Genomic DNA, 115,343 nt, shown 5'->3' with positions numbered 1-115,343 from the left:
AACTGACCCGAATGATGGTCACGCTACCGGAGTAAAAGTCTATATCGATATGCCTTGGTGGTCCGCCAAAAGCAGAAGCACCGATGGAGAATCGGCTACGATGTTGAAATTCTCTACTGATAAAACGAATTATGCCGTTGGCGACAAAGCCAAAATCTTCTTCCCGTCGAGTGAAGGCGGAAGAGCGATGATTTCCATTGAAAACGGAACTAAAGTTTTGAAAACCATTTGGACCAAAACCAAAAAAGGGGAAACTACAGTCGAGTTGCCAATCACCGGTGACATGGCGCCAAATGTCTATATCAATATTTCCTTATTGCAACCACACGCTTCCACCAAAAACGATTCGCCTATCAGAATGTACGGCATCGTTCCGATAGAAGTAGTTGATAAAAATACGGTCTTGGAACCTGTTCTTTCCATGCCTGATGTCTTGCGTCCGGAGCAAACAATTGACGTCAAAGTTTCTGAAAAGAAAGGCAAAAGAATGACTTATACCATCGCGGTTGTCGATGAAGGTTTATTAGATTTAACCCGTTTCAAAACCCCAAATGCTTGGACAAGTTTCTACACTCGTGAAGCTTTAGGCGTAAGAACTTGGGATATTTATGACCAAATCATTGGTGCCTATGGCGGAAAAGTCAACCAAGTTTTCAGCATCGGTGGTGATGCTGATGCCGGCGGTAGTAAAGCCAAAAAAGCGAATCGTTTCAAACCGGTCGTCATGTATCTTGGACCATTTGAATTGAATGGCGGTTCCAAAACGCACCAAATTAAATTGCCGAAATATATTGGTTCGGTTCGGACGATGGTCGTTGCTGCCGATGCCAAAACCAGTGCTTACGGTATGGCCGAAAAAGCTACGCAAGTCAAAAGTCCACTGATGATTTTGGCTTCGTTACCAAGAAAAATTTCGCCTTCAGAGAAAGTGACTATTCCGGTAACACTTTTTGCAACTGAGAAACACATCAAAAATGTCACACTGCAAATCAAAACCAATAATAGTGTCAGAGTCGTTGGAAACGCCAGTCAAATAGTTGCTTTTACTGAACCTGATGAGAAAATGGCTTACTTCAATTTAGAAGTTGGTGCCACAACAGGCATTGGAAAAATAGACATTATTGCGACTTCAGGCAAAGAAAAATCGACTTACACAGTTGAAATAGATGTGACCAATCCTAATCCGGTGACAAATGACTTTACTGATGTTGTGATTCCGCCGAACAGTTCTAAAACAATTTCATGGAAAACCTTTGGCGTAAGCGGAAGCAATAAAGCTAAAATGGAAGTTTCTTCTGTGCCAACCGTCGATTTCGGAAGAAGATTGAATTATTTGATCCAATATCCTCACGGTTGTGTGGAGCAAACGACCTCGTCGGTATTTCCACAATTGTATTTGACAGAGATTATGGATTTGGATGCGACTTACAAACAAAAAATCCAGAAAAATGTCTCCGCCGGAATTCAACGATTGGGCAATTTCCAACAAGCCAACGGTGGTTTATCTTATTGGCCTGGCAATTCTGATACTGATGATTGGGGAACAACTTATGCCGGACATTTCTTGATTGAAGCCGAGAAAAAAGGCTATTTGTTACCGATTAATTTCAAAGCCAAATGGATTAGTTACCAACAAAAACAAGCCAAGCAATGGCGTTACGAAAAACAGTACGGCAATGATTTTGCGCAGGCGTATCGTTTGTACACTTTAGCCTTAGCCGGTTCAGCCGACTTGGCTTCGATGAACCGATTACGTGAAACGGTTGGTATTTCTAACGAAAGCAAATTACGTTTGGCCGCGAGTTATGCCTTGGTAAAGCAAAATGCCGCTGGAATGTCTTTATTGAGTAAATCGTTCATTGATGAGCAAGCCACAGACAACAATTATTACTATTATTACTATGGTTCAGCCGATAGAAACAGAGCAATGGCCTTGGAAACCTTGGTTTTGTTAGACCAAAAACCCAAAGCATTTGCCATGGCGACGAAATTGGCCAAAAGCCTTTCGAGTCAACAATGGATGAGCACACAAACTACCGCTTATGGTTTGTATGCTATGGCAAAATTTGCCAAGTCTAATGGCCAGAAAGGCGTTTCCATTTCGTACACCAATACCGGAAAATCGGAAGTCATTACAACTGACAAAACGATTGCCCAACGAGATTTGAGTGTGAAAATGGGCGACAATTCGGTTTCAATTAAGAACAATAAAAAGAATACCTTGTTTGTTCGTGTTTTGAATAGCGGTATTCTTCCGGTCGGAAGCGAGAAAGTGGTTCAGAATAATGTAGCAGCCAATGTGGTTTTCAAAGACCGAAAAGGCAAAGCGATAAACGTTTCGAAAATCGCACAAGGAACCGAATTCTATGCCGAAGTGACTTTGACGAATCGCAAAAACGAAAGAGTAGAAAATATCGCTTTGTCACAAATTCTGCCTTCCGGATTTGAGATTGTGAATACGCGCTATACTGATTTTGGTGATGCAACCAGCAATGTAGCCGATTATATCGACATTCGTGACGACCGTGCGAATTACTATTTCAGTTTAAAAGCCGCCGAAACCCGTCAGTTTAAAATCTTGTTGAATGCCTCGTATTTGGGTAAATATTACTTGCCGGGCTTGCAATGCGAAGCGATGTACGACAACGAGTTTTTGGCGCGTACCAAAGGTCAATGGGTAGAAGTGGTAAAATAAAAGGTTAACCGCAAAGACGCCAAGCAAGCGCCAAGTTCGCAATGGAATGTTTTTTCTTTGCGAGCTTTGCGTAACACTTTGCGAACTTTGCGGTTAATTTTCTTTTGTAGTAAACAAAATGAAAGCAAAACTAAAAGCGTTATGGCAACGCCTACTGAATTGGATCAAACGCAACCCAAAGAAATCAGCTGTGTTTTTTATACTGCTGTTAGTCTATTACTTTTCGTTGCCACGGGTTTTATTCCAAGAACCTTACGCCACCGTAATTGAAAGCAGCGATGGCGAACTGTTAGCGGCCAAGATAGCCCGCGACGGACAATGGCGTTTTCCGGCTCAAGATAGCGTCCCTGAGAAGTTTAAAAAATGCATTGTTTATTTCGAAGACGAACATTTTTACTATCATCCGGGATTCAATCCGGTGGCGATGGTCAAAGCTTTTCAGCAGAATAGAAGCGCCGGAAAAGTCGTTCGTGGCGGAAGTACCTTAACCCAACAAGTCATTCGTTTATCACGAAAAAATAAAAAACGAACGTACTTCGAAAAAGGAATCGAAATGATTTTGGCAACGCGTTTAGAATTTCGTCATTCCAAAGAAAAAATCATAGAATTGTATGCAGCGCATGCGCCTTATGGTGGCAACGTTGTCGGTTTGGAAATGGCTTCTTGGCGGTATTTCGGCGTGCAATCATATCAATTGTCTTGGGCGGAAAGCGCAACTTTAGCAGTTTTACCGAATGCGCCAAGTTTGATTTATCCCGGGAAAAACCAAGTGAAGTTATTGCGCAAGCGTAATAATTTGTTACTCAAACTCTACAACGAAAAAATCATCGACAAGCTGACCTATGAATTGGCTATCAAAGAACCGCTGCCTCAAAAACCGTATAATCTACCTCAAATTGCGCCGCATTTGTTGCAAAGAATTGCGAAAACCGACGAAGGCAAACGCATCAAAACGACAGTGGATATTTCGTTGCAAAATCGAGTGAACCAAATCGCGCAGCAGTATTACAATCAGTACAAACAAAACGAAGTACACAACATGGCGATTATGGTCATCGACATTCAAAACCGCAATGTGATTAGTTATGTGGGCAATTCGCCAACGGACAAAGACCACGACAAAGATGTCGATATTATTGGTGCGCCGCGAAGTACCGGTAGTATTTTAAAACCGCTGTTATTTGCTTCGATGCTAGATGAAGGTGAATTGTTGCCAAACATGTTGGTTGCCGATATCCCGACGCAGATTTCAGGTTATACACCACAGAATTTTAATCTTACGTTTGACGGAGCGGTTCCGGCGCGGCGGGCTTTGTCGCGCTCGCTGAATATTCCTTCGGTGTTGATGTTACAAGAACACGGCGTACATAATTTTTATGAATTGACGCAGAAATTAAAACTCAAAAACATCAACCAACATCCCGATCATTATGGTTTGTCGTTAATTTTGGGTGGTGCCGAAAGCAATTTATGGGATTTGTGTCGCGCTTACGCGAATATGTCGGCTACGATTAATTATTTCAATACTTCGAGTGGGAAATACCGAACTAAAGAATTCACGGAGTTGAATTATATCAATGGTTTTGAACAAGAATATGGAGACGACAGTTTTCAAAAAAACATTTTCGGAGCCGGTTCGATTTATCTGACTTATAATGCGATGAAAGAAGTCAACCGACCGGAAGGCGATGAAGCCTGGAAGTTTTATGATTCTTCGTTGGAACTCGCTTGGAAAACCGGAACCAGTTTCGGGAACCGCGATGCTTGGGCTATTGGAACGAATTCTCGGTATGTCGTTGGCGTTTGGGTGGGCAATGCCAATGGCGAAGGCAGACCGGAATTAACCGGTGTTGGAAGTGCCGCACCAATATTATTTGATGTCTTTAATTTGTTGCCGAGAAAAAAATGGTTCCAACCGCCGTTGAATGATTTGGAATATGCTGAGGTTTGCAGTTTAAGCGGTCATTTAGCCCAAGACGATTGCCCGAAAACCAAACAATTAATCACACGAAGAGGCAAAAAAACCACAGTTTGTCCTTATCATAAATTGGTGCATTTGGATGCTTTGGAACAATTCAGAGTGAACAGCAGTTGTGAGGATGTGGATAAAATGGTGTCCAAAAAATGGTTTGTGTTGCCACCGGTGATGGAATGGTATTACAAGAGTTTACACATTGATTACAAACCGCTACCACCATTTAGAGCCGATTGTCAGCAAGACCAAAAAGCCGCGATGGATTTTATTTACCCAAAAACCAACAGTAAGATTTATTTGGCCAAAGATTTCAATAGTAATGTCCAACCAGTGATTTTAAAAGTCGCGCATTCCAATCGGGAAGCGAAGTTGTATTGGTATGTCGACAATGAATACAAAGGCACGACCCAAACTTTCCACGAAATGCAGATTGAAGCCGAAACCGGAATTCATTATATTACGGTGGCGGATGAATTTGGGAATGAGATTAAGAGAAGAGTGGAGATTATTAAGGATTAAAAAGTCCCGAATCCTCGGGGCTTTTTTATTGTTTAATAAACTTAGAACTTGCCGTTCCTTCATCACTTATAATCTTAATAAAGTAACTTCCCGTTTTTAATCCTGAGACATCAATAGTTTCTGTTGGATTTGTATCTACTTGTACCAATTGACCTAGGGTATTGTAAATGCTAATTGATTTTAGATTTATGCTTTGAGGAAGTGTAATATTCAATTTTGTATTTGCTGGATTTGGATAAACGGAAACTGTAAAACCGGGTACATTATTAGGAGAATTTAATAAACTGGAGCAGTCAGAGATATTGCAATCTGAGGAGAATGTTATAGTGTTAGTTGTAGCTGTAGTAAAATACATTTGAGCTTCTGCCATTTTAGCAACGTCAGTACAAACGTATTGAAGCGACGGTAAATTCCAAACCCAAAAAGGAGGAAACGGAGGCTCTATCCATATGGTTTCTGAAATTACATTGTTTTTTAAAATGATACTCGTTAAATTTGGGTTGTCAATACAAAAGAGAACAGCTACTGCCGTGCCACAAAGATTTAATTCAGTCATAAGATTGTTGGAACATCTTAAATCACTTAGATTTGAAAAGTATTGAATTCCTTCAAAGGAACTTATGTTAGAAGAGTCTAAAAAAAGCGTTCGTACGCCCAATACCTCACTCTGCTGGATTTCACCATCATCGTTAGTGTCAATTTTGATTGCGAGAGCTGATAAATCTAAAGCAATAACATTAACTGTACTTGCCTGAACTAACTTTGCTTTAAAATTAGCATCGGGTATATTTAGCGTTTGAGCAGAAGCTACAAGTCGTACAAAGGCAAAAACGATGAGAAAGTAAAATTTGTTCATAATGAATGATTTACGAAATCAAATATACGAACTTTAACGCAAAACCCTAGCCCGGATAGAAGCGGTATCCTTTTTCGTGTTTCGATATGTGGTTGTCATCGCAATCGAACTAACGAAAAAGATATAGCGTATAGCCGGAAATAGCTCCCTTATAAAAACACTTCGACTCCCGATAGCTATCGGTGCAGTGTGACATCTTTAAACGATAAATTTAGGCACAAAAAAACCGCCAGTCTCACGAAAGGCGGTTTCTTCTTTTATTCTTTGATCACATTTCCGTCTTTGTCGAAGAAATGATACTCTAGGTACGTGTAAGCGTCACGAGGTATGATTTTCACCCATTTTTTGTGCTCAAAAAACCATTTTGAGCGCAATGATGGAAAACCTTTTTTAAGGTATGCTGCCACGAAAGGGTGAACGTTAAGTTTCACATTTTTGTGGTCTTTGATAATCTTTTCGAGGGAGAAGTTAATCTTGTCGATGATTTGAATTGGTGCATCTACATCACCGCTCAAATTGTTCGGATTTTCTTCTCGGGTCTCAATATTGACTTCAGGTCTTACGCGTTGGCGAGTGATTTGGACTAATCCAAATTTACTCGGCGGTAAGATTTTGTGTTTGGCCTTGTCGTCGCTCATTTCTTCTCTAAGGAAGTTGAACAAGACTTGGCGATTGTCTGGATTTTGCATATCGATAAAATCAACTACAATAATACCACCCATGTCGCGTAGACGCAATTGTCGTGCGATTTCGGCAGCGGCAATCATATTGACTTCGAGAGCGGTATCTTCTTGGTTGGTGGCTTTGTTAGAACGGTTGCCGCTGTTCACGTCGATAACGTGTAAAGCTTCGGTGTGTTCTATAATCAAATAAGCTCCTTTACTCATGGATACCGTGCGCCCAAAAGAAGTTTTGATTTGTCGCTCAATATGGTATTTCTCAAACAATGGCACGTCTTTCGACTGGTAAAGCCTTACTATTTTTTGTTTCTCGGGCGCTATTTCGGCTAAATAGTCCTTTGTTTCTTGGTACAACTCTTCATCATCTGTTTGAATACTCGTGAAAGTATCATTGAATACATCTCGTAATATCGAAGAAGCTTTGTTAAGCTCTCCTAATATTTTGGACGGATGATGAGCAGTTGGTAATTTTTTACACATTGCAGTCCATCTATTCATTAAGTTCTGCAAATCTTTTTCTAATTCGGCTATGCTTTTGCCTTCTGCTACTGTTCTCACAATAACACCAAAACCTTTTTGTTTGATAGATTGTACTAGTTTTTTTAAACGGTCTTTTTCTTCTTTGGATTCTATTTTTTGCGAAATAGAAACACGGTCAGAAAACGGAACCAATACTACAAATCGACCTGCGAATGACAGCTCAGTGCTGATTCTTGGTCCTTTAGTAGAAATAGGCTCTTTGACTACTTGAACTAATACCGATTGATTGGCGCTCAGAATGTCTGATATGGCACCATCTTTATCAATCTCTTTCTCAAACTGAAAGTTTTTTAGGGAGAAATCTTTTAGTTTACCTGCGCTTACAAGTTTTATGAATTTCAAATAAGAAGCCAAGTTTGGCCCTAAATCATGGTAATGTAAAAAGGCATCTTTTTCAAAGCCTACATTTACAAAAGCAGCATTTAGACCGGCCACAGGTTTTCTGATTTTGGCGATAAAAATATCACCTACCTGAAAGTTGCTCGTGTCTTCCTGTTTGTGTAATTCAATTAGTTTTCCATCTTTTAATAAGGCAAAATCTACAGCATTGTCACCACTACGGATGATTAACTCTTTATTCATGTTGTAAATTTTTATCCGATTCAAATAGTTTCAGGTTTCAGGTTTCAGGATTCAAGTTGTTGTTCTCAGATGAGTTAACTTGAAACTTTAAACTTGAAACTTTCAAACCCTTTGAAGGGATGGATTAAACATTTTAACAGGTATTGTTTATTACCCGGTGAAATTTAGTTGGCAGTCACAGTTTTCAGTTGGCAAGGATGACTGTGTACTGAGACTGTAAACTGCTTACTGAATCTCGATTTCAATGAACTTTTTTTAAAAAAAGAAAAGTAGTTTAGAACTACTTTTTCTTTTTGTGTCGGTTAGCTCTCGCTCTTTTTTTACGTTTGTGCGTCGCTACCTTATGTCTTTTTCTTTTTTTACCACTTGGCATAAGTTCGTCTTTTAGTGATTAATAAATAAGTTTTATACTGCTACTTCAGTATTGGTTTTTACTGATTCTACAAATACTTTAGCAGGTTTAAATGCCGGAATGTTGTGAGCAGGAATTTTGATAGTAGTATTTTTAGAAATGTTTCTTCCTGTTTTTTCAGCTCTTGTTTTGATAATGAAGCTACCAAAACCTCTTAAATAAACATTGTCACCAGTTTCTAATGAAGTTTTCACTTCTTCCATAAATGCCTCAACTGTTGCTTGAACATCTCCTTTTTCAAGACCTAATTTTTCTGAAATCTTCGCTACGATATCTGCTTTCGTCATTTTGTTTCGTATTTTAATATTATGTGTAATTTTTTGAGGTTGCAAATATATGAATTAAAAAAACAATATTTCAAGCATAATCTATTAAAATTTAATAACATAAACTTTTATTTTTGTAAACGATAATTTAACTATGAATTTCTCTAAATCTCTAGTCCAATGGTATTTACAAAACAAACGTGATTTGCCATGGCGAAATACAGTTAATCCTTATTTTATTTGGCTGTCTGAAATTATGCTGCAACAAACTCGAGTTGCACAAGGATTGCCTTATTTTTTGCGTTTTACCGAAGCGTTTCCAACTGTTTTTGATTTGGCGAAAGCCTCAGAAGAAGACGTGCTGAAACTGTGGCAAGGTTTGGGGTATTATTCTCGAGCGAGAAATTTGCACAAAACCGCACAACAAGTAGCCTTTGAGTTCAATGGAGAATTTCCGAAAAGTTATACCGAATTATTAAAATTAAAAGGCATAGGCGAATATACCGCAGCGGCTATTGCTTCGTTTTCCTATAATGAAAACGTTCCGGTAGTTGATGGTAATGTCTATAGGGTTTTGTCGCGTTACTTCGACGTGGAAACAGATATTGCTTCTTCGGGCGCCAAAAAAGAATTTACCAATTTAGCGGCTGTATTATTACCCAAAGGACAAGCCAATTTGTTCAACCAAGCCATCATGGAGTTTGGAGCATTGCAATGCACACCTAAAAATCCGGATTGCGGGAATTGTATTTTTAATGACAGTTGTGCGGGGTTGCAAAAGAAGAAAGTAGCGATGCTTCCGGTGAAATCAAAAAAGATAAAAGTAAAGGTGCGTCATTTTAATTATTTGGTTTTTTCGGATGAAATCGAAAATACTTTGTTACAAAAACGAACACAAAAAGGCATTTGGCACAACTTATATGAGTTTCCTTTATTAGAAACCGATACCGAAATGACCGAAACAGCACTATTTGATTTGATGCAAAACCAACCATTTGTGACCAATGAAGTACTCAATATATATTGGTACAATTCGGAAACTACGGTTCATAAATTAACCCACCAACATCTGAATATCAATTTCTGGAAAATAGAAGTGAAAGGAAAACTTGAAAACGGAATTAACTGGGAATCAGCGAAAAAAATGCCATTTCCAATTGTGATTTTTAATTTTATTGAAAAAGAAAGGTTTTAATTTTCAAAAAAAATTGTAAATTTGAGGAAAACAAATAGCTAAAAGATGAATGGTACCTTAAATAAAGTCATGCTAATTGGTCATTTAGGTGATGAAGTAAAGATGCACTATTTTGAAGGGGGCAATTGCATCGGACGTTTTCCTTTGGCTACCAATGAAGTTTACATCAACAAGCAAACCAACGAAAAAATCACTTCTACGGAATGGCACAATTTAGTAGTAAGAAATAAAGCGGCGGAAATATGCGAAAAATATTTGTCCAAAGGCGATAAAATCTACATCGAAGGAAGAATCAAATCGCGCCAATGGCAAGCCGAAGACGGCACCACCAAATACACTACAGAAATCCAAGTGACAGAATTCACTTTTTTAACCACCAAAAAAGAAGTGGAAGGCGTAAAAGCACCGCAAAATTTAGAGCCAAAAAGCAGTAATTTTGAAGCGTCTAATCCGGCAAATCCGGAAAATGACTTGCCATTTTAATATTGTTTAACCAACCCAGAAGCCTTTGGACCCGGAGCCCAGTTTTACTTTTTTAGATAATCTAGATACCAATTTACTTTTTGGGATTATTGCTATCGGACTATTGCTGTTTTGTTCGGCGATGATTTCTGCCGCTGAAGTGGCCTTATTTTCGCTTTCGCAAAATGATATAACCAAACTTGGGAATGACAACCCGCACAAGGCCAATTTAATTTCTAAACTTTTACAAAAGCCCAAAAAATTATTGGCTACACTTTTACTGGCCAACAACTTTGTCAATATTGGTGTAGTGATTATATTTTCTTTTGTAGGCAATTCGATTTTTGCCGATATAGAATCAACATTAATCAAATTTGTGGTTGAGGTGATTCTAATTACTTTTTTAATCTTGCTTTTCGGAGAAGTATTGCCCAAAGTATATGCGAGTCGGAATAATGTGAAATTCTCGAAATTTATTGTAGGCTCCTTATTCGTTTTGGACCAATTACTTTCCCCAATTAGTTTGCCTATGAGAGCCGTTTCTGTTTTTTTACATGATAAATTGGGCCGACAAAAGTCTAACATTTCAGTAGACCAATTATCTCAAGCTTTGGAAATGACTTCTACAGACGATACAACTTTTGATGAACAAAAGATTTTGGAAGGCATAGTGTCTTTCGGAAATACCGATACCAAGCAAGTGATGAGTCCGAGAATTGATATATTTGCACTCGAAATAGATGAAACATTTGCAGAAATCTATACAAAAATTGTAGACAAAGGCTATTCCAGAATTCCGGTTTACAGAGAAAGTATTGACCATATTGAAGGCATACTCTTTGTGAAAGATTTGATTCCGCACATTCACAAAAAAGAGTTTGATTGGAACTCATTAATGCGCGAACCGTTTTTTGTGCCCGAAAATAAAAAGCTGGATGATTTATTAAAAGATTTTCAGCGTATGAAAAGTCACTTAGCGATTGTAGTTGATGAATATGGCGGGACATCAGGTTTGGTTTCTTTAGAAGATGTAATCGAGGAAATTGTAGGTGACATTTCAGATGAGTTTGATGATGAGAATATCAATTTCTCCCAAATTGACGAAAAAAACTATTTGTTCGAAGGCAAGATCAATCTCAAAGATTTTTATCGAATTGTAGAAGTGGATGAAGAAGCTTTTGAAGACAGAAAAGGTGAAGCAGAAACACTAGCTGGATTCATATTAGAAATATTGGGCAATTTTCCCAAAAAGGGACAAAAGATTCATTTTGCCGCAGTCTATTTTACCGTTGAAGTAGTAGATAAAAAAAGAATCAAACAACTAAAAGTAACTCTTGAATAATAGATGATGACAAACAAGATAATAGGATTTTTAACTGTGGTTTTGCTTTTGAGTTTTACGGCTTGTAAAGATGATGTTTTGCCTAAACCTGCCAGTCAATTGCGTTTGGATTATCCTGTGGCGCAATATGCCGCGTTTAGTAATCATTGTCCGATTGCTTTTGATATCAATGAAGATGCCATTATCAAAGAAGATAAAAATTGTGGGTTTTCCATCAATTATCCTAAAATGAAAGCTACTATTTATTTGACTTATAAAACGGTAAACGGTGACATCAATAAATTATTGAGAGATGCACAAAAGCTGACATACGAACACGTAATTAAAGCCGATGATATTTTAGAACAACCGTATATCAATCCTGATAAGAAAGTTTATGGGATGTTTTATCAAGTAAGGGGAAATGCAGCAACTAATGCTCAATTTTATGCAACCGATAGCCTTAAACATTTTGTGACCGGTTCAGTTTATTTTTACGCGAAGCCGAATTTTGACTCGATTATGCCAGCGGCAGATTATATCAAAAACGACATGCAAAAGTTGATGGAAACCATTCAATGGACCCGTGACCAATAGGCCAAACAGAGCGGCTCGAGCGAAGCGAACTAAATAAAAAAGGAACTCATTAGAGTTCCTTTTTTGATGCTTAAACGCTTTTTATTTTGCAGCAACTACTTTGTATGTCGTACCGTCTCCGGTAGCTTCTACGGTTGCAAATAATTTTTCAGGAGTTAAAATGGCACCATCATATTCAACAGTAGCTTCTTTTTTGTCAAAATCAACGGTTGCTTTTTGAACGCCGTTCATCTCTGCTAATTCTTTTTCGATAGTTTTGGCACAACCCATTGAACAAGTCATACCGTCTATTTTAAAACTGGCTGTTTCCGGTTTGGCAACAACTGCTGGTGCTTTTTGTTCTGTTGTGGTAGCTTCTGAGGTGTCAACTTTTGTAGGTTGGCTTCCGGTTTCTTTACAACTGAAAAGCAGTGTTGAAAGAACGCCGAAGGTTAATAATGATTTGGTGAAATTCATGGTATTTAATTTAATTGCTTGTTTGTGAGGACAAAAATAAATAAAATTTAAAGTTATTATTCTTAAAATAATTACAAAATTTGAAGTCTGATAATTGCCTATGAAGACACAACAGTTTAAATGGATTATTTTAATTGTACTTGCCTTAATTTGGGGAAGTTCATTTATCCTTATCAAAAAGGGTTTGGTGAGTTTGAATCCTTTTCAATTGGGTTCACTCCGAATTATCTTTTGTGCTTTGTTTCTTTTGATGGTTGGTTTTAAAAGCATAACGACCATTCCGTTACACAAATGGAAATATATTGCATTGACTTCCCTTTTTGGAACCTTCATACCGGCTTATCTTTTTGCTATTGCTCAAACGGAGATTAACAGCTCGGTGAGTTCTATATTGAATTCATTAACGCCTTTAAATACACTCATTCTTGGTGCGATCGTTTTTGGGTTGGATTTCAAACGAACGCAAATCTTTGGCGTAATCGTTGGGCTTATCGGAACCATGCTGTTGATTTTCAACGGAGCGATTCATAACCCGAATCAGAATTACTGGTATACAATTTTGGTCTTGATTGCTTCTGTATGTTATGCGATGAACGTGAATTTTATCAAAAAGTATTTATCCGATTTAAAACCATTGACGATTACGGTTGGAAATTTTTTAGTGATGTTGTTTCCCGCCTTAATCGTTTTGTCTTTTACCGATTTCTTTACGGTGGTTCAAGTAAAAGAAGTGCAACACGCGATGATTTTCGTAGCGATTCTGGGCATTATCGGTACCGGAATTGCCAATGTGCTTTTTTACAAGCTAATCCAAATCTCCTCACCGGTTTTTGCAACTTCGGTAACTTATTTAATTCCGGTAGTAGCTTTCTTTTGGGGATTGTTAGACAATGAAATGTTGACGCCGGTTCAGTTTGTTGGTGCTTTTATTATTTTGATAGGGGTTTATCTTTCGAGTAAGAAATAGTATTCAGTGTTCAGTTGTTAGTGTTCAAGAACAAAAAAAGACCACTATCTCTAGCGGTCTTTCTTTAATCTATATAATTTTCAACTATTGAAAATCGGCATCAGTAACACCTTCGTTGATTTTAACTTCAGATATTTTGATGTCCAATTCAATACCAACATTCATAATGGTATTAAAAGGAACTTTAACGCCTTTTACTTCTCTGTAATCTCCATAAGAAGTAACTTGAGTCATTTTTTGTCCTCCTTGGTCAGCGGTTGTAGCTTCGGCAGTTTTTAATCCGGTTTTAACATCAAAATAATACGTTGTATCACCATCAACCACAGTGTAAGCATCGCTACCGTTCATTGGTTCAATTCCGGTTACGGTAACACCGGCTTTTGTGGCTAGTAAAGTTTCACCGAATAAAACAGCGCTTTCTTTCATTTTAGCTAATTCTTCACCTTCAAATACTTTTTTCTGACCTTGCTGCATGGCATAACCACTGTTTCCATTGATTACTTGTTTCATTAATGAACCCATTCCGGCCATTGACAATTCAACCATCATTCTTCCTTTTGAATCAATTTTAGAATTGTAAGACAAAGGCATCGGTGCTTGAGGAATACTAGTTGAACCAACAGTCGCCATTGATTTTACTGATTTCACTGCTTTGTCACCACCAATTGCTTTTACATAAGCATCAACAACTGATTTTACAGTTACCCCGGCAGGTACCGGTTTTTTCATGGCTGGTTTTTCGGTTGGATTACCAAATTTGTCAAAGTAGAAAATTGGAATTTTTCTGCTTTCCAATCCTGAAAGTACTTCAGAAGCTTTTCCAACTACTAAGATTCGTAAGTTATCTGCCAAGAAATATTTGTTAGCTACTCTCATGATGTCATCCGGAGTAACGGCATTGATATTTTTGATATAGTTTTCGTAGAAATCAGCCGGTAAGCCTTCGGTTTCGATGTTTAAAGCATAACGAGCTACAGTAGCCGGTTTTTCAACTTGCATTACAAAACGACCAACATATCCTGCTTTAACGCTATTTAAAATTTCATCACTAACTTTTTCAGTTCTGATTTTCTTCAATTCGTTTAAAGCTTCAACTACAGCGCTATCCGTTACAGCATTTCTAACTTGAGTATTGGCTCTGAATTGGCTGTAGATGTTTTTGTCAAAACCTACACTTGAGCGCGCACCGTAAGTCCAGCCGTGAGCTTCTCTTAAGTTCATGTTTAAATAGCTGTTGAAATCTCCACCAAAAACTTGGTTGGCTAAGATAACAGGGAAGAAATCAGGATCGGCCATTTTTAATTTAACGGTATTGAAAATCGTGATTTCAGATTGTACCGCATTTGGCATGTCCACAAAGTTAATTTGGGAATATTGAACATTGGTTGGATTGGAATAAGTCAAATTTGGAGCCGTAGCTTTTACCCAAGAACCAAACAATTTCTCAACACTTTTCTTTACGTCTTTTGTTTTAACATCACCAACTACTACTAAATATGCGTTCTGTGGAACAAAATAAGTTCTATAGTTGTTTTTAACATCGGCCAAAGAAACATTGTTGATTGTTTCTTCAGATAAATATTCTCCGGCAGGATGGTTTTTGCCATAAGCCAAAACTTTTTCGACTCTTCCGGCTACTGCGGTAACACTTTTCTCTTGGGTTTTTAAACCTTCAATTAATTTGTCTCTTTCTTTTTCGAATTCTTCTTGCGTGAAGTTAGGCATCAAAGCACCTTCAGCCATCAATTCTAAAATTCTTTGGGAATGTTTTGATAAGCCACTGGCAGATGCGCCTGAAGAATAAAAATTAATGCTGGCTCCCAGGAAGTCGATTTCTTCATTAAAAGCGTCTTTTGGAGTTTTAGTTGAACCGTTACCAATTAAACTACTGGTTAACTCGTCAACACCTTTTTTGTCGCCTTCAGCATAAGGCGTGTTGTCGATGGTTAAACTAAAAGAAACTCTCGGTAATTTATGATTTTCAACCACCAAAACTTTCAGACCGTTTGGCAAAGTAAAAGTAGTTGGTTTTTTGATATTCAAGACCGGTGCCGGTCCTGGTTTCGGTTGTGTTCTGTCTTGTGCTTGCATAATTAGGGTTAAAAACAAGCTTGATAATACTATAATTGTTTTTTTCATGATACTTTGAGTCTTAGTTTTGAGCTTTGTCTTTGGCTGGAACATAATCCAAAATCAATCGCTGATTAGGATTTAAATATTTTTTGGCAGCATCTCTAATTTCTTCACGAGTGATAGAGCGGTATATTTCGATTTCTGTGTTAATCAAATTAACATCTCCGTACAACATGTAATAAGTGGCTAAATTTTCGGCAACACCTTCAATGCTGGCATTGTTGTCAACGTAATTGCTTTCGTTGATATTTTGTAGTTTTTGGAAATCTTTTTCAGAAATTAGGTCTGTTTGTAATTTTACAATTTCTTCATCAATTTCTCTTACTAAGTCAGCCGAAGTAAAATCTCCTTGTGGCATTCCGTAAAGAATATATTGTCCGTAATCTTCTTGTGCGTAATTGAAAGCGGCAACTACTAAAGCCATTTTCTTATCATCAACAATTTTTTTGTACAATTTAGAACTTTTTCCATTACTCAAATAAGTAGAAATCATATCTAAAACTCTAGCATCACGGGTTTTCATAGACGGAATTCTGTAAGCAGCTACCATCATTGGTTTTTGAATATTCGGATCTTCGTAAGTTGCTCTGATGGTTTCTGTAATCGGTGCTTCAGTAAAAGTTTGCTTTTTAACTTCAACACCTCTTGGAATTGGGCCAAAATATTTTTCAATCCATGCTTTAGTTTGAGCAATGTTAATTTGACCGGCTACGACCAAAACAGCATTGTTTGGCGTGTAGAATTTTTTGTTAAATGCCTGAAATTCTTCTAAAGTTGCCGCATCCAAGTGTTCCATAGAGCCAATAGGCGCCCAACGATAAGGGTGATTTTTAAACATGTTTTTCTTAACCTCGGCAATTAAATTCCCATAAGGTTGGTTGTCAACGCGTAATCTCTTTTCTTCTTTTACTACTTCGTTTTGCGTGTCAACACCAATTTGGTTGATTACCGGATGCATCAATCTTTCTGATTCCATCCACAATCCTAATTCGGTATTGTTTGAAGGGAAAACTTCAAAGTAATACGTTCTGTCTTCAGAAGTGTTGGCGTTGTTTGTTCCTCCGTTAGAAGTTACTATTTTAAACCATTCACCTCTTTTGATATTTTCGGTTCCTTCAAATAACAAATGTTCAAAAAAGTGAGCAAATCCTGTTCTTTCAGGGTTTTCATCTTTAGAACCTACATGGTACATTACAGACGTAATTACCACCGGTGCCGATGGGTCATTGTGTAAAATTACGTGTAGCCCATTAGGCAAATCGTACTCTTCAAAAGCTACCTTTTGAGCATGCGCTGTTCCTCCAAGCATAAGCAATGAACTTAAAGCAATTAATGATTTTTTCATAAAAAATTGAAATTTTTTCGTTGATTGTTCAGTTAGTTAACTAACCTTTAGTTTTGTTACACCAAAAATACTTTTTTTTATCCAAAAACACTAGAATTAATAAAATTTATGGTTTCCTAATCTAAAAGGCTGAACAATAGGAACAAACTTTTTTCGGGTTAGTGTTGCGTGTAAAAGAAATAGTAGTATATTTGCACACTTAAAAAATTAATTAAACATCATTGTTATGTACGCAATCGTAGAGATAGCAGGGCAACAATTTAAAGTAAGCAAAGACTTAAAGGTTTATGTTCACCGTTTGACTAATGAAGAAGGTTCAAAAGTTTCTTTTGACAAAGTTCTTTTATTAGACGATAATGGTAGCATTACTTTAGGCGCCCCAGCTATAGAAGGTGCTTCAGTAGAAGCCAAAGTGTTACAACACTTAAAAGGAGACAAAGTAATCGTTTTCAAAAAGAAAAGAAGAAAAGGATTCAAGAAAAGAAACGGTCACAGACAGTATCTTACTCAAATTGTAATTGAAGGCATCAGCGCAACCGGCGGTAAAAAAGCGGCTAAAGCTGAGAAAACTACAGAACCAAAAGCTGAAAAAGCAGCAGCAGAGCCAAAAGCGCCAAAAGCGAAAAAAGCAACTACTGAAGCTCCAGCAACAGAAGAAAACAACTAATATTTAAAACTTATACGTCATGGCTCACAAGAAAGGTGTCGGTAGTTCTAAGAATGGTAGAGAATCAGAATCGAAACGTTTAGGTGTTAAGATTTATGGTGGTCAAGCTGCTATTGCCGGAAATATCATCGTTAGACAAAGAGGTTCTAAACACAACCCGGGAGAAAACGTTTACATGGGTAAAGATCATACTTTACATGCAAAAGTTGCCGGAGTAGTGAAATTCCAAAAGAAATCAGACAACAAATCTTTTGTTTCTGTGATCCCTTTTGAGGCGTAAACAAGCTAAGCTTGTATACCTGAAGCCCACTGGGCTTCCTCCTCTTAATATCAAATCTTTCGAAGCATAAGAACAAACTCTTATCAAAATACAAAACCCGTTCAGCAATGAGCGGGTTTTTTGTTTTCAGGAGCGAATGGTTCGGGCATTTTTGGCATCCATTTTCCCGCTTTTCGCTATACTTCGTGCCACTGCAATCGGGGCTATATAGGATTTGTCTTTTGTATCTGGGATATCGTCCCTAACGGGACTTTTCTTTTATATGATTTATTTTCTATCCATATTTCATCCCTAACGGGATTGTAAAACTGAATGGTCATTGGCATTTATTTCATGCCGTTCAACCTCAGGTCTCCTCTCAATATCAAATATAACGAGATGGAAAACAAAAAACCCTCACTTTTCAGCAAGGGTTTCTCTTTATTATAAATTTCGTAATTCGTAATTACTAATTCGTAATTTATTAATATCTGTAATACTCCGGTTTGTATGGTCCTTCAACAGCAACGCCAATATAAGCAGCTTGCTCATCATTTAAAGTTTCCAATTCAACACCTAATTTAGCCAAGTGTAAAGCCGCTACTTTTTCATCTAAATGTTTTGGTAACATATACACTTCGTTTTTATAAGCCGCAGAGTTAGTCCACAACTCGATTTGTGCTAAAGTTTGGTTGGTAAATGAGTTACTCATTACAAAACTTGGGTGACCTGTGGCACAACCTAAGTTTACCAAACGACCTTCAGCCAAAATGATAATATCATTTCCGTTGATGGTATATTTGTCTACTTGTGGTTTGATTTCTATTTTAGTATTGCCATAGTTTGAGTTTAACCAAGCCATGTCAATTTCGTTGTCAAAGTGACCAATATTACAAACGATAGTTTTGTCTTTCATTTGCTCGAAGTGACTTCCCATAACGATATCTTTATTTCCAGTTGTAGTAATTACGATATCAGCAGTTTTGATTACAGTGTTTAATTTTTTCACTTCAAAACCATCCATTGCCGCTTGTAAAGCACAAATCGGGTCAATTTCAGTAACGGTAACAATAGAACCTGCACCTCTAAATGAAGCCGCAGTTCCTTTACCAACGTCACCATAACCACAAACGATTACTCTTTTTCCGGCCAACATGATATCAGTAGCACGACGAACCGCATCTACTGCTGATTCTTTACAACCGTATTTGTTGTCGAATTTAGATTTAGTAACCGAGTCATTTACATTGATAGCCGGCATGAATAAGGTTCCGTTTTTCATTCTTTCATACAAGCGGTGAACTCCGGTCGTAGTTTCTTCTGATAAACCTTTGATACCAGGAATCAATTCAGGATAACGGTCAAAAACCATATTGGTTAAATCTCCACCATCATCTAAAATCATGTTCAATGGTTTTCTGTCTTCCCCAAAAAATAAGGTTTGTTCAATACACCAGTCAAAAGACTCTTCATCCAAACCTTTCCAAGCGTACACTTGAATTCCCGCAGCAGCAATCGCAGCAGCAGCTTGATCTTGAGTGGAGAAAATGTTACAAGAGGACCAAGTAACTTCTGCTCCCAAAGCAATTAAAGTTTCGATTAAAACCGCCGTTTGAATAGTCATGTGAAGACATCCTGCAATACGAGCACCTTTTAAAGGTTGGCTTGCACCATATTCAGCGCGAAGTGCCATTAAACCAGGCATTTCAGCTTCTGCCAATTCGATTTCTTTTCTTCCCCAAGCCGCAAGGTTAATATCCTTAACTTTGTAAGCTACAAAAGGTAATGTTTGTGTACTCATCTATTATGTATATTTGTTTTTTTAAATTGTGGTGCAAAATTACACAATAGGATAGAATTAAAAAAACGTTTTTTGTTTTTTTGTGAATTGTTTAGCTGCTTAATTTTCTGAAAAACAACCAGATAATTTAAAATTACCCATGCCGTTACTAAAAATCAAAGCTTTAAACGAAACGACACATTTGTATGTTTGGAAAATCACCGAATCTTTCGATGAACTGTTTCGCAGTGTAGCGTTAAAAGATGTTTCATTAGCCAGACTAGAAGGCATGAAAGCCGAAAGCCATCAAAAAGGGTTTCTCAGCGTAAGAAGATTGCTGATGGAAGCCGGCTACACTGATTTTGATTTATATTACGACGAATTCGGGAAACCCAATTTAAAAGACGGCAAACACATTTCCATCTCGCATTCTAATGAATTTTCAGTGATAGTTTTGAGTGAGGTCAACATTGGAGCCGATTTGGAAATTCTAAAAGACAAAACCGTGAAACTAGCCCCAAGATTTATGGATATTTCTCATTTGGTCAATCTTTCAGAAGATGATTTGCTAAGAAAAGCCACAGTAGTTTGGGGTATCAAAGAATCCGTGTTTAAAATTAAAAACGAAATCGGAATCAGTTTCAAAGACCATATTTTTGAGAATGATTTTAATCTAGTTGATAAAAAATGTACTGTCGAATTAAGGTTTAATAACCAAGTAGAACACTTTGATATTCTTTTTGATTTTATCGAAAACTATGCTTTTGTGTGTGCTTTTAACTCCGTTCCGTTCTCCCGAAGCTCCGGGATTGCCTCGGGTGAAAAAAAATAATGAGAGACCTTTACCAAGAAATACTAAAAGCCCAATATCAAAAACAAAAACTATTAGCCATCCTTTTGGATCCTGATAAGTTAACGGTTGATTCTCTTGCTGGTTTAGTAAACAAAATCAATTCGTCGCCGGCAACCCATATTTTGGTCGGAGGAAGTTCTTTTGATGGCAATCATTTGTGTGAATTGATCACTTTGTTGAAGGAAAAGACAAGCTTACCAATCCTCTTATTTCCCGGAAATTCAACACAAATTTCTGCTGAAGCCGATGGGATTTTGTTTTTACAATTACTTTCAGGAAGAAATGCTGAGTACTTGATTGAGCAACAAGTTATGGCCGTTCCTTTATTAGAAAAAACCAACTTAGAAATCATCTCAACCGGTTACATTCTCATCGAAAGCGGAAGCGAAAGCGCAGTTGAAAGAGTCAGCAAAACCAAACCTTTAGACCGAAATAATTCCGACTATGTTGCCCAAACCGCCAAAGCCGGAGAATTAATAGGGAATAAATTAATCTATCTCGAAGCCGGAAGCGGAGCCAAAAAAGCCATTCCATTGGATATGATTGCAAAAGTTTCTAAAAGAATTACTGTTCCGTTGATTGTTGGCGGAGGTATTCGTTCTAAAAAAGGAATTGAAGACGCATTTAACGCCGGAGCAGATATGGTAGTCATCGGTACGGCTTTTGAAAATGACCTAAACTTTTTTGACTAATGCTCGAATTTTTACTTTCTCAATATAAAGAAGCTTCCACAACTCAAATTGTGTTGGAGGTTTTAGTATTTGTATTCGGAATAGCGAGTGTTTTTTATGCCAGAAAGGAAAATATTTTAGTTTATCCAACCGGTTTGATCGCTACCATAATTACCACTTATCTATTATACCAAGCAAGCTATTTTGGGGATATGACCATGAATGCTTACTATTCAATTATGAGTATTTATGGTTGGTACAAATGGGCATCTAAATCCAAAGAACCCGATTTAAAAATTTCAAGAACCAATACAAGAGAAAAGATTATTGGCATCGTATTGTTTTTGATGACCATGTTTGTCACGTATATGGTTTACAAGTTTTTTGATTACAAACTTGAAATTCCTAATTATATTGATATTTTTACATCCGGTCTTTTTTTTACAGCAATGTGGTACATGGCATTGAAAAAATTAGAGAACTGGACTTTATGGATTATTGGTGATTTAATAGTTGTCCCGTTATTTGCTTACAGAGGATTGGGAATGCTGTCACTTCAATATTTAATTTTTACAATTATTGCCATTTACGGCTATTTAGAATGGAAGAGAATTTTACAAAAGAAAGTTTAGCCAAAAAATACGGGTTTACTCCAGCCGACTTTGAGCAAATCAAGTTGCAAGGTATTTCCTTGGATAAAATTGAAAGCGAACTTTTATTGTTTCAATCCGGAATTCCTAAAATTTATTTGGAAAGACCTGCCACGATTGCTGACGGAATTGTAAAATTAACGAGCGAAGAGTTTCAAAAACAAGCCACTTTTTTTGACCAAAAAAAAGCAAGTCTTAAGCTCAAAAAGTTTGTTCCGGCTTCAGGTGCGGCGAGTAGAATGTTTAAATTTTTAAACGAATTTTTAAATGAATTCGACCACGAAAATGAAACGATAAACGCTTATATCAATCGCAAAAAAGATAAAAACCTACCGACTTTTTTAGCCGGAATTGAAAAGTTTCCCTTTTATGAAGAAGTTAAATCCAAAATAAAACAGCTTCACTCCAATTATTATTCTCTGGAAGGCCACGAAAAAAGTTATCAGTTTATCAAATTAATGTTGGCTAATGACCATTTTGACTTTGCTAACAAGCCTAAAGCAGTCCTCGATTTTCATAAATATGACACCCACATTGCCACACCGGTTGAAGAACATTTGAATGAATGTGCTTTTTATGCGGCTTCGAATTCGGTTTCCCATTTGCATTTTACGGTTTCGGAAAACCACGAGAATTTATTCAAAAAAGTAATTGATGATGTCAAAGAAAAAGTAGAAACCAAATCGAAAACCAAACTGAATGTAAGCTATTCATATCAAGACAAAAGCACCGATACAATTGCGGTTGATATGAACAACCAGCCTTTTCGCAATGAGCATGGTGCCTTGACTTTTCGTCCGGGAGGGCATGGCGCGCTAATCAATAATTTGAATCATTTGGATGCCGATGTGATTTTTATTAAAAATATTGACAATGTAATTCAAAATCACATAGAAGAAATTGCCCTTTATAAAAAGGGATTGGCTGGTGTTTTACTGGAATTGCAAAATCAAGTTTTCCAAATTCTGACGGCCATTGATCGTAATGAAGTAAAAGAAGAAAACATTGCCAGTATAATCGACTTTATGAAACAAAAGCTGAACATCGATGTATTGGAAGATTTCTATAAATACACTTTAGAGAACAAAATCGATTATATCAAAAACAAATTAAACCGACCGATTCGCATTTGCGGAATGGTGAAAAACGAAGGAGAACCGGGCGGCGGACCATTTTGGGTAAGAAGTTTCAAAGGCAATGTTTCTTTGCAAATTGTAGAAAGTTCTCAAGTAGACAGTCATAATTTGGACCAAGTTCGAATTTTGTCGAAAGCCACCCATTTTAATCCGGTGGATTTGGTTTGTGCCACTAAAAATTATCAAGGACAGAAGTTTGATTTAACCCAATTTGTTGACCAAAGCACAGGTTTTATTGTACACAAAAACAATAAGGGAAAAGAAATAAAAGGCTACGAATTACCGGGATTATGGAATGGTGCCATGGCCAAGTGGATTACCGTTTTTGTCGAAGTTCCATTAGTAACTTTCAATCCGGTGAAAACCGTAAACGACTTACTTAAACCGGCACACCAACCTCAATATGAAAACTGATGTAATCTTAACGGAACTTCAATTTAAAGCCGTTAGAAGTTCAGGTGCCGGCGGTCAAAACGTCAATAAAGTGTCTTCTAAAGTAGTTTTGAGTTTTGATTTGAAAAATTCTAAAGCACTTGAAGAAGAAGAAAAAGAATTGCTTTCAACTAAATTGGCAACCAGATTAACTTCTGAACAAATTTTAATCTTAAACTGCGACGAAGACCGAAGCCAACTTAAAAATAAAACCATAGTTACCAAACGCTTTTTAGAACTAATCAATAAATCTTTGATTGTTCCCCAAAAAAGAAAAGCCACCAAAATTCCACGTTCCGTAATAGAGAAAAGAATCAAAGCCAAACGCAATCTTTCAGAAATTAAGCAGAATAGGAGAAAGCCACATTTTTAGTATTAACTACAAAGTATCAAGTATTAAGACAAAAAATATAGAAGAAAATAAAAAATCTTAATACTTAATACTTCCATCTTAATACTTTCTCTATCTTTGCCGCGTCTCAAAGGGGTGCTCTAAATAACGAGCTGAGATTATACCCAACGAACCTAGAACAGGTAATGCTGTTTAGGGATTAGACAAGATAAAAGTGCACGTTTGTCCTGTCAAGAGTATCAATTTAATTTTTTAACCAAGAATAATTACCCCTTTTATTCGTAACATTTTACGAATGAAAACTTTATTCACAAAAAGAACAAAGAACAAAGAAAAAAGAGCAAAGACAGTTCTATTTTCTATTCTCTATTTTCTATTTTCTTTTCTCTCTTTTTCACAAGAGAAACCCAATGACTCCACCAAAGTCAACCAGCTCGAGGAAGTAACGGTTTCGGCTGTCAGAGCCAAAGGCAAAAACCCAATTACTTTTACCAATCTTTCCAAGAAAGAAATTGCGCCGCGAAATTTAGGGCAGGACATCCCTATTTTACTCAATTATCTACCTTCGGTCGTTACTACAACCGATGCCGGAAATGGGGTTGGCTATACGTACATGAGAGTTCGTGGTGCCGATGGTTCGCGGATCAATGTGACTTTGAACGGTATTCCTTTTAATGATAGCGAAAGCCAAGGAACATTCTTTGTGAATTTACCCGATTTTGCTTCGTCTTTAGAAAGTATTCAGTTGCAACGCGGTGTCGGAACTTCAACGAATGGTGCCGGAGCTTTTGGGGCGAGTTTGAACATGCAAACCAAGTCCTATCAGGAAAAAGCGTATGCCGAAATCGCTAATTCTGCCGGAAGTTTCGGCACTCGAAAACACACTTTAGCTTTCGGAACCGGATTGCATAACAACTTTGAAATGAATGCGAGATTTTCCAACATAGCTTCTGATGGTTTTATTGATAGGGCATCTTCTAATCTTTTCGGGTATTTTTTTAATGCCAATTATGTAACCAAAACTACTTTGATTCAAGCACTCGCTTTTGGTGGAAAAGAAAAGACATATCAAGCGTGGTACGGAATTGAAGATCCTGAGCAATTAGAGAATGACCGAACATTCAATCCGGCAGGAATGTATTTTGACGAAAACGGAAACATGAAGTTTTACGATGACGAAACGGATAATTACGTACAAAATCATTTTCAATTGCATTGGTCTGAGAGATGGTCTGAAAAATGGATTTCCAACACCGCATTGCATTATACCATAGGGAAAGGATATTTTAAGCAATATAGAGAAGACGAAACCTTAGCTGATTACAATTTGCCCGATTTTCAAGGCAATGCAATTTCAGATTTAATTCGAAAACGATGGCTCGATAATGACTTTTTTGGCGCTACTTTTTCATTGAATTACAAAACCGCTAAAACGGATGTTTTATTTGGCGGAGCCGCAAATCGTTATTTGGGCGATCATTTCGGAGAAGTCGTTTGGACGCAATATTATGTGCCGAATACTAACCGTTACTATGACAACATAGGGAACAAAGACGATGTGAACTTTTATGCCAGAGCTTCTCAACAAATCGGGAAACTCAATGTCTTTGCCGATTTACAGTACAGAATGGTCTTTTACGAAGCCACCAGTTTCAGATTTAATGATGTCAATGATACATTTCGTTTTTTTAACCCAAAATTTGGTTTGAATTATGATTTAAATGATAAAAACTCGTTTTATGGTTATTTCGGTATTGCCAATAAAGAGCCAAGACGAGATGATTACGAAAACGGAAGTATAAAACCGGAGCGCTTATTTGATTATGAATTTGGGTGGAAATACAACTCGAAAAAAGTGAAAGTTACTGCCAATGCGTTTTACATGAACTACTTGAATCAGTTGGTTTTGACAGGTGCTTTAAATGATGTTGGATCGCCAATTTTTACCAATAGCGGTAAAAGTTACCGTGTAGGTTTAGAAATTGAATCGGTAATCGCGATTACGGATAAATTAATCCTGAATCCAAATATTACTTTGAGCCAAAATAAAAACCGTGATTTCTATTTTCAAAGAGATGGTGTTTTGCAAAATTTAGGCAATACCGATATCGCTTTTTCCCCAAATTTAGTGGCCGGAAACCGAATTACTTTCTTGCCAACAAAAGATTTTCAAATTTCGTTGCTGTCTAAGTTTGTAGGCGAACAGTACATGGGCAATATCGATTCGGAAAATTCTAAGCTGGAGGCTTACTTTGTGAATGATTTGAACGTTTCTTATGAATGGAAAATCAACAAAGGATTGAAGTCAATTGTGTTTTCTGCCTTGGTCAACAATTTGTTTGATTTAGAATATGAATCTAATGGTTATTTCTATACTTACGATGACGATTGGAGCAATCCGGGAGCCGTAACAACCCTAGAAGGTGCCGGATTTTATCCTCAAGCCGGAATCAACTTCTTGGCGGGGCTAACTTTGAAATTCTAAAAAAAAAGCCGAACATTTTTTTGTTCGGCTTTTTTTAATTGGTTACAATCAATGTGCTTCCGTTGATATCAACACGATATTGTTTCATAGGATATTGTTGTCCCGGACTTTGACCGGAAAATAAATTGTAAACAGTATCGTCACAATCACAAGTGGCTTCAATACCACTTATAGTCATTGCCGAAGTACAACTGGCAAAATCTTGGTTTGGACATGCTAAATCAAAAGCGACATAACCACTACCGGTATTAAAAATAACAACGCCACGAGCACCTTGAGAATAATTAACAATATGATTGCTTGGAAATAGTAAGCTGCTGTAGCCCGGCAAATTCATGTTGATTTCCAAATAAACCGTATAATTCGGAATGTTGGGATTACGGTTATTAATGCTTCCACCATCGCATCCAAAGGCAAAAGGCAACATTAATAATAAAGCGATTATCTTTTTCATGTAAATTTATTTAATTACTATAGCGAAACAAATTTAAATTAATTAACTTTGACATGCGTTACCAAACGTAAACAAATTTGAAATAAGTTTTAAAATAATATCTTTGCAAAAAGAAATCCCGTTGCGATGGGATTTTTTCTATTTATATAAATGATGAAATTATGAGTACAGTATCGTATTACACGGCAGAAGGGTTGAAGAAATTGAAAGACGAATTAGAACAACTAAAAAGTATAGAGAGACCAAAAGCTTCTCAAGCCATTGCGGAAGCCAGGGATAAAGGAGATTTATCTGAAAATGCAGAATATGACGCAGCCAAAGAAGCCCAAGGTATGTTGGAGATGAGAATCGCCAAATTAGAAGAAGTATATTCTAATGCCCGATTAATTGATGAATCACAATTAGACGTTTCCAAAGCTTTGGTTTTATCCAATGTGAAAATCAAAAACCAAGCGAATGGGATGGAAATGAAATATACCTTAGTCGCTGAAAGCGAAGCCGATTTAAAAAGCGGAAAAATTTCGGTGAGTTCACCCATCGGTAAAGGTTTACTAGGTAAAAAAGTAGGCGAGATTGCTGAAATCAGCGTGCCTAACGGAAAACTGAATTTTGAAATTTTAGAAATATCAAGAGACTAAATGAGTTCTATTTTCACCAAAATAGTCAACGGAGAAATTCCGGCCTACAAAATCGCTGAAGACGACCAATATTTGGCTTTTTTAGATGTGAATCCTAATGCCAAAGGTCACACCCTTTGTATTCCGAAACAAGAAATCGATAAGATTTTTGACATGGAAGAAGCGCATTATTTAGGCTTAATAAAATTTTCCAGAAAAGTAGCCCAAGCCATTGAGAAAACGGTTCCATGTAAACGAATTGGTGTTGCTGTTGTTGGATTAGAAGTGCCGCATGTTCATGTACACTTGATTCCGCTTCACGATATGGATGATATGCGTTTTCAACGAAAAGTGTCTTTAGTTAAAGAAGAATTTGAAGCACTCGCAAAAGCCATTCAAAGTAATTTGTAATTAAATTTCACATAAAAAACAGTTAACCCTGCGAATTTAAAAATTTTGGCAGGGTTTTTTATGAGTGTTAGCCATGAAAAACAGTTTAGTCTTTTTACTGCTTGTTTTAACCCAATTTTCTTTGGGACAAACAACCAATGAGTATTTAACAATAGATCAAAAAATGGCTCAAATTCCGGACAGTTTGACCAAAACTACAGACGGAATTGCAAAGTATATCAATTCAAATTTTAAAACCGAAAGCGAAAAGATCAGAGCAGTTTTTTATTGGACGACAACGAATATCGTTTATGATGTGCCAAATATGTTTGAACCCAATCAGTTAGATTCTCCTCAAGAAAAAATTGAAAAAACCTTAAAGTCACGTAAAGGTGTTTGTATTCACTATGCCGAAACTTTTAAGGATATTACAACTAAATTAGATATCAAAACCTATATCATTTCCGGTTATACAAAGCAAGCCGGACAAGTAGCACCAATTTCACATGCTTGGTGCGCTTCAAAAATAGAGGGAAAATGGTTTTTGTTTGATCCAACTTGGGGCGCGGGTTATGTTGACCAACAACAATTTGTCAAAAAGCGCAATGACAATTTCTTCAAAGTTGAGCCCAAAAAAATGATAAATTCTCATATGCCTTTTGATTATCTGTGGCAGTTTTTGAATGTTCCATGGACAAATCAAGAGTTTTATGATGGTAAAGAGGCTGTGAATAAGGTTAAAAAGAATTTCGACTACCTTGCTGAAATTGAACAACACCAAACATTATCCGAGGAAGAACAAGCTTTTCAAGCCGCTGAAAGAGTAGAAAAAAACGGCTTCAAAAACCCATTGATTTCTAAATACCATACTTATTTAAAAAACCAATTCACAGGATTAACCCAGAATAAAAACATTGAAAAATTAAATGAAGTCGTGGCCAATTACAATGAAGCCATAGGCCATCTGAATGATTTTATGTTTTATAGACAGCGAAATTTTAAACCTGTAGTTTCTGATGAGGAAATGAAAAACATGATGAAAACCATCAAAGACAAATTCAAAAAATGCAATGATGATGTTTATAAAATAGGTTCAGTTGGTAGTCAAAACAGTGCGATGCTTTCCGGTTTAAAAAAGAATATTAGCCAAAACTTACTTGTGGTAGAAAAGCAAGAGACTTTTTTGAATGATTATTTGAGTAAAACTATGGCAGGTAGAAAACTAATGTTGTCCAGGCAACGCTAATTAGGTTTTTGCCATTTTTTAAAAGAAACCTGCATTGTTGTTCCTTTGTCAATCTCGGAGTGCAAGACTTTTATTTTTCCTTTATGGTATTCTTCTACAATTCTTTTGGTCAAGGATAAGCCCAAACCCCAACCGCGTTTTTTGGTGGTAAAACCGGGTTCAAAAACACGTCTGAATTGATTTTTAGGGATGCCTTTGCCGGTATCCGAAACCAAAATTTTCACATAGGCTTTATCGCTTTCAATTACAACAGATAATTTTCCTCGACCTTTCATGGCATCAATAGCGTTTTTGACTAAGTTTTCTACTGTCCAACTGTGTAATGCCGGATTCATGGAAACCATAATTGGTTTTTTGGGTGCTTTGAAAGAGAATTCCACTTGCTTGGAGAATCTCGAACGCAAATAATCAAAAGATTGTTCAGTTTCTGCAATAATGTTGCGTTTTTCCAATATGGGTTCTGAACCGATTTTTGAAAATCTATCCGTGATGGTTTGCAATCGGGTAATGTCTTTTTCGATTTCAACGATTGTAGTTTCGGCTACGTTATCTGCTTTCATGATTTCGAGCCAACCGATGAGTGAAGACAAAGGTGTTCCGATTTGGTGTGCGGTTTCCTTCGCCATTCCGGCCCAAAGTTTGTTTTGAGTCGCCATTTTGGTACTTCGGTAAAAGTTGTAAACCAATCCGCCAAAAAGAAAAATAATGAGTAATAAAGCTACCGGATAATATTTCAGTTTATTTAATAATGACGAATCGCCATAATAAAGATTATGAATTCTTTTTTCTGAAATTTGCATGACAATTGGTTCGTTTTGATTTTTCAGTTTTTGTAAAAACCGTTGAAGTTGCACTTTGTCTTTTAGAATGTCCTCATCTACGTTTTTGGTATTTATAATAGAATCTTTTTCGGTCACAATGATGGGAATGTTCGCTGTTTGGATAATTTGTAAGGGCAAATCGACATCAGTATATTCGTTTGCGTTGATTAAGGTTTCTTGAGATTTTGCCCAAAGTTCCATTTTACCACGCTCTTCGTCTTTGAAAATTTGGAAAAAAGAATAAGTATTCCAAAGGATTAAAGCTACGATGACAAAGGAAGCCATGATGATAATCCAACGGGTAACATTTCTTTTTTCGGAAAACTGCATGCTGAAATTTTTTTATAAATATAGACAAAAGCGCCAAAAGTGCAAGACGATTTCTGTTTAGCCCCGATTGGAGTGGCATCCCGATTTTTCGGGATATAACGGAAAGCGGGAAAATGGCCGCCAAGAATGCCCAAACCATTCGCTCCTAAAATCAATAAAAATTGTACTTTTGGGGAAAAGAAAAAATATGCTCAGTTTTGAACCACATACGCTGTCGCCTGCGCAATTGCAGGGTTATTTGCAAAGTGCAGTAGCGCCACGCCCGATTGCTTTTGCGAGTACAGTTGATAAAAACGGCAAGCCTAATTTGTCGCCGTTCAGTTTTTTTAACGTGTTTAGTTCCAATCCGCCGATACTGGTTTTTTCGCCGGCGAGACGTGTCAGAAATAATACAACCAAACACACTTTGGAAAACTGTGAAGCCACCAAACAAGTGGTGATTAATGTGGTGAATTATGATATAGTGCAACAAATGTCGCTTTCGAGTACGGAATATCCTGATGGCGTAAACGAATTTATTAAATCGGGTTTAACGATGTTGCCTTCGGATATGGTGAAGCCTTATCGCGTGGCCGAAAGTCCGGTGCAAATGGAATGCAAAGTCAATGAAATTATCGCACTAGGCAATCAAGGCGGTGCGGGGAATTTGATTATTTGCGAAGTAGTTAAAATTCACATCAACGAAAACGTTTTGGATGATAAAGGCGCGATTGACCAAAGCAAAATTGACTTGGTTTCGCGTTTGGGCGGCAATTGGTATTCGCGTTCGAATCAAGGGTTGTTTGAGGTCGAAAAACCCTTGGTAACACTAGGAATAGGCGTAGATGCGATTCCGGATTTTATCAAAAAAAGCTCAGTTTTTGATGGGAATGATTTGGGTAAATTAGGAAATGTTGAAGCCTTGCCAACCGAAGAAGAAATTACTATATTTGTACAACAGAATTTTGCCGTAAAGGGTGTTTTGAGTTCGGATGACGAGCAAAAAATACACCAAAAGGCAAAAGAATATTTGAATAATAATGAAGTGCTTTCGGCTTGGAAAGTGCTTTTAGCAAAACAATAATTATGGAAGTTACCGGAAAAATTAAAGTGATTAATCCTGAGCAACAAGTGAGTGCCAGTTTTAGAAAAAGAGAATTAGTTGTGGCTACAGAAGAGCAATATCCGCAATTTATCAGCATCAATTTTGTGCAGGATAAGTGTGATTTATTGAACAACTATAATGTAGGAGAAGCGGTAAAAGTTTCCATCAACTTAAGAGGAAGAGAATGGGTAAATCCGCAAGGAGAAACCAAATATTTCAACGATATTCAAGGTTGGAGAATTGAAAAAATGCAAGCAGAAGCTCCGGCTACACCGGGAATGGCTCCAATGCCTCCTGCAGAAGCTTTCGCACCGGCTACGAACTTCAACGAAGAAGAACACGACGATTTGCCATTCTAGAAAATAGAATATAGAGAATAGAATATAGAAATCATCCTGATAGATAACTAAGTTTAATATCTGGGATGATTTCTTTTTTTTACAGTATCTCTATTTTCTTTTTTTATACACTATATTCTAAAACATGCATTTTTTAACCAAAGATTTATACTTTCCACCGGTCGATGAAGCTTCGTATGAAGGCGTTTTGGCGGTTGGTGGTGATTTGTCGACGGAGCGATTGTTATTGGCCTATCGCAACGGGATATTTCCATGGTTTAATCCTGATGAACCGATTCTTTGGTGGTCACCGCCGGAGCGAATGGTAGTTGTGCCACAGTTGTATAAGGTTTCGAAAAGCATTAGAAATTTATTGAATCAAAAAAAATTCGAAATCACTTTCAACCAAAACTTTGAAGCAGTCATTCGGAATTGCCAACAAATAGACCGCAAAGAACAAGACGGCACTTGGATTACGGATGACATTATTGAATCCTATACCAAATTACACCAAATGGGTTTGGCACAATCGGTAGAAGTGTGGCAAAATGGCGAATTGGTTGGTGGTTTGTACGGCGTTGATTTGGGCCATGTTTTTTGTGGTGAAAGTATGTTTTCTAAAGTGTCGAATGCGAGTAAAATTGCCTTTGTAACTTTGGTGCAATATTTAAAAGACAACAACTACAAACTCTTAGATTGTCAAGTTCACAACGATCATTTGGAGAAATTGGGAGCGTTTGAGATTTCGCGGGAGACTTTTATAAAGGTGCTGAAAAGTTAGTCACAGTTTTCTCCCGATAACTATCGGGATTAGTTTTCAGTTAATGATGCCAGCTGTGACTGCGACTGTACACTATTTCCTCTTCCAACAATCTTCCACATGGTCATTCACCATTCCGGTGGCTTGCATGTGTGCGTAAATGGTTGTTGAGCCAATAAACTTAAAACCTCTTTTTTTTAAATCTTTACTTATTTTGTCTGAAAGAGGTGTTGAAGCCGGAATGTCAGCTAGTGTTTTGGGTTGGTTATCAATAGGTTTTCCATTGGTGAAGTTCCAAATGTATTTTGAAAAGCTGCCGAATTCTTCTTGTACTTTCATAAAAGCAATGGCATTGGAAATGGTACCTTGAATTTTGAGACGATTGCGAATGATACCGGCGTCTTTCATTAATTTTTCGACTTCATAGGCATCGAATACCGCTACCGTTTTATAATCAAAATTGGCAAAGGCTTTTTTGAAATTGTCTCTTTTTTTCAAAATGGTGTACCAACTTAAACCTGCTTGAAAGGTTTCCAAGACTAAAAACTCGAATAACTTATCGTCATCATACACGGGATTTCCCCATTCGTTATCATGATAATCGCGGTACAAATCGTCTTTTTCGCACCAAGCGCAGCGGATTTTATTGTCCATCTTTGGCTATATATTTTTCAATTAATGAATGTCCTAAATAAATAAACGGTGTCATGCCAACCGCTATAATTAACTTAACGGTATAGCCTGTCAATCCTGAAATGATGTAGGTTTTGGTGTCCATAATTCCGGGTAACCAAAACGCAATTCCCAAGACAATAAAGCTGTCAAAAAACTGTGAAACTACGGTTGAACCCGTACTTCTGAGCCAAATCATTTTGTTGCCGGTGCGTCTTTTGACAAAATGAAATATCGATACGTCAATCAGCTGAGAAATCAAAAAGGCGGTAATGCTACCAACAATTATCAATTGGCTTTGTCCAAAAACAGCATTGAACTGGTCACTAGAAACCGAGCTGATTCCCGTTGCCGGAATATTCATGGCAAAGTACAAAACAAAAAAAGTATAAGCAATCAATCCGGCGGTGATGAAAGAAAGTCTTCTAACGCCTTTCTCACCGAAATATTCGTTGATTAAATCGGTGGTGACAAACACAATTGGCCAGGGTAAAATACCAATGCTCATTACGGCAGAGCCAACATCAATCAGTTTTCCGCCTATGAGTTCGGCTACGATGGCATTGGTTATAAAAATGCCGGCTAGCACAACATATACCGTATCTTTTTTAGATTGAAACATGCCTTATTCCTCGAAATTAAAATAGTTTTCTCGGTTTTTCTTTTTTCTAAAACTAGCACCGGGATGATCGGCGTTGATGGTTTCTTTCATAATCGCCGGGATTAGTTTTTCAACTGTATTTTCTTCATCAATTTCTTCCAATATCGGAGAGAAGTAGGCTTTCGGAACGATTTTGCCATTTTCGATTAAAAATGCCATGGAATGGAAAGTTTTGGCGCCAATGATTTTCTCGTCTTTTGTTTTTTGGGACTGATAAAAATAAAATACGGCCTGATTTTTTCCTTGATTGATGTTTCTTTTTTCTAAAAATTGCACTTTGGTAGTTTCTTTTATTTTATCAAAATCTCTCATAGCTGCTTCGGCAATTTCATCATCAGAAATGTTTTCCAAGAAATCAAAAGCGTCTTTTTCTTGGAGTAAAAGAATGGTTTTAAATTTTGTTTTAGGATTTTCGAGTCCTTTTTTTATTATTTCTTTTGAAGCTTTGTTGTGGGTAATTTCCAATTTTAGAATCTCTAATTGGATATCAGGATTGTCTAATTTTTTTATTTTGCCCATTAATTCGTTGACGCTATTGTTTTTTGGGAGATGTGATAAAAGTGAAAGGTAATTAATCAGGTTGGTGTTAGGATTTTCGTCTTGTTCATACGCATAAGCATAATCATCTTCGTATTCATTTTCTTCTTCAGAAGCCTTTTTTTCTTCACGATTCAACAGTCTTTTGTATTCCAATTTAGAATGGGTCAGAATCAGTTTTTGAAAGGCTGCAATTTTTTTCGGTGAGCCTAGTTTTTTATCTAACAAATTGTTACAGAAACTAATGATAGGTTTGTTGTATTCATCAATGCCATAGAATTGGAAGATATCAGGAAATAAAACTTTGCTTTCCTCGAGGTTTTCCTCAAATGAATTAAATAATTGATTGATTTCATAAGCATCTTCGGAAACCGGAAGATCAAATTCCATTAGTTTTAAAACCAGTCGGTATGCATTTTGGGTGTTTTGCGAAGCCAAAGCATTTAGGATGGCTAATTGTTCGGTTGTTTTGGTGCTTTCGGCTTTGTATTTATTTTCAAGGTAAGGGATAACCGCTTTGTGGTTTAAATAGCCTAATTTTTGATACAAACCAGCTTTACCGTCTGTGTCTTTGAATTCATGAGTGTCTAAAAAAGAGGTGATGCGTTCAAAATCGGTTTCCTTTAGTTTTAAATTATACAAGTTGTTATAAGCGATTTTACGAATAGAATCGGTTTCGCTTGAGGCTTCCTCTAAAAACAGTTTTACTTTGTCTTCAAAAATACTTGTTTGGGTTGTTTTTTCGGGAACAAATGAAGAAAAAGCTTTTTCTATAAATGGGTCATCGTTTTTATAATTTCGGTCAACCAAAGCCTTGAGGGTGACTTTTCGGTTTTCCATAAAGAAGGTTTTGATTTTTAAGGTTTGGTCAGCATTTTTAATACTAACCAAAGCGTCAGCAACTTCACAACCCAACGCATCGTTATGCGAAAAAGTATTGCTTACAACTTCTGTCTTTTCAAATTCCTTAAAATAATTTTCCCAAGTCGATTCAAATGGATCCGGTTTGTCTTTATAAACTCTGTATTTATCGAAAAGTGTTTTTAATTCTTTATTATAATCGTTTTTCAATGAATCTAAAGTAGTCACTTGAAGGTATCGTGGATAATTGATTACTTCAACAGAAACGGTTTTTCCGGTATAAGAATCAAATTCTTTGGGTTCAAAATTGATTTCCGGATTTCGCTTCCATCTTCTCATGGAACGAATTTCGTCGTTACCAATTCCTAAAATGGTTTGTTCGTTTATTTTTTTTGGAATTTCGATAGTATATTTCCCTAAAGAGTCACGATAAACAGTGCTTTCGGAAGTTTTAAACGCTTCAAAAGAAAAGGAATCGAAGAACTTACTACTGCTTTGTTCAGTGGCATCAATGGCGCCTAAAAGATAAAATTTATTGCCTTTGATTATCGACTTTAATTTTACTTTTCGATGTTCATTTGTTGAAGACGAGATGAAATCTTTGGTGTTTTCCTCAAACTTGGCCGTTTCTTCCATTTCATGGTTCATGTAGAACTCGTTTTGGATTTGTTGGTGTTGAAAGGTTTTATCATCCATAAAATCCATATCGGTAGAAGTGTTTTCCATCACAAAATAATAACTTTTCTCTTGCGGATCAAAGGCTTCGAAAGTCACATCGGAAGCTGTTTTTTCACTGTTGCCGTATTGAACACAAAATTCAGGCATTGTAACCGAAAAGCCCCCTTTTTGAGGTTGAACTTTCTCCCAAGTATTTTTAAAACCTTTGATTTTAAACTTGTCGAAAATGGTTTGCTCGTATTGTTTTACATAAGTTCCTGTTCCTGAAAACGAAACACTAATAATTTCTAATGGCGTAACATAAAAGCGATAATGTTGGAAATTGCCGGCTTTGCTTTTGTTTTTGACGTCGTAACCAATATAAGATTCGTCTTTGATTTCTTTTTTCTCCAGAATGTTTCCGGGAATGAACTCGTAAAGCAAACTATCGATACTTTTATGATTGAAATAGTTGTTTTTCTTTTGCATGTAATTGTGCAACGGTACTCTGACCATGCTTAAAACTCCGCCGTTAGTGATGTCAAGCGTACTTTTTATTTTGTCAAAATCTAAATTTAAGTCGAAATCAACAGTTTGAATCATTTGATCAGCCGTTGGTTCCGTCTTTATTTTTGGAGCCGGAAAGAATTCTTCGATGGTTTTTTTATTGGTTTCGCCTTTTTTGGTTAATTGTCCGATAACCGGTGTAACTTTGTACCCTTTGTTGATTAATAATTGTAAAACGCCTTCTTTTCCGCCTAAATGCGCTGCACCAACAGCACTAAACAAACTGCCGTGATGTACTAAAGAATCGATGCTTTTGACCATGTCATAATTGCGGTCGATGATCATAATTTTGTGTTTCTTTGGGCTTTCTGACAACTTACTTAATGAGTCAAGCATCACGATGTCTTTTTCGCGGTAGAAATCTTTTAAAGTGGTGTAGATAGATTTGCCTTTCAAGATTTTGGTTAATATGGCTTTTTTTTCTTCTTCTTCCTCTGAAGCTTCTTTTTCAGCGTTTCTAAAATCAATCATTTGTTCGGCCTTACTGAAATTGACGAATGATTTTTTGGCATCTTCGAGACCAACTGTTTTTTTGTTGTATTTCTTTGCGGTTTGATGGATGAACATATCCAAAACGGTGCTTTCGCTGTAATCGGCTTTATTGCCTTCTACTCCGGAGGACATTTGATTAAAGAAATTGTAGTTGGTAAACAATTGCAATAAGTCTTGTTTTTCTACCGGTTTGAGTTGAAATTTAGAATAGAATTTTGATCTTTGTTTGGGTCTGTAGTTCATGTATAAATCGAACAATTCACCCCAAGAATCGGGATTGCTTTCATTACTTACAATATCGGCTTCCAGTAAATGCTGGTAGAAAGCATCGGAAAGATGGTAAGAGATTTTTTCATTAACATGAAAAGTGCCATAAACGTAGGATTTCTTTTTTAAACCTTTTCCGGAAATTTCCCAAAGCAATGTTTTTTCAAATTGGGCATTAACTTGTAGTGTAAAAAGGACAAATAGGATGAGAGCAAAAATTTTTTTCAAGGGATATCATTTTGATTACAGACAAATATAAACAAAAAGGCATCCGATGATTGTTATGACTATTGTTAATTTTTTGTCAGTTCCTTTCTAAAATTATGCGTTGTTTTTAGCCCCGATGGGAGCTGGCTACCATGTAGCGCGGACAGCGGGACGAATAGTGAAAAGAAAGCTAAGCGTTGTGCTCCTAAAACAAAAAACCTCGATTCAAGGATGAACCGAGGTTTTTTTATGTTGAATTAATAATTTTAACTCATTGAATTATCCTAAAGTAACTCTTTTGAAACCGGTGATTTCAACGTTGAATCCTTTAACATAGTCGCCAACTTTTTTACTGTCATCTTTGATGAAGTTTTGATCTAGTAAAGCTTTTTCTTGATCTAAAGTCGTGTTGTCAGAGATGAAACGTTGTACTTTACCCGGAATAATTTTATCCCAGATTTGTTCCGGTTTGCCTTCCGCTTTTAATTCTGCTTTAGCATCTTCTTCTGCTTGTTTTAAAACTTCTGGAGTTAATTGAGAGAAAGAAATGTATTTAGGAACATTTTTCAAAGTTTTTCCTAAACGTTTTGCTTCTTCGTTTTCTTTTTCGATTACTGCAATACGAGCAGCCAATTCAGAAGCAACAAAAGCAGGATCAAAATCTTTGTAAGATAAAGTATCCGCGCCCATAGAAGCTACTTGCATAGAGATATCTTTGGTCAAAACGTCAGCGTTGGCAATTGGTGCAGAAATAGCAGTTAAGGCAGCAATTTTGTTAACGTGAACATAAGAACCAACAAAAGCACCTTCTAAAATTTCGAAACCACCGATTTCGATTTTTTCACCAATAACACCAGTTTGCTCGATTAATTTTTCAGCTACAGTAATTCCGTTGAAATCAGAAGCTAAAAATTCTTCTTTAGAAGAGAAGTTGATTGCTTTTTCCACTAATTGTTTAGCTAAAGTTACGAAAGCTTCATTTTTACCTACGAAATCTGTTTCGCAGTTTAAAGTGATGATTGCTCCTTTAGTGTTGTCAGCATTGATGAAAGAAACAGCAGCGCCTTCAGAAGACTCACGGTCAGAACGGTTAGCCGCTACTTTTTGTCCTTTTTCTCTAAGGATTTGTATAGCTTTATCGAAATCGCCTTCCGCTTCCACTAGAGCTTTTTTACAGTCCATCATTCCGGCACCTGTAGTTTGTCTTAGTTTATTTACGTCTGCAGCAGTAATTGTGATTGTTGACATAATATTTTTTAATTTAAAAGTTTTTTAAAAGTAAATTACGAATTACGAATTTCAAATTACGAGTCAAAATAATCCGTAATTCTTAATTCATAATTCGTAATTATTTTTTGTTTTATTCTTCAGTTTTAGTTTCTGTAGCTTCTACTTCAGGAGCAGCTTCAGCTTCAACAGCCGGAGCTTCAACTGCTGGTGCAGCCACTACTTCTACAGTTTCTTCAGCTTCAGGAGCAGCATCAGAAGCATCAGAGGTTCTGTTAGCTAAACCGTCTTTAACAGCATCAGTAACTAAAGTTAAAATTTTATCAATTGATTTTGAAGCATCATCATTGGCTGGGATAACGTAATCTACTTCACGTGGATCAGAGTTAGTATCAACCATTGCAAAAACTGGAATGTTTAATTTTTGTGCTTCTTTGATTGCGATGTGTTCCGCTTTGATATCTACTACGAATAAAGCAGCAGGTAATCTTGACATATCAGCGATAGAACCTAAGTTCTTCTCTAATTTGGCACGAAGACGATCAACTTGTAATCTTTCTTTTTTAGACAAAGTCATGAAAGTACCATCTTTCTTCATTTTATCAATAGAAGCCATTTTTTTAACGGCTTTACGGATAGTAACGAAGTTGGTTAACATACCACCAGGCCATCTTTCAGTGATGTAAGGCATGTTACAAGCCAATGCTTTTTCAGATACGATATCTTTTGCTTGTTTTTTGGTAGCTACGAAAAGTATTTTTCTACCAGATGCTGCAATTTTTTTCATGGCTTCGTTAGCCTCTTCAATTTTGGCAGCAGTTTTATATAGGTTAATGATGTGAATACCATTACGCTCCATATAAATGTAAGGAGCCATGTTTGGATCCCATTTACGAGTCATGTGTCCGAAGTGAACACCTGCTTCTAATAATTCTTTAACGTCAATTTTGTTTGCCATTGTGTAATAGTTTACGTTCCGTGATTAGCAATGTTCCTTTTGGCTGTAAGCAATAAGCTTTGGGCTTTAGGCTTCATTTAGATGCTAAACTATTCCCTTAAAAGGAATATCGACAACTTGTTTTTTAATTTCTAATTTAATTGTAAAAAATAATCTGAAAATATATTCTGGTAAATACCGAATATTAACGTTTCGAGAATTGGAATCTCTTTCTCGCTTTTTTCTGACCGAATTTTTTACGTTCTACCATTCTTGGATCTCTTGTTAGTAATCCTTCTGGTTTTAGGATGCTTCTGTTTTCAGCTTCCACTTCACACATTGCTCTTGCAATAGCCATTCTCACAGCTTCTGCCTGACCTGTTGAACCACCACCGTATACATTTACTTTTACGTCAAAGTTGTCAGCGTTGTTTGTCATAGACATTGGCTGTAATACTTTGTACTGTAAAGTAGCTGTTGGGAAGTAGTTGTTGAATTCTCTTTTGTTAACGGTAATTTTTCCAGTACCTTCTGAAACGTAAACACGTGCTACTGCACATTTTCTTCTACCGATTTTGTGAATAACTCCCATTACTTAAGATCGTTTAGGTTAACTGTTTTAGGTTTTTGAGCCGCTTGTTTGTGCTCAGTTCCTACAACAACATTTAGATTTCTGAAAAGCTCTGCTCCTAATTTGTTTTTAGGCAACATTCCTTTCACTGCTTTCTCTACTAGTAAAGCAGGGTTTTTTGATTGCAAAACCTTTGCAGTCAAACTTCTTTGTCCTCCTGGATAACCTGTGTGACGAATGTAAGTCTTGTCGTCAAGTTTGTTACCGGTAAGGTTGATTTTCTCTGCGTTGATAACAATTACGTTATCTCCACAGTCGACGTGAGGTGTGTAACTTGGCTTGTATTTACCTCTTAAAAGCATCGCAACTTTTGAAGCAAAACGACCTAAGTTATGACCTTCAGCATCTACGATGATCCACTCTTTTCCAGAAGTGGCCTTGGTTGTAGATTGTGTCTTGTAGCTTAATGCGTCCATAATATTTTTTTAATTAAACATTCCATTCCCAATAAAGGGAGTGCAAAAGTACAATTATTTATTAATAAAGCAAATACCATTTTTCAAATTTTTTTACAAACCGCCTTATTTTGCTTAAAATCCTTTAAATGAATAGACTTAGCATGGTAAAAACGGTTGATTTTTGATGCTAATTGAGCTAAAACTTTTGTGGTTTCTCCGCTAACTTTCGGTCTTCATTAAGAGGATGCAGAAGAAATTTTACTATTTTTACACTTTAACCAAGACAAAAATGAAATCGAAAGCCACTTTAAAACAAATTGCCAAAGAGTTAGGGGTTTCCGTTTCCACCGTTTCAAAAGCCTTGAACGGAAGTCCGGAAATCAGTGAGCCAACTAAACAGCGTGTACAGGAATATGCCAAATTGAAAAATTACAAACCCAATGTAATTGGTTTGAACTTAAAAAACAGAAGAACCAAAACCATAGGCGTGATTATTCCGAATATCTTAAATTCCTTTTTTGCCAAAGTGTTTAGTGGTATTGAAAAAGTCGCCGATGAAAAAGGGTATAAATTGATAACCTGCATTTCAAATGAATCTTTGGAAAAAGAAATCAATGCTTTAGAAATGTTGAGCAACGGAACCATTGACGGTTTTATACTTTCCATATCTGAAGAATCTCAAAAATTACAAAAGTTTGGGCATTTTACTTCCATAATTAATGAAGGTACTCCAATCGTAATGTTTGATAGAATTGCCGATGAGGTAAATTGTGACAAAGTCATCGTTGACGATTTTGAATCAGCAGTAAATGCAGTGGAACATTTGATCAAAACCGGATGTAAAAGAATTGCTTTGCTCTCTGCGATTGATAATTTGAGTGTCGGAAAACTTAGAGCGGAAGGTTTCTATAAAGCTTTAGAGAATCACAGTTTAAAATTAGATGAAGACTTAGTGATATTGACTAATAATAATGATGAATTCAACGCTAAAATCGGAGGTTTTTTTATCAAAAATAAGCCAGACGGTGTTTTTGCAGTTGATGAACATGCTTCGGTTACTGCAATGAAATTGGGAATTCAAAATGGGTATAAAATTCCGAAAGATTTATCGATTATAGGTTTTGCAGACGGTGTTTGGTCACGAAGAATGACGCCAAGTTTGTCAACGGTAAGTCAACACGGGCCTGAAATCGGAGAAGTAGCTGCGCAATTATTGATTGATAAATTGGAGAGCGATGAAGAAAGCTTTACGTTTACCACCACAACAATCAAAACCGAGTTAAGACAGAGAGATTCGACCAAAAGATTATAGTGAAAGGATCGGTGTGTTTACCTAATGTCAACCTAAGTAGGTTGCACTTAAGAGTTTTTTTGTTCTAAATTTGTGAATCATAAAATGTTATCAATGAAAAAGTTTTTCTCAAGTTTCTTTTTCCTGTTCTGTGTTAATTTTATCTTTTGTCAAGAAGCTGTCAACCTTTTTGATATTGCCAGAAAAGGAACGGTTGAACAAGCCCAAGAGTTTATTAAAACAAACCCAAACAGCTTAAATTCCGTAAATGAAAATGGTTTTACCGCATTAGTGTTGGCTTGTTATAAAGCAAATAATAGTGTAGCCAAGTGGTTGATCGAAAAAGGATGTGATGTTAATGTTAAAACCAACATGGGTTCAGCTTTAATGGCTTGTGTTGTAAAAGGGAATAACGAAATTGGAATGTTATTAATTGACAAAAAAGCCGATTTAAATATTGTAGACAATCAAGGAACCACCGCGTTGATGTATGCAGTACAGTTTAAAAATATGGAAATGATTAAATTATTGCTGGCCAATAATGCGGACAAAAATTTAATTGACAATAAAGGGAAGACAGCTTTCGAATATGCCACTTTCTCTGAAAATGACGAAATTATAAACCTATTAAAATAATTGACTATGAAAAAAATTACTTTACTACTTCTTGTTTTACCATTGTTTTGTTGGTCGCAATCTAAACTTTCAAATACGGTTTCCGTTTCGAATATCAGCGCCAATATTTTGCTTAACAATGACACACAAACAGCAACTTTAACGATTGTTGGTCCTTCAGACCGATGGTTGGCTTGTCAATTTGGTCAATTTACCGGTGGGATGCAATCTGGTAGTGATGTTGTTTATTATAACGGAACAACCTTAGTAGATGCAACCCATGTTGGGATTGGTTCAGCGCCGACAGCAGATGCTCAAAATAATTGGACTGTAATTCAAGACAATGTAACAACAGGAGTACGAACTATAGTAGCCACCAGAGCATTTAATTCTCCCGATGCTACTGATTATGATTTTGTTTACAGTAACACTACAATTGGAATAGCCGTCGCTCATGGAAATTCTGATTCATATGCATTGGCCTATCACGGAGGTGGAAATAGAGTCTCAAATACAAGTGTGCCTTTTACTACTTTGGGTGTGGAAGATTTTTCTTTGAATGCTTCTCAAATTTTCCCGAATCCTTCTAACGGAAATTTCTCTATCAATACCAGAACTGCTTTAGAACAAGTTTCAATTTATACTTTAACAGGTAACTTTGTAAAAACAATAAAGGTAGAAAGTACAAATGCAACACAAATCAATATAGAAGGTTTGTCAACCGGCGTTTATTTAATTGAATTGCAAAATGCTTCTCAAAAAGTCTGGAAAAAAATTATCGTAGAATAAGACTAAAAGAATATAAATAATTAAAAAGGCAACAAGTATAAATTGTTGCCTTTTTTATTTTAATGCGCTTCGAGCCAATTTTTTCCGGTTCCAAGTTCAACCTCCAAAGGAACGGCCAGTTTAAATGCATTTTCCATTTCGTGTTTGATCAACGGTTTGATTTTCTCTAATTCGGAGTTGTGCACGTCAAAAACCAATTCGTCATGAACTTGTAGCAACATTTTTGATTGCCAATTTTCCGAAGTTAGTTTTTTATGAATGTTGATCATCGCGATTTTGATAATATCGGCAGCGCTTCCTTGAATGGGAGCATTTACGGCATTTCGTTCGGCGCCACTTCTAACAACTGCATTGGCAGAATTAATGTCTTTTAAATAACGTCGTCTTCCCAAAACCGTTTGTACATAGCCATTTTCTCTGGCAAAATCAACTTGGTCTGACATATAAGATTTTAGTTTTGGATAGGTCTTGTAATAAGCGTCAATTAAAGCAGCGCTTTCGCTTCGAGACAAGGAAGTTTGGTTGCTCAAACCAAAAGCAGAAACGCCATAAATAATTCCGAAATTAACCGTTTTGGCATTGCTTCTTTGTTCTTTGGTCACTTCCTCTAAAGGCACATTGAATACTTTTGCAGCCGTACTTCGGTGAATGTCTTCATTGTTTTGGAAGGCTTTAATCATATTTTCTTCGCCTGATAACGCAGCAATAATCCTCAATTCTATCTGAGAGTAATCGGCAGAAAGCAAAATGTAATTTTCGTCGCGAGCAATAAAAGCTTTTCTAATCAAACGGCCTCGTTCCGTACGAATCGGAATGTTCTGCAAGTTTGGATTGTTAGAACTCAAACGGCCGGTTGCGGCAACGGTTTGCATGTAATCGGTGTGAACTCGCTGTGTTTTGGCGTCGACTTGATTCGGCAATGCATCAATGTAAGTGCTTTGTAGTTTTACCATTTGACGCCAATCTAAAATATCTTTTACGATTTGGTGTTCGTTGGCCAAATAACTCAACACTTCTTCACCGGTAGCGTATTGTCCGGTTTTGGTTTTCTTTTGTTTGGCACCGCCGATTTTCATTTTGTCAAAAAGCACTTCGCCGAGTTGTTTTGGAGAAGCCAAATTGAATTTTTCTCCGGCAGTTTCATAGATTTTTTGTTCAAATAAATTGATTTCTTTTTGCATATCGACAGACATCGATTTTAAGAAATCTACATCTAAGCGAATACCTTCGGTTTCCATTGCGGCGAGAACCGGAATTAACGGAATTTCGATTTCGTCGAATAGTTTTTTGGTTTCGGCTTTGTCTAAAATCGGGCTGAAGATTTCTTTTAGTTGTAATGTAATATCAGCATCTTCAGCGGCGTATTCTTTTATATCTTCCAACGGCACATCGCGCATAGATAATTGCCCTTTGCCTTTTTTACCGATTAATGTTTCGATGGATTTTGGCGAATATTTTAAATACGTTTCACTCAATACATCCATATTGTGGCGCATATCCGGATTGATTAAATAATGCGCAATCATGGTATCAAATAATTTTCCTTTGACTTGAATGCCGTAATTGGATAAAATTTTCAAATCATACTTGATGTTTTGCCCAATCTTTTCAATGGATTCGCTTTCAAAAAACGGTTTGAATTTATCGGCTAAAATTTGAGCTGCTTCTTGATTTTCAGGAAACGGAACGTAAAAAGCTTTGCCTTTTTCAAAAGAGAAAGACATTCCGACTAGTTCTGCATGAAGTGTGTCAATTCCGGTCGTTTCGGTGTCAAAGCAGACTGAAGTTTGGTTCATTAGGTTTTGCAGAAACAATTTGGTGCCTAAATCACCTTGAATAATCGTGTAATTATGGTTAGTATTTTCTAGAGTCGCGTAATAAGATTGGTGTTTTGGCTGATCGCTGTCTTCATCCGAAAAACCAAATAAATCAAATTGGTCTTCATTAGATTTTTTGGCAATAGGTTTTTTAGTTGCTTTTTGATCATTGCCATTACTATTGTCATTGCCATTAGACTCAATCTCATCATATTCCTTACCGGTGCCGAAAAGTTTGTCGAATTGGGCTTTCATTTGGCGGAATTCTAATTCCATGAACAAAGCATCGGTTTTTTCGATATCGGGTTTGGATAATTCGAAATCTTCAGCATTAAAAGTTACCGGACAATCGAGTAAAATTCGAGCGAGTTTTTTTGATAGAATTCCGAGTTCTTTGTTGTTTTCGATTTTATCTTTCAACGCACCTTTAAGTTTATCGGTGTTTTCTAAAAGGTTTTCCATAGAACCAAACTCTTTCAATAATTTCTTGGCAGTCACTTCGCCAACACCGGGAAATCCCGGAATATTATCGGCAGAATCGCCCATCATTCCCAGAAAGTCGATGACTTGTTCCGGTCTTTCAATTTCGAATTTGGCCAACACTTCGGGAATACCCCAAATTTCGATATCGTTCCCCATTCGCGCCGGTTTATACATAAAAATATTTTCGGAAACCAATTGGGCAAAATCCTTATCCGGAGTAACCATGAAGACCTGAAAACCTTCTTTTTCGGCTTGCTTGGCTAAGGTTCCAATCAAATCATCGGCTTCAAAACCGGCTTTTTCCATGATCGGAATGTGCATCGCTCTGAGCAATTCTTGGATGTATGGAACAGCAATTTTAATCGCTTCCGGAGTTTCATCGCGATGCGCTTTATATTCTTGGTACATTTCGTAGCGGTAATCACTTCCGCCTTTGTCAAAAGCTACGGCTAAATGGTCAGGTTTTTCGCGTTTGATAACATCCATCAAAGAATTCATAAAACCCATAATGGCAGAAGTATCCATTCCTTTCGAATTGATACGGGGATTTTTGATAAAAGCGTAATAGCCGCGGAATATTAAGGCGTAAGCATCGAGCAGGAAAAGGCGTTTTTGTTGTGACATTTTCGAAATAAATTTTAAAGTGTAAATGTAGCGAAACTTTGAATGTTGGAGAAGCAAAATATTTTAGTTAAATTTAGCTAAATGAAAGACAATAATGCCTTGATTCTTTGTTATTTTGCTGAAAATTTAGGACACATGCTTCGTTGGATTTTCTTTTTCCTGTTTGTTGCCATTATTGAAGTTTATGCTTTTCAGGCGTTTAGAACCATTACTAAATCGAGATGGATTTTAGTTGCTTATCAAGTAATTTCATTGGCCGCCATCGTATATATCGTTTATCAATTTTCACAGTTTGACCGTAGGGTTGGACAAAATAGCAAAACGTTAATCACTTTTGGGTTGTTATTACTGTTGTTTATTCCTAAAATGATTCTGACTTTCTTTATGTTGTTAGAAGATGTGTACAGGGTTTTTTCCGGAGTAATCACTTATTTTATGGGTGATAACGACAACGGTGGGTTTTTACCGGACAGAAGACGATTTGTTAGTCAGGTAGCATTGGTAATGGCGGCGATTCCGTTTTCATCACTTTTATATGGAATGACTAAAGGGAAATACAACTTCAGGGTAATCAAACAAACTTTATTTTTCCCAGATTTGCCTGAAGATTTTGACGGTTTTACGATTACCCAAATCTCAGATGTTCACAGCGGAAGTTTTGATGATGCAGAAAAAATTCAATATGCGGTCGATTTAATCAATGAGCACAAGACCGATATGATGTTGTTTACCGGAGATATTGTCAATACTCATGCGACTGAAATGCATCCGTGGATTGATACTTTTAATAAAATTGATAACCACAAATACGGTAAATATGCCGTTTTAGGGAATCATGATTATGGTGAATATATTGATTGGCCTACACAAGCCGCTAAAGATCAAAATTTTGAGGACATCAAAAAATTGTATGGCGATATTGGTTTTGATTTGTTGTTAAACCAACACGCTAAAATTAGAAAAGGGGAAAGTGAAATCGCCATTGTCGGCGTAGAAAATTGGGGGAAAAACTTCAAACAAGCCGGTGATTTGCACAAGGCTTCTGAAGGTTTAACAGCAGAAGATTTTAAAATCTTGATGAGTCATGATCCAAGCCATTGGGAATATGAAGTGAAAAACCATGACAAGCATTTCCAATTGACACTTTCAGGTCACACGCATGGGTTGCAATTTGGGATTGAAATTCCGGGTATCATACAATGGAGTCCGGTGCAATATGTTTACAAACAATGGGCAGGATTATACGAAAATTTAGGGCGATATATTTATGTAAATCGAGGTTTAGGCTTTCATGCTTATCCCGGAAGAGTTGGGATTTGGCCCGAAATAACTGTTTTTGAACTAAAAAAAGGGGAAAAAGTAGCATAATTAGTTAAAAATGCTACATTTGTGTTTTAGAATCTCTTCTTTGTCTGTAAAAGAAGGTAAAATTATTTTGGTTTTATGTCAAAATTTGGAGAATTAATCAACGCTCAAGTGCCTGTGTTAATTGACTTTTACACAGAATGGAACGAATCTTCGGTGTCCATGCATCCTGTAATCAGAGATGTAGCAGCTGCGCTTGGTGACAAGGCAAAAGTGATCAAAATTGATGTCGATAAAAATCAGGAGTTAGCCGATGCTTTGCGTATCAAAGGTTTGCCAACCTTGATGATTTACAAAGATGGTCAAATGGTTTGGAGACAATCCGGTGAATTGGACGCGAACAGTATTATCGCTTTGGTTCAGGATCAATTGTAATCAATTTTTTCACAAACAAACCCTTTTTCGTTTAAATATTCTAAAGTTTTTGGTAAAGCATATTGCAGGTTTTGCCAAGCTTTTACGCTGTCGTGAAAAACGATAATACTGCCACTTTCTATATTTTTTAAAACATTATTCAAACATTTTTCCGGGGAAACCGCTTGGTCATAATCCATACTGATGATGTCCCACATGATTATTTTGTAACCTAATTTCCGTAGAGCATTTGCTTGAGACGGTTTAATTTTGCCGTAAGGCGGACGGAAGAGTTTGGAGTTTGGAGTTTGAAGTATGGCGTTAGCAATAGTTTCCGAGCACTTTTGGGTGTTTTCAATATAATCCTCCACGGAAGTTTCCCAGCCTTTTAAATGATTGAAAGTGTGGTTTCCAATTGCGTGATCATTTTCTTTAATTTTTTCGAAAATCTCAGGATGTTTTTGGATGTTATCGCCGATGCAAAAGAAAGTTGCTTTGGCGTTGTGTTTTTTTAATTGTGCCAATGTCCAGTCGGTTATTTCTGGAATTGGTCCGTCATCAAAAGTTAGGAATACTTTTTTTTCAGTATTAGGGATATCCCAAATGTATTTCGGAAAAATAGTCTTGACGAAACGGTTTGTTTTAACCCATAAACTCATAGTGTAAATGTAACAATTAAAAAATGTGAAAATGTAACAAACCCATTGCTACATTTTCACATTAAATTATTTCCAAATTAATTTATTCTAATTCTCTCCCAAAACGAGTGAAACGCTGAACAAAAGAATTGAATATTGGTTTATTTTTGTTATAAAACTCTAAATCTCCTCGGTCTTTCATCACCACCAATAAACTTCTGTAACGCTCAATATCGGTAATGATATCAGAAGCAATTCCGTTTTGAATGGAAGGCTGTATTCCGGCATAATACTTCAAGTTTTGTTTGTATTTGGTCATCAATCTTTCCAATAACTCTCGGGCTTTTGCTTTTTCGCCTAATTCATAATATCCGGAAGCAAATGGCTCAACCATGGTATAATAGCCATAATAATCCATTGGCATTTTGGATAAGGCCAATTCAATTATTTTTTTGGCTTTTTCTTTATCACCTTCATTGATTAATTGTTCCATTAATCGGGCCATATTGGTTCGGTAAGAGATGCTGTTTTTGCGAGTTTCAGGATCGTGATAGATAGTAGTCAAATCCCCGTTGCCCCAATCCCATTTGTTTATAAGATTGTACATTTTTTCACTATCTATTTGACCCATGTCATAAGGGTTTTGTTTGTCGATAGGTGTTTTGATAGGGACTAGTTTATAAACCAAACCATCTAATTGAAGATAATCTTTCATCCAAAGATAATCATCATCTCCAAAACTTCCTCCGGTAAAATAAATCGGTCTTTCCCAATTGTTATTGGCTAAAACATCTAACATCATCAAACGATTTTTATAAATCGCACTGCCTTTGATGTCTAAGTCGATGTAAGGAACGATTGAATCATAGTCTTTTTTGCTAACGACATTATTCTTGATTATGGCATTTTTATCTACAGGAATTCTGATTTTATTAGTTGGGTAAAAATGAATGGTTTGTCCATTTCGCAAATCGATTGTTGATCTTGAGTCTTTAATAAAATCGATAAAGGCTTTTATGTCCCAACGTGCATCAGTTTTTGGGATATGAGCGACATAATCTAACTTGTCACCAACATATTCACTGTGTTTAAATGAAATAGGTAAACCGCTAGCGTCATAGGTTTTAAATTTCATTTGATCGATATACCAATCGGTCATAAACAAGCTAGTGTTTACAATCTTAATGTCAGTTCTGATGCCTTCTATTTCTTGGGCATACCATAAGGGGAAAGTGTCATTATCACCAATGGTAAACAGTATGGCATTCTTGTCACAAGACTCCAAATAGTTTTTGGCCATGGCAATCGCTGTATATTTATTGGAACGGTCATGATCGTCCCAATTTTGTGAAGCCATTAAAACCGGTGCTGCTAAAAGACAAGCGGTGATTACAATAGGTCCGACGATTTTGGATTTTATGTATTCAGAGATGATTTCGTAAATCGCATACACACCAAATCCGACCCAAAGAGCAAAAACATAAAACGATCCAACCAATGCGTAATCTCTTTCTCTTGGTTCAAAAGGTCTTTCGTTTAAGTAAATTTTCAGGGCTAAACCGGTGAACAAGAATAATATTAGTAATACATAAAAGCTTTTCAAATCTCTTTGCGCATGATACATTAATCCTATTAATCCAATAATAAATGGTAAGAAATAATAAACATTTCTCCCTTTGTTGTTTACTACGTCATCCGGAAGATTTTCTTGGCTTCCTTTGCCTAAATGAACTTCATCTATAAATTTAATTCCACTTAACCAGTTTCCGTCAAGGTTGTCATATTTTCCTTGAATGTCGTTTTGTCTTCCAACAAAATTCCAAAGCAAATATCTTCCATACATGTATCCGAATTGGTATTCAATCATAAAGCTAATATTATCCCAAGTAGAAGGTTTTTCTACGATAAGATAATCGCTGTATTTTTTAAGGAAATTAATATAATCTTCGTTGTCAATTTGTTTTTGTGCGTAAGCAGATTTAAATTCATTAATGTTTTTCTGCATTTCATCTTTCAACTGTCCTACAGCTTGCATCACTTGGTCTTCACTCAAACTATCGATGTCAACCCCATATTGAGCCAAATCTTCTTCATAGGGATAGTTTTGGTTTAAAGTGAATTTAGGGATTTCAGTAAATTGTACATAATTTGCAATGTGATCATTGCTCCAAAGACGTGGCAAAACAGCTTTGTGCTTGTCGTCTGTATTTTGATCGGCATTTTTGTAATTGTTTACAATCACGTATTTTCCGGTTTTATAATCTCTTTCGTAGTTGGGCGCTTTGTCTAAATAGGGTTGGTCTTCATCTAATCCTGCAAAAGTATCTGTGTATTGAGGCCCGTAAAACAATGGATTAACCCCATATTGCTCCCGGTTGTAGTAAGCTAAAACTTCAGCGGCATCGGAAGGTTTATTTTCGTTAATCACCACATTGGCATTGGCGCGAATCGGCAACATCATCCATGTTGAGAAACCAATTAATACAAAAAGGATACACAGTAAAGCGGTATTGTAAAAAGGATGCCCTTTTTCGCGGGTATATTTTAATCCGAAATAGAAAAAAGCTATAATCAGTAAAGTGGAAAAAATGGTTCCGGAATTGAATGGTAGCCCAATACTATTCACCATGAAAATTTCCATTTTCCCAAAAAAGGCCAGCGTGTAAGGCAATAATAATTTAAAAATAAACAACAAAACAGCCACAATAATCACATTAGCAATGACGAAGCTTTTGACAGTGACTTTTTTATAGTTTTTGAAGAAATATAAAAATCCAATTGCTGGTATAGTCAATAGTGCCATAAAGTGAACTCCAAAAGAAAGTCCAACAATTAAAGAGATTAGTAATAACCATCGATTCCCTTTTGGCGTGTGCATTTCTTCTTCCCATCGTAATCCTAACCAAAACAGTAAGGCAATGAATAAAGATGCCATAGCATATACTTCGGCTTCTACAGCGTTGAACCAAAAACTATCAGAAAAAGTCAGAGCAAGCGAACCCACCATTGAACTGCCTAAAATGACTATGGCCTTGTTTTTATCCATTTCAGTATAAGAAGAAACAATTTTTCTCAAAAGAATTGAAGAAGACCAAAACATAAACAAAACAGTAAAGGCACTTGAGAATACCGACATCATGTTAACCATTAAGGCAATGGTTTCTTTACTGGTAGCAAACATCGCAAAGAATGCCCCAAGGATTTGGTAAAGTGGCGCTCCGGGTGGATGACCTACTTCTAATTTAGCAGCGGTTGAGATGTATTCACCGCAATCCCAAAAACTCATGGTGGGCTCTACCGTCAGTGAAAAAGTGATTAAAGAAATTGCAAAGGCTGTCCATCCTAGAATGGTATTCCACTTGTTGAAGTTAAAATTCATCATATAAGTATGAAATGAAAGGGTTTTGTTTATGGATACAAAGAAACTATTTTTTTTAACGCAATTAAACTTCAATTAACAAAAAAATCTCAAACTGATAATGAATTAACTACAAGTTTATTAGGTTGTGTTGTGATGGTTTTTTAAACAAAGAATTTAATTTTTTCTTCTATTTGTTTGTGTAAAATAAAATTTGTTCTAAATTTGCACTCGCATTAAGTAAAGCTGGTCTATGGTGTAATGGTAACACAACTGTTTTTGGTGCAGTCTTTCTAGGTTCGAGTCCTAGTAGACCAACAGAAAAAGCCTCTCAATTGAGAGGCTTTTTTGTTTTTATATTGTTTTATTTTTAAATTTTGAAAGTGACTACCGGTCTAACAGCATGATTTACTAAGTCTTCACTAATACTTCCGTTGAAGAAGTGGGCCAGTCCTTTTCTGCCGTGTGTGCTCATTCCGATTAAATCGGCATCAATGTGATTAGTGAAATTTAAAACGCCACTTTCAACATTGACATCATTATAAATATGAGTTGAATATTTGTTGATACTAAAGTTAGCAATAAAATCTTTCATAATTTCTTGCGCCACATGAGTTGGTTTAAAGCTGCTTGGCGTGTTAATCATCACAAGGTGTAATTCTGCATCAAATTTATTGGCAAATTCAACAACTTTTCCAAATGGTTTTTTAATTTCATCTGAAAAGTCAGAAGCAAATACAAATTTGTTAACGTCAAAATCGCCAGCTTCTTTTTTGATGATCAAAACAGGAGTGTCCGAATTTCGAACTACTTTTTCTGCATTGGAACCAATAAACATTTCTTTAAATCCGCTAGCACCGTGTGAACCCATTACGATTAAATCAACGTTATTTTTTTTGCTGATATTCATGATGCCTTCAAAGGCTAATTCGAATTGTATAATTTCAGAAACTTTCAATCCTTCAAGGCATTCGTCTTCCATTAAGTCTTCCAGTCGATTAATGGCGGCATTTTTAAAAAGCATTATTTCCGGTATGTCATGACCGCTTCCAATAGCGTCACCAGCTTGATGAGGTAACTCCAGCATGTGAAGAAGAAATATTTCTCCGCCATTTTTTCTGGCAATTTGTGCGGCCACTTTTAAGGCGTATTTTGCGTGGTCTGAAAAGTCTGTTGGGACTAAAATTTTTTTCATAATGTAAAAAAGTAAGTTTTGGATAGGATTTTTTAACACAATAAAGGTATTATTTTTTTTTGATTTAGCAATGATTTTTGATTTATAAAAAAATAACTATATTTGCACCGTTATTTACCATTCAAACTAAATAATGAGGGAAGCAATGCTTCCCTCTTTTTATACAACTATGACATTTAAAGAGAAAGTTTCGAGTTTATTAGAACAAGGGTTATTAGAAAAACCTTCGTTGTTTCTGGTAGATTTAAGTATTTCAGAGAGTTACAAAATTACCGTAACTTTGGATGGTGATAACGGTGTAAATTTGCAAGATTGTATCGATGTTAGTCGGATGATCGAAAATAATTTAGATCGTGAAGAACAAGATTTTTCATTAGAAGTAGCTTCGGCCGGCGTTTCAACACCATTAAAATTGGTGAGACAATACAAAAAAAATATTGGCAGAACGTTGAAAATAAAAACGGCTACTGAAACGATAGAAGCAAAGTTAGAAGCGGCTACAGAAGAAAGTATAACACTTTCGTGGACTGCAAGAGAACCAAAAAAAGTGGGTAAAGGAAAAGAAACCGTTGAGCATAAACGTGAAATTCTTTATTCAGAAATAAAAGAAGCAATTGTTATTATAATATTTAATTAAAATTTGGCATGGAAAATATTGCATTAATCGAATCATTCTCAGAGTTTAAAGATGATAAACTTATTGATCGAGTAACGCTTATGGCGATTTTGGAGGATGTATTTAGAAACGCATTAAAGAAAAAATACGGTTCTGATGATAATTTTGACATCATTATCAATCCTGATAAAGGTGATATGGAGATTTGGAGAAGAAGAATTGTTGTTGCTGATGACGATTTAGATTTAGAAAACGAAGAAATCACCCTAACTGATGCCAGAAAAATCGAACCCGATTTTGAAATCGGAGAAGAAGTTTCTGAAGAAGTGAAGTTAATCGATTTAGGAAGAAGAGCGATTTTGGCTTTGCGTCAAAACTTGATTTCTAAAATCCACGAACACGATAATACCAATCTTTACAAACAATTTAAAGATTTAATAGGTGAAATTTACACCGCTGAAGTGCACCACGTTCGCCCAAGAGTTGTAATTTTGGTAGATGATGAAGGTAATGAAATTGTGTTGCCAAAAGAAAAACAAATCCCGTCAGACTTTTTCCGCAAAGGAGATAATGTTCGCGGTATCATTGAAAGTGTTGAGTTAAAAGGGAATAAACCACAGATTATTATGTCGAGAACGGCGGATAAATTTTTGGAGAAATTATTCGAACAAGAAATTCCGGAAGTTTTCGATGGTTTAATCATGATTAAAAAAGTAGTGAGAATTCCAGGCGAAAAAGCAAAAGTAGCCGTTGATTCTTATGACGATAGAATTGATCCTGTTGGTGCTTGTGTTGGGATGAAAGGTTCTCGTATTCACGGAATTGTTCGTGAGTTAGGAAACGAAAACATTGACGTTATCAACTATACAAGTAACTTACAATTGTATATTACAAGAGCTTTAAGCCCTGCGAAAGTATCTTCCGTTAAAATTGACGAAGAGAAAAAAAGAGCGGAAGTGTTCTTGAAATTAGAAGAAGTTTCTAAAGCGATTGGTCGTGGCGGTCACAACATCAAATTGGCTGGTTTATTAACCGGTTATGAATTAGATGTAATTCGTGAAGGTATAACTGCAGAAGAAGATGATGTTGAATTAACAGAGTTTTCAGATGAAATCGACGGATGGGTAATCGACGAGTTTGCCAAAATCGGATTGGATACTGCCAGAAGTATCTTGAACCAAGATGTGGCTGATTTAGTAAGAAGAACCGATTTGGAAGAAGAAACCATTTTAGAAGTAATAAGAATATTGAAAGAAGAGTTTGAGGACTAATTCTTTCGCCAAAATAGATAAACATTAAAAAGATTTTATGTCTGAAGGAAATATTAGAATTAATAAAGTTTTAAGGGAATTAAATATTTCTTTGGAAAGAGCTGTGGATTATCTTAAGGATAAAGGAATTGCTATTGAAGCAAGTCCAAACACAAAAATTTCCGATGATGTGTATAATATTCTTTGTGGTCAATTTGCCGGAGACAAAGGAAACAAAGAAGCTTCTAAAGGCGTAAGTGAAGAAATCAGAAAAGAAAAAGAAGCGCTTCGATTAGAAAGAGAAAAAGAAATTGAAGACAAACGCAAAGCAGAGGAAGAGCGTCAAAGGTTAGAAGTGGTTAAGGCTAAAGCTGTAATCAGTGCTCCAAAGCAAATTGGTAAGATTGATTTAAATCCAAAACCTTCAGCTCCTGTAACTCCTGCTGAAACTCCGAAAATTGCTGTTGAAAAACCAAAAGAAGTTGTTAAAGAAGAAGCTCCTGTAGCCGAAGCCACTCCGGAAAAACCTGTTAAGGTAACAGAAGTTGAAAAGCCTGCTGCGGCAAAGCCTTCGGAAGAAGCTCCGGTAGACGAAACAATCACGACTCAATACCAAAAACTATCTGGTGCTACTCTTACAGGTCAAGTTATTGATTTGTCCCAATTTAACAAACCGAAAAAGAAAAAAGAGGAGTTCAAAAAAGACGCTAACAAACCTGCAACTCCAGGTGCCGGACAAACAGCAGCACAAAATGCGGCAAACAACGCCAATAAAAATAAAAGAAAAAGAATACCGGGTAAACCCGGAGAGCCTGGAAAACCTGCCATCACTAGTGGTGGCGGTGGCGGAAACGCTTTTGGACCAAATAAAACCGGTAATAAACCGGGCGGCGGAGGATTCCAAAAAGGAAATCGTCCTGCTATAGTTCAAAAAGTAGAGCCAACAGAAGAGGAAGTAAAAAACCAAATCAAAGAAACTTTAGAACGTCTTCAAGGAAAAGGAAACAAATCTAAAGCTGCCAAATACAGAAGAGACAAGCGTGATACACACCGTCAAAGAAATGAAGACGAGATGCAAGCGCTCGAAGAAGGAAGCAAAACTATTAAAGTAACCGAATTCGTTACCGTAGGTGAAATTGCAACCATGATGGACGTGCCAATTACCAAAGTAATTGGGACTTGTATGTCATTGGGAATCATGGTAACCATGAACCAAAGATTGGATGCTGAAACCTTATCTATCGTAGCAGATGAGTTTGGTTATGAAGTAGAATTTATCACAACGGATATCGAAGAAACGATGGAAGTGGTGGAAGACAGACCGGAAGATTTAGTGACTCGTGCACCAATCGTAACCGTTATGGGTCACGTAGATCACGGTAAAACATCTTTGCTGGATTATATTCGTAATGAAAACGTAATTGCAGGAGAATCGGGAGGAATTACACAGCACATTGGTGCTTATGCAGTTACTTTAGAGGGCGGACAAAGAATTACTTTCTTGGATACACCGGGTCACGAAGCGTTTACCGCAATGCGTGCTCGTGGAGCTCAAGTTACTGATATCGCGATTATTGTGGTTGCAGCGGACGATGATATCATGCCGCAAACTAAAGAGGCAATCAGTCACGCACAAGCAGCCGGCGTTCCAATGATATTTGCTATCAACAAAATTGATAAGCAAGGTGCTAATCCTGAAAAAATTAAAGAGAAATTAGCAGCCATGAACTTATTGGTAGAAGATTGGGGTGGGAAATACCAATCACACGACATCTCTGCTAAAAAAGGAACGGGTGTTAAAGAATTATTAGAAAAAGTATTGCTTGAAGCTGAAGTTTTAGACTTAAAAGCAAACCCAAATAAACCGGCAGTTGGAACTGTAGTCGAGGCACAATTAGATAAAGGTAGAGGATATGTATCCACGATATTGGTGCAATCGGGAACTTTAAAAGTGGGTGATTACGTTTTGGCCGGAAAAAATCACGGTAAGGTAAAAGCCATGCACGATGAAAGAGGGCATAACATCAAAGAAGCCGGGCCATCAACACCAATCTCTATTTTAGGTTTGGATGGTGCTTCAACTGCGGGAGATAAATTCAACGTGTTTGAAGACGAAAGAGAAGCGAAACAAATTGCTGCCAAACGTACTCAATTAATGCGTGAACAATCAGTGAGAACACAACGTCATATTACCTTAGCAGAGATTGGTCGTCGTATTGCTTTAGGCCAATTTAAAGAACTGAACATTATCCTTAAAGGTGACGTGGACGGATCTGTAGAAGCGCTTTCCAGTGAATTCTCTAAATTGTCTACCGAAGAAATTCAAATCAATATTATCCACAAAGGTGTTGGAGCGATTACTGAAACCGACGTTATGTTGGCTTCTGCATCAGATGCGATCATCATCGGATTTAATGTTCGTCCTGCCGGGAATGCTCGTCAATTGGCACAAAAAGAAGAAATCGATATCAGAAGTTATTCCATTATCTACGATGCAATCAACGACTTGAAAGACGCTATGGAAGGCATGTTGTCGCCGGAAATGAAAGAAGAAATTACCGGTACTGCTGAAATCCGTGAGATATTTAAAGTCTCTAAAGTTGGTTCTATCGCCGGATGTATGGTTACCGATGGTAAAATCTTCAGAAACTCTAAGATTCGTTTGATTCGTGAAGGTGTCGTAATTTACACAGGTGAATTAGCTACTTTAAAACGTTTCAAAGATGATGTGAAAGAAGTGGCCAAAGGATACGATTGTGGTATTCAAATTAAGAATTACAACGATATTGAACAACTGGATTTGATCGAAGCTTTCCAAGAAGTGGAAGTAAAGAAAAAGTTGAAATAATACTAAAGAAAAAGTCTCGAGCAATCGGGACTTTTTTTATTTTAGCCTCAAATTGAAAAACTCATGAAAAAAATTACAATAGGTTTTTGTTTGTTCTTTTGTGCTGTTTCACTTGCCCAAGAAAAGAAAGTTCATTTGATTTCTTTGGCTAACGAAAAGAATACCGCTTTAGAAAGTGATTTTTATATTGAAAAGATATACGACGGTAGACAAGTGAAAGAAAATATCGGGACCGTTTATGTGTCGCTTTTTAATAATAAAGTTGCTGCCAATTTTGAAAAACCTTTTACAGAAGAACTGTCATCACTATTAGCCATTTTATATCCCAAAACTGAAAATAAACGAGCCATTTCCATTAGAATTAATGAACTTTATGTGACAGAAAGTAACGCAGATACCGACAATAATTATAAAAAGAAGCAAACGGGTTCTGCCACTGTAGTTTTAGATATCATTGAAAAGAAAGATGATGGTCTACACTATATTACCGGTACCTTTTTTTCTTCCAAAGAAGATTCTCGTTCGGATGTTACCAAAAAGCACGCGCAATTAATCACATTGGCTATTAAAAACAGTTTCGAAAATTATAAAAATACCCAAGATACTTATAAAATCGCCATTCCGTTTGTTTCGGATGAAACGATTAATCTTGACGATACTGATGCAAAAATAAAAGCCGGTATCTACTTGAATTATAAAGATGTTTTTAATGGAAAGTTACTCAGTTTGGAAGATTACACCATAACCAAATACAAAGAAGGTTTTTGTCTCTTGAGCAATGCGACAGGTAGAGTTGAAAACGGATTTTATGGTTTTAGTGACGGGAACAATTTTTACATTAATCTTTTCCAATTTTCAACCGTGAAGTATTACTTAAAAACCGAAATATTAGGGGTTAATTACTTTATTGATGAAGTAGAAGAACGGAATCTTGATTTCAATAGTTTTTATCTAGCCTATGGTGGAATGGTGGCTATGGGTGGCGGTTTACTGCCGGCGCTCATTTTTAGTGGAAGCGGTAGTTCAGAGCCTCAAAAAATACCATTATTGATTGAAAGAGCCAATGGAATGCCTACTTTTTTAACTGATAAATATGTCATGAATATGCTTGAATCTAATGCTGTTTTACTCAAAGAATACAAGAAGACAAAACGAACACCTGCTGATAAAAAAATGATTTACAAGAAATTTTATAATTTTTAAAAAAAGCCCCGACTAAATCGGGGCTTTTTTTATTTATTTGGTTTAATTAAAAAGGCATTCGGGAATTTCTTTTTGAGCAATTCTAAGTTCTTTTCTGCTTCAATCCTGGTTTTAAAATTGCCAACCCATACTTTATAGGCAGGTGTGCTAAAAACAATTGTGGCGTCCAAATTTTTATTTTCTTTTTTAAAATCCATCAATGTTTTTCTGGAATTTTCGCTATCTCCATTGAATATCTGAATTTTATAGCGGTCATTAATAGTTATAGAACTGTTTATTTTTCTTTTTTCGTTAAGTAATTGTTCAAACTTTGGATCTTGACTTACAGCTACTTTTGCTTCTTGACTAAAGCTTTTTTGTGTTAAAAAGAAAACCACTAAAGCAGTAAAAAGAAGGTTAGTTTTCGAGAAATCTTTCATAATGATTTGATTTTTATACAAATGTAAAACTTAATAATTTAAACAAAAGAGTATTTATTATTTAGAATTAATATAAATTGGTATTTAAGATATATTTAAGGTTTTGAGAATAGTTCATAAGTCGTATTTTTGTGCAAGTTTTTAACAAAGCATGGATTTTTAACTGAAAATAGATTCGTAAAAAACCATGCCAACATTAGTCGATAATCATTATATTATATGAAAAAAGTGGGTAACCATAATTCGATTTCAAGGAAAATAGTCTACAGTTTAGCTTTAATGCTAACATTCTCCTTCACTTCATTTTCACAAGCAACACCGCCGGCAACTGACCCAGCAGCAACAGCTACTGCAACAGAAGCTCCTGCGGCAACTACTGGAGGTGATCCGGTAGCTGGTAAAGCTTTGTTTAATGCCAATTGTGCAGCATGTCATGCTCTTGATAAGAAGATGACAGGTCCTGCGTTAAGAGGTGTTTCTGCAAAGTATGACATGGCTTGGATTTACAAATGGATCAATAATAGCTCTGCCATGATTAAATCGGGAGATGCTAAAGCGGTTAAAATTTTTGAGGAATACAATAAGTCGGTGATGACTTCTTTCCCAAATTTATCAACAGCTGATATTGATAACATCATTGCGTATACCAATGAGAAAAAACCAGAACCAACAGTAACAACTGCTCTTCCGGGTAAAGAAACGGCTGATAGCGGATTGTCAAACAATGTGATTCTTGGAGCTTTAGCTTTAGTGATGTTGATGTTGGTGGTTATGTTGTTCTTTGTGAACAATGTGTTGGTTAAGGTTGCCAAAGCAAATGGAATCGAAGTAGCGCCTAAAGAAGCGTCAATGCCAATATGGAAAGCTTTTGCTAAAAACCAATTTTTAGTTTTGGTTGCTTCTATTTTCTTGTTATTGTCCAGTGGTTACTTTGTTTACAGTTGGATGATGCAAGTAGGTGTTGATCAAGATTACGCGCCAATTCAACCAATTCACTATTCACACAGAATTCACGCCGGAAGTAATGGTATTGACTGTAAGTACTGTCACTCGGCTGCCAGAGTTAGTAAAAATGCTGGTATTCCTTCGTTGAATGTTTGTATGAACTGTCACAAAAATATTTCAGAAGTAGCTGATACAACTGCCACTGCTGAATACACCAAAGCTTTCTACGATGGTGAAATCCAAAAATTATATGACGCGGTAGGTTGGGACAAGTCGACTCAAAAATATACCGGAAAAACAAAACCGGTGAAATGGGTTCGTATACACAACTTGCCTGACTTTGCCTACTTCAATCACTCACAACACGTAACGGTTGCCGGAATTGAATGTCAAAAATGTCACGGTCCGGTTCAAGAATATGAAATCCAAAAACAATTTGCTCCATTAACCATGGGTTGGTGTATCAAATGTCACCGTGAAACGGATGTGAAGATGGAAGGCAATGCTTACTATACTAAAATTCACGAAGAACTTTCTAAAAAATATGGTGTAGACAAATTGACTGCGGCACAAATGGGAGGTTTAGAATGTGGTAAGTGCCACTATTAATCAAATTATTAAGAAGCTAATATTTATATACGATGTCATCGAACAAAAAATACTGGAAAAGTGTTGAGGAACTAAACGAAAATAGTTCTATTGTTGAGACGCTTAGAAATAATGAATTTGTGGAAGCAATTCCAACAGATGAATTTTTATCCGATAAAGATTCATTATCTTCTTCTTCAACAACTCGTCGTGATTTCTTGAAATACGTTGGATTTAGTACAGCCGCCGCTTCTTTGGCAGCTTGTGAAGGTCCGGTACATAAATCTATTCCTTACGTTCTACAACCAGAACAAATTATCCCTGGTGTTGCTGATTATTTTGCAACTTCTATGTTTGATGGTTTTGATTTTGCTAATTTATTGGTGAAAACACGTGAAGGTCGTCCGATTAAAATCGAAAATAATACAATAGCCGGAGCCAAATTTGCGGCTAATGCGAGAGTTCATGCTTCTGTATTGTCTTTGTATGACAGTTTGCGTCTTAAAGTAACTAAGGTTGCTCAAAAAGAGGCTACTTGGGTAGAAGCAGATTTGAAAATCAAAGCCAGTTTGGCAGAAGCTAAATCAAAAGGCGGACAAGTAGTTTTGTTAACCAATACTTTAGCTAGTCCATCTACTGAAAAATTAATCGCTGAATTTATTTCACAGAACCCAACGGCTAAACATGTAGTTTATGATGCCGTTTCTGAATCGGCTGCCTTAGATGCTTTTGAAGCCGTTTATGGTGAAAGAGCTTTGGTTGATTATGATTTTTCAAAAGCAAATACTATCGTTTCCATCGGTGCAGATTTCTTAGGAGATTGGCAAGGTGGAGGATTTGACAGTGGTTATGCACAAGGAAGAATTCCTCAAAAAGGTAAAATGTCGAAACACATTCAGTTTGAAGCTAACATGACTTTGTCAGGTGCTGCAGCTGATAAACGTGTTCCGATGAAAATTGCGGATCAAAAATTAGCTTTAGTTAAAATTTATAATATTGTTACAGGTGCATCTGTTGGTCTTGGAAAAGTAGCCAATGAAGATGAAGTTGTAAAAGCAGCACAACAATTAAAGGACGCAGGTTCTAAAGGTCTTTTGGTTTCCGGTGTTCAAGACAAAAACGCTCAATTATTAGTTTTAGCAATTAACCAAGCTTTAACAAGTGAAGCATTTTCAACTGCTGGAACACGTCAAATCAGAAAAGGTTCTGATGCAAAAGTGGCTCAATTATTAGCCGATATAAATGCAGGAAGTGTTCATACTTTAATTATGAGTGGTGTAAATCCTGTTTATACTTTGGCCAACGGGAAAGCCTTTGCTGAAGGATTGAAAAAAGTAAAATTATCGGTAGCGTTCTCTTTGAAAGAAGATGAAACTGCTTCTCTCACCAATATTGCTATTCCGTCGACTCATTATTTAGAGTCTTGGAATGATTTAATGTTGACTAAAGGAACTTATTCTTTGGTTCAACCAACCATTCGTCCGTTATTCAGTTCAAAACAATTCCAAGAAGGATTGTTGTCGTGGAATGGTAACAGCACTGCTTATTATGATTACATCAAAGCAAATTCAGCTGCTTACTTAAATGGATTGACTTGGAATAAAGCTGTTCATGATGGAGTTGTAGCTGGTGTAGCTTCGACAGCAACTGGTGGTTCAGCGGACTTTTCAGCTGCAGCAAGCGTATTGGCTCAATCAAAACCATTGGCTAATTTCGAATTAGTATTGTATACCAAAACTGGTTTAGGAGATGGGCAACAAGCCAATAACCCTTGGTTACAAGAATTCCCTGATCCGATTACAAGAGTGTCTTGGGACAACTATTTAACGGTTTCGAAAGCAGATGCGGAAAAACTTGGTTTAGAAAATGAAATCGTTGCTAATGGTGGTCTTAACGGAAGTTATGCTACTGTAAAAGTTGGTGATGCTACTATAACAGCTCCGGTAATCATTCAACCGGGTCAAGCCGTTGGTACTATTGGTTTGGCTTTAGGATATGGTAAAAAAGCCGCTTTAAAAGAAGAAATGCAAGTAGGAGTTAATGCTTACGCTTTATATAACAACTTTAATAATGTACAATCGGCTACTTTAACCAAAGCTGATGGTGAACATGAATTTGCTTGTGTTCAGTCTCAAAAAACTTTGATGGGAAGAGGCGATATTATTAAAGAAACTACCTTAACTGTTTTCACTGCAAAATTTGATGAACCTGAAGTATGGAATCCGTCACCAATGGTTTCTTTGGATCATAAAGAAGTAAAAGCAACTTCAGTAGATTTATGGGAATCATTTGATCGTTCTGTTGGACATCATTTTAATTTGTCAATCGACTTGAATGCTTGTACCGGCTGTGGTGCTTGTGTAATTGCTTGTCATGCAGAAAACAATGTTCCTGTTGTTGGAAAATCTGAAGTTAGAAGAAGTCGTGATATGCATTGGTTGCGTATTGACAGATACTATTCTTCTGAAGAAACTTTCGCAGGTGACAACAAAAAGAAAAAAGAATTTGATGGTTTGTTTGGTGAAAAAGGTTCATTAGGCGGATTTGGAGAGATGGAAAATCCAGGGGATAATCCACAAGTTGTTTTCCAACCGGTAATGTGTCAACATTGTAACCATGCACCATGTGAAACAGTTTGTCCTGTTGCAGCAACTTCTCACGGACGTCAAGGTCAGAATCAAATGGCTTATAACAGATGTGTTGGTACTCGTTACTGCGCCAACAACTGTCCTTATAAAGTGCGTCGTTTCAACTGGTTCTTATACAATAATAACGACGAGTTTGATTTCCACATGAATAATGATTTGGGTCGTATGGTAATTAATCCAGATGTAAATGTTCGTTCTCGTGGAGTTATGGAAAAATGTTCTATGTGTATTCAAATGACACAAAAAACTATACTAACCGCTAAACGTGAAGGCAGAGAAGTGGCCGTTGATGAGTTCCAAACAGCATGTTCTGCTGCTTGTTCTTCAGGAGCTATGGTTTTTGGAGATGTTAACAACAAAGAAAGTAAAGTTGCTAAGTTGGCCGAAGACAATAGAATGTACCACTTATTAGAAAGTGTTGGAACAAAACCAAATGTTTTCTATCACGTTAAAGTTAGAAATACCTAGTATCAAAAAATAATTAATTAAGAAACAATATAAAGGATTATGTCGTCTCATTACGAAGCACCCATTAGAAAACCTTTAGTTATAGGTGATAAATCTTATCACGATGTAACAGTAGATGTCGCTGCGCCTGTAGAAGGCAGAGCCAACAAACAATGGTGGACAGTATTTTCAATAGCATTAGCCGCTTTCCTATGGGGAATAGGTTGTATTGTCTATACTATTTCTACCGGAATTGGAACCTGGGGATTGAATAAAACCGTAGGTTGGGCTTGGGATATCACTAACTTCGTTTGGTGGGTTGGTATCGGTCACGCCGGAACACTTATCTCTGCCGTATTATTGTTATTCCGTCAAAGATGGAGAATGGCGATCAACCGTTCAGCAGAAGCGATGACCATTTTCTCGGTAATCCAAGCAGGTTTATTTCCAATCATCCACATGGGTCGTCCATGGTTAGCTTACTGGGTTGTGCCAATTCCAAATCAATTCGGTTCGTTGTGGGTAAACTTTAACTCACCGTTGCTTTGGGACGTATTCGCGATTTCGACATATCTTTCTGTATCATTAGTATTCTGGTGGACAGGTTTATTACCGGATTTTGCGATGTTAAGAGATAGAGCAGTAACGCCATTCAATAAGAAAATTTATTCTATTCTATCTTTTGGTTGGAGCGGAAGAGCAAAAGACTGGCAACGTTTCGAAGAAGTGTCATTAGTATTGGCAGGCTTAGCAACACCATTGGTACTTTCTGTACACACGATTGTATCCTTTGACTTTGCTACCTCGGTGATTCCGGGATGGCATACAACCATCTTCCCACCGTATTTCGTTGCAGGAGCAGTATTCTCAGGATTTGCGATGGTAAATACGTTGTTGATTATCATGAGAAAAGTATCAAATCTTGAAGCTTATATCACTATCCAACATATCGAATTGATGAACATTGTAATCATGATTACGGGTTCTATCGTTGGGGTTGCTTATATTACTGAGTTATTTGTGGCTTGGTATTCAGGAGTAGAATATGAACAATATGCTTTCTTGAACAGAGCAACTGGTCCTTACGCTTGGGCATACTGGGCTATGATGACTTGTAACGTGTTCTCTCCTCAGTTCATGTGGTTCAAGAAATTAAGAACAAGTATTATGTTCTCTTTCATCATCTCGATTGTGGTAAATATTGGAATGTGGTTTGAGCGTTTCGTAATTATCGTTACCTCATTACACAGAGATTATCTTCCATCATCATGGACGATGTTCCAACCAACATTTGTTGACATTGGTATCTTCATCGGTACAATTGGTTTCTTCTTTGTTTTGTTCCTTTTATATGCTAGAACATTCCCGGTTATTGCTCAAGCAGAGGTTAAAACAATCTTGAAATCATCCGGAGAGAATTATAAGAAACAAAGAGAATCAGAAGGTCATAATCATTCAGATAAACATTAATATTTGCTATGAGTAGTAATAAAGTTATACACGCAATATACAATGATGATGATGTATTAATGGATGCGGTTCACAAAACCAGAGCAGCCCATCATCATATTGAGGAAATTTTCACTCCTTTCCCTGTTCACGGTTTAGATAAAGCTATGGGATTGGCACCAACACGTTTAGCTATTTGTGCATTCATTTATGGATGTATCGGTTTAACAGTGGCAACCGTTATGATGAATTACATCATGATTACCGATTGGCCACAAGACATTGGTGGAAAACCGAGTTTTAGTTATATTCAAAATATGCCGGCATTTGTTCCAGTTATGTTTGAGATGACCGTATTTTTTGCAGCCCACTTAATGGTAATCACTTTTTACATGAGAAGTAAATTATGGCCATTCAAGCAAGCAGAAAATCCGGATGTAAGAACTACCGATGACCACTTCTTGATGGAAGTAGCTGTTCATGATAATGAAGCAGAATTGGTAAAATTCTTCGAAGGAACAGGAGCAGTAGAAGTAAAAGTAATTGATAAGCATTAATAATAGATATGAAAAGTTTACTTAAAATAGCATTTGTATTCGGTAGCATTGTTTCTTTGTCTTCTTGTAAAGATGATTTGAAACCTAACTATCAATATATGCCAAATATGTACGAATCTGTGGCTTATGAAACTTATTCTGAGTCAGATGCTTTCAATTCTCCAACCGGTGAAAAGGGCAAAGAAGGTCAAGCACCGGCAGAAGGTTCAATTAAAAGAGGTTTCGTTCCTTATGAATATCCAAATACTCCTGAGGCTTTAGTTGCAATCAAGGCTTTAAATCCAAAATCACCTCTAGATGCTTCTCAAGTTGATATGAAAAAGGCCGAAGAACTTTACGGCATTTACTGTGCTATTTGTCATGGTGCTGAAGGAAATGGAAAAGGGAAGCTAGTTACCCAAGAAAAATTCTTAGGAGTTCCAAGTTATGCCGACAGAGTGATAAATGAAGGTAGTGTTTTCCATGTCGTGACTTATGGTTTGAACTCTATGGGTTCTCATGCCAATCAGTTAAGTCAAGAAGAGCGATGGTTGGTTGCCGCTTATGTAATGCAACTTAAAAGCAAATTATAATTGTAGAACAAACAGATTGTTATAGATATGTATACATTTTCAAGTAAACTAAAAACCTTTTCTTTTGTCCTAATGATCGTAGGAATCCTTGGGATTGGTTGGGGTTTTTATAAAGCACCAAAAACTATTCAAGATGTTGAGACTATTCTGAAAGAAGAAGCAGCAGAACATCACGGTGGTGGACACGAAGCTGATCCTGCTCATAAAGCTCAAACTAAACCAACAGCACATGAAGCGCATACTGAACCAGTAGCTGACGCTCATAGCGATACGATAGTTGATTCATTAGCACATGACACTACTACAGTTGCAGAAACTCATGCAGCACCTGCAAAAGAAGAAGCTCATGTTGAAACAACTACTCATGATGCCCACGCTACTGCCGGACATGATGATCATAAAGAACATGCTGAGCACGTTTTACATCAATTACAAAACAAACCTTGGGCAGCTGTTTATGTAGCATGTCTTTTCTTTATGTTGATTGCCTTAGGAGCTTTAGCTTTTTATGCCATACAACAAGTAGCTCAAGCAGGTTGGTCTCCGGTTTTATTTAGAGTGATGCAAGGAATCACGGCTTATTTATTACCAGGTTCTATTATCTTTTTTATCTTATTATTATTGTCTGGTTTCCATTTCAATCATTTGTTTGTATGGATGAATGATGGAGTTACGGAAGTTGGACACGAAAATTATGACGCGTTAATCGATGGTAAATCGGGTTATTTAAATTTTCCATTCTGGATTATCAGAGCTGCTATATTTATTGCCGGTTGGAATTTATACAGACATTTATCTAGAAAAAACTGTTTGGCTCAAGATGAAGCTACAGACAATTCTTTCTACAAAAAGAACTTTAAAATGTCAGCGGCATTCTTAGTATTCTTTATCGTAACAGAATCTATCATGTCATGGGATTGGATTATGTCAGTTGATCCACACTGGTTCAGTACATTATTCGGTTGGTACGTATTCGCTAGTTTCTTTGTAAGTGGAATTACAACCATTTCGATGGTGACTTTATACTTGAAATCTAAAGGTTATTTAGAAAATGTAAATTCAAGCCATATTCACGATTTGTCTAAATTTATGTTTGGTATTAGTGTGTTTTGGACATACTTATGGTTCTCACAATTCATGTTGATTTGGTATTCAAATATTCCTGAAGAAGTAACTTATTTCAAAACAAGAATCGAAGACTTCAATTTACCATTCTTCGGAGCGGTAGCTATGAACTTTGTATTCCCAATATTGTTATTAATCAATACTGATTTCAAACGTGTTTCTTGGATTATTGTAACGGCTGGTGTTGTTATTCTATTCGGACACTATGTTGATTTCTTCAATATGATCATGCCGGCAACGGTAGGTGACAGATGGTTCATTGGAGTGCCTGAAATTTCAGCAATCTTGTTTTTCCTCGGATTATTCATCTTTGTTGTATTCAGTGCCTTGACAAAAGCACCATTAGTTCCAAAACGCAATCCTTTCATAGAAGAAAGTAAACATTTTCATTATTAATATTTAAAGTAAATTACAAATGACAACTCTTTTGATACTTATAGTTGTAGTTTTATTGGCAGTTGCCTTATGGCAGTTAACTAAAATATTTGACTTAACTCAAGTTGGTGGAAATGTGAATAACACTCAAGTGGCAAACGATAACGATAACAAAGTTAATGGTTACTTGATGTTTGGTTTCTTAGGATTTATTTACCTAACTACGATTTTCTGTCTGTTAAATTACAGCCATTTTCCTTTGATGAGCGATTCAGCATCTGAACACGGCCCGGAAGTTGACAGATTGATGATGATTTCTATGGTTTTAATCTTTTTTGTTCAAACCGTAACACAAGCATTATTACACTATTTTGCCTTCAAATACAGAGGGAAACAAGGGCAAAAAGCACTTTATTTTGCCGATAATAATAAACTGGAATTTATTTGGAGTATTATCCCGGCGATTGTATTAGCAGGTTTAATTCTTTATGGATTATATGCTTGGACTAATATTATGTTTGTTGATGAAAAAGACGAACAAGATGCGATTGTTATCGAACTTTATGCACAACAGTTCAAATGGGAAGCCAGATATGCCGGAGCAGATAATGTTTTAGGAAAAGCCAATGTCAGATACATAGAAGGTGTTAATAATCTTGGGGTAGATTTGTCTGATCCAAATGCCCAAGATGATTTTGCTTCTTCTGAATTGCATATTCCAAAAGGAACGAGAGTGATTTTCAAAATGCGTTCACAAGACGTATTACACTCAGCTTATATGCCTCACTTCAGAGCACAGATGAATTGTGTTCCTGGAATGGTAACTGAATTTTCTTTTATCCCAACGTTAACCACTGCCGAAATGAGAGACAAACCGGCAATGATTGAAAAAGTAGCTAATATCAATGCAATAAGAGCTAAGAAAAGTGAAAAATTAGTTGCAGAAGGACAATCAGCACTTGATCCATATACTTTTGATTATTTATTATTATGTAATAAAATTTGTGGTGCTTCTCACTACAATATGCAAATGAAAATTGTAGTTGATACTCCGGAAGAATACAAAATTTGGTTAAAGGAAAATGCACCTAAAACTATTGTTCAGGCAGTGAAGACAGCAGCAGCAGAAGCTAAAGCTTCTGAAACGCCTGCAGTACCAACTAAAGATTCTACATCTTCTAACAGCAAAGACACAACAGTAGTTGCTCAAGCGGAAATGAAATAATTTATCTAAAACTTAAAAGTTACCTAATATGTCAGCAGAAGCTCACAACCACGATCACGGTCACGACGAACACGAACACCACCATAAAGACACATTCATTACTAAATATATTTTTAGTATTGATCACAAAATGATATCTAAGCAGTATTTGATTACTGGTATCATTATGGGAGTTATTGGTGTCGGTATGTCTATGCTTTTCAGAATGCAATTGGCATGGCCTGAAGAATCCTTTAAAATTTTTAGCTTTTTCCTTGGAGAAAGAATGGCACCGGGTGGCGTTATGAATAACGAAACCTATTTAGCTCTTGTTACTATACACGGAACAATAATGGTTTTCTTTGTATTGACGGCCGGTTTAAGTGGAACTTTTAGTAACTTATTGATTCCATTGCAAATTGGAGCGAGAGATATGGCCTCAGGATTCTTAAACATGATTTCCTATTGGTTGTTCTTTTTATCAAGTGTCGTAATGGTGATTTCATTATTTGTAGAATCCGGTCCAGCTTCTGCAGGATGGACTATTTATCCACCTTTAAGCGCATTGCCACAGTCTATGTCAGGTTCTGGTGCAGGAATGACTTTGTGGTTGGTTTCTATGGCTATTTTCATCGCGTCATCATTATTGGGTTCTTTGAATTATATCGTTACAGTAATTAATTTAAGAACTAAAGGAATGTCAATGACAAGATTGCCACTTACTATTTGGGCATTCTTTATCACGGCTATCATCGGAGTTATTTCTTTCCCGGTATTATTATCAGCAGCTTTGATGTTGATTATGGATAGAAGCTTTGGTACTTCATTCTTCTTGTCGGATATTTATATTGCTGGAGAAGTTTTACATTACCAAGGTGGTTCACCGGTATTGTTTGAACACTTATTCTGGTTCTTAGGTCACCCTGAAGTATATATCGTATTGTTACCTGCTTTGGGTATTACTTCTGAGATTATTGCTACACACTCTCGTAAACCAATCTTTGGTTACAGAGCAATGATTATGTCAATTATTGCCATTGCATTCTTGTCAACTATCGTTTGGGGTCACCATATGTTTATCTCGGGGATGAATCCATTCTTAGGGTCTGTATTTACTTTCACTACCTTATTGATTGCAATTCCTTCAGCAGTAAAAGCATTTAACTATATCACAACTTTATGGAAAGGTAACTTGCAGTTAAACCCAGCAATGTTATTCTCTATTGGATTAGTTTCTACCTTTATCACAGGAGGTTTAACCGGAATTATTTTGGGAGATAGTACTTTGGATATTAACGTTCACGATACATATTTTGTAGTAGCTCACTTCCACTTGGTAATGGGTATCTCTGCTTTGTATGGAATGTTTGCCGGTATTTACCACTGGTTCCCTAGGATGTTTGGAAGAATGTTAAACAAAAACTTAGGTTATGTTCACTTCTGGGTTACAGCAGTTTGTGCTTACGGAGTATTCTTCCCAATGCACTTTATAGGAATGGCTGGTTTACCAAGAAGGTATTATACAAACACCAACTTCCCATTGTTTGACGATTTACAGAATGTAAACGTTATCATCACAGTTTTTGCATTAGTTGGTGGAGCATTCCAATTGGTGTTCTTGTATAACTTCTTTAGCAGCATCTTCTACGGAAAAAAATCTGTACAAAACCCATGGAAATCGAACACATTAGAATGGACAGCGCCGGTGGAGCACATGCACGGAAACTGGCCGGGAGAAATTCCTCACGTTCACAGATGGCCTTACGATTACAGTAAGCCAGGGCATGATGATGATTTTGTTCCTCAAAATGTACCTATGAAAGCAGGAGAAGAAGTATTACATCACTAATTCTTTTTATAAAATATAGCAAATGCCTTTCCTAATCGAAAGGCATTTTTTATTGGCAACCAACTTTGTTATATATTTGTGAGATGAACGAGAATTTAGATCCAACCAACAATAATTTTAATCCCGAAGAACTTGACTTAGAGAAAAAATTAAGGCCTTTAAGCTTTGATGATTTTACCGGTCAAGAGCAAGTGTTAGATAACCTAAAAGTATTCGTAGAAGCCGCCAATCAAAGAGATGAAGCGCTCGACCATACCTTGTTTCACGGACCACCGGGATTAGGAAAAACTACTTTGGCAAATATTTTGGCCAATGAATTAGGCGTTGGAATTAAAATCACTTCCGGACCGGTTTTAGACAAACCCGGAGACTTAGCCGGATTACTTACGAATCTAGAAGATAGAGATGTTCTGTTCATTGATGAAATCCATCGATTAAGCCCGATAGTGGAAGAATATTTGTATTCCGCTATGGAAGATTTCAAAATCGATATCATGATTGAATCAGGTCCGAATGCCAGAACAGTGCAAATCAATTTGAATCCGTTTACGTTAGTTGGAGCGACCACGCGTTCCGGATTATTAACTGCTCCAATGAGAGCCCGTTTCGGAATCCAAAGCCGATTACAATATTATAACACTGAATTATTAACCACTATCGTTCAAAGAAGTTCAAGCATTTTAAAAATGCCGATTACCATGGAAGCCGCGATTGAAATTGCCGGTAGAAGCAGAGGAACACCTCGTATAGCCAATGCACTATTGCGCCGTGTCCGCGATTTTGCCCAAATCAAAGGCAACGGTAAAATCGATATCGAAATCGCTCGTTTTTCCCTAAAAGCATTACACGTTGATGCTCACGGTTTAGATGAAATGGATAATAAAATATTAATGACCATCATCGAAAAATTTAAAGGCGGACCGGTTGGTTTATCTACTTTGGCCACAGCCGTTTCCGAAAGCGGTGAAACCATCGAAGAAGTGTACGAACCTTTCTTAATCCAAGAAGGTTTTATTATAAGAACACCACGAGGAAGAGAAGTAACTGAGAAAGCTTATAAACATTTAGGAAAAATTAATACTAATATTCAAGGCGGACTTTTTTAGGGCATTCCCCTGCGGGTCGGGTTTTCCGCACTCGCTTTTTTTGCTGCACAAAAAAGAGCTCAAACAAATGCTCCAACCCCTAATGCAACATGAATTCTAATAAAGAAAAATACACCCAATTCATCAAATCCGAAGCCAAACGCCTCGGGTTTTTGTCTTGTGGCATTTCTAAAGCCGGTTTTTTAGAGGAAGAAGCGCCGCGATTGGAAAATTGGTTAAACCAAAACCATCATGGTGAAATGAAGTATTTGGAAGACCATTTCGACATGCGTTTGAATCCTACGTTATTGGTTGATGGTGCTAAAAGTGTAATTTCTCTTTTACTCAATTATTATCCACCCAAAGAACAAATTTCTGGTAGTTATAAAATTTCAAAATACGCCTACGGAAAAGACTACCACAATGTCATCAAGAAAAAATTAAAGAAGTTATTGCGCAGTATTCAAACCGAAATTGGAGAAGTTCCCGGTCGTGCCTTTGTTGATTTTGCTCCCGTGATGGACAAAGCCTGGGCCGCCAAAAGTGGCCTCGGCTGGATAGGGAAAAGCAGCAATTTATTGACCCAACAAGTAGGTTCTTTTTATTTCATAGCTGAGCTGATAGTCGATTTAGAATTAGACTATGATAACGCCACAACCGATCATTGCGGAACTTGCACCGCTTGTATTGATGCTTGCCCAACCGAAGCCATAGTCGCGCCTTATGTTGTTGATGGAAGCAAATGCATTTCTTATTTCACTATTGAACTCAAAGATAATCTTCCGCAGGAAATGAAAGGCAAACTAGATGATTGGATGTTTGGGTGCGACGTTTGTCAAGATGTTTGTCCGTGGAATAAATTTTCAAAAGCCCATAGCGAACCTTTATTTTCGCCTTATCCTGAATTGCTGTCTTATACTAAAAAAGATTGGGAAGAAATCACTGAAGATACTTTCGCCAAAGTATTTACCAATTCGCCATTAAAAAGGACTAAACTAGAAGGATTAAAGCGAAACATAGACTTTCTTAAACGATAAAAATATAAAAGGGCAACAAGATAGTCTCTTCTCTCGTTGCCCTTCTCAGAAATAATCTTGGGATTATAATTTCTGAGCTTTAACTACAGTTCTTTCCATTCCTTGCGTGATTTCTACAAAGTACAATCCGCTGGTTAACTCATTTCCAAAACGAATTACTTCTTGAGGATTTGAGATAAACTCTTTGATAATTCTTCCATTAGTATCAATAATTCGTATCGAAACATTTTCTTCTGCAGAAGATTTGATTTGTAACTCAAAATTATCTTTTGATGGATTTGGCGATACGGTTGATGTCAAATAAGAGTCAACTTCATTTTTAGAAGAGCAATTTGGCACTAAATCAACACTAGTCTCGCTTCCCGGAATAGTCACGCCATTGATTTGGCTAATAAAATTGTATTGACAGGTTGGTGCTGTTCCGGTAAAAGTAGAATTGACAATAGATTTTGCATCATATTTTGCGAAGAGGATATATTGTGCTCCCGGTACAGCATTGGTTATACAAACTCTTCCAAGACCTAACGAGATTTGAACTCCACTGGCAACATTTCCACAACCTGCATTGAATAAAGTAATTTGATTGCCTTGGTTTACAGAAAAAAGAGCAAGACTGTTACAGTTTTTGGTTTGTACAATATCGACACAGAAACTAGCTGACGGAGCTGTTAAACTTGTACTATAAAAGAACTGACCTGGAGTAACATTCGATACTTTATTTTGTCTTGTTGAATAACACAACTGCCCAATCAATTGACTGCTGGAATTATTGTTATATCCGGTACAAGTTTGGGCAGTGTGATATATTCCGGCGGTATTACAAGAAGTCGGAACTCCATTTATCACGGCTAGTGTTGCCGGAGAAATACAGCCATTACTATTTTTAACGGTTACATTATAATTACCTGACGCAATACCACTAAAGATATTGCTGCTTTGGTAAGTATCATTATTAAGACTATAAGTAAATCCAGTGCCAGTTGGTGTTGTAATAGTAATAATTCCGGTTGTTGTAGAACAAGTTGGTTGCGTAAGGCTTATAGTTGGTGCGGCTGGAACTGAAGGCTGTTGGTTGATGACTGTCAGTGTCGCCAAAGAAATACACCCACTATTATTTTTCACAGTCACACTATAATTACCCGATACTACATTTGTGAAAGTATTGCTACTTTGATAAACACCGCCAATACTATAAGTTAATCCGCTACCCGTTGGCGCAGTTATAGTAATTGAACCCGTTGCAATAGTACAAGTTGGTTGGACAGTTGTTACAGATGGAGTTTCTGGTTTTGTTGGCTGTACATTAATTGTTGCGGCTGTTCCTGGAGAAATACAACCGCTGCTGTTTTTCACCGTTACTGTATAATTACCGCTACTAACATTCGAGAATGTAGAATTACTTTGATAAGCGCCACCAATACTATAAGTTAATCCGGTTCCTGTTGGAGTAGTAACTGTTATACTTCCGGTTGCTAGATTACAATTAGGTTGAGTTAAAGTTACTGTTGGTGTAACAGGTGTTGCTGGTTGACTATTTATAACTGCAACAGTTGCTAAAGAAATACAATTGTTACCGTCTTTAAAAGTTACATTGTAGTTTCCGGTTGTTAAACCGGAGAATAAAGTGCCGCTTTGATATGCACCTCCGATGCTGTAAGTAAATCCACTTCCTGTAGGAGAGGTGATTGTAATACTTCCTGTTGCCAAAGTACAAGTAGGTTGGGTAACCGAGATTGATGGACCAGCAATTTGATTGCAAGATACAGTAACAAAAACGGTTGCTTGGTCACAATTAATTGGATTTGTAATCTCACAAATTTTATAAACTAACGAGTAAGAACCAGCCGGAGTTCCGGGAGCAACTATTACATTGGTTCCCGATAAAGTGATTCCGGGATTGGTTGAAGAAACAAAAGTGGTATTTACTTGAGAAGGATTAACCGGTTGTCCATTCAAAGTGTCATTCGCCAAAACATTAGTAAAAGTTCCACCGGTATAACCATTAATTGGTTGTGTTGTATCGTTTACCGCATCAATAATCGGAGCGGTAACTGTTACAAAAACGGTTGCTTGGTCGCAATTCGTTGGATTTGTAATCTCACAAATTTTATAAACTAACGAGTAAGAACCTGCTGGAGTTCCGGAAGCTACAATTACATTGGTTCCTGATAAAGTAATTCCGGGATTGGTTGAAGAAACAAAAGTGGTGTTTACTTGAGCAGGATTAACCGGTTGTCCATTCAAAGTGTCATTCGCCAAAACATTAGTAAAAGTTCCACCGGTATAACCATTAATTGGTTGTGTTGTATCGTTTACCGCATCAATAATCGGAGCGGTAACTGTTACAAAAACGGTTGCTTGGTCGCAATTCGTTGGATTTGTAATCTCACAAATTTTATAAACTAACGAGTAAGAACCTGCTGGAGTTCCGGAAGCTACAATTACATTGGTTCCTGATAAAGTAATTCCGGGATTGGTTGAAGAAACAAAAGTGGTGTTTACTTGAGCAGGATTAACCGGTTGTCCATTCAAAGTGTCATTCGCCAAAACATTAGTAAAAGTTCCACCGGTATAACCATTAATTGGTTGTGTTGTATCGTTTACGGCATCAATAATCGGAGCGTTAACTGTCACAAAAACGGTTGCTTGGTCGCAATTCATCGGATTTGTAATCTCACAAATTTTATAAACTAACGAGTAAGAACCAGCCGGAGTTCCGGAAGCTACAATTACATTGGTTCCCGATAAAGTGATTCCGGGATTGGTTGAAGAAACAAAAGTGGTATTTACTTGAGCAGGATTAACCGGTTGTCCATTCAAAGTGTCATTCGCCAAAACATTAGTAAAAGTTCCACCGGTAAAACCATTAATTGGACTTGAGACATCGTCATTTGCTAGAATTACATTAACCGGAGTAGGGGTTGATGTCGAGGTATTGTTATTCAGATTTGGATCAGGTTGATTACCGGTTATGGTAGCCGTGTTGGCATAATTTCCGGTAGCTCTAACAGTTACTATTATGGTCAATGTTGCATTGCTTCCGGTATTTAAATTACCAATTTCCCAGGCTCCGGTAACAGCATCGTAAGCTCCGCTAGAAGCAGTCGAATTCACATAAGTATAACCGCTAGGTAAAATGTCATTAACTACAACACCATCAGCATCTCTTGGTCCGCCGTTTGAAGCAACAATGGTAAAGGTAACATTTGAACCTACAGCCGGAGTAGCACTACTAGCTGTTTTGAGTATGCTTAAATCGGATGTATTACAATTTAAGGAGCCTGTACCGCCATCATTACTGTCTTTGGTATTAACAAAAGCGCCATATACATTGATATTGCTTATCACACTGGCCAAAGAGCCCACTCTGATTCTAATTTCGTCAAAGGGTAAAGTCGCTTTAAAACCAACATTATAAAATCCAGGACCGCTGCCAAAAATCGGAACAAGTAAAGACAAGCTAAGGAGTTGCCCACCTGATTTTGTCTCTTGAAGCATTCCATTGTTGTAAGTTAAAATGGTTAATGATTGAAACAAATCGGCTTCTAATATTGTATTTAGATCTTTTATGGTAAAACCTGCAAATGTTCCCGGAGGATAAGTAAATAATTGATCCTTAACCGCGATGGAACCGGTTTCAATAACACCTGCAGTAATAGTAATACGAGCATAATCTGAAGTGCTAGCTGTTATAACATTTCCAATATCATTTACAACACAAGCCACGCAAGCTAAACCACTAATGCCCGATTTTGCACCATCAATGTAAACCGGAAAAGCCGGACTGGTTAAAGCATAAGTTTTATTACACTCAACTGTCGTCGGACAGAATTTCTGCATTACAGCACTGTATACTTTTACAGTGCCAAGAGTTACTGTTGCCAAATTGGTCAGTGTTATTTGTACTTCATCAAAAGGCAAAGTAGTTACGAAACCTATCGTTTGTCTGCTGCTTCCAGCGAGTAAAATAGTATTTACTGAAATCAAAGCGCCATTTCCTGATTTGGTTTCCTGTTGTGATCCATTCAAATATGTAGTCACCCGAATAGCATCAAAAACATTAGCATTTAATAAAGCAATGCTCTCAAAGTCATAACCGGCAAAAGTTCCCGCAGGATAATCGGTTATCTGATCTTTTACAGCAATTTTTGAAGCTGTTCCTACACTTGCAGTTAAATCGATTAAAGCAAAATTATTCGGATCATTATCTATTAATCTATCAGTATTAATAATTGAACAAAGCACACAGGCTAAACCGTCAATGCCGGTTCTTGCACCATTAATAAAAACAGGATAAGTTTGCGCACTAATGGCTGTTGGTGTATTGCAAGGCAAGTCCGGACCGGCGCAGAATTTTTGAAAAACAGCACTGTATACTTTAGTCAACCCAAGAGTAACGCCGGCAGTTTGATTGAGATTGATTTGCACTTCGTCAAAAGGAGTATTGGCAACAAAGCCTAACTTATACCGTCCCGATGAGCTAAGAAGTGTTCCGTTTGCTAATAAATTTGTTCCGGAGAATTGTTGTTTAGGCGTTCCGTTTAAATAAGTCACTATTTGGACATTACTAAGCGCCGAAACACTTGCTAAATTGATGTTTTCAATGTCAAACCCGGCAAAAGTTCCCGCAGGATAGTCAGTAACTTGGTCTTTTATGGCAAAACTCACTGAGCCCAAAACTCCAGCGGTCAAAGTTAAACTAGCATGGTCTGTTGCGCTGGAAGAAATAGCGCTTTCGGGATTTAAAATACTTCCAACACTGATTCCTGATAATCCTGTATGTGAATTTTCAACAGCCGCCGGATAAGCCGGAAGATTTAAAGCTGTAGGGATATTACAAGCCAAATCCGGACCGGCACAATAGTTTCGGATAACCGCATAGTAAATATTAGTTGAAGTGGCTACTCCGGCCAAACTATTGATGGAAATTTCAATAGCATCAAAAGTCAAGTTGGTGTTGAATCCTAAAATATAATTCCCAGGATTCGATAATAAACTCAAACTGAGGAGTGAAACACCAGTCGATGTTTCTCTAGGAACGCCAGCAAGATAGGTTCTGATGGAAATATTGTTCAACAAATCCACCGAAATTAAACCGCCGCTTGGCGCAATTCTAAAACCGGCAAAAGTACCGGATGCGAATATATCATTGCTGTCGGTTACCCTTAATCGATGGGTTACGCCCAATCCAATTCCGGTAGAAGCGGTTGCGTAATTGTTAGCGTTAGAATCCGATATTCTATTGGTATTTGAAATGCCGCAGCCCAACAAACATAAGCCTGAAGTTGAGGAAGTCGCAGTTAAATTGTCAAATGTGCCGGCTATTAAAGGCACCGGAATTTCGGTATTACATTGTACCGTTCCATTTGATAGAAGCGTTGTCGCTTTTGGGTCAACTTTATTATTGTTAATGGAGTATGATTTCACACTACCGGCAATAATAAAAAACGTTAATAGACAAAAAATAATTTTAGATTTCATAATGCAGTTTTTTGGTTCGTACTTAGTGTAATTTTCGGTTTGTCAAACAGCCAAAACTTTGGGGTGTTTTGGTTTCTTAATTATAATTTTCGATAATAATTAAGCATGCTGTTTGACACTTTGATGTGAATATCATTGAGTTTCTCAAAGATTTCCCTACAAATTTCCTAAAAAAATCATAGACAAACTGTCATTTTTCGGGTAGTATTCGGGTAGTATTTATCCCTTTTTCTGCATTTTACCGATAGTTTGTGCGTTTTGTCAAAATTGGCATTTCGAAGAAGCGCAAATTGCGAATAAAAAAACTTCTAACAATAAATTAGAAGTTTTTTAAAGTAAGAAGTAAATAGTATGAGCTTAACTTTGTGAGAGCCAAAGTTGCTTTCTGTCTTTTACATGAAGTACATGATAGATATTTTTGATGTGGTATTTAACGGTGTTTTCAGAGATAAACAATTTGTCTGCAATTTGTTTGTTTGAATATCCGAAGGCCATTAAATCTACAATTTTTTGTTGACGTTCGTTTAAGGTTAATGCTTGATGAGTTTGCTCTTCTTTAATTGATTTCAAATCTTCTTTAGAAGTTGTGTTAAAGAGATATTGATTCAGGCTTGACTTGATTTGTGAAGTTTCATGACCTAAAGCCATATTTTTTTTCCATAAAACCAAAATCGAAAGACACAACAGCACAACTAATAAAGTTAATAATATATTAAGCTGTTTTAGGTTTTTCAAATGTAGGTTTTCGTAGTTAGGACTGTCGTTGAAACCTTCTTTTTTGGTTATGTCTATAAATGATTTTTCATTGTTGCTGTAATCATAACCATCATTAATACTAACTTTTTTTTCTGCAAGCATAAGCATGCCAAAACTATTTGGATATGATTTCACCGGAAAAACCAAAAAAATTATAAACACATATAGGGTTAATGTTAAGGAGTTGTGTTTCATAATAATACTGTTTTTATTAGTTAAAGTCGGTTAACAGTCAAAATTTGAATTTCTTACTTATGTACTAATGCTTCTAACTTAATTGATGTTAGTGTCAATGAAACTTTTCAATTCATTTCCTGTTTTCAATAAGTCGAGACTAATAATTCTTTTATTTTCTTTAAACTTTTCTCTGATCTCTTTTAGGTTTGATCCCAGAAATAGAACGCTGTGCACATTATTGATGGTTTTAAATAAAATAGCAATATCCTTCGGTTCGGTTGCTATGATAAAAAAGACATCATAAGTGGCGTAATTATAGTTGTCAATTGAAGTCATATTGCTACAAACATCAATTGAGAAATTTTTGAGGTACTGTTTAATAATAAACTCAGAAAATTTATCAGTCGTGTCGTAAACAAAAATTCGTTTGTTTTTCATTTGCATCAATTCCATGGTTTATGATCCGTATTAGATTAGTAATTAATGGTTTATTCCTAATGCCAATTTCAAACAACTTACAACGAAATATTCTCAATTCGTACCAGTCATAAATTCACTTACGCAATTAATGATGGTTTGGTTTTCTAAAAAAAGATTTTTTTTTGAATGGTTCAAATAACAGTGTTTTTGAGTCGCAATTAATACAAATTCATCAACATCTAATTATTCTTAAGTAGAACTCAGATTTAGTGTAGGTTTTTTAAATTGGGATTAAAGGGTTTATTTTACTTGCTTAAAAAAAACGTATTTTCAATATCATAATCTTAACTTTTAAGATTGTTTTTTCAGAATAACTTTAAATTATTTGTCGAAAAACCATTAATCAAAAAATGGGGCGGTTAAAAAAATAGTAATTTTAGATACGTTTGATTCAAAATTAGTGCATATTTATCACAAACAGCGGCTTGAACCATAAAGATAAACTTACTAAAATGCAAAACTATAACTATATTGTATTCGAATAATTTTTATAAATTAATGGACGGATTCTTACATTTTTTATCGAAAAATTGTAGTTAATTTTGAAAGAGAAATAATAGTTGTTGCTTGTTACTAAATCTCAAAACGTCATGTCTAAGCTCAAACTTTTTAAAAATTCTAAAAAACCGAATGTGATTATACTTTTGGTTATATTTTTATCTTGTTCGTTATTGATATTTATTAACGGGTTCACCATCAAAATTCTTTCAGGAAGCAGGGCTTATGTAAATGGGGAATCGCATTATTCCAAGGGTCAAAAAGACGCTGTTAGGCATTTAATCACTTATCTCTATACAGCAGATGTCGCACAATGGGAATTGTACAAAATTGAGTTGAGTGTTCCGCAAGGCGATGGTGCTGCCCGAATCGCTTTAATCAATGGCAAAAGTGATGAAGTAGTTAAGGAAGGTTTCAGAGCCGGAAGAAATCACGAAGATGATTTACAAGACTTGATTTGGGTTTTTAAAAATTTCAAATCAATTCCGTTTATTCACAAAGCCATTCAGGAATGGGAACAAGGCGACGCATTAATCAATCAAATTGAGCGAATTGGTCTCGAAATTCACAAGGAAATTACTACCGGAACATTAACTCCGGAATCCAAGAGTTATTATTTGTTCAAGCTTAGTGAAGTCAGCGATAAGCTCACCATTAACGAAAGAGATTTTTCTAATACTTTAGGCGAAGGCACAAGAGAAATAAGGGATTATTTGATCATCGCCAACATCATTTTTGTCTTAATTATTTTTGGAAGTGTAAGTTGGTATTATTCGTCAATGATTAAAAAATTACTGCTTTCAAAACATGAAATCGATGATACAAATAAGCATTTACACTCGATAATTTTGGACTTAGAAAGAACCAAAACCGATTTATCAAGAGAAATTATCCAGCAAAAGAAAATCATCGGAACCATCAGTCACGACATCAGAAGTCCTTTGAAATATATAGTGTTGATTGGGAATTATCTCTTTGACGAAACTAAAAAAGACAAAGATTCTACTTTGCACAAATATTCAAGTTCCATGTTGAAATCGTCTTCGCAATTGTATGAATTTACCAAAATATTAATCGAATATTCCAATATTTACATTGAAGACAAAGCCCACGAACAATCTAAATATTCGTTTTATGATTTGGTTCAAAATAAAATAGAGTTATTCAAAGAAATAGCCGGAAATAACAATTCGATTCTGATTAATTCGGTGGCCAAAAATCTATTTTCACATGTCAATGAAAGAATTATTTCTATCATTATTCACAACCTGCTCGACAATGCAGTGAAAAACACCACTGATGGAGAAATTGAAGTTGGCGCTTTCACTAATGATAAAAAAATGGTCTTTTGGGTCAAAGATACCGGAGTCGGTATGAGCCAAGATTTGATAGCTTATTACACCAATCTTTTTAAAAATAAAGAGTCCGAAAAATTGATTTTGAATAATTTTGGTATCGGGTTGCATTTTGTCCTCGAATTGTTGATTATTATTAACGGAAATATTGTATTTTCCAGCGTTGTCAATGGCGGAACAACAGTAACTATAGAGATTGATTATTAAGAAATTAGAACCAATTCAATGTAAATTATGTCAAATAAAATTTTAATAGTCGATGACCATCTGGTGGTAAGAACCGGAGTTTCTATAATTTTGGAAGAAAGTTTCAAAGACGCCATGCTTTTTACTACCGAAAATTACCCCGATACTATCGCTTTTTTAAATGATAACGAAGTCGATTTAATCATCCTTGACATCAATATTCCCGGTGGAAAAAACAAAGAAATGATTAGCGAAATCAGAGCATTACAACCCGAAGTCAAAATTTTGATTTTTTCGGTTTACGAAGAAGCAACTCACGCTTACCAATACATCATAGCCGGCGCCAACGGTTATCTTAACAAATTGAGCGACAAAGAAAAAATAATCCTCGCCGTAGAAACTATTTTAAAAACAGGAAATTATTTCTCAGCCGATTTTGTTTCAACGATTATTAAAGCTTCAATCAACAAACAAGCCATCAATCCGATTGATAAACTGTCTAAAAGAGAGTTGGAAATCACCGAATTACTGGTTGAAGGCAACGGCAATCTCGAAATTGCCAATAAACTCGACATCCAAATGACGACCGTTAGCACACACAAGAACAAAATCTTTAACAAGCTCAATGTCAAAAACATAGTCGAATTAATCGCCGTTTTCAATAACCATTAATATTGCATTCTTTTTTGCGCCGTAAAGGCCAATCCATTTCAAATTGTTTTATCCAAATAAGTGTCTGAAACTTAACTTTTAATTTGTTTAAAAGAAACCGGTCAAAAATTTCCATTTTTCATTCATACTTCTACCTTTGTAAGTCAGAACAAAACAAACCAAAATGAATAAATACAGTAAGCGAAGAGAAGCACTTTTATACCATGCTAAACCTACGCCCGGGAAAATTCAAGTAGTGCCTACCAAGAAATATGCAACCCAAAGAGATTTGTCTTTGGCCTATTCTCCGGGTGTTGCAGAACCTTGTTTAGAAATTGCTAAAGACGTTAACAACGTTTATAAATATACTGCCAAAGGAAATTTAGTCGCCGTAATCACTAATGGAACTGCCGTTTTAGGTTTAGGTGATATCGGTCCGGAAGCTTCCAAACCCGTAATGGAAGGAAAAGCTTTGCTCTTTAAAATCTTTGCCGGAATTGATGTTTTTGATATCGAAGTCGGAACCAAAGACATCGATGCTTTTATCGAAACCGTTAAAAATATTGCGCCAACTTTCGGTGGTATCAACCTAGAAGACATTAAAGCACCTGAGTCTTTCGAAATCGAAAGGCGATTGGTGGAAGAATTGAATATTCCCGTAATGCACGATGACCAACACGGAACGGCGATTATCTCGTCAGCTGCGTTGCTAAATGCATTAGAATTGGCCAAAAAGAAAACTACTGATGTCAAAATCGTAGTTTCCGGAGCCGGTTCTGCGGCTTTGGCTTGTGCCAATTTGTATATTTTATTAGGCGTAAAAGCCGAAAATGTTATCATGTTCGATAAAGATGGCGTGCTTTCTTCAGAGCGCACAGATTTGTCCGATTTGCAAAAAAGATACGCTCATGGAAAAGCAGGAACGACTTTGGCGGAAGCTTTAGTCGGTGCCGATGTTTTCCTCGGATTGTCTGCCGGAAATATCATGTCTGCGGAAATGCTTTTAGGCATGGCCAAAAATCCAATTGTATTCGCTATGGCCAATCCGATTCCGGAGATTGATTACGATTTAGCCGTTGCCACACGAAAAGATATCATCATGGCAACCGGGCGTTCCGATCATCCTAATCAGGTGAATAATGTACTTGGGTTTCCCTATATTTTCCGTGGTGCTTTAGATGTTAGAGCGACGAAAATTAATGAAGAAATGAAAATGGCAGCAGTGCACGCTTTGGCTGATTTGGCGAAAGAACCGGTGCCGGAACAAGTAAATATCGCTTATGGCGAAACCCGTTTGAATTTTGGAAAAGAATATATTATTCCAAAACCATTCGATCCAAGATTGATTACCCAAGTAGCGCCGGCTGTAGCAAAAGCCGCCATGAATTCAGGTGTTGCGTTGCATCCGATTACGGATTGGGAAAAATATGAAGAAGAATTATTAGAACGTTTAGGTTCCGATAATAAAATGGTTCGTTTGTTGACCAATAGAGCGAAGACCGATCCAAAACGAGTAGTTTTTGCAGAAGCGGATCACTTAGACGTATTGAAAGCAGCTCAAATTGCTTACGAAGAAGGTATCGCTCATCCCATTTTATTGGGAAACAAAGAATTGATTCTGGAACTCAAAGAAGAACTCGGTTTCGATGCCGAAGTGCCCATTTTTGATCCGAAAACCAAAGAAGAAGATAAGCGTAGAATGAAGTATGCTGACATCTTTTGGCGGTCAAGACAACGTCGTGGCATTTCGTTATTGGATGCTCAAAAATGGATGCGCGAACGCAATTATTTTGCGGCCATGATGGTTAATGAAGGCGATGCTGATGCGATGGTTTCCGGTTATTCGAGAAGTTATCCGTCGACAGTAAAACCTTTGATGCAATTGATAGGAAAAGCACCGGGAATTACCTTGATTGCCACTACCAATATGATGATGACCAATCGTGGACCAATGTTTTTATCAGATACGGCAATCAATCCGAATCCTACAGCAGATGAATTAGCAAAAATTGCATTGATGACGGCAAAAACTGTTAGAATGTTCGGGATGGAACCGGTAATTGCGATGGTGTCGTTTTCGAATTTTGGTTCTTCCTCTCATGAAAGTGCCACTAAAGTTAGAGAAGCGGTAGCTTATTTGCATAAATATTACCCTGATTTAGTGGTTGATGGTGAAATCCAAACAGATTTTGCGTTAAATCCTGAAATGCTGAAGAATAAATTTCCTTTCTCCAAATTAGCCGGTAAAAAAGTCAATACTTTAATTTTTCCGAATTTGGAAGCAGCGAATATCAATTACAAACTTTTAAAAGAGTTGTACAAAGTAGATTCCATTGGTCCAATTATGTTAGGTATGGAAAAAGCAGTACACATTTTCCAATTAGGAGCCAGCGTAGAAGAAATGGTCAATATGGTGGCTGTGTCAGTAGTTGATGCGCAAGAAAAAGAAAAGAGAAAAAAGATGACAACTAAATAGATTTTGTAATATTGTTCAGATATTACAAAGAGATGATGTCAGTTGAAGAATTTTGTTATATTTGGAATAGATTTTAATTAAAATGATTGCACATATTCAAGGAAAATTAGTTGAAAAAACACCAACAGAAGTCGTAATCGACTGCAATGGAGTAGGTTATCATATTAATATTTCTTTGCATACTTTTTCATTACTTCCCAATACCGATTTTGTCAAATTGTTTACCCATCTTCAAATCAAAGAAGATGCCCATTCTTTGTTTGGTTTTGTCGAAAAATCTGAAAGAGAACTCTTTAAATTATTGTTGTCGGTTTCGGGAATTGGAGCCAGTATTGCCAGAACCATGTTGTCGTCATTAGACCCGAAACAAATTATTCAGGCTATAGGAAGCGGTGACGTCGGAACAATTCAATCCATCAAAGGAATTGGAAGCAAAACTGCCCAAAGAGTAATCTTGGATTTAAAAGAAAAAGTGTTAAAAATCTACAACTTAGACGAAATTTCAGTCTCTCAACACAATATTAACAGAGAAGAATCGTTATCTGCTTTGGAGGTTTTGGGTTATGTTAGGAAAAATGCAGAAAAAGTGGTGGATAAAATCATCAAAGAAAATCCTGAAGCCACAGTAGAAACAATAATCAAACAAGCATTAAAAAATTTATAATTCTTGGAAACAATATACGCAACGAAATCATTCTTTAACTTGAAAAAAATCCTTCTGGGAGCGATTTTGCTTATTGGAGTAAATGCATTTTCTCAAGTAACTCCGGTGCCAACAGCCCAAGATTCAACAGGTTATAATACAGGAAGAATTGAAATTAAAAACCCGAGAAGTATTGTCAATTCCTATACTTATGATCCTGTAACCAATCGGTATATATACTCCAGTACTTTTGATGGGTTTAATATCAATTATCCACTTATCTTAACCCCAAAAGAATACCAAGAATTAGTGCTTCGTGAATCGATGCGAGAGTATTTCAAGAAAAAATCAGACGCCATCGACGGTAAAAAGGAAGGTAGCGAAGCCAACAAAAAAGATTTATTACCAAGATATTACGTAAACTCAGGTTTTTTTGAAACAATTTTCGGTGGCAATACCATCGATGTAAAACCAACGGGTTCTGTTGAAATGGATCTAGGAGTTCGTTACACCAAACAAGACAATCCGGCATTATCACCAAGAAATAGAGCGCAAACTACCTTTGATTTCGACCAAAGAATCAGTATGAGTTTGATGGGAAAAGTAGGAACGCGTTTGAATGTAAACGCCAATTACGACACCGAATCAACTTTCGCTTTTCAAAACTTAATCAAATTAGAATACACGCCGACAGAAGACGATATTATTCAGAAAATTGAAGTCGGAAACGTGAGCATGCCATTAACCAATTCGTTAATTCGTGGCGCCCAAAGTTTGTTTGGGGTTAAAGCCCAATTGCAATTTGGTAAGACTACCGTTACCGGAGTTTTCTCTGAGCAAAAATCACAAACCAGATCGGTTACTGCTCAAGGAGGCGGAACCATTCAAGATTTTGAAATTTTCGGGTTGGATTATGATGCTGACAGACACTTTTTCCTATCGCAATATTTTAGAAATAAGTATGATGCGGCGATGGCAGATTACCCTTTAATCAACAGCCGTGTTCAAATTACCCGAATTGAAGTTTGGGTGACCAACAGACAAAACCGCGTCAGTACAACCAATAATAACCTTAGAAATATTATAGCCCTACAGGATTTAGGAGAAGCAAAAATAGCCGGTTTTGAAGACAATCAAATTGTGGCATTGAATCAAAACGATATTGATAATAACTTCTTTACCGTTCCCAATCCAACAAGTGATATTCCGGCCGACAATAGAAACAACAAATACAATCCAGCGCTGATTAGTACCGGAACCGGTTTGTTAAACAACAATATTCGTGACATTGTAACTTCGAGTGCCGGATTCAACAATATCGTTACAGTAGATGAAGGAACTGATTACTCGAAGCTTGAAAATGCCAGAAAATTAATGCCGAATGAATATACGTTTCACCCTCAATTAGGATATTTATCCTTACAACAGCGTTTGGCCAATGACGAAGTTTTAGCAGTAGCTTACCAATATACCATTGGTGACCAAGTGTATCAGGTTGGAGAATTTGGTACAGATGGTGTTGACGCAACAATTGTTGATCAAACCGATCCCGACAATCAAACCGTGTCTTCACAAAGCTTGCTTTTAAAAATGCTTAAAAGTAATTTGACCAATGTTCAAAAGCCAATTTGGAATCTGATGATGAAAAACATCTACCAAATTCCGGGTGCTTTTCAATTGCAACAAGAAGATTTTAGGTTAAATATTTTATATACCGATCCTTCGCCAATAAATTATATCTCGCCGGTACCGGGAACCACTTTCCCGCCAACCACCGATCCGGACATGTTAGTGGCAGAAACACCATTAATTAAAGTTTTTAATGTTGACCGATTGAACTACAACAATGACCCGCAAGCCGGTGGAGATGGTTTCTTCGATTTCTTGCCGGGTTTAACCGTTGACCAACAAAATGGGCGCATTATTTTTACCACAGTTGAACCTTTTGGTAAACTTTTGTTTGACAAATTAAGAACACCTGCTTCCGCCGAAGATTATTATGGTGATCCAAACAGTTCTATTGATTACAATCCAAACCAACAGAAGTATGTTTTCAAAAGCATGTACTCAAGCACGCAAGCCGCAGCTTTACAAGATGCCGCTAAAAATAAATTCCAATTAAAAGGAAGGTTTAAATCGGCCGGAGGAGACGGAATCCCAATTGGTGCCTACAATGTGCCAAGAGGTTCAGTAGTAGTTACTGCCGGTGGAAGATTGCTTCAAGAAGGGATTGATTATAGCGTGAATTATCAAGCCGGAAGAGTTCAAATTTTAGATCCTTCGCTACAAGCTTCTAATACACCAATTGAAGTTTCAGTAGAAAACAATGCAACTTTTGGCCAACAGACCAGAAGATTCATGGGAATTAATGTAGAGCATAAATTTTCTGATAAGCTTATGGTAGGCGGTACTTTCATCAAAATGACCGAAAGACCATTTACTCAAAAATCAAATTATGGTCAAGAGTCTGTTAACAACACCATTTTTGGTTTTAATGCTAATTATGCTACCGAAGTCCCATTCTTAACTCGATTAGCCAATAAGTTACCCAACATAGATACCGATGTTCCTTCCAACTTATCGGTTAGAGGAGAAATTGCCTTTTTAAAACCCGATGCGTCAAATAATGATCAGTTTCAAGGGGAAGCTACTGTATATATTGATGATTTTGAAGGATCACAAACTACTATTGACATGCGTTCGCCTTTGTCATGGACTTTATCCAGCGTTCCAAAGTGGCAATCCGGTGTAGATTATCCGGACTTTGGTTCGGCTTTAGTAGGGTTAGATTATGGACATAAAAGAGCTCATTTAAATTGGTATACTATTGATCCAACAATTTATGTGCAAACGCCGGGAGAAATTGGACAAGACGGAATTTCTTTAAATGGCACTCGTAGGATTTTCAGTCGAGAGTTATTTCCTAATTTAGATCTTAACATAGGGCAGACCACCGTAATCAACACTTTAGATTTAACTTATTATCCGCAAGAAAGAGGTCCTTACAATTATAATCCTGAAGCACTGAATCCATCAGGGTTTTCTAATCCGCAAGATAATTTCGGAGGAATCACTCGAGCAATTAATTCCACCAATTTCGAACAAAGTAATGTTGAATATATTCAGTTTTGGGTATTAGATCCTTATTATGATCCCGGAAATCCAACAGCAGTACCAAATCCAAGTAACGTAGGTCAATTGTACTTCAATTTAGGAGAAATCTCAGAAGATATTCTGAAAGACGAACGCAAGCAATATGAAAATGGTTTGCCTTCAAATAGTAGTTCTCAGTCTCTAACCAGCACCACAGTTTGGGGAAGAGTTCCTTCGTCTCAATCGCTTATTTATGCTTTTGACGTCGATGGTGCCAACAGAGCCGCACAAGATGTTGGTTTTGATGGTATCAACGATGCTGCAGAAAAAAATTTACAAGGCATTGGCGGATTTGCTGCTTTTGACGATCCGGCAGCAGATAATTATCAGTACTTTTTAAACGCCACCGGTCCGACGGTTTTTCAACGCTACAAAAAATTTAACGGAGTAGAAGGCAATTCACCGGTAGGAGTATCTGATACCAACAGAGGTTCAACAACCCTTCCCGATGTAGAAGATCTAAACCGTGACAATACCATGAACACGGTGAATGCCTATTATGAATACAAAATCGACGTGCAGCCTAACATGCAAGTTGGGCAAAATTTTATTACAGATATAAGAGAAACACAAGTACAAGATTTACCAAATGGAACCACAACGAGTGCTCGATGGCTGCAATTTAAAATCCCGGTAGCGCAACCAACCACAACGGTAGGGAGTATTTCCGATTTCCGTTCTATCCGTTTTATGAGAATGTTTATGACCGGATTTACAGAGCCTGTTACCTTGCGTTTTGGCGCTTTAGATTTAGTTCGTGGCGAATGGAGAAGATATGAGCAAACTTTCCAGCCTGGTGATGATCCCGCAAACGATAATACTAATTTTGATGTTCTGGCAGTAAATATTCAGGAAAATGCCTCAAGATTACCAATACCTTATGTAACACCTCCAGGCGTTGTTCGTGAAAACTTACCAAGCGGTAGCGGATCAAATGTCATCAGACAAAATGAACAATCCTTGTCGTTGAGAGTTTCTGGCGATGGTTTAGAAGTGGGTGATTCAAGAGCCGTGTTCAAAAACGTGAATGTAGACATGCGTCAGTTCAACAAACTGAGAATGTTTTTACATGCAGAAGCTTTGCCAACGGATGTTTCTCCGCTTTTAGACAATCAAATGGTAGCCTTCATCCGTTTTGGAAATGACTTTACCAATAACTTTTACCAAGTTGAAATTCCGTTAAAAGTGACGCCTGCAACGGCAACTCAACCCGAAGTTATTTGGCCGGCAGAAAACGAAATCAATTTGGCGATGAACTTATTGACGAAGATGAAAGTAAGAACCATCGGGAATGCAAGTTTGCCTTTAGACGCAGAAGGAATTTATTATCCTGATAATGATCTGTTGTTGCCAAATGGTGATGATGATGACGTGTTAAAATTAGGAATAAAAGGAAATCCGAACTTTGGTCTGGTAAGGACTTTAATGGTAGGGATTAAAAATAACCATAATGATGAAGTAAGAGGGGAAGTTTGGTTCAACGAATTGCGAATTGCCGATATGAACAATAAAGGCGGAATGGCCGCCGTTTTAAATGTCGATACCAACATGGCCGATTTTGCGACTCTTTCCGCTACCGGAAGAATGAGTACCATTGGTTTTGGGGCTTTGGAAGAAGGACCAAACGAAAGAAGCAGAGAAGATGTACAACAATATAATATAGTAACCAACTTTAGTTTAGGTAAATTATTGCCAAAAAAATGGGGAATCAATTTACCATTCAACTACGCCATTGGAGAAGAAATTATTACGCCTGAGTACGATCCGTTTAACCAAGATATTAGATTAGAGCAGTTAATTAACAATACAACTAATGCTGCTGAAAGAAACAATATCAGAGAACGTGCTATCGATTATACCAAAAGAACAAGCATCAACTTTATTGGGGTTAAAAAAGAAAGAGCACCGGAACAAAAACAACACATTTATGATCCGGAAAACTTAACGCTTTCGTATTCATATAATGAAGTAGAAAAACACAATTACGAAATCGAAAATTACATCGACCAACAAGTGACCACTTCTGTTGATTATACTTATGCGTTTAAACCAAAAACGATTGAACCGTTTAAGCAAAACAAGTATTTCAAGAAAAGCAGTTATTGGAAAATGTTAAGTGATTTCAACTTGAATTACCTTCCAACCAACATATCGTTTAGTTCTAATATTATCAGACAATACAACAAACAACAATTTAGACAAGTGGATGTTGAAGGAATTCCTATCGAGCCTTTATTCCGAAGAAACTATATGTTCAATTACCAGTATGGTTTCAATTATAATTTGACCAAGTCGTTGAAAATTAACTTTACTGCGGCGTCACACAATATTGTTCGTTCTTACTTGGATGAAAATAACGTTCCGGATAACAGTTATTCGATTTGGACAGATTTTTGGAACATCGGTACGCCAAACCAACACAACCAACAAATAGTACTGAATTATGATTTGCCACTGAACAAATTGCCGTTTTTAGCTTTTGTGAAATCGACATATTCTTATACCGGTGATTACAGTTGGCAACGTTCTTCTTTGGCATTATCATCGGTAACTTTAGATGGTAGAGATTATGATTTAGGAAATACAATTCAAAATGCCGGCTCGCACCGATTGAACACAGCGTTCAATATGGAGACGTTTTATAAATACATAGGCTTAGGCAAAAAACCTGCAGTGGCTCCGGCAAGACCAACAGCATTGCCTAAACCGGGAGAAAAAATTGTCAACACCAAACCACAAACGGCTGCAAATGAAAACGTCTTTTTAAATGGTTTAAAAGGTGTTTTAACCAGTGTAAAAAATGTTCAAATCAACTATGTTAGAAACGAAGGAACTATGCTTCCGGGATTTTTACCTAGTTTAGGTTTCTTTGGCTCTGCTAAACCTTCTTTAGGGTTTGTTTTCGGCGGACAAGATGACGTTAGATACGAAGCAGCAAGAAGAGGTTGGTTGACCGTTTATCCTGATTTCAACCAAAACTATACACATACCATTACCAAAACATTGGAAATGACTGCTAATGTTGATTTGTTCCCCGATTTTAAAATCGATTTGACGGCCAACAGAACTTATGCTGATAACTATTCAGAACAATATGATGTTACGGAAGCTACCGGAATGTACAATTCACTTTCGCCATATAATTTTGGAAATTTCTCCATCTCAACGGTAATGATTGCAACTTCATTTGGCAAAAGCGATGAAAATGGTTCAGCTGCGTTTGATGAATTCAGAGAAAATCGTTTGACCATTGCAGAAAGATTAGCAACTCAGTACTATGGTAATACAGCTTTTGGTAGATATGGTGATACAGCTAATCCAATTCCGGATCAAACTTTAGAACCTGAAAAGTATGCGTTTTATACTGCCAATCAAGGCTATCCGTTAGGTTTTGGTAAAAACAACCAAGCGGTATTAATTCCTTCATTCTTGGCAGCCTATACCGGAACTTCTGCTGATGGGGTTTCTTTGGGGATTTTCCGCAGTACGCCAATTCCGAACTGGAATATGAAATACAGTGGTTTAATGCGCTATAAGTTTTTCAAAGACAGATTCAAAAGATTCTCCATACAACACGCTTACAGAGCTTCTTATACGATTAACTCTTTCCGCTCTAATTTTGATTATGATCAAAACCCTGGCGGACAATACAATGAATACGGTAACTTTCACAACAAAACCATTGTGGCCAATATCAACTTGGTTGAGCAATTTAACCCTTTGGTAAGAGTTGATTTTGAAATGAAAAACTCTTTAAAGATTTTGGCAGAAATGAAAAAAGACCGAAGTTTATCCATGAGTTTTGACAACAATTTATTAACTGAAGTTCAAGGTCATGAATATATCATTGGATTAGGTTACCGATTTAAAGACGTGATTTTCTCGTCACAATTAGCCGATAATCCAACCGGTATCATTAAAAGTGATATCAATATGAAAGTTGATTTCTCGTATAGAAACAACAAAACGATTGTACGTTATTTAGATTATAATAATAACCAATTAGGCGGTGGACAAAATATTTGGTCAGCCAAATTGACGGCGGATTATTCGTTTAGTAAAAACCTAACGGCGATTTTCTTCTATGACCATTCGTTCTCTAAACCGGTGATTTCAACTTCGTTCCCGCTGACCAACATCAGAACCGGATTTACGATGCGTTATAATTTTGGAAATTAATAAAGTTTTGAACTAAAGATTTTAATAATCTCTGCAGAAATTATACTTTTGAAGAAAATTTAAATACAACACAAACCCGAAGCGTCACCGAGTTTTATGGAGCGCAACGGATAAAACAAACAAACTAATGAATATACCAAGTAATTTAAAGTATACCAAAGACCACGAATGGGTTTTGATTGAAGGCGATGTTGCAACGGTTGGAATTACCGATTTTGCCCAAAAAGAACTAGGCGACATTGTTTATGTAGAAGTAGAAACTTTAGACCAAACCCTTGACAAAGACGAAGTGTTCGGAACGGTAGAAGCGGTGAAAACGGTTTCTGATTTGTTCTTGCCGCTTTCAGGAGAAATTTTTGAATTTAATGAAGACTTGGAAGTGAATCCTGAAAATGTAAATTCGGATCCATACGGAAAAGGTTGGATGATTAAATTAAAAATCAGCAATCAATCCGAAGTCAGTGAGTTACTGTCAAGTGATGATTATAAAGCCTTAATCGGTGCTTAAAAAAACAATACTAAGTCTGGCCATCGGTTGGACTTTTTTAATATTGGTACTTTGTTTGGTCAATTTTAATGATTTGCCAAAGGTTAAAGTTTCCGGTGCCGACAAGTATGGACATTTTTCCTTCCATCTTGTTTTTACCTTGCTTTGGAGCTATTATTTTTGGCTTAAACAAAATCATATCGCTTTAAAAAAATTGGTATATCTAGTTTTAACTTCCCTTTGTTTCGGAATTTTAATCGAGTTTTTACAAGGTGCTTTTACCAAAACAAGACAAGCTGATAGTTTAGATGTATTGGCCAACTTTGGCGGAGCCATGACAGGATTTTTGATTTTTGTTTTGATAAAATTTGTAAAGAAAGCATAAAACCGGTAATCCAAGTAACTTACCATAAATGTCCCGATGTTAATCGGGATTTTTTTTTACTTTTATGGCATGAAATCGCCACTAAAGAGCAGTTTGTTGCAAACAAACACAAATAAATAAAAGCGATACCATATATGACCGCTGACAAATAGATCTTCCGTATATGAATATAAAACAGTATCTCGATTCTACCTATTTAAAAACAGCAAGCCAAGCAGGCTTATCTGAAAAGGAAAATGACCTGATTGTTCAAGGGTTTATTCAAGAAGCTATTGAAGAAGGCTTTAAATTGATTATGATTAGACCCGATAAAGTCAAAATGGCCAAAGAGATGATTGTTAAAGCCAAATCGAAACTGCTAATCGGAACCGTAATCTCTTTCCCAGAAGGAACCAATTCTCTCGAAGAAAAATTAGCTGAAGCCCAAAAAGCCATAGAAGACGGCGTAGACGAAATTGATTATGTTTGCAATTACGAAGCTTTCAAAAGAGGTGAAATCGAATTGGTGAAAACGGAAGTTTTGAAAGGAACCAAACTTGCTTTTGACCACCACAAAGTTTCCAAATGGATTATTGAAGTCGCTGCTTTAACCGATGCTCAAATCATTCAAATTTCGGCATTGATTAAAAATGTAGTGATTCCCAATTTTAAAGAAGATTACTATTTCAGCGTGTTTGTAAAATCGTCTACCGGTTTTTTTGAAACTGAAAACAATCTGCCTAATGGCGCTACTGTCCATACAATCATTATGATGCTCGAAAATGCTTCGCCTTTACCGGTTAAAGCCGCCGGCGGTGTTCGAACTTATGAAGAAGCAGAAGAAATGATTAGATTAGGCGTTAAACGCATCGGAACTTCTGCCGCCAAAACTATTGCTCACGGCGAAACAGCTTCAGGCAATTACTAATATTATTATTCAGAAATATGAAAAAGATATTTTCCCTTTTATTCTTGTTTACTCTGATGTCTAATGCGCAAATATCGCAAAAAGCTTCGGAAAGATTTCCGGTGTTTCCTTCCTGCGAAGGACAAGAATTCGGTGCCTTAGAGAATTGCTTTTATAACGAAGTACAAAATTTTGTTTACAACAATTTCAAAGTGCCCAATCATTTGAAAGAAAGTGATTTTAAAGGGAATGTTATTGTCCTTTTTGAAGTAACTGACAAAGGGAATTTCAAAGTAATTTATGTTGATGCGGTTGACGAGGCTTTAGTTTCGGAAAGCAAAAGAGTTTTCGGGCAAATGCCAAAAATCAGTCCGGCAACTTATAATGGTAACCCAACTTATGCTAAATACACTATTAAAATTGCCATTCCGTTACAAAGTGTAGCTGAAATGCAAGCGCAAAAAGAAGCTGAGAAAGTAGCCGAAACAAAATCGAATTTTTACAAACCAAACCAGAAACAATTAACAGAATTAGACAGTATCAAATATACCAAATTTGACAATCCGCAATTCCAAAGTCATCTGAACATTCCTTTTTCACACAGTTATTATGCGCAGTTTGATGATGAAATGAACCAAGTTGGCGCCAATAATCATACCGCATCTAAACCTTATTCTTATGCAGATGTTTCCAAATATTACGATTTGGCCGCCGAAAACAAGAAGTTGGCCAAAAACAAACAAGGTTGGTGGGGCAAAAAGTTTTGGAATGAAAATTTAGTCGAAGTCCAAGGCGAAGATTATTGGTTTACGTTGAATCCTATTTTGGATTTGCAGTTTGGAAAAAGCGACCCGAGCGTTTCAAGTTATACTTATGTTAACACGCGCGGAATTCAATTCAATGGTGGTTTGGGAAAAGAACTCAATTTCACCACAACTGTTTATGAAAGTCAAGGTCGTTTTGCTGATTATTTTAATCGATATGCAGAATCTCTTGCTCCGGCAGGCGGAAATCCGGCAATTATTCCGGGAATTGGAATTGCTAAAAGTTTTAAATCGGATGCTTATGATTTTCCTTTGGCAGAAGCCAATTTGGCCTATACACCAAGCAAGTTTCTTAATATGAATTTGGGCTATGGTCGAAATTTTATTGGCGATGGTTATCGTTCGCTATTGCTAGGTGATGGTGCTAGTCCGTATCCGTATTTTAAATTGAATACTTCTTTTTGGAAAATTAAATACACTAACATTTACACTTGGTTAAAGGACGTTCGACCTGAGGTAACTGAAGACCGAACTTATGCCACAAAATTTGCTGCCAGTCATTATTTGAGTTTAAACATAACCAACAGATGGAATATTGGGTTGTTTGAATCGGTAGTTTGGACCAATAAAAACAATCGTGGTTTCGACATGAGTTTTGCTAACCCAATTATTTTCTATCGTTCGGTGGAGTTTGCTTCGTCGGCTCGTAGCGGAAATGCTTTATTGGGTTTGACTTCGAAATTTAAATTTACTAATCAAATCCAGTTGTACGGACAGTTTTTGTTAGATGAATTCTCTTTAAGCGATATAAAAGCCGGAGAAAAAAGTTGGAAGAATAAGTTTGGATACCAATTGGGGGCCAAATATTTTAATGCTTTTAACATCAAAAACTTATTGTTACAAGGAGAAGTTAATGTTGTGCGTCCGTATGTATACGCACACAGCGAAGCGATTACCAATTATGGCCACAACAACCAAAGTTTAGGCCACCAATGGGGTGGTAATTTCAGAGAGTTGATAGCTATCGCACGTTACCACCATGGTCGTTATTTTGCCGATGCAAAAGTTACCGTTGGAACACGCGGGTTAGATTTTAACAATGATACCAATACGTTTAATTACGGAAGTGACATTTATAGAGATTATGATTCAGATAGACCTTTTGATACAGGAGTAACAGTTGGACAAGGAAATAAAACCAATGTTTTTATAGCCGATTTACAAGCCGGTTATTTGATCAATCCGATGACCAACATGAAATTGTATGGGAGTTTAATCTACAGAAATTTTACACCGGCAACCGAAACTACTTTTGCCGTAAAAGAAAGCACCACTTGGTTTTCTATTGGGTTGAGATGTGATATTTTCAATTGGTATTTTGATTATTAATGGTTAAGCCAAATTTTCAATTTACAGAACTCAAGAATTAAAATGGTTTGGCCTTTAGCCCCGATTATCTCACAAGACATTTATTTTTATTGGAGTTCGATGAATGCTACGCATTTGTAGCTGGCTACCGTGTAGCGCGAAAAGCGGGAATATGGATAACAGACACACACTGACCATTAGCTCCGAAACAAAAAAACTATGTTATATCTTCGATGGGTATTTGATTACTAAGTGTTTTCTTTTATATTCTATTGTTCAAAATTTTGCTGATAAACGCTTGTTTATCAGCAGACAAATCTTTTTTTTCATTTTGTAAACGATTGTTAAACTATTGCTAAAGTTAAATTAGCTAACATATTTTGTTTAACTTTGAAATGAAATAATTAAACAAACTTATTTATTTCATTCCCTAATCTTTCTCCTACTTGTTTTTAAGTCATTGCCTTATTTAATTATTTATTTGAGAATCAACTATTCAATAATTATAAACATTAAAAACATTTATTATGAAAAACAAAAACTTTAATCTGGTTACGACTATCAAAGCACTTTTATTAGTTGCTTTAGTTTCGTTTAATTTTTCATCCTGTTCTTCTGATGAAAGCATGTCTGAGAATACTACAAATTCAAAACTCACTATTAAAGAAACCTTTGATTCTTTAAATCGTGCTCCGGCTCCGGGAAATTCTTCTATAGCAGGAATTGCGGTTAACGCCGGATTTAACGAATTGGTTTCTGCTTTGGTTTATGTAGATAGTGAACTTGATACCGGACTAGTAAACCTTTTTGCCAACGGAAGAGACCAATACACTGTATTTGCTCCAACGGATCAAGCTTTTCAAAATTTATATGCTGCCTTAAACATTAATAGTATTACCGAGTTACCTGCGCCATTAGTGCGTGATGTTTTGTTGTACCATGTAGTAGAAGGAAGACGTGCTGCTAATAGTGTAGTTCCAAAAAACGGTACGCGTGAAATAACAACGCTTCTTGGAAGTCAATTTTCTGTAACGCCAAGTGCTTCTATCAATGCTATAGGCAATACAGCAAATATTACTGCGGCAAATATTTCTGCATCCAACGGAATTATTCATGTTATAGATACAGTGTTATTGCCAATTAATTAAATGGAATAATTGCAAAATTTTAATTTAAAAGAGACTATTTTAATTTGGTCTCTTTTTTTGTTTTCATAAAAGTACTTTTTAAGAATAAAAATCATTTTGTAAGAGTGAAATTTTATAAAAATCAACTTGCAGACCGCTATTCCCAGCGAGTGAAAAGCAAATGAGAATTGTGCGTTATTTTTATGAAATGTTTTTTGTCAAATCATTTTCTATAAAGTACCTTTGCAGCAGTTTTAAAACTTCAATGAACGCTACTGCCACTAAATTTTCTCTTAAACAAATTGCGATTGATTTCAAGGAAATCACCAAGGCAGGTTTAGCTATCAGTGTGGTTTTTTCTTCTATTGCCGGATATCTTCTGGGTGTAGTGGATTTTCAGGATTTAAAAGTGTCTACTTTGTTAATGTTGGCTGTTGGCGGTTATTGTATGGTTGGTGCTTCTAATGCTTTCAATCAGGTAATTGAAAAAGACCTTGATGCCAAGATGGACAGAACTAAAAACCGTCCGGTGGCTTCGGGTAGAATGTCGCCTAATCATGCTCTGTTTGTAGCGAGTTTGCTTACGATTGTTGGTTTGATTTTATTGTATATGATTAATCCAAAATCGGCCATGTTTGGAGCGATTTCTATTTTTTTATACACAAGTATTTACACACCTTTAAAAGTGCACACACCACTTTCGGTTTTTGTGGGAGCTTTTCCGGGTGCTATTCCTTTTATGTTAGGCTGGGTTGCGGCTACTGACCATTTTGGAATTGAAGCGGGAACGCTTTTTTTAATACAGTTTTTTTGGCAGTTTCCCCATTTTTGGGCGATTGGTTGGTTTTTGTATGAAGACTATGAAAAAGCAGGTTTTTTTATGTTACCAACGGGTAAAAAAGATACTTCAACGGCTTTGCAAACCATTTTATACTCGGTTTGGTTGTTGGTGGCGTCTTTATTACCAAGTTTAGGCTACACGGGGCGATTATTTATTTCGCCAATTGCGGCAGGAATTGTATTTTTGCTCGGACTTTGGATGATTTATTATGCCGTAAAGTTATACCAACTGCGGACCACCAAAGCGGCAAGAACTTTAATGTTAGTGAGTGTTTCTTATATTACTTTGTTGCAAATAGTTTACATAACAGATAAATTTTTAAGATAATTATGGCAGTAACAACCATGTCCGCTGAAGAACACAAATCCAGAAAGGCGCGTTCCCAAAAGTTGCTTTTGTGGTTTGCCATGGCTAGTATGACCATGATGTTCGCCGGAATCACTAGTGCATTTGTAGTGAGTAAGTCGAGGGAAGATTGGATGAAAGAATTCCAAATGCCTTCCGCTTTTTACTTGAGTACTTTAGCGATTCTATTGTGTAGTGTTACTTTTCATTTGGCCAAAAAAGCGATTCAAAAAGACGATAGAAAAGCAACTAGCAGTTTTCTTTTGCTTACTTTAGGTCTTGGAATCACCTTTGTGTTTTTACAATTTGAAGGTTTTGGTCAGTTGGTAGAGCAAGGGTATTATTTTACCGGTCCGGAGAGTAATATTGCCACCACTTTTCTCTATGTAATCGCCGTAGTTCACTTGGCTCACCTTGCCGGAGGAATTATTTCGCTTTTAATCATAATTTATAATCATTTTAAACAAAAATACAATTCAAGTCAAACGCTTGGAATTGAGCTAGGTGCAATGTACTGGCACTTTCTTGATTTCTTGTGGATTTGTTTGTTTTTCTTTTTATATTTCTTTAAATAAGAAAAAAAATCTAAATTTGGGAACTTTTTAACTATATAACTTTTATGGGAGCTACAGTTACTACTGCAAATACAAACGAAAATACTTGGGGTGGCGGAAATGAGCCAATGGGTGCCAGTTATGGTAAATTGATGATGTGGTTTTTTATCGTATCGGATGCCTTGACCTTTACTGGTTTCCTTGCAGCATACGGATTTTCAAGATTTAAATTTATTGATAATTGGCCAATTGCCGACGAAGTGTTTACCCACTTTCCGTTTTTACATGGTGTTCCTGCACCAATGTATTACGTAGCATTGATGACTTTTATTTTGATTGGTTCTTCGGTAACCATGGTGTTGGCTGTTGATGCCGGCCACCAAATGAAGCAAAAGAAAGTAGCTTTCTACATGTTGTTAACCATCATCGGAGGTTTAATTTTCGTAGGTTCTCAAGCTTGGGAATGGAAAAATTTCATCAAAGGAGAATATGGTGCTATCGAAACTAAAGGTGGAAGTATCATTCAATTCGTTGATAATACTGGTAAGAGAGTAGCACTTGCGGATTTTGTTACGCCACTACACGAAACAAGAGAAGAACACAAAAGTAGCAACGGTGTTTGGTTTGAAGAAGAAGGTTCTTTGCCTTCATTCTCAGTTGCAGAAGTGCAAGCAGCTTTCAAAGCACATCCTGAATTGTTGGTTAGAACAGAAAAAATCTACAGAGACACCAAAGAAGATAAAGCCAACAAAACTTTACAACCTGGTTTAAATAAAAATAAGCACAGAGAAATCTTAAACAGAGCCGAGTCTGAAGTGATGGTAGGTAATGGTCATTTGGTTGTAGAAGGTGCTAACTTAGAAAGAAACGAATACGGCAGTAAGTTGTTTGCTGATTTCTTCTTTTTTATTACAGGATTCCACGGATTCCACGTATTTTCGGGAGTAATTATCAATATCATTATTTATTTCAATGTTCTTCTAGGGACGTATGAAAAAAGAAGAAACTATGAAATGGTTGAGAAAGTGGGTCTTTATTGGCACTTTGTTGATTTAGTTTGGGTATTCGTATTTACATTCTTCTACTTAGTTTAATTATAGAAAACTTACATTATTATGTCACACGCACACGAACATGTATCAAATACATCAAGAATCTGGAAAGTTTTTATCCTTTTATCTGTAGTAACTATCGTTGAGGTTGCTTTAGGGATTGTTAGACCGGACGCTTTATTTATGAATAATTTTTTAAGCATGAATTTGCTTAACTGGGTTTTCATCATCTTAACCTTGTACAAAGCTTATTATATCGTTTGGGCTTTTATGCACATGGAAGGAGAAAGAAGCAGTTTGAAATGGGCTGTAGTAGCCACCGTTATTTTCCTTGCATTATACTTACTTTTTATATTATTGGTCGAAGCAGATTATATCTACGGGATTTTTAAAGATTCTACGATTAAATGGAATTTTTAACAATATATTAATTCAAAAAAAAGTCCCGATTCAGTCGGGATTTTTTTATTTTTGTACTACTGATTTTCACTATTCTAATGAAAAAAAATCTTGTCCTTTTCATCTTGTTTGTTTTACCCATTGTAGCCTATCTTTTCTTTGCTTCAGGTGTAAATAGTTTTATCACTTTACCAACCATTACACCGTCGATTCCTAATGTTGATGCCCAATGGAAAACCTTGAATGATAAAAAAGTTACTTTAGATACTAAAATAACCATCTTGGGTTTTGCCGGCAAGGATATCATGGCCAATAGCGGAAACTTTTTTACACTCAATCAAAAGATATACAATAAATACAGAGAGTTCAAAGACTTTCAATTTGTGTTCATTGCGCCGGAAGGAACCGAAGCACAAGCCCAAAGACTTTTAAAGGAATTAGATGTTTTAACCGATGTTTCAGGGTATCATTTTGTTTTTGCTAAGCCTGAAGCCATTCTGACGTATCATTCCCAATTAAAATTACTGGGAAAATTAGATGATAACTATGGTACGCCTTACGTTTATATTATCGACAAAAAAAGAAACCTTCGCGGCAGAAAAGGCAAAAGCGATCAGGGTAAACCGGAATACAAAGAAGGTTACAATACAACATCAGCAGCCGATTTACATAATGATATGACGGATGATGTAAAAATTATTTTGGCTGAATACCGTTTGGCCTTAAAAAGAAATAACGCTGACAGAAAAATTTAGAGTTTAACCAATGAAGAATAAATCATATATCGGATTGTCATTTATTGTTTTGGTTTTTGGAATTATTTTTATTCCGAGAATCATTGATAGAATTAAGAATGGAACTGTTGTTCAAGGCAATCGAATTGATGCAGTGTCTAATCATAAAAGCGCCGAAAACGGTTTGTTAACAATCGGGCCGGCACCGAGTTTTGAACTCACTAATCAAAACAACCAAAAAATCACTAATGAAACTTATAAAGGTAAAGTGTATGTCTTGGAGTTTTTCTTCTCAACTTGTCCTTCTATTTGTCCAATCATGAATAAAAACATGTTGGATATTCAAAATGAGTTTTTTGGCAATCCTAATTTCGGAATTGCTTCCATCACCATTAATCCCGAATATGACACGGCTAAAGTTTTAAAAGAACACGCTGATTTAATCGGAGTAAAATCATCTAATTGGCATTTCCTAACCGGTGACAAAGAATATATTTATGGCATTTCCAACAAAGGGTTTAATATTTATGCCGGAGAAGATAAAAAAGCAGCTGGAGGTTTTGAACATTCAGGGCTTTTTGCTTTAATTGACAAAGAAGGAAACATCAGATGCAGAAAAGACAAATTTGGCAATCCTATTTTATACTATGACGGATTGGAAAAAAAAGGCGTAAAAGCCATGATTGAAGACATCAAAAAATTATTAAATGAATAATCAAGACAATAAAACCTTAGAAAGAAAATTTAGAGGTTCCATTATTGCGGTTTCTATTATCATTCCGATAGCAGTGGCCGTTTTGTTTTCTGTGAAACTAAAAGATTTCGGAATCAATATAGAACCCTTAAACTTTTTGCCACCAATTTATGCGTCAATTAATGCGGCAACAGCTCTGCTTTTAATCATGGGTGTATTGGCGATAAAAAACGGCAACCGAAAAGTCCACGAAAGAATCATGACTTTAGCCATTGCGTGTTCTGTGGTTTTCTTGGTAATGTATGTGGCCTATCACATGTCGGCTGATTCCACCAAATACGGAGATATCAATGCAGACGGACTTTTAGATGAGACTGAATTGGCCAATGCCGGTTTCATGCGAAGTGTGTACTTTTTTATCTTGATTTCGCATATTATTTTATCAATAGCCATTATTCCAATGGTGTTATTTACCTACGTTAGAGCTTTGGCAGAACGTTTTGACAAACATAAAAAATTAGCCAAAATTACGTTCCCTATTTGGTTGTACGTTGCCGTTACAGGCGTAGTGGTTTACTTGATGATTTCGCCTTATTATGCAAACTAAAGCCAAAAGCCAAAAGCCAAAAGCCAATAGTATTCGTTCTAAGTTCTTATGGCTTATTACCTATTGTCTATTGCCTATTGCCTCAAGTGCGCAATGTGCCATGTGTAGAGCCGCTTTGGAAAGTTCGGGAAACAACGCCAAGGTTGAAGCTGTTAATGACGGTATCGTTTTCTTGATGGCTATACCATATATTATAGTGGCCGGAATCGGTTTTGTCGTCTATAAAATGTATTATAAAAAGAAATAGATTACCATTTCAAACTCGATTGGAAACTGAACACTGCCAACTGAAACTGAGGACTAAATTTACTCCATTCCGTCAATTTTCACACTCATTGTTCCGGTTGTAGCAATAAAAGCAATAATAGCTTTATCGGTGATTTCTACTTTTTCGAATTCAAAATCATTCATCGTTCCGTTGACGAAAACACCTTTCATTGGAGAATAATTGGTTAAGTACGGCAACAAACTTTTTTTGCCTTCCTCCAAATTTTCTTTAATAGAATAACGACAGTTTTCCTGAATTTTTCTCAAAATAACGCCTTGTAATAACCAATTCGCTGTTCGGGTTAAAATGCCTTTTGAATTCAGCACATAATCCATTTGGTCGAAATAAATTTCTTTGGTAACCGAATTGTAATTAGGGATTCCCGACAAATAAATGGTACCGTTAATACTTCCCGACATGTCTAAAGCGATTATAATTTTACTGTCTTTTTGCCACATTGCTACGTTTTCAACCACTATTTTTCGACTACCGGAAGCGAATTCCTTGCCTTTGAAATTAGACGTGATAATTTTGGAAGCACTGTTATAAGTAGAAATTGCAGCGACGTTTGCCGTAACCGTAGCCGGTATTTTTGTCACCGCTTTAAACTGAATGGCCTCTCTGTCAAAAGTATTTTTAGGTTTCAAACCAACCATCGTTTGCATATTGCATTTCAATCCTAAATCCATTTTGATTTCGCTTTTGCTTAAAACAGCATCGGTTACATATACTTCAATCGGAATTAGTTTGAACCAAGTTTGGTATTGTTCACTGGTTATAAATGGTGTACTCATGTTCTCCAAGACATTCAAAACATAAGGTTTAAAATCACAAGAGCCTTCAATGGCATCGTCAATTTTTTTGGCAACTTTCGATTTAAATATAGAAAGTGTTGGATTGATAATATAAGTGATCGGAACATATTTTCCGGCAACCAATATCGTTGGACTTTCTGACCATTCGAAATCTTCAATTCTGGAATTGGTTGATAATTTCCAATTGGACAATCGTACATTGCTGGACAAAGTAATTGTTCCGTTCAAGTTGATTTCTCTAGTGTCGTTTAAACCCATGAAATCAGTGCCGTATTTGAATCTAGCCCAAATCTTTACGGGTAAAGTGGTTAAAATCTTTCCGTTTTTTTCAATTAATTTAATTGGAGCAGTTTTCCAAATCTTCATTTCGGTTTTGTCGTCAGCCAAATTAGAGTCGTCATAAATCTGACCGTTTAAGGTTTTGTTTAACTGACTTTCTATTTCTTTCAAAGAAATCTCCAAAGGCATATTGACAAAAGAAGTTTTTGTTTTGTAAACCATCGGCGCATCGTTGGACGGAAGTGGTTTCAAGGCATCAATTCTTTGAGTCGTTGAGCAACTGTTCAGTAAAATTGAAATACAAAGGCAGAAAAGAATCGATTTTAAAGTTGACATTAACTAAAATTATTTTTGTCAAAAATAGCGGTAAAATGGAAATAAAATGTAACAAATTAAAAAAACTAAAGTCTAAAGGGTAAGTCATTACTATTACAAGTAATTAAAAGTTTTATCTTTGTTTCTCAAAGAATAGTAGCATTCACTGTTAAATATGAAAATTATCAAAACCACTTGCCTTCTTTTACTGTTCGTCGGTGTTTCAGTACACGCTCAGCAAAAGAAATGGACCTTAGAAGAATGTGTTGCTTATGCTCTTGAACATAACATTTCCATACAACAATCTGAATTGGATTTAAAAGTATCGGATGTTCTCAAAATGGAAGCTTTGGGTAGATTTTTACCGGATGTTTCAGGAACTGCTAACTATGGAATAAACACCGGAGCCAACATTAACCCCGCTACCAACCAGTTTGAAAATCAGTCCTTCCGTTCAGCATCAGCTAATATTAATACCGGAGTTCTTCTTTTTAACGGATTGGCCAACTGGAAAAACCTTCAAAGAGCAAAAATTAATAAGTTAGCCAATACTTATAAGTTGGATAAAATGAAAGACGACATCGCCTTAAGTGTGGCCAATTCGTATTTGCAAATTTTATTCAACAAAGAACAAGTAAAAGTGCTTGTTAATCAAAATAAAATCACCAAAGAAAACCTCAAAAGGACAAAAGAGTTAATTGAGGCAGGGACAGTTCCTGCCGGTGATATTTATGAATTACAAGCTACCGACGCTTCACAAGAACAGCAAATTGTAAATGCCCAAAACACCCTTTTTATTTCTAAATTAGGATTAGCGCAAACACTTTTGTTAAAAGATTACGCCAATTTTGATATTGCAGTCGATGAAATGAATGTGCCGACAACTGAAATTTTATTTCAAACACCGGAAGCCATTGCGCTAAAAGCCAAAGACGTTGTAAAAGACATCAAAATTGCCGCTACAAATTATGAAGAAGCGCAAAAAAGTGTATCACTGGTAAAATCTGATTATTTACCAAGATTATCCGGTTTTGTAGGCTATAATACTCGTTGGTCGCAAAGTATTCCCATCGGTTTTGTAGATCAGTTGTCTATCTTTGACGGTACCAATGTAGGGGTTCAACTCAGCGTTCCTATATTAAATGGTTTTGCTACTCGCGGAAATGTACAGCGCACTAAAATCAGTGCAGAACGCTCAAAATTATTATTAGACCAAGCGGAATTGGATTTAGAACGAACCGTTTTTCAAGCCTATAACGATGTGTTGAATGCGCAAAAAAGCTATGAAGCAGCGGTCAAAACGGCTGAAGCCAGAAGGTTAGCGCAGAATTTTTCTAAAGAACGTTTTGATGTCGGACTTTTGAATTCGTTTGATTACAGTCAAGCCATGTTAACTTATGAAAACGCACAATCAGAAGTAATAAGAACTAAATACGATTATATTTTTAGAATAAAATTGTTAGAGTTTTATTTCGGAATCCCAATCATTCAAAAACAATAAATCATGTCAAGAAAGAAAATATATTGGTTAGTTGGAATAATTGTATTACTGTTAGTAGTATTAGTTGTTTTAAAGAAAAATGGAGTTATTGGTGCCGATGATGGTATCATTGAAGTTGAAACTGCTAAAGCCGATGAAATTACTATTATCGAGACGGTTTCGGCTACGGGTAAAATCCAACCGGAAATAGAAGTAAAAATCTCTTCAGAAGTTTCCGGAGAAATCATCGATTTGCCAATCAAAGAAGGTCAAGTCGTAAAAAAAGGACAGCTTTTAGTAAAAATCAATCCCGATTTATATACTTCGGGTTACAATAGAACGATTTCTAATTTGTCGGGAACCAAAGCCGGTTTGAGTCAGGCTGATGCTGCATTCAAAGAAGCCAAAGCCAGTTATGACCGAAGCAAAACCCTTTTTGACAAAGGCATTATCTCTAAATCAGAATGGGACAAAGCCATTGCTGCTTTTGAAAGTGCGAAAGCCAGTAAAGAATCCGCCTATTATAATGTGCAAAGTGCTAACGCAACGGTCAAAGAAGCCAAAGATAATTTGGGAAGAACTACTATTTATTCTCCGGCAGACGGAACAATTTCTTCTCTGGGTGTAGAATTAGGCGAGAGAGTTTTGGGAACACAACAAATGACCGGAACAGAAATTCTTCGCGTTGCCAATTTGGATAACATGGAAGTAGAAGTTGATGTAAACGAAAATGACATCGTTAAAATCAGCATAGGTGATAGCACCAATATTAGTGTTGATGCTTATTTGAAAAAGGAATTCAAAGGTATAGTAACCAGTATTTCTAATTCTGCAAGTACTGCAACTACGGCTGATCAGGTAACTAATTTTAAAGTAAAAGTCAGAATTCTAAAAGAGTCTTACCAAGATTTATTAGAAGGCAAACCGGCTAATTTTTCTCCGTTCAGACCCGGAATGACTGCAACGGTTGATATCATTACTACGAGAAAAGAGAAAGTTATTGGGGTGCCAATCAGTTCTGTTTTGGTGAAATCGGATACTACAGCTACCAAGTCCTACATGGTTAAAGAAGCACCGGAAGAAAAGAAAGTAACTGCCAAAAGTGACAAGAAATTTGAATGTGTTTTTGTGAAAGTGGGTGACAAAGCCAAAATCAGAGTCATCAAAACCGGTATTCAAGATGACACCAATATTGAAGTGGTTTCTGGTTTGAAAAAAGGCGATGTCGTGATTATCGGACCTTATACCACAGTGACCAAAGACCTAAATTCAGGTGATAAAGTGAAATTGAAAAGCAGTACAGACAAAGATAAAGCCCAATAAATTTTGACCTACATTCTTAACATTGAAACCGCAACCAAGAATTGCTCAGTATCTTTAGCCCAAGACGGAAAAACTGTATTATGCAAGGAAATCGCAGAGCAAGGTTATTCTCATGCGGAAAAACTGCATGTTTTTATTGAAGAAATTTTAAAGGAAGCCGGAATCACCGTTCGCGATTTAAAAGCTATAGCTATAAGCAAAGGTCCGGGTTCATACACTGGTTTACGTATTGGTGTTTCTTCGGCTAAAGGTTTGTGTTATGCATTGCAAATTCCATTAATTGCTGTTGATACGTTACAAGTTTTGGCCCAAAAAGTAACCCAAAATGATGGCTTAATTATTCCGATGATTGATGCGCGAAGAATGGAAGTTTACAGCGCTGTTTTCAATCATAATCACCAAAAAATAATGGAAGTTCAGGCAGAAGTTTTAACCGAAAATAGTTATTCGGAAATTACCGAAACAGTCTATTTTGTTGGTGATTGTCAAGAAAAATGCCAATCGGTCTTGACAAAAAACAATTTTGTGTTTTTACCGGAAATTGTTTTTCCTTCCGCTAACGAAATGAGTCTAATCAGCTTTGAAAAATTCACCAAAAAGGAGTTTGAAGACGTAGCTTACTTTGAGCCGTTTTATTTGAAAGATTTTATGTTGACCAAAAAAACTTAAATTATCCTTTAGAAGCTTCAATAATAAACGGTTGTACTGAAATTCCCGCTGCGTCGAAAGCTTCTTTAGATTGTTCTAAAATATCAGAACACATTTCTACAAAATCAATATTTTTAGCCCAAGGGCGAATACCAAGCTGTACAGCAGAATCCGTTAGGTTTTTCACAACAACGGTTGGTGCCGGATTTTTTAAAACTTTCGGATGGTCTTGCATCACTTTTGTCAGGATGTCTTTTGCGATTTTAATATTGGTGTCATAGGAAAGAGAAAACAACAAATCTGCTCTTCGATTGCCTTGCATCGAATAATTGATGATAACGCCATTGGATAAAATTCCGTTTGGGACAAAAATCGTTTGGTTGTTTCCGGTAATCATTTTGGTTACAAAAATTTGAATTTCCAATACGGTTCCAATAACGCCTTGTGCTTCAATTGTGTCGCCAACACGAAAAGGTTTGAATAAAATAATCAACATGCCACCGGCAAAATTGGACAGCGAACCTTGTAATGATAAACCAATCGCCAAACCGGCAGCACCAAGAATAGCTACGAAGGAAGAAGTTTCAATTCCTAATTTAGAAATAAAGCTTACGAATAATAACACACGTAAAGCCCAGAGTAAAATATCTGCTAAGAACTTCGACAAGGTAGGATCGAGTTCTCTCTTGATCATAATTTTTCTTACCAAACGATTAATTAATCGAATGGCATACAATCCAACGAAAAGTATGATTAAGGCCGAAATCAATTTCGGAGAATAATCAATTAAAAGAGTAATAAATTGTTCAATGTATACTGCGAAAGAGCGAATGGTAAGCGAGCTGTTCATAGTCATAACGTAAAAAAAATCCCGACAGAATCGGGATAATTATAGGTGCAAAAATAATAATTTTTAAAACTAATCGGCGTCTTCTTCTACACGATTTACAGCCTCATTTGCTTTTTCTTCCGCAGCGTCAACAGTGTCAGAAGCATCGTTTGCAAAAGCATTTATTTTTTCTTTGGCAGTTTCGGCAAACTCATTTATTTTTTCTTTAGCGTTTTCTACTGCGTTTTCAATAGTTTCAGAGGCTTGCGGAACATATTCGTTTATTTTTTCTTTAGCAGTTTCCACAAATTCTTCCACTTTATCTACTACAGGTTCAGCCATGTCTTTTACTTTTTCAATCGCATCATCGGTAAAATTACTGGCTTGTTCTCCGGCTTTTGCTTTATTGCCACCGAATAAATTTTTAAAAAAATCTCCAAATCCCATATCAGTTGTTTTTATTGATTAATAATAACAATATTACGATTTTTTCTAAGAATTTAGTATTATTTTATTGATAATTTCTTGAAAATCAGCAGATGGCATGTCGCAGGTTTTGTTTTGGCACAAATAAAGGAATGTTTTATTTTGCACAAATCGGTTTTCTAAAAATGGTAATTTAGAATCAACTTCAGTTCCGGCAATAATGATGTTGGGTAAATATTTTTGGTTGATTTGGGTCAAATAAGCGATAGCTTTTTCACCGCAAATTGCCAATTCTTTGTTTTGTTCCGAATAATTTAAAAGTACGTTCAGCCAATTCGAAAAGGCCGAAGGATAATCAATCGTCGGGAGGATGTTTTGGATCATTTTTTCCGCAATCGATTCGTAGTAACCGTTGTTAAAATAAATGCCTAAACGAAATAAATTACTTGCCATAACGGAATTCGCGGCCGGAATCACATTGTCTTCTACTTCAAAGTGTGGCGTAATTAAATCGGTGTCTCTTTTAGAAGTAAACGAAAAGAATTCTGCTTTTTCATCATAAAAATTATCGAAAATATAATCGGTTAATTGCTTGGCGTTTTGCAACCAGTGTTCGTCCAAAGTCGCTTCGTATAAGCTAATAAATCCTTGAATTGTATGAGCATAATCTTCTAAATAAGCATTAATAGTGGCTTTACTGTTTTTATAAGTTCGGAATAAATTGCCTTCAGATGACCAAAGATTTTTAACAATGAAATTAGCGTTTTGCGAGGCAATGTCTAAATATTTTGGGTTGTCTAAGGCTTTATAAGCTTCGACAAAACCTTTTAGCATAATGGCGTTCCAGGAAGTCAAACATTTGTCATCGAGTCTGGGTTTGCTTCGTTTTTCTCTTACGCAATACAATTTTTGTTCCCACGATTTTTTCTTTTGTGCCAATGTTTCTGCAGCTATGTTGTGCTTTTCGGCGATTTGTGCCAAGGATTGATTTTGAATTAAGACATACTTTCCGTGTTCCCAATGCCCGAATTCATTAATATTGAAAACTGCTGAAAAAAGGTCGAAATCTTCGCCAATCAATTCTTGTAATTCTTCTTTGGTCCAAACATAAAAAGCACCTTCTTCAAGATGATTTTCGGCATTTAAACTGTCGGCATCGAGTGCTGAATAAAAACTTCCTTCAGGAGTCAGCCATTCTTTTTCGACGAAAGTCAGGGTTTTTTCGATGACTTCTTTGTACAAAGGATTGCCGGTTAATTTATAAGCATTGGCATACAGCGAAACCAATTGGCCATTGTCATACAACATCTTTTCAAAATGAGGCACATGCCATTTCATGTCAACAGAATAGCGTGAAAATCCGCCATCGATGGTGTCGAATAAACCACCGTGAGCCATTTTGGTTAAAGTGAGATTCGTGAAATCGAGCAAGCTTTGATTTTGCGTTTGGTAGCCGTATCGCAACAGGAATTCATAGTTGGTTGGCATCATGAACTTGGGTGCTCTTGCCATTCCGCCAAATTCCCAATCGAAACTTTTTTGCCATTTTTCTACTAGTTTTTCCAAGCTTTTTAAATTGTATTCAACCGAAGAATTCGATTTTGGGATGATGCTCAGCGATTGCAAACCTTCATGCAGTTGTTGTGCATAATCAAAAATGGTTTCCGGGTTTTGGGTATAAATTTCCTGAAGTTTTTCTAACGAATTAATCCATTCGTTTTTTCTGAAATAAGTTCCGCCCCAAATGGGTCTGCCATCGGGTAAAGTTACCACGTTCATAGGCCAACCGCCACGACCGGTCATGACTTGAACGGCTTTCATATAAACGGCGTCAATATCCGGACGTTCTTCACGGTCGATTTTGATGTTGACAAAATGGGTGTTCATTACGGTGGCAACCTCTTCGTTTTCAAAACTTTCGTGTTCCATTACGTGGCACCAATGGCAAGCGGAATAGCCGATGCTGATGATGATGAGTTTGTTTTCTTTTTGGGCTTGTGCCAAAGCATTTTCGTTCCAAGCTTTCCAATGCACAGGATTATTGGCGTGTTGGAGCAGGTATGGACTGGTTTCAAAATGTAGTTCGTTCATAGTAATCAATTAGCCCCGATTGCAGCAAGTATCCTTTTTTTAAATTGGGCATCTCAATAGCACTTGACGTGACAAAAAAAGATACTGCGGAAAGCGGGAAACAGCTCCTAAAATTAAATAAAAAAAGCGCCCGATTTGGACGCTTAAAGGTAGTTTTTTATTTTGAAATACGGCTTATCCATTAATGGCTTCAACCACAATGTCTTTGTCGTTTAGCATGTCTTTTAACATGTTCTCAATTCCACTTTTCAAGGTAAAAGTTGAAGAAGGACAGCCGTTACAAGCGCCTTGAAGGACAACTTTTACTCTTTTGCTGTTCTCATCATAGGAATCAAAAAGAATGTTTCCGCCATCGGCAGCGACCGCCGGTTTTACGTATTCTTCTAGGATGTTGACAATTTGTTGTGAGGTAGTATCTAGATTGTCAAAGTTTTTGATTTGTTGTTTTTCTTGCTTTTCGTCATTTATAATTAGCGTTTCATCTAAAACTGTTCCGCCATTTTCGATGAATTGTTTGATAAAAGTGCGTAATTCTAAAGTGATTTCATCCCAGGAAGTACTGTCGTATTTAGTTACCGAGATATAATTTTCGGCTATAAAAATTTCTTTCACATAGTGGAATTTGAACAATTCTTGTGCCAATGGAGATGGTTTGGCTTCGTCTATGTTTTTGAATTCAGCAGCCGTTTTGGTTAGTGCTTTATTCACTACAAATTTCAACGATGCCGGATTTGGTGTGGTTTCACCATACACAGTGATGGCTTGTTTACGGGTTGAACTTTCAGATTGTAGTACAATAACGCCACCATTGTTAACATAACTTTCAATTTGTTCGGCGACAGCTTCTTGGACGTCTGACCATTCAACAATGCTAAAGCGTTCGACAGCAATAAAATTTCCGGAAATGTAAACCGTTTTTACAAAAGGCAAGTAAAATAATTGTTGTGCCAATGGTGAATTTTTGGCTTCATCAATGTTTTTAAACTCGAAATTCTCATTTTGTGTAATAAAATCAGGGAACTCAAATTTAATTATTGTTGGGTTTTGGGTTTCTTTTATGGTGATTTTCATCGATTTTATTTATTTTTCTGCAAATTTAACAAAGTTATTTTCGATGATTGCCTATATTTGAACAATTAATCAATAATTAACACAATCAAGCAGTTTTAAGAAATTAAGACTGCTAAAACATTTTTTATTTGATGCAAAAAAAAATACTTTTCATTGTCTTTTTGGCGATTGGTTTTTCGTCATATTCTCAGCTTATAGTAAATAACACCCAAACTCCTGCGCAATTAGTACAAAATGTCCTTTTAGGACAAGGAGTTGTAGCTACAAATATTACTTTTAATGGTTCTGCGGCGAATGCTAATGTTATTAGAGATCAGGTTGGTCATTTTTTAAATGGTTCAACCACCAATATTGGTTTAGATCAAGGTATTATTTTGTCAACCGGAAAAGGTGTTGTAGCTATTGGGCCTAATAATGCCGGAGGTTCTACTAATGCTACTACGGATTCTCCGATTAGTCAAGGCGATTCAGATTTAGCACAACTAACTACCAATACGGTTAGAAACATAGCGATTCTTGAATTTGATTTTGTACCCAACGGAGAAACTTTGAGTTTTGATTTTGTTTTTGCTTCAGAAGAATATCCCGAGTGGGCCAATTCGAGTTTTAATGATGTTTTTGGTTTTTTCTTGAGTGGTCCGGGTATTGCCGGGCCTTATTCAAATAGCGCCATAAATATTGCTTTGATACCATCAACTACGGTTCCGATAACTATTAACAACTTAAATAACGGAACTACTAATAACGGTCCTTGCGAATACTGTAGTTTTTATGTAAATAATGGGACAGGAAATACACCTATAGATAACAACACTATACAATATGATGGATTTACTTTAGTGATTCCGGCAACGGCCACTGTTCAGTGTGGACAAACTTATCATATCAAATTAGCCATTGCGAATGTGGGAGACAATTCCTTGGATTCGGCGGTTTTTTTAAAGGCAAATAGTTTTGCTTCTGCGCCTATAGATTTTCCTAATGATTATTTAGTTTCCAATGGTTTTGCTCCTTGTTTCGGGAGTTCAATTGAAATTTGTACCGGTTTGCCAGTAACTGTTCCACATGTTTGGACACTTAATGGTGGTGTTATTCCAGGTGAAACAGGTCCTTGTATTACCGTTACTGAACCAGGAGAATATTGTGCCATTGCTTATCCATATGGACCGGCATGTCCCGTAACAGATTGTTTGATTGTAGAGTTTCAAGAAGAACTAATGATTGGTGACCCTATGGATTTAACGGAATGTGATGTGATTTTTAATTTGACTCAAAACACACCAATTATTGCCAATAATCTTGACGTTACAATTACTTATCATACTTCACTTTCTAGTGCACAAGAGTTAAGTGGTGCTATCCCAAACCCAACAAGTTATACAGGTTTTGATGGGCAAATTATTTATGCAGCTATAGAAGATAATACGGTAGGTTGTATAACCACTACGCAGTTTGAACTTAATGTTATTGTTTGTTCAACCGATCCAATTCCTAATCCACCACCGACTTTAACTTTGTGTGAAAGTAGTTTTGGAAGTGGAACTGCTGTTTTCAATTTTATTCCACAAACACCAATAGTTTTAGGGACTTCTTATCCCGCTGCAGATTACACAGTGACCTATCATTTAACTCAAGCTAATGCTGATAACGATACTGGGGCTGTAGGGCCAACGAACGTTACGGGAACTAACGGTCAAATTATATATGTTAGATTGGAAGAAAATGCCGATCCGACTCATTATGGGACAACTACTTTCCAATTGATTGTAAATCCAATACCTTCAGCAACAATTTCTATTACTCCTGTTGTGATTTGTGCCAATGAAAGCAGTACGGTAACTTTTACCGGTACACCTAATGCAGTAGTTACTTATAACATTGATGGAAATCCGAATCAGACAATTGCTTTAAACGCTGCTGGTAGTGCAACTATAACATTGTCTTCTCTAACAGCTTCATTAACCTATAATTTAGTTAGCGTTCAGATTCCGACAACTACTTGTTCGCAGTTGCTTACAGGTTCTGCTTCAGTCACAGTTAATCCTTTACCAACAGTTACCATATCGGGGTCAACTACAATTTGTTCAGGTACCTCTACACTGATTACCTTTACCGGTACTCCCAATGCTACGGTTACTTATACGATTGATGGCGGAGCCAATCAAACAATCGTTTTAAATGGAAGCGGATCAGCTTCTCTTACAACGCCTGTCTTGACAGTTAATAGCGTTTATGATTTAGTGAGTGTAGCTTCGCCCGGAGCGCCGGTTTGTAGTCAATCCCAAACAGGTTCAGCCCTTGTAACGGTAATAGCATTGCCAACAGCAACGATTT

91 protein-coding genes, 1 tRNA gene and 1 riboswitch (1 of these 93 running past the window's edge) are annotated in these 115,343 nt (G+C 36.6%); of the genes, 63 read left to right on the top strand and 29 right to left on the bottom strand.

All coding sequences use genetic code 11. From position 1 onward, the window contains the following. Positions 1–2,695 carry the 3' portion of an alpha-2-macroglobulin family protein gene (locus tag ACK4R1_RS00460; protein ID WP_409682115.1) on the top strand. 2,975 nt of this gene lie to the left of the window's left edge, so the window shows 2,695 of its 5,670 coding nt (coding positions 2,976–5,670); its start codon lies beyond the left edge, outside the window; the stop codon is at positions 2,693–2,695. A gap of 118 nt (positions 2,696–2,813) precedes the next feature. Beyond that, complete coding sequence (pbpC, locus tag ACK4R1_RS00455; RefSeq protein WP_409682112.1) at positions 2,814–5,189, top strand: penicillin-binding protein 1C; 2,376 nt, start codon at positions 2,814–2,816, stop codon at positions 5,187–5,189. A gap of 25 nt (positions 5,190–5,214) precedes the next feature. On the opposite strand, the gene ACK4R1_RS00450 is transcribed toward pbpC, so the two are convergent. The 3 genes from ACK4R1_RS00450 to ACK4R1_RS00440 all read right to left on the bottom strand — a co-directional run bounded on the left by ACK4R1_RS00450 (position 5,215) and on the right by ACK4R1_RS00440 (position 8,576). Continuing rightward, complete coding sequence (locus tag ACK4R1_RS00450) at positions 5,215–6,045, bottom strand: T9SS type A sorting domain-containing protein (protein WP_409682109.1); 831 nt, start codon at positions 6,043–6,045, stop codon at positions 5,215–5,217. A gap of 257 nt (positions 6,046–6,302) precedes the next feature. Further along, the gene (locus ACK4R1_RS00445; RefSeq protein WP_409682107.1) at positions 6,303–7,847 is read right to left on the bottom strand and encodes an Rne/Rng family ribonuclease; all 1,545 of its coding nucleotides are present in this window, start codon (positions 7,845–7,847) and stop codon (positions 6,303–6,305) included. 405 nt (positions 7,848–8,252) lie between these two features. Continuing rightward, on the bottom strand, positions 8,253–8,576 hold the full coding sequence (locus tag ACK4R1_RS00440; protein WP_284653805.1) for an HU family DNA-binding protein: 324 nt from the start codon (positions 8,574–8,576) through the stop codon (positions 8,253–8,255). A gap of 103 nt (positions 8,577–8,679) precedes the next feature. On the opposite strand from ACK4R1_RS00440, the gene mutY reads away from it, so the two are divergent. The 4 genes from mutY to gldD are packed head-to-tail and all read left to right on the top strand — an operon-like array spanning position 8,680 to position 12,100. Beyond that, positions 8,680–9,720 (top strand): A/G-specific adenine glycosylase, encoded by a 1,041-nt coding sequence (gene mutY, locus ACK4R1_RS00435; RefSeq protein ID WP_409682104.1) that lies wholly within the window; start codon positions 8,680–8,682, stop codon positions 9,718–9,720. A gap of 45 nt (positions 9,721–9,765) precedes the next feature. Then, complete coding sequence (locus tag ACK4R1_RS00430) at positions 9,766–10,203, top strand: single-stranded DNA-binding protein (protein WP_409682101.1); 438 nt, start codon at positions 9,766–9,768, stop codon at positions 10,201–10,203. Between the two features lie 25 nt (positions 10,204–10,228). Continuing rightward, positions 10,229–11,524, top strand: a complete 1,296-nt coding sequence (gene gldE, locus ACK4R1_RS00425) for a gliding motility-associated protein GldE (protein WP_409682099.1) — start codon at positions 10,229–10,231, stop codon at positions 11,522–11,524. A gap of 6 nt (positions 11,525–11,530) precedes the next feature. After that, complete coding sequence (gene gldD / locus ACK4R1_RS00420) at positions 11,531–12,100, top strand: gliding motility lipoprotein GldD (RefSeq protein ID WP_409682096.1); 570 nt, start codon at positions 11,531–11,533, stop codon at positions 12,098–12,100. 81 nt (positions 12,101–12,181) lie between these two features. Here gldD and ACK4R1_RS00415 read toward each other — a convergent pair whose 3' ends face one another. Continuing rightward, positions 12,182–12,556, bottom strand: a complete 375-nt coding sequence (locus tag ACK4R1_RS00415; RefSeq protein WP_409682093.1) for a heavy-metal-associated domain-containing protein — start codon at positions 12,554–12,556, stop codon at positions 12,182–12,184. A gap of 100 nt (positions 12,557–12,656) precedes the next feature. Between ACK4R1_RS00415 and ACK4R1_RS00410 the strand changes: the two genes are divergently transcribed. Beyond that, entirely contained in the window at positions 12,657–13,523 is an 867-nt protein-coding gene (locus tag ACK4R1_RS00410; RefSeq protein WP_409682091.1) for a DMT family transporter, read from the top strand. Between the two features lie 84 nt (positions 13,524–13,607). Here the strand turns inward: ACK4R1_RS00410 and ACK4R1_RS00405 are convergent, their stop codons facing one another. After that, positions 13,608–15,662 (bottom strand): M16 family metallopeptidase, encoded by a 2,055-nt coding sequence (locus ACK4R1_RS00405; RefSeq protein ID WP_409682088.1) that lies wholly within the window; start codon positions 15,660–15,662, stop codon positions 13,608–13,610. A 13-nt stretch (positions 15,663–15,675) separates the two neighbouring features. Next, positions 15,676–17,001 (bottom strand): M16 family metallopeptidase, encoded by a 1,326-nt coding sequence (locus ACK4R1_RS00400; protein ID WP_409682086.1) that lies wholly within the window; start codon positions 16,999–17,001, stop codon positions 15,676–15,678. A 226-nt stretch (positions 17,002–17,227) separates the two neighbouring features. Here ACK4R1_RS00400 and rplU point away from each other — a divergent pair, with 226 nt between their 5' ends. Then, positions 17,228–17,668, top strand: a complete 441-nt coding sequence (gene rplU, locus ACK4R1_RS00395) for a 50S ribosomal protein L21 (protein ID WP_409682083.1) — start codon at positions 17,228–17,230, stop codon at positions 17,666–17,668. Between the two features lie 19 nt (positions 17,669–17,687). After that, positions 17,688–17,948, top strand: a complete 261-nt coding sequence (rpmA, locus tag ACK4R1_RS00390; protein WP_121311976.1) for a 50S ribosomal protein L27 — start codon at positions 17,688–17,690, stop codon at positions 17,946–17,948. A 463-nt stretch (positions 17,949–18,411) separates the two neighbouring features. Here the strand turns inward: rpmA and ahcY are convergent, their stop codons facing one another. Beyond that, on the bottom strand, positions 18,412–19,728 hold the full coding sequence (gene ahcY / locus ACK4R1_RS00385) for an adenosylhomocysteinase (protein WP_409682080.1): 1,317 nt from the start codon (positions 19,726–19,728) through the stop codon (positions 18,412–18,414). Between the two features lie 139 nt (positions 19,729–19,867). On the opposite strand from ahcY, the gene ACK4R1_RS00380 reads away from it, so the two are divergent. From ACK4R1_RS00380 to ACK4R1_RS00355, 6 genes are all read left to right on the top strand, one after another. Continuing rightward, positions 19,868–20,539 (top strand): 4'-phosphopantetheinyl transferase family protein, encoded by a 672-nt coding sequence (locus tag ACK4R1_RS00380; RefSeq protein WP_409682077.1) that lies wholly within the window; start codon positions 19,868–19,870, stop codon positions 20,537–20,539. Then, entirely contained in the window at positions 20,539–21,252 is a 714-nt protein-coding gene (locus ACK4R1_RS00375) for a geranylgeranylglyceryl/heptaprenylglyceryl phosphate synthase (RefSeq protein WP_409682075.1), read from the top strand. Before ACK4R1_RS00380 ends, ACK4R1_RS00375 begins: the two co-directional genes overlap by 1 nt. Continuing rightward, a complete protein-coding gene (gene pnuC / locus ACK4R1_RS00370) occupies positions 21,252–21,863 on the top strand; it encodes a nicotinamide riboside transporter PnuC (RefSeq protein ID WP_409682072.1) in 612 nt (203 codons plus the stop codon). The genes ACK4R1_RS00375 and pnuC overlap by 1 nt, the downstream gene beginning before the upstream one ends. Continuing rightward, complete coding sequence (locus ACK4R1_RS00365; protein ID WP_409682069.1) at positions 21,833–23,431, top strand: DUF4301 family protein; 1,599 nt, start codon at positions 21,833–21,835, stop codon at positions 23,429–23,431. The genes pnuC and ACK4R1_RS00365 overlap by 31 nt, the downstream gene beginning before the upstream one ends. Then, positions 23,421–23,822, top strand: coding sequence for an alternative ribosome rescue aminoacyl-tRNA hydrolase ArfB (gene arfB, locus ACK4R1_RS00360; protein ID WP_409682066.1), 402 nt, complete (start codon positions 23,421–23,423; stop codon positions 23,820–23,822). The genes ACK4R1_RS00365 and arfB overlap by 11 nt, the downstream gene beginning before the upstream one ends. Before the next feature lie 101 nt (positions 23,823–23,923). Beyond that, a riboswitch (TPP riboswitch) is annotated at positions 23,924–24,017 on the top strand. 79 nt (positions 24,018–24,096) lie between these two features. Next, a complete protein-coding gene (locus ACK4R1_RS00355) occupies positions 24,097–26,286 on the top strand; it encodes a TonB-dependent receptor (protein ID WP_409682063.1) in 2,190 nt (729 codons plus the stop codon). A 34-nt stretch (positions 26,287–26,320) separates the two neighbouring features. Here the strand turns inward: ACK4R1_RS00355 and ACK4R1_RS00350 are convergent, their stop codons facing one another. Then, entirely contained in the window at positions 26,321–26,740 is a 420-nt protein-coding gene (locus ACK4R1_RS00350) for a hypothetical protein (protein ID WP_409682060.1), read from the bottom strand. Positions 26,741–26,901: 161 nt separating this feature from the next. On the opposite strand from ACK4R1_RS00350, the gene greA reads away from it, so the two are divergent. The 3 genes from greA to ACK4R1_RS00335 all read left to right on the top strand — a co-directional run bounded on the left by greA (position 26,902) and on the right by ACK4R1_RS00335 (position 28,993). Beyond that, positions 26,902–27,378 carry a transcription elongation factor GreA gene (gene greA / locus ACK4R1_RS00345; protein ID WP_409682057.1) on the top strand — a complete coding sequence of 159 codons (477 nt, stop codon included), beginning with the start codon at positions 26,902–26,904 and terminating at the stop codon, positions 27,376–27,378. Beyond that, positions 27,379–27,768 (top strand): HIT family protein, encoded by a 390-nt coding sequence (locus ACK4R1_RS00340; RefSeq protein ID WP_409682055.1) that lies wholly within the window; start codon positions 27,379–27,381, stop codon positions 27,766–27,768. Positions 27,769–27,841: 73 nt separating this feature from the next. Beyond that, entirely contained in the window at positions 27,842–28,993 is a 1,152-nt protein-coding gene (locus ACK4R1_RS00335) for a transglutaminase domain-containing protein (RefSeq protein ID WP_409682053.1), read from the top strand. On the opposite strand, the gene ACK4R1_RS00330 is transcribed toward ACK4R1_RS00335, so the two are convergent. Next, positions 28,990–30,144 (bottom strand): sensor histidine kinase, encoded by a 1,155-nt coding sequence (locus ACK4R1_RS00330; protein WP_409682050.1) that lies wholly within the window; start codon positions 30,142–30,144, stop codon positions 28,990–28,992. The genes ACK4R1_RS00335 and ACK4R1_RS00330 overlap by 4 nt on opposite strands. A 187-nt stretch (positions 30,145–30,331) precedes the next feature. Between ACK4R1_RS00330 and ACK4R1_RS00325 the strand changes: the two genes are divergently transcribed. The 3 genes from ACK4R1_RS00325 to aat all read left to right on the top strand — a co-directional run bounded on the left by ACK4R1_RS00325 (position 30,332) and on the right by aat (position 32,347). Beyond that, on the top strand, positions 30,332–31,207 hold the full coding sequence (locus ACK4R1_RS00325) for a flavin reductase family protein (protein ID WP_409682047.1): 876 nt from the start codon (positions 30,332–30,334) through the stop codon (positions 31,205–31,207). Between the two features lie 2 nt (positions 31,208–31,209). Next, complete coding sequence (locus tag ACK4R1_RS00320) at positions 31,210–31,587, top strand: DUF3127 domain-containing protein (protein WP_409682044.1); 378 nt, start codon at positions 31,210–31,212, stop codon at positions 31,585–31,587. Between the two features lie 124 nt (positions 31,588–31,711). Further along, a complete protein-coding gene (aat, locus tag ACK4R1_RS00315) occupies positions 31,712–32,347 on the top strand; it encodes a leucyl/phenylalanyl-tRNA--protein transferase (RefSeq protein ID WP_409682041.1) in 636 nt (211 codons plus the stop codon). Positions 32,348–32,419: 72 nt separating this feature from the next. Here the strand turns inward: aat and ACK4R1_RS00310 are convergent, their stop codons facing one another. From ACK4R1_RS00310 to rplM, 7 genes are all read right to left on the bottom strand, one after another. Then, entirely contained in the window at positions 32,420–32,980 is a 561-nt protein-coding gene (locus tag ACK4R1_RS00310) for a DNA-3-methyladenine glycosylase I (RefSeq protein WP_409682038.1), read from the bottom strand. Beyond that, positions 32,970–33,620, bottom strand: a complete 651-nt coding sequence (locus ACK4R1_RS00305; RefSeq protein WP_409682035.1) for a queuosine precursor transporter — start codon at positions 33,618–33,620, stop codon at positions 32,970–32,972. The genes ACK4R1_RS00310 and ACK4R1_RS00305 overlap by 11 nt, the downstream gene beginning before the upstream one ends. A gap of 3 nt (positions 33,621–33,623) precedes the next feature. Then, positions 33,624–37,268, bottom strand: a complete 3,645-nt coding sequence (locus ACK4R1_RS00300) for a TraB/GumN family protein (RefSeq protein ID WP_409682032.1) — start codon at positions 37,266–37,268, stop codon at positions 33,624–33,626. A 258-nt stretch (positions 37,269–37,526) separates the two neighbouring features. After that, positions 37,527–38,495, bottom strand: a complete 969-nt coding sequence (tsf, locus tag ACK4R1_RS00295; RefSeq protein WP_409682029.1) for a translation elongation factor Ts — start codon at positions 38,493–38,495, stop codon at positions 37,527–37,529. A 112-nt stretch (positions 38,496–38,607) separates the two neighbouring features. Next, on the bottom strand, positions 38,608–39,432 hold the full coding sequence (rpsB, locus tag ACK4R1_RS00290; RefSeq protein WP_409682026.1) for a 30S ribosomal protein S2: 825 nt from the start codon (positions 39,430–39,432) through the stop codon (positions 38,608–38,610). A gap of 184 nt (positions 39,433–39,616) precedes the next feature. Next, positions 39,617–40,003 (bottom strand): 30S ribosomal protein S9, encoded by a 387-nt coding sequence (rpsI, locus tag ACK4R1_RS00285; RefSeq protein ID WP_121311954.1) that lies wholly within the window; start codon positions 40,001–40,003, stop codon positions 39,617–39,619. After that, positions 40,003–40,458, bottom strand: coding sequence for a 50S ribosomal protein L13 (gene rplM, locus ACK4R1_RS00280; RefSeq protein ID WP_409682022.1), 456 nt, complete (start codon positions 40,456–40,458; stop codon positions 40,003–40,005). Before rplM ends, rpsI begins: the two co-directional genes overlap by 1 nt. Before the next feature lie 271 nt (positions 40,459–40,729). Between rplM and ACK4R1_RS00275 the strand changes: the two genes are divergently transcribed. From ACK4R1_RS00275 to ACK4R1_RS00265, 3 genes are all read left to right on the top strand, one after another. After that, the gene (locus ACK4R1_RS00275; RefSeq protein WP_409682019.1) at positions 40,730–41,752 is read left to right on the top strand and encodes a LacI family DNA-binding transcriptional regulator; all 1,023 of its coding nucleotides are present in this window, start codon (positions 40,730–40,732) and stop codon (positions 41,750–41,752) included. Between the two features lie 93 nt (positions 41,753–41,845). Further along, positions 41,846–42,367 (top strand): ankyrin repeat domain-containing protein, encoded by a 522-nt coding sequence (locus ACK4R1_RS00270; RefSeq protein WP_409682016.1) that lies wholly within the window; start codon positions 41,846–41,848, stop codon positions 42,365–42,367. Between the two features lie 6 nt (positions 42,368–42,373). Beyond that, entirely contained in the window at positions 42,374–43,135 is a 762-nt protein-coding gene (locus ACK4R1_RS00265) for a T9SS type A sorting domain-containing protein (protein WP_409682013.1), read from the top strand. A 59-nt stretch (positions 43,136–43,194) separates the two neighbouring features. Here the strand turns inward: ACK4R1_RS00265 and polA are convergent, their stop codons facing one another. Next, positions 43,195–46,059, bottom strand: coding sequence for a DNA polymerase I (gene polA / locus ACK4R1_RS00260; RefSeq protein ID WP_409682012.1), 2,865 nt, complete (start codon positions 46,057–46,059; stop codon positions 43,195–43,197). An 81-nt stretch (positions 46,060–46,140) separates the two neighbouring features. Between polA and ACK4R1_RS00255 the strand changes: the two genes are divergently transcribed. Then, on the top strand, positions 46,141–47,427 hold the full coding sequence (locus ACK4R1_RS00255) for a metallophosphoesterase (RefSeq protein ID WP_409682009.1): 1,287 nt from the start codon (positions 46,141–46,143) through the stop codon (positions 47,425–47,427). Between the two features lie 75 nt (positions 47,428–47,502). Then, entirely contained in the window at positions 47,503–47,799 is a 297-nt protein-coding gene (locus ACK4R1_RS00250) for a thioredoxin family protein (RefSeq protein WP_171221519.1), read from the top strand. Here ACK4R1_RS00250 and ACK4R1_RS00245 read toward each other — a convergent pair. Both ACK4R1_RS00245 and ACK4R1_RS00240 read right to left on the bottom strand, forming a co-directional pair. Beyond that, entirely contained in the window at positions 47,790–48,437 is a 648-nt protein-coding gene (locus ACK4R1_RS00245; RefSeq protein WP_409682007.1) for a polysaccharide deacetylase family protein, read from the bottom strand. The genes ACK4R1_RS00250 and ACK4R1_RS00245 overlap by 10 nt on opposite strands. An 82-nt stretch (positions 48,438–48,519) precedes the next feature. Continuing rightward, on the bottom strand, positions 48,520–51,798 hold the full coding sequence (locus ACK4R1_RS00240) for a protein O-mannosyl-transferase family (RefSeq protein ID WP_409682003.1): 3,279 nt from the start codon (positions 51,796–51,798) through the stop codon (positions 48,520–48,522). 223 nt (positions 51,799–52,021) lie between these two features. Between ACK4R1_RS00240 and ACK4R1_RS00235 the strand changes: the two genes are divergently transcribed. Next, positions 52,022–52,092 (top strand) — tRNA-Gln (locus ACK4R1_RS00235). A 52-nt stretch (positions 52,093–52,144) separates the two neighbouring features. Here the strand turns inward: ACK4R1_RS00235 and ACK4R1_RS00230 are convergent. Next, positions 52,145–52,969: a universal stress protein gene (locus tag ACK4R1_RS00230; protein ID WP_409682000.1), complete on the bottom strand. Its 825-nt coding sequence runs from the start codon at positions 52,967–52,969 to the stop codon at positions 52,145–52,147. Positions 52,970–53,138: 169 nt separating this feature from the next. Here ACK4R1_RS00230 and rimP point away from each other — a divergent pair, with 169 nt between their 5' ends. From rimP to ACK4R1_RS00210, 4 genes are all read left to right on the top strand, one after another. Further along, positions 53,139–53,606 (top strand): ribosome assembly cofactor RimP, encoded by a 468-nt coding sequence (rimP, locus tag ACK4R1_RS00225; protein ID WP_409681997.1) that lies wholly within the window; start codon positions 53,139–53,141, stop codon positions 53,604–53,606. A gap of 8 nt (positions 53,607–53,614) precedes the next feature. Beyond that, the gene (nusA, locus tag ACK4R1_RS00220; protein WP_187658909.1) at positions 53,615–54,856 is read left to right on the top strand and encodes a transcription termination factor NusA; all 1,242 of its coding nucleotides are present in this window, start codon (positions 53,615–53,617) and stop codon (positions 54,854–54,856) included. A gap of 37 nt (positions 54,857–54,893) precedes the next feature. Further along, positions 54,894–57,683: a translation initiation factor IF-2 gene (gene infB, locus ACK4R1_RS00215; protein WP_409681994.1), complete on the top strand. Its 2,790-nt coding sequence runs from the start codon at positions 54,894–54,896 to the stop codon at positions 57,681–57,683. 63 nt (positions 57,684–57,746) lie between these two features. Beyond that, the gene (locus ACK4R1_RS00210) at positions 57,747–58,886 is read left to right on the top strand and encodes a hypothetical protein (protein WP_409681991.1); all 1,140 of its coding nucleotides are present in this window, start codon (positions 57,747–57,749) and stop codon (positions 58,884–58,886) included. Between the two features lie 29 nt (positions 58,887–58,915). Here ACK4R1_RS00210 and ACK4R1_RS00205 read toward each other — a convergent pair whose 3' ends face one another. Continuing rightward, positions 58,916–59,305, bottom strand: a complete 390-nt coding sequence (locus ACK4R1_RS00205) for an SPOR domain-containing protein (protein WP_409681988.1) — start codon at positions 59,303–59,305, stop codon at positions 58,916–58,918. Positions 59,306–59,524: 219 nt separating this feature from the next. On the opposite strand from ACK4R1_RS00205, the gene ACK4R1_RS00200 reads away from it, so the two are divergent. The 10 genes from ACK4R1_RS00200 to queG all read left to right on the top strand — a co-directional run bounded on the left by ACK4R1_RS00200 (position 59,525) and on the right by queG (position 73,186). After that, positions 59,525–60,859 carry a c-type cytochrome gene (locus tag ACK4R1_RS00200; RefSeq protein WP_409681985.1) on the top strand — a complete coding sequence of 445 codons (1,335 nt, stop codon included), beginning with the start codon at positions 59,525–59,527 and terminating at the stop codon, positions 60,857–60,859. Between the two features lie 32 nt (positions 60,860–60,891). Next, on the top strand, positions 60,892–63,954 hold the full coding sequence (locus ACK4R1_RS00195; protein WP_409681982.1) for a TAT-variant-translocated molybdopterin oxidoreductase: 3,063 nt from the start codon (positions 60,892–60,894) through the stop codon (positions 63,952–63,954). A gap of 39 nt (positions 63,955–63,993) precedes the next feature. After that, complete coding sequence (nrfD, locus tag ACK4R1_RS00190) at positions 63,994–65,403, top strand: NrfD/PsrC family molybdoenzyme membrane anchor subunit (protein WP_409681979.1); 1,410 nt, start codon at positions 63,994–63,996, stop codon at positions 65,401–65,403. An 8-nt stretch (positions 65,404–65,411) separates the two neighbouring features. Then, the gene (locus ACK4R1_RS00185) at positions 65,412–65,939 is read left to right on the top strand and encodes a DUF3341 domain-containing protein (RefSeq protein WP_409681976.1); all 528 of its coding nucleotides are present in this window, start codon (positions 65,412–65,414) and stop codon (positions 65,937–65,939) included. Between the two features lie 8 nt (positions 65,940–65,947). Next, positions 65,948–66,511 (top strand): c-type cytochrome, encoded by a 564-nt coding sequence (locus ACK4R1_RS00180; protein WP_409681973.1) that lies wholly within the window; start codon positions 65,948–65,950, stop codon positions 66,509–66,511. Positions 66,512–66,538: 27 nt separating this feature from the next. Further along, positions 66,539–68,032, top strand: a complete 1,494-nt coding sequence (locus ACK4R1_RS00175) for a quinol:cytochrome C oxidoreductase (protein WP_409681970.1) — start codon at positions 66,539–66,541, stop codon at positions 68,030–68,032. Between the two features lie 19 nt (positions 68,033–68,051). Beyond that, positions 68,052–69,236 (top strand): cytochrome c oxidase subunit II, encoded by a 1,185-nt coding sequence (locus ACK4R1_RS00170; RefSeq protein ID WP_409681967.1) that lies wholly within the window; start codon positions 68,052–68,054, stop codon positions 69,234–69,236. 28 nt (positions 69,237–69,264) lie between these two features. Continuing rightward, positions 69,265–71,064, top strand: a complete 1,800-nt coding sequence (locus tag ACK4R1_RS00165; RefSeq protein WP_409681964.1) for a cbb3-type cytochrome c oxidase subunit I — start codon at positions 69,265–69,267, stop codon at positions 71,062–71,064. An 83-nt stretch (positions 71,065–71,147) separates the two neighbouring features. Beyond that, positions 71,148–72,170, top strand: a complete 1,023-nt coding sequence (ruvB, locus tag ACK4R1_RS00160) for a Holliday junction branch migration DNA helicase RuvB (protein WP_409681961.1) — start codon at positions 71,148–71,150, stop codon at positions 72,168–72,170. Positions 72,171–72,259: 89 nt separating this feature from the next. Beyond that, a complete protein-coding gene (gene queG, locus ACK4R1_RS00155) occupies positions 72,260–73,186 on the top strand; it encodes a tRNA epoxyqueuosine(34) reductase QueG (RefSeq protein ID WP_409681958.1) in 927 nt (308 codons plus the stop codon). A gap of 63 nt (positions 73,187–73,249) precedes the next feature. On the opposite strand, the gene ACK4R1_RS00150 is transcribed toward queG, so the two are convergent. The 3 genes from ACK4R1_RS00150 to ACK4R1_RS00140 form a co-directional block, all read right to left on the bottom strand. Next, complete coding sequence (locus ACK4R1_RS00150) at positions 73,250–78,667, bottom strand: T9SS type A sorting domain-containing protein (protein WP_409681955.1); 5,418 nt, start codon at positions 78,665–78,667, stop codon at positions 73,250–73,252. Positions 78,668–79,024: 357 nt separating this feature from the next. Beyond that, a complete protein-coding gene (locus ACK4R1_RS00145) occupies positions 79,025–79,618 on the bottom strand; it encodes a response regulator transcription factor (protein ID WP_409681952.1) in 594 nt (197 codons plus the stop codon). Between the two features lie 78 nt (positions 79,619–79,696). After that, positions 79,697–80,053, bottom strand: a complete 357-nt coding sequence (locus ACK4R1_RS00140) for a hypothetical protein (RefSeq protein WP_409681949.1) — start codon at positions 80,051–80,053, stop codon at positions 79,697–79,699. A 617-nt stretch (positions 80,054–80,670) separates the two neighbouring features. Between ACK4R1_RS00140 and ACK4R1_RS00135 the strand changes: the two genes are divergently transcribed. The 18 genes from ACK4R1_RS00135 (at position 80,671) to ACK4R1_RS00050 (ending at position 103,711) form a co-directional block, all read left to right on the top strand. Next, complete coding sequence (locus ACK4R1_RS00135; protein ID WP_409681946.1) at positions 80,671–82,140, top strand: sensor histidine kinase; 1,470 nt, start codon at positions 80,671–80,673, stop codon at positions 82,138–82,140. Between the two features lie 27 nt (positions 82,141–82,167). Next, the gene (locus tag ACK4R1_RS00130; RefSeq protein ID WP_409681943.1) at positions 82,168–82,791 is read left to right on the top strand and encodes a response regulator; all 624 of its coding nucleotides are present in this window, start codon (positions 82,168–82,170) and stop codon (positions 82,789–82,791) included. Between the two features lie 163 nt (positions 82,792–82,954). Next, positions 82,955–85,246, top strand: coding sequence for an NADP-dependent malic enzyme (locus ACK4R1_RS00125; RefSeq protein WP_409681940.1), 2,292 nt, complete (start codon positions 82,955–82,957; stop codon positions 85,244–85,246). An 82-nt stretch (positions 85,247–85,328) separates the two neighbouring features. Then, a complete protein-coding gene (gene ruvA, locus ACK4R1_RS00120) occupies positions 85,329–85,910 on the top strand; it encodes a Holliday junction branch migration protein RuvA (RefSeq protein ID WP_409681937.1) in 582 nt (193 codons plus the stop codon). Positions 85,911–85,949: 39 nt separating this feature from the next. Then, a complete protein-coding gene (gene sprA / locus ACK4R1_RS00115) occupies positions 85,950–93,221 on the top strand; it encodes a cell surface protein SprA (protein ID WP_409684029.1) in 7,272 nt (2,423 codons plus the stop codon). A gap of 127 nt (positions 93,222–93,348) precedes the next feature. Further along, complete coding sequence (gene gcvH, locus ACK4R1_RS00110) at positions 93,349–93,729, top strand: glycine cleavage system protein GcvH (RefSeq protein WP_409681934.1); 381 nt, start codon at positions 93,349–93,351, stop codon at positions 93,727–93,729. Continuing rightward, the gene (locus tag ACK4R1_RS00105; protein ID WP_409681931.1) at positions 93,722–94,093 is read left to right on the top strand and encodes a VanZ family protein; all 372 of its coding nucleotides are present in this window, start codon (positions 93,722–93,724) and stop codon (positions 94,091–94,093) included. Before gcvH ends, ACK4R1_RS00105 begins: the two co-directional genes overlap by 8 nt. 163 nt (positions 94,094–94,256) lie before the next feature. Continuing rightward, positions 94,257–95,000: a deoxyribose-phosphate aldolase gene (gene deoC, locus ACK4R1_RS00100; RefSeq protein ID WP_409681927.1), complete on the top strand. Its 744-nt coding sequence runs from the start codon at positions 94,257–94,259 to the stop codon at positions 94,998–95,000. 17 nt (positions 95,001–95,017) lie between these two features. Continuing rightward, positions 95,018–97,132: a gliding motility protein RemB gene (locus ACK4R1_RS00095; RefSeq protein ID WP_409681924.1), complete on the top strand. Its 2,115-nt coding sequence runs from the start codon at positions 95,018–95,020 to the stop codon at positions 97,130–97,132. A gap of 506 nt (positions 97,133–97,638) precedes the next feature. Beyond that, positions 97,639–98,259 (top strand): fasciclin domain-containing protein, encoded by a 621-nt coding sequence (locus tag ACK4R1_RS00090; RefSeq protein WP_409681920.1) that lies wholly within the window; start codon positions 97,639–97,641, stop codon positions 98,257–98,259. Positions 98,260–98,503: 244 nt separating this feature from the next. Continuing rightward, on the top strand, positions 98,504–99,406 hold the full coding sequence (cyoE, locus tag ACK4R1_RS00085; RefSeq protein ID WP_409681918.1) for a heme o synthase: 903 nt from the start codon (positions 98,504–98,506) through the stop codon (positions 99,404–99,406). 2 nt (positions 99,407–99,408) lie between these two features. Beyond that, positions 99,409–99,999 (top strand): heme-copper oxidase subunit III, encoded by a 591-nt coding sequence (locus ACK4R1_RS00080; RefSeq protein WP_409681915.1) that lies wholly within the window; start codon positions 99,409–99,411, stop codon positions 99,997–99,999. Between the two features lie 44 nt (positions 100,000–100,043). Continuing rightward, a complete protein-coding gene (locus ACK4R1_RS00075) occupies positions 100,044–101,072 on the top strand; it encodes a cytochrome c oxidase subunit 3 (RefSeq protein ID WP_409681913.1) in 1,029 nt (342 codons plus the stop codon). Positions 101,073–101,093: 21 nt separating this feature from the next. Then, the gene (locus tag ACK4R1_RS00070) at positions 101,094–101,450 is read left to right on the top strand and encodes a cytochrome C oxidase subunit IV family protein (protein WP_409681910.1); all 357 of its coding nucleotides are present in this window, start codon (positions 101,094–101,096) and stop codon (positions 101,448–101,450) included. 77 nt (positions 101,451–101,527) lie between these two features. Next, the gene (locus ACK4R1_RS00065) at positions 101,528–102,184 is read left to right on the top strand and encodes a hypothetical protein (protein ID WP_409681907.1); all 657 of its coding nucleotides are present in this window, start codon (positions 101,528–101,530) and stop codon (positions 102,182–102,184) included. 10 nt (positions 102,185–102,194) lie between these two features. Next, positions 102,195–102,878 (top strand): SCO family protein, encoded by a 684-nt coding sequence (locus ACK4R1_RS00060; RefSeq protein WP_409681904.1) that lies wholly within the window; start codon positions 102,195–102,197, stop codon positions 102,876–102,878. Then, entirely contained in the window at positions 102,871–103,464 is a 594-nt protein-coding gene (locus ACK4R1_RS00055; protein ID WP_409681901.1) for a DUF420 domain-containing protein, read from the top strand. Before ACK4R1_RS00060 ends, ACK4R1_RS00055 begins: the two co-directional genes overlap by 8 nt. Next, positions 103,454–103,711 (top strand): hypothetical protein, encoded by a 258-nt coding sequence (locus ACK4R1_RS00050; RefSeq protein ID WP_409681898.1) that lies wholly within the window; start codon positions 103,454–103,456, stop codon positions 103,709–103,711. The genes ACK4R1_RS00055 and ACK4R1_RS00050 overlap by 11 nt, the downstream gene beginning before the upstream one ends. A 59-nt stretch (positions 103,712–103,770) precedes the next feature. Here ACK4R1_RS00050 and ACK4R1_RS00045 read toward each other — a convergent pair whose 3' ends face one another. Further along, positions 103,771–105,162 carry a DUF4403 family protein gene (locus tag ACK4R1_RS00045; RefSeq protein ID WP_409681895.1) on the bottom strand — a complete coding sequence of 464 codons (1,392 nt, stop codon included), beginning with the start codon at positions 105,160–105,162 and terminating at the stop codon, positions 103,771–103,773. A gap of 154 nt (positions 105,163–105,316) precedes the next feature. On the opposite strand from ACK4R1_RS00045, the gene ACK4R1_RS00040 reads away from it, so the two are divergent. The 3 genes from ACK4R1_RS00040 to tsaB are packed head-to-tail and all read left to right on the top strand — an operon-like array spanning position 105,317 to position 108,613. Continuing rightward, the gene (locus ACK4R1_RS00040; RefSeq protein ID WP_409681892.1) at positions 105,317–106,642 is read left to right on the top strand and encodes a TolC family protein; all 1,326 of its coding nucleotides are present in this window, start codon (positions 105,317–105,319) and stop codon (positions 106,640–106,642) included. A gap of 3 nt (positions 106,643–106,645) precedes the next feature. Further along, positions 106,646–107,944: an efflux RND transporter periplasmic adaptor subunit gene (locus ACK4R1_RS00035; RefSeq protein WP_409681889.1), complete on the top strand. Its 1,299-nt coding sequence runs from the start codon at positions 106,646–106,648 to the stop codon at positions 107,942–107,944. A gap of 3 nt (positions 107,945–107,947) precedes the next feature. Continuing rightward, complete coding sequence (gene tsaB, locus ACK4R1_RS00030) at positions 107,948–108,613, top strand: tRNA (adenosine(37)-N6)-threonylcarbamoyltransferase complex dimerization subunit type 1 TsaB (protein WP_409681886.1); 666 nt, start codon at positions 107,948–107,950, stop codon at positions 108,611–108,613. A 1-nt stretch (position 108,614) separates the two neighbouring features. Here tsaB and ACK4R1_RS00025 read toward each other — a convergent pair whose 3' ends face one another. From ACK4R1_RS00025 to ACK4R1_RS00010, 4 genes are all read right to left on the bottom strand, one after another. Further along, a complete protein-coding gene (locus ACK4R1_RS00025) occupies positions 108,615–109,442 on the bottom strand; it encodes a mechanosensitive ion channel family protein (protein WP_409681883.1) in 828 nt (275 codons plus the stop codon). Between the two features lie 69 nt (positions 109,443–109,511). Then, complete coding sequence (locus ACK4R1_RS00020; RefSeq protein WP_409681880.1) at positions 109,512–109,868, bottom strand: hypothetical protein; 357 nt, start codon at positions 109,866–109,868, stop codon at positions 109,512–109,514. 45 nt (positions 109,869–109,913) lie between these two features. Further along, positions 109,914–111,938, bottom strand: a complete 2,025-nt coding sequence (locus tag ACK4R1_RS00015) for a thioredoxin domain-containing protein (protein WP_409681877.1) — start codon at positions 111,936–111,938, stop codon at positions 109,914–109,916. Between the two features lie 174 nt (positions 111,939–112,112). Next, a complete protein-coding gene (locus tag ACK4R1_RS00010) occupies positions 112,113–113,009 on the bottom strand; it encodes a NifU family protein (protein ID WP_409681874.1) in 897 nt (298 codons plus the stop codon). 131 nt (positions 113,010–113,140) lie between these two features. On the opposite strand from ACK4R1_RS00010, the gene ACK4R1_RS00005 reads away from it, so the two are divergent. Next, a partial coding sequence (locus tag ACK4R1_RS00005; protein WP_409681871.1) for a choice-of-anchor L domain-containing protein occupies positions 113,141–115,343 on the top strand: 2,203 nt, incomplete at its 3' end.

Source organism: Flavobacterium sp. (assembly GCF_046293665.1).
Taxonomy (GTDB): domain Bacteria; phylum Bacteroidota; class Bacteroidia; order Flavobacteriales; family Flavobacteriaceae; genus Flavobacterium.
The sequence above is the reverse complement of the archived record's forward strand: the minus strand, read 5'-3'. Positions and strand labels throughout refer to the sequence as shown.

Coding starts and splice junctions, on each gene's coding strand:
- pbpC (WP_409682112.1), top strand. CDS start 2,814: ATGAAAGCAAAACTAAAAGCGTTATGGCAACGCCTACTGAATTGGATC.
- ACK4R1_RS00450 (WP_409682109.1), bottom strand. CDS start 6,045: ATGAACAAATTTTACTTTCTCATCGTTTTTGCCTTTGTACGACTTGTA.
- ACK4R1_RS00445 (WP_409682107.1), bottom strand. CDS start 7,847: ATGAATAAAGAGTTAATCATCCGTAGTGGTGACAATGCTGTAGATTTT.
- mutY (WP_409682104.1), top strand. CDS start 8,680: ATGAATTTCTCTAAATCTCTAGTCCAATGGTATTTACAAAACAAACGT.
- ACK4R1_RS00430 (WP_409682101.1), top strand. CDS start 9,766: ATGAATGGTACCTTAAATAAAGTCATGCTAATTGGTCATTTAGGTGAT.
- gldD (WP_409682096.1), top strand. CDS start 11,531: ATGACAAACAAGATAATAGGATTTTTAACTGTGGTTTTGCTTTTGAGT.
- ACK4R1_RS00415 (WP_409682093.1), bottom strand. CDS start 12,556: ATGAATTTCACCAAATCATTATTAACCTTCGGCGTTCTTTCAACACTG.
- ACK4R1_RS00410 (WP_409682091.1), top strand. CDS start 12,657: ATGAAGACACAACAGTTTAAATGGATTATTTTAATTGTACTTGCCTTA.
- ACK4R1_RS00405 (WP_409682088.1), bottom strand. CDS start 15,662: ATGAAAAAAACAATTATAGTATTATCAAGCTTGTTTTTAACCCTAATT.
- ACK4R1_RS00400 (WP_409682086.1), bottom strand. CDS start 17,001: ATGAAAAAATCATTAATTGCTTTAAGTTCATTGCTTATGCTTGGAGGA.
- rplU (WP_409682083.1), top strand. CDS start 17,228: ATGTACGCAATCGTAGAGATAGCAGGGCAACAATTTAAAGTAAGCAAA.
- rpmA (WP_121311976.1), top strand. CDS start 17,688: ATGGCTCACAAGAAAGGTGTCGGTAGTTCTAAGAATGGTAGAGAATCA.
- ahcY (WP_409682080.1), bottom strand. CDS start 19,728: ATGAGTACACAAACATTACCTTTTGTAGCTTACAAAGTTAAGGATATT.
- ACK4R1_RS00380 (WP_409682077.1), top strand. CDS start 19,868: ATGCCGTTACTAAAAATCAAAGCTTTAAACGAAACGACACATTTGTAT.
- ACK4R1_RS00375 (WP_409682075.1), top strand. CDS start 20,539: ATGAGAGACCTTTACCAAGAAATACTAAAAGCCCAATATCAAAAACAA.
- pnuC (WP_409682072.1), top strand. CDS start 21,252: ATGCTCGAATTTTTACTTTCTCAATATAAAGAAGCTTCCACAACTCAA.
- ACK4R1_RS00365 (WP_409682069.1), top strand. CDS start 21,833: ATGGAAGAGAATTTTACAAAAGAAAGTTTAGCCAAAAAATACGGGTTT.
- arfB (WP_409682066.1), top strand. CDS start 23,421: ATGAAAACTGATGTAATCTTAACGGAACTTCAATTTAAAGCCGTTAGA.
- ACK4R1_RS00355 (WP_409682063.1), top strand. CDS start 24,097: ATGAAAACTTTATTCACAAAAAGAACAAAGAACAAAGAAAAAAGAGCA.
- ACK4R1_RS00350 (WP_409682060.1), bottom strand. CDS start 26,740: ATGAAAAAGATAATCGCTTTATTATTAATGTTGCCTTTTGCCTTTGGA.
- greA (WP_409682057.1), top strand. CDS start 26,902: ATGAGTACAGTATCGTATTACACGGCAGAAGGGTTGAAGAAATTGAAA.
- ACK4R1_RS00340 (WP_409682055.1), top strand. CDS start 27,379: ATGAGTTCTATTTTCACCAAAATAGTCAACGGAGAAATTCCGGCCTAC.
- ACK4R1_RS00335 (WP_409682053.1), top strand. CDS start 27,842: ATGAAAAACAGTTTAGTCTTTTTACTGCTTGTTTTAACCCAATTTTCT.
- ACK4R1_RS00330 (WP_409682050.1), bottom strand. CDS start 30,144: ATGCAGTTTTCCGAAAAAAGAAATGTTACCCGTTGGATTATCATCATG.
- ACK4R1_RS00325 (WP_409682047.1), top strand. CDS start 30,332: ATGCTCAGTTTTGAACCACATACGCTGTCGCCTGCGCAATTGCAGGGT.
- ACK4R1_RS00320 (WP_409682044.1), top strand. CDS start 31,210: ATGGAAGTTACCGGAAAAATTAAAGTGATTAATCCTGAGCAACAAGTG.
- aat (WP_409682041.1), top strand. CDS start 31,712: ATGCATTTTTTAACCAAAGATTTATACTTTCCACCGGTCGATGAAGCT.
- ACK4R1_RS00310 (WP_409682038.1), bottom strand. CDS start 32,980: ATGGACAATAAAATCCGCTGCGCTTGGTGCGAAAAAGACGATTTGTAC.
- ACK4R1_RS00305 (WP_409682035.1), bottom strand. CDS start 33,620: ATGTTTCAATCTAAAAAAGATACGGTATATGTTGTGCTAGCCGGCATT.
- tsf (WP_409682029.1), bottom strand. CDS start 38,495: ATGTCAACAATCACAATTACTGCTGCAGACGTAAATAAACTAAGACAA.
- rpsB (WP_409682026.1), bottom strand. CDS start 39,432: ATGGCAAACAAAATTGACGTTAAAGAATTATTAGAAGCAGGTGTTCAC.
- rpsI (WP_121311954.1), bottom strand. CDS start 40,003: ATGGGAGTTATTCACAAAATCGGTAGAAGAAAATGTGCAGTAGCACGT.
- rplM (WP_409682022.1), bottom strand. CDS start 40,458: ATGGACGCATTAAGCTACAAGACACAATCTACAACCAAGGCCACTTCT.
- ACK4R1_RS00275 (WP_409682019.1), top strand. CDS start 40,730: ATGAAATCGAAAGCCACTTTAAAACAAATTGCCAAAGAGTTAGGGGTT.
- ACK4R1_RS00270 (WP_409682016.1), top strand. CDS start 41,846: ATGAAAAAGTTTTTCTCAAGTTTCTTTTTCCTGTTCTGTGTTAATTTT.
- ACK4R1_RS00265 (WP_409682013.1), top strand. CDS start 42,374: ATGAAAAAAATTACTTTACTACTTCTTGTTTTACCATTGTTTTGTTGG.
- polA (WP_409682012.1), bottom strand. CDS start 46,059: ATGTCACAACAAAAACGCCTTTTCCTGCTCGATGCTTACGCCTTAATA.
- ACK4R1_RS00255 (WP_409682009.1), top strand. CDS start 46,141: ATGAAAGACAATAATGCCTTGATTCTTTGTTATTTTGCTGAAAATTTA.
- ACK4R1_RS00250 (WP_171221519.1), top strand. CDS start 47,503: ATGTCAAAATTTGGAGAATTAATCAACGCTCAAGTGCCTGTGTTAATT.
- ACK4R1_RS00245 (WP_409682007.1), bottom strand. CDS start 48,437: ATGAGTTTATGGGTTAAAACAAACCGTTTCGTCAAGACTATTTTTCCG.
- ACK4R1_RS00240 (WP_409682003.1), bottom strand. CDS start 51,798: ATGATGAATTTTAACTTCAACAAGTGGAATACCATTCTAGGATGGACA.
- ACK4R1_RS00230 (WP_409682000.1), bottom strand. CDS start 52,969: ATGAAAAAAATTTTAGTCCCAACAGACTTTTCAGACCACGCAAAATAC.
- rimP (WP_409681997.1), top strand. CDS start 53,139: ATGACATTTAAAGAGAAAGTTTCGAGTTTATTAGAACAAGGGTTATTA.
- nusA (WP_187658909.1), top strand. CDS start 53,615: ATGGAAAATATTGCATTAATCGAATCATTCTCAGAGTTTAAAGATGAT.
- infB (WP_409681994.1), top strand. CDS start 54,894: ATGTCTGAAGGAAATATTAGAATTAATAAAGTTTTAAGGGAATTAAAT.
- ACK4R1_RS00210 (WP_409681991.1), top strand. CDS start 57,747: ATGAAAAAAATTACAATAGGTTTTTGTTTGTTCTTTTGTGCTGTTTCA.
- ACK4R1_RS00205 (WP_409681988.1), bottom strand. CDS start 59,305: ATGAAAGATTTCTCGAAAACTAACCTTCTTTTTACTGCTTTAGTGGTT.
- ACK4R1_RS00200 (WP_409681985.1), top strand. CDS start 59,525: ATGAAAAAAGTGGGTAACCATAATTCGATTTCAAGGAAAATAGTCTAC.
- ACK4R1_RS00195 (WP_409681982.1), top strand. CDS start 60,892: ATGTCATCGAACAAAAAATACTGGAAAAGTGTTGAGGAACTAAACGAA.
- nrfD (WP_409681979.1), top strand. CDS start 63,994: ATGTCGTCTCATTACGAAGCACCCATTAGAAAACCTTTAGTTATAGGT.
- ACK4R1_RS00185 (WP_409681976.1), top strand. CDS start 65,412: ATGAGTAGTAATAAAGTTATACACGCAATATACAATGATGATGATGTA.
- ACK4R1_RS00180 (WP_409681973.1), top strand. CDS start 65,948: ATGAAAAGTTTACTTAAAATAGCATTTGTATTCGGTAGCATTGTTTCT.
- ACK4R1_RS00175 (WP_409681970.1), top strand. CDS start 66,539: ATGTATACATTTTCAAGTAAACTAAAAACCTTTTCTTTTGTCCTAATG.
- ACK4R1_RS00170 (WP_409681967.1), top strand. CDS start 68,052: ATGACAACTCTTTTGATACTTATAGTTGTAGTTTTATTGGCAGTTGCC.
- ACK4R1_RS00165 (WP_409681964.1), top strand. CDS start 69,265: ATGTCAGCAGAAGCTCACAACCACGATCACGGTCACGACGAACACGAA.
- ruvB (WP_409681961.1), top strand. CDS start 71,148: ATGAACGAGAATTTAGATCCAACCAACAATAATTTTAATCCCGAAGAA.
- queG (WP_409681958.1), top strand. CDS start 72,260: ATGAATTCTAATAAAGAAAAATACACCCAATTCATCAAATCCGAAGCC.
- ACK4R1_RS00150 (WP_409681955.1), bottom strand. CDS start 78,667: ATGAAATCTAAAATTATTTTTTGTCTATTAACGTTTTTTATTATTGCC.
- ACK4R1_RS00145 (WP_409681952.1), bottom strand. CDS start 79,618: ATGAAACACAACTCCTTAACATTAACCCTATATGTGTTTATAATTTTT.
- ACK4R1_RS00140 (WP_409681949.1), bottom strand. CDS start 80,053: ATGGAATTGATGCAAATGAAAAACAAACGAATTTTTGTTTACGACACG.
- ACK4R1_RS00135 (WP_409681946.1), top strand. CDS start 80,671: ATGTCTAAGCTCAAACTTTTTAAAAATTCTAAAAAACCGAATGTGATT.
- ACK4R1_RS00130 (WP_409681943.1), top strand. CDS start 82,168: ATGTCAAATAAAATTTTAATAGTCGATGACCATCTGGTGGTAAGAACC.
- ACK4R1_RS00125 (WP_409681940.1), top strand. CDS start 82,955: ATGAATAAATACAGTAAGCGAAGAGAAGCACTTTTATACCATGCTAAA.
- ruvA (WP_409681937.1), top strand. CDS start 85,329: ATGATTGCACATATTCAAGGAAAATTAGTTGAAAAAACACCAACAGAA.
- gcvH (WP_409681934.1), top strand. CDS start 93,349: ATGAATATACCAAGTAATTTAAAGTATACCAAAGACCACGAATGGGTT.
- deoC (WP_409681927.1), top strand. CDS start 94,257: ATGAATATAAAACAGTATCTCGATTCTACCTATTTAAAAACAGCAAGC.
- ACK4R1_RS00095 (WP_409681924.1), top strand. CDS start 95,018: ATGAAAAAGATATTTTCCCTTTTATTCTTGTTTACTCTGATGTCTAAT.
- ACK4R1_RS00090 (WP_409681920.1), top strand. CDS start 97,639: ATGAAAAACAAAAACTTTAATCTGGTTACGACTATCAAAGCACTTTTA.
- cyoE (WP_409681918.1), top strand. CDS start 98,504: ATGAACGCTACTGCCACTAAATTTTCTCTTAAACAAATTGCGATTGAT.
- ACK4R1_RS00080 (WP_409681915.1), top strand. CDS start 99,409: ATGGCAGTAACAACCATGTCCGCTGAAGAACACAAATCCAGAAAGGCG.
- ACK4R1_RS00075 (WP_409681913.1), top strand. CDS start 100,044: ATGGGAGCTACAGTTACTACTGCAAATACAAACGAAAATACTTGGGGT.
- ACK4R1_RS00070 (WP_409681910.1), top strand. CDS start 101,094: ATGTCACACGCACACGAACATGTATCAAATACATCAAGAATCTGGAAA.
- ACK4R1_RS00065 (WP_409681907.1), top strand. CDS start 101,528: ATGAAAAAAAATCTTGTCCTTTTCATCTTGTTTGTTTTACCCATTGTA.
- ACK4R1_RS00060 (WP_409681904.1), top strand. CDS start 102,195: ATGAAGAATAAATCATATATCGGATTGTCATTTATTGTTTTGGTTTTT.
- ACK4R1_RS00055 (WP_409681901.1), top strand. CDS start 102,871: ATGAATAATCAAGACAATAAAACCTTAGAAAGAAAATTTAGAGGTTCC.
- ACK4R1_RS00050 (WP_409681898.1), top strand. CDS start 103,454: ATGCAAACTAAAGCCAAAAGCCAAAAGCCAAAAGCCAATAGTATTCGT.
- ACK4R1_RS00045 (WP_409681895.1), bottom strand. CDS start 105,162: ATGTCAACTTTAAAATCGATTCTTTTCTGCCTTTGTATTTCAATTTTA.
- ACK4R1_RS00040 (WP_409681892.1), top strand. CDS start 105,317: ATGAAAATTATCAAAACCACTTGCCTTCTTTTACTGTTCGTCGGTGTT.
- ACK4R1_RS00035 (WP_409681889.1), top strand. CDS start 106,646: ATGTCAAGAAAGAAAATATATTGGTTAGTTGGAATAATTGTATTACTG.
- ACK4R1_RS00025 (WP_409681883.1), bottom strand. CDS start 109,442: ATGAACAGCTCGCTTACCATTCGCTCTTTCGCAGTATACATTGAACAA.
- ACK4R1_RS00020 (WP_409681880.1), bottom strand. CDS start 109,868: ATGGGATTTGGAGATTTTTTTAAAAATTTATTCGGTGGCAATAAAGCA.
- ACK4R1_RS00015 (WP_409681877.1), bottom strand. CDS start 111,938: ATGAACGAACTACATTTTGAAACCAGTCCATACCTGCTCCAACACGCC.
- ACK4R1_RS00010 (WP_409681874.1), bottom strand. CDS start 113,009: ATGAAAATCACCATAAAAGAAACCCAAAACCCAACAATAATTAAATTT.